Below are 115343 nucleotides of genomic sequence, written 5' to 3' on the forward strand. Positions count from 1 at the left end.
GCGGTGGGCTGAGTTGAATCACGTTACCTTGCGATACCTTGAAACTCACTCCGTTGTTGAGGCATTGGTACAACACAGCTTCCGCTTCGTCATACGCGCGTGCTTTGCTTTCGTGGTCAGTGACCAACTCAATACCCCACAACATGCCAATGCCACGCACATCACCAATCACTGGGTATTTGGCTTTCATCTCTAGCAGCTTTTCACGCATGAACTGGCTGTCGGCTTTGGCTTTATCTAGCAAGCCGTCTTGCTCAATAGCTTCCATGGTTGCCAGTGCCGCAGCACAACCGATAGGGCTTTTCTCATGAGTGTAATGACCCATTGAGATTTGCTCGGCGGTGTTGTATTTGTCTTTGGTTACCATGGCTGCGATAGGCACTAAGCCACCACCCAAACCTTTACCGATGCAGAGCACATCTGGCTCGATGTCGTAGGCTTGGTAGGTAAACCATTCACCACTGCGACCCATGCCGTTTGGGATGTCGTCGATGATCAGCATGACATTGTGTTTGTCACAGATTTCACGGATGCGTTTCCAATAGGCTTTACTTGGCACTTGAACATCCGTGTTGCGAACCGCCTCTGCGATAAACGCGCCCACGCCACCTTCTTTCTCAATCACGTACTCAAGGTAGTCGGCATAGTGCACATCGCTACCGTCGGCAACTGGGAAAGCGCCTCGGTAAGATACAGCTGGTGGAATGCGCTCAACGCCTGCCATTAATGGTCCCATGCCTTGGCGGAAACACGCTTCGCCACCTACTGAAATGGCATCCAATGATGCGCCGTGGAAGGAGTCCCACAACGACACCACCTTGTAGTTGCCCGTGATGTGGCGTGCTAATTTAAGAGCCATACCAACCGCAGATGTGCCACCCGGAGCAAACAGCACGCGGTTCAATTCGCCGCCACAGATTTGTGTGAGTTTTTCGGCACATTCAATCGCGGTTTCATTGGTAAAACGACGCGGTGAAAACGGCAGTTTGGCAATTTGCTCTTGCACACGTTTAATCACATGCGGATGACCATAGCCTAGCTGGTGGACGTTATTGCCATGAAAGTCCATGTACTTTTTGCCGGTAGCATCTTGGATATAGATGCCTTCCGCTGCTTCCAAGATATCTAAGCAAGGTGTCGACATGGCTTGATGAAGAAAGACTTCCGAATCACGCTTCAATAATGTTTGCGTGCGTTCGTCGTCCATCGATGCATTCCAAGCTTGGCGCGCTGGTGTCGTGTTGACATCGCCTTCACTACGGAAATGGGTCGGTTTGATATTCTGAGTCATAACGCTCTCTCAATCAGAAGGTCGCTTTACGCAACTTGCCAGTACATTGCTTTTTCAATTGCACCGATTAAGCGCTCGATATCTGCTGGGTAAACTTCACCAATGTTGCCGATACGAAAGCAATCTGCGTTCGATACCTTACCCGGATAGATCACGAAGCCCTGCTCTTTCAAACGTGTGTAGAACGCTTTGAACTGGTAATCACTGTGCGTTGGAGAGTAGAAAGAAGTGATGATTGGCGAGTGAAGGTCATCACTCAGTAGTGGTTCGAAACCCAGAGAACGCATACCTGCAACCAGTGTTTTCTGGTTAGTTTGGTAACGGTGATGACGAGCATCAATGCCGCCCTCTTGTTCCAGTTCTAACAATGCTTGGTAGAAAGCGCGAACCGTGTGCGTTGGAGACGTAAAACGCCATTTGCCGTGGTTCACTTCCATGCAATGCCACTGGTCGTAAAGATCAAGGCTTAAAGAACGTGCCTGACCTTGGCACTTTTCGAGCTCAGTTTGTTTTGCAATCACAAAGCCAAAACCCGGTACGCCTTGAATACATTTGTTTGCAGAGCTGATCATAAAATCGATGCCTAGCTCAGCGATATCGATAGGAATGCCACCAAAGCTCGACATGGCATCGAGAATCACCACTTTGCCGTGTGCTTTTGCCGCAGAAGCAAATGCCTTAATTGGGTTAAGCATGCCAGTGGTTGTCTCACAGTGAACAATCGCCACGTGTGTGATCGCAGGGTCCGATGCCAATGCAGTTTCCACCTCGTTCAAGTGTGGCTGTGATGTTTCGCCTGGGGAAACTACATGGCATGGAATATTTAGGTAATCAGCGATCTGAGCGATACGCGCACCGTAAGCACCGTTGTCGACTACCAACAATTTTCCATCTTTGCCAATGGCGCTGCCAATCGTTGCTTCTACTGATGCGGTGCCGCTACCTTGCATTAGTACGCTGGTGTAGCCGTCTTGCTCCGTCGCCAGTTTTACAAGCTTAGTGCGGATCACTTCTACGATGTCTTTGTTGTATTCGTCATCCCAAGTACACCAGTCTTTTAGCATGGCTTCACGTACCGTTTCAGAAGTAGATAGAGGACCTGGAGTCAGTAGTAGGTATTCGTTTTTCATCTCGATTTCCATTAGAATAGGCTAATTGGTCTACACCAAATTTCGAGTTCACTCTAACGAGGAAGAAAAGGGCAGTAAATAGGCGAATATCCAATTTCATAAAACTTTAATATCCAGAAAATGGCGGATCAATTGAACGATTATTCATCGCAAATTTTCGTAAAACTGCCATTTAATGGTCATGATTTCGTCACAAAGGCTCAGTAGGGTGTATATCGTCAACTGGTACAGACCAAATGAAAACTTAGCCAAATTAACTGGAGAAAATGATGAAAAACCGTTTGATGAAAGGATCGCTGGCTGCACTTGTCTCTCTGCTAGCTACGAATGCAATGGCAGCACAGGAAGTCACGGTTTACACCGCTTTCGAAACTGACATTCTTGCGAAATACAAGTCTGCGTTTGAGAAAGATAACCCAGATATCAAGATTAAGTGGGTTCGCGATTCCACCGGTATCATGACGGCGAAATTGCTGGCAGAAAAGAACAACCCTCAAGCGGAAGTGGTTTGGGGTCTTGCTGGCTCGTCAATGGCACTGCTTAAAGATGAGGGTCTTCTTAAGCCTTACACACCAAAAGGTTTGGAAGAGCTGCACGCGAATCTAAACGACCCTCAATCAAACCAAGCTTGGTTCGGTAACGATGCATTCTTTAACGCAGTTTGTTTCAACGAAGCGGTAGCGAAACAACTTAACCTGCCTAAACCAACGTCATGGGAAGACCTAACGAAGCCGGTTTACAAAGGTCACATTGCAATGCCGAACCCAGCGTCTTCAGGCACTGGCTACATGCAGGTTTCTGCTTGGCTACAAAACATGGGTGAAGATCAGGCATGGAACTACATGCGTGACTTAGACAAGAACATTGCACACTACACGCACTCTGGCTCTAAGCCATGTGTTCAAGCGGGTATGGGTGAAGTGGCTATCGGTATCTCGATGGCGAGCCGCGGCGCGAAGCTGAAAACACAAGGTGCACCACTAGCGGTTATCACACCAAAAGGCATTGGCTGGGAATCTGAAGCCGTTGGTCTAGTAAAAGAGTCTGATGCAGCGAAGCGCGTTGTCGACTGGTCAATCTCTAAAGCAGCAAACGAGCTTTACGTAGAAATGTACCCAGTGGTTGCACATAAAGAAGTGAAAGCGACTGTGTCTAACTTCCCGAACGTTCAAGAGAACATGGCGAAGATGGATTTCGCGCAAATGGGCAGCAAGCGTGCAGAGATTCTAGCGGCTTGGTCTGAGAAGTTCGACGCGAAATCAGAGCCAAAGTCTTAATCGAATTTGTTTTGAGTGGAATACTGAAATCCACCTCGGTTGAGGTGGATTTTTTGTTTTTGGAAGAGGCGAGAGTCAAAAGCCTTAAAGCAGCAACCCCACCTAACCTCCCCTTGGCTTTAACTTCTGGGGACTACAACAGTCACGCTGGTAAAGGGGAGGGACTGGTTCTACATTCGCGGATAGTTCAATTCACAATGCAACATCCAACGCGCTTCAAGTAGATTCTGAATACTTGCCTAGGCTGTTTCAGAATGACGTTGGGAAAGCACAGAGTTCACCGCAGCAAAGAACAGCTCTCCCCCTTGATAACCGCATTCAAATGCTTGGCAAACCATGTCGAGAGAAGGGGGAGTTGGAGGGGGTTGGAAACATCTAACGTTAAACCATCAACCCCACCTAACCTCCCGTTGGCTTCAACTTTAAGGGACTACAATAGTCATGCTGGTAAAGGGGAGAGACTGGTTCTGTATTCACGGATAATTTAATTCACAATGCAACATCCAACGCGCTTCAAGTAGATTCTGAATACTCGCCTAGACTCCTTCAGAATTACGTTGGGAAAGAACAGAGCTTACCGCAGAAAAGAACAGCTCTCCTCCTTGATAACCACATTCAAATACGTGGCAAAGCATGTCGAGAGAAGGGGGAGTTGGAGGGGTTGCAAGCGTAGAAACAAACCTCATCACCCTTCATCTATTTGTCATCTTCTGGCTATAAATTTGTCATTGGAACGTAACACTCCAAAACTAAAGTTGGTATATACCATTTGGAGCGTGTGTTATGTCAACTAACCAACATTACCTAAATATCGAAAATGTAGTGAAGCAATTCGGACAGTTCACTGCATTAAAGAAAATCTCGCTAGCGATTGAAAAGGGCGAGTTCGTTTGTTTTCTTGGTCCTTCTGGCTGCGGTAAAACCACTCTGCTACGTGCCATTGCAGGTTTAGACTTGCCAACGTCTGGTGCGATTTTTCAAAACGGTCAAGAGACCACATTCCTACCACCAGAGAAGCGCGATTTCGGCATCGTATTCCAATCTTACGCGCTGTTTCCGAACCTAACTGTGCAAGAGAACATTGCGGTGGGTTTGAAGAACCAAGGAATGTCTACCAAAGAAGCGTTAGAGAAGGTGGACTACTGGCTAGAAACCATTGGTCTTCCAACCTCTGGCGAGAAATTCCCTAACCAACTTTCTGGTGGTCAGCAGCAGCGTGTGGCACTTGCTCGCGCATTGGCGTTGTCTCCGGGTCTACTGCTACTTGATGAGCCGCTGTCAGCGCTGGATGCAAAAGTGCGTGTTCACTTACGTGACGAGATTTGTAAGCTGCAACGTAAGCTTGGCATCACCACCATCATGGTTACACACGATCAGGATGAAGCGTTGTCGATGGCGGATCGTATCGTGGTAATGAACCATGGTGTGATTGAGCAAGTCGGCACACCTCAAGAGATCTACCAACAACCAGCCACGCGCTTTGTCGCTGAGTTTGTCGGCAGCATGAACTTTATTGAAACCTCAGTAGCAACGGACTCCCAAGTGCGCATTGCTGAAACCTTGATGCCAGCGCCAAGCTTAACCAATCGTAAGGTTCAACGTGGTGACCGCTTTGACCTTGCGGTGCGTCCTGAAAGTATCAAGTTCGTTGAAAACTACAACAACTCTTTACCTGTGCGAGTTACCGCAACCGAGTTTCTAGGGGCGTTTTTCCGCATTGATTGTGTATTGCAAAACGACAGCTCAACGAAAACCGTCGTAGTGGATGTGCCTGTGGAAACGGTTCAAAAACTCAATATCAAGGCGGGCGATGTACGTTACATCCAGTTTGCTGAAGAAGGGCTGCATGGTTACGCCGTGCCCTCGGTTGATAAAGCGCTAGCAGCGTAGGTGTAAACATGGATGCGAAGACAATGACGATGAATAGCCTGACCACACAAGACAAAGCAAAATCCTTACTCGGACGTGTTAGCCGCGACAACCTTGTGTTGTTTGGTTTGCTCGCTGGTTTGTCGACCATGATGGTGCTGTTCATCTTGATGCCGCTTTGGGCAATGTTGACCAAGAGTGTGCAAAATGCCAATGGCGAATTTGTCGGATTGGCAAACTTTGCGACGTACTTTTCTTCTTCAAGCTTGTGGGTGTCGGTGGGCAACACCTTCACTTTGGGCGTGATTGTGACCTCGGTAGTGGGTGTGCTTGCGTTTGGTTATGCCTACGCGCTGACTCGTTCATGTATGCCGTTTAAAGGTTTGTTTCAAATCCTAGGCACTGCGCCAATTCTTGCGCCTTCGTTGTTGCCGGCGATCAGTTTGATCTTCCTTTTCGGTAATCAAGGCATTGCCAAAGAGATGTTGTTAGGAAACTCGATTTACGGCGTGATTGGTATCTCGATGGGTTTGATTTTCTGGACCTTTCCTCATGCATTGATGATTTTAACTACTTCGCTGCGCACTTCTGATGCCCGCTTGTATGAAGCAGCCCGCGCACTGAAGACCTCACCAATAAAAACCTTCTTTATGGTGACGTTACCTGCGGCGAAATACGGTTTGATCAGTACGCTTATCGTCGTCTTTACACTGGTTATCACGGACTTTGGTGTGCCGAAAGTGATTGGTGGCAGCTATAACGTCCTGGCGACTGACATCTTCAAGCAAGTTGTGGGACAACAAAACTTTGCCATGGGTGCGGTGACCAGCATTATGTTGTTATTCCCTGCGGTAATAGCATTTGGTGCAGACCGCTGGGTACAGAAAAAACAAAAGAGCTTATTCGACACTCGCTCGGTGCCTTATCAGCCAGAACCTAACAAAGCGCGCGACAGCATTTGTTTGGTTTACTGCAGCATCATTTCTATCGCAGTGTTGGCAGTGCTAGGCATGGCGGTGTATGGCTCGCTAGTTACATTCTGGCCTTGGAACAAAGCGCTGACGCTAAACAATTACAATTTTGCTGAAATGAGCACTTATGGTTGGAGCCCATTCTTCAACTCGCTAACGCTGGCAAGTTGGACGGCAGTTATTGGTACAGCCATCATCTTTGTCGGTGCTTACTGCATTGAGAAAGGGCGTGCGTTTGGTCCAATTCGCCAAGTGATGCAAATGCTCAGCGTGGTGCCAATGGCGGTTCCGGGTATGGTGCTTGGCTTGGGTTACATCTTTTACTTCAACGATGCCAATAATCCTCTGAATGTGCTTTATGGCACCATGGCATTCTTGGTGATTAACACGGTAGTGCATTACTACACCGTGGGGCACATGACAGCCCTTACAGCGCTAAAGCAGTTGCCATCAGAGATTGAAGCCACGGCGGCGTCGGTGAAGCTTCCTCAATACAAGTTGTTCTTTAAAGTGACATTACCTGTGTGTTTACCTGCGATTTTGGACATTGCGACTTACTTGTTTGTTAATGCATTGACCACCACTTCTGCGGTAGTATTCCTTTACTCAACCGATACGATTCCGGCTTCGGTCTCGATTCTGAATATGGACGATGCAGGTCAAACTGGCGCTGCTGCGGCAATGGCGGTGATGATCATGATTGCTGCCGCAATTGCGAAGATTGTTCAGATGACTTTGGGTAAATTGTTAGAGAATCGCACACAAGCTTGGCGCAAAAGATAAGGACACTTCGTGCAATACGTAAAAATTAAAGATTCGATTGTTGAACAGATTGAAGCGGGCATGCTATCGCCGCGTCAAAAACTGCCAGCAGAGCGTAAGTTGGCGGAGTCGTTCGATACTACACGCGTCACTCTGCGTGAAGCTTTATCACTGCTAGAAGCGGAAGGTCGAATCTATCGCGAAGATCGCCGAGGTTGGTTTATCTCACCTGAGCCATTGCGTTACGATCCAACCCAAACTCTGAACTTCCCGAACATGGCGAAAGCGCAAAATCGTGTGCCAAAAACGGAGTTGGTCGCAGCAAAAGGGACGTTGGCAAACAAACAAGCGGCGCGCTTGCTGGACTTGCAGCCTTTCTCGGATGTGTATCGAGTCGACCGTGTGCGATACCTTGAAGACAGACCTGTGGTATTCGTAACAAACTACATTCGCCCAGAGCTGTTTCCGAACCTGTTGGACTACGATTTATCAAATTCGCTGACGGACATTTATCGCGATCATTATGGCGTTACATATCAAAAGATTCGCTACCGCATTTCAACCAGCACTTTGTTGGGTGAAATGGCTCAAGCATTGCGCGCGACAGCCGGCACGCCAGCGATGGTGGTGGAGCGCATCAACTATAACCAGCACGGTGAGTTGATTGATTGCGATATCGAGTATTGGCGACACGATGCCATCAGCATTGAATCTCTGGCGGAACTCAATCGTTAAGTGGATTTTCTCATTACCTAAGGCTCCATCTCGGAGCCTTTACTTTATTCAGACAGGAACATTGAAATGGATTTGTTGGCGATTGGTCTCGTCGTTTTTTCTGCTGTTCTCCATGCGGGCTGGAATATCCTTGGTAAAAGCAACTCAGGCTCTGGACTCGCGTTTACTATGGCGGCCAGCTTCTCTGCCTGTGCCATTCTTACCCCTTATTTGATTTGGTATTTGGCGACCATTGGCTGGACATCATTACCGAGTGAATTTTGGGGATTGCTGTTCATTAGCGGCATTTCACAAATGGTTTATTTGGTCGGTTTGATTGTCGCTTATAAGCACGCTGATGTGGGGGTGGTTTATCCGATTGCTCGGGCACTGCCTGTGATGATGGTCGGCGCAATCAGTGTTGCATTGGGGCATGAATTATCCAGTCAGCAGTGGCTTGGGTTCTTGCTGATTACCCTTGGTTGTATGCTAGTGCCACTGACGAATTTTCGTCAAATGACGTTGAGTTCTTATTTGAATGTCGGTGTGTTCTGGGCATTGATTGCTGCAATAGGCACAACGGGTTACTCGGTGGTCGATAAAGAAGCGCTGAGTTTACTCACAGGGCAAGCGTCAGAGATCTTGAATGATCAGTACAGCGCAATCTTCTACTTGGGCGTGCAGTTTTGGGCAATTGGTATTCCTGCCCTTGTGTGGTGCTTGGTTACAGGTAAGCCAGATGAGATTAAGACAGCGTGGCAGATCCGCAAAACAGCCAGCATGGCAGGGGTAATGATGGCATCAACCTACGGCTTGGTGTTGTTTGCGATGACCATGACCGACAACGTGAGTTTGGTGGTGGCACTAAGGCAAATCAGCATTGTGTTTGGGTTGTTTATGGGGATTTGGTTTCTGTCTGAGAAATGGTATCTCACCCGAGGGCTTGGCGTTACTTCTATCGTGGCGGGGATCATTCTTGCGTTGACGAACTGACTCATATTGATGAAAGAAAAAGGCAGCGACTCAGGCCATCGCAGCCTTTTTCTTTTTTAGTTTTTGGGAAGGGTAGGAGTATAAGGGACGTCAGAAACGCAATTGAGCGCCGAACATCACGCCACCGGAATCAAAATCACTGTTCTTTGAGTACACATACTCAGCATTCAAACCAAAGTGCTTGTAGCTCCATCCTAATCCTGTCGCCGCTTCACCGCCAACGCTAGTGTGTTCAATGTTTCGGCTCTGTCCATTCACCTTGTAAGTGTACTCAAGGGTGTAGAGCGTCATACCTGCTTTACCGTAAAGTTCGAAACCAGCACCAAGTGGATAGCTGGCATAGCCGCTTAAGCGTGGGCCAGAAAAGCTCGTGTCGGTAACCTCCGAAATTGGGCTTAACAGCGTTGAGCCAATACCATCAAACGCCCCTTTTAAGCCCGCTTCAATCCCGAAGTTTTGGGTCGGCATGTATCGGTAATAAACTTCACCAAGAAACATATCACCGGATTCTTCACTTGCGGGGGCGTCATAGCTTACACCGCCATAACCTAGGTTCGTGCCTATGATGTGCTTGCTTGTACTTGCGTTCGCCGATAGGGAAAGAGTCGACAACACCAGAGCAGTAACGAATGAATAACGCATGAACGTTTCTCCTCAGCTTTTTAGCTTTTTAGTTTCTTAGTACTTGTTCGAATGTTGCTTTGGTGTTGTCTAGCCATTCATAACGACGACGGTACATCGAACGTTTAGATCGCGACATACCTTCGAGATCACGGCGCGGCGCATTCACTGTGAGTGAGTAGAAGTTGCGGTCGTACTCAGTACCGCCAAGTTCCTTCCACAATGCGTCGTAATCCGTTTTGATTCGTCCTTTGCTATAACGTTTAGCGGCATAAGTGTGTGACTGGGTTTTCACTGCAAGAATGGTTTCGACGCCCCAAATCTGAGCAAGAAGATCCAGCAGACTGACCATCAAGCTTTTTGGACGCTGACCGTAAAGTTTACGAGTCAGCTTTTTGATTTTTTCATTGCTAGTTTCTTTGCTGCGCGGGCCTTGTAAGCCACCAATCATGATGCTTCGAGCGCCGTTCTCGTGTCCCAATGTGAACGACAGAGTATAGAAGTTGCCGTCTTCTTGGCTGTGTAATACCAAGCTCATGTCGCCTTCTTTTTGGTAGCGAGCTTCATAAACCAATCTGACCGTGTAGAGAATATCCTCGATCTCAAAGGTCATCAGAGTGAGTCCCTTAGCATCGGTATAGATCTGTTTCATCAGATCAGGCGAGACGAGTTCCGACACTGTGTTGTAGTGATCAACCACAAGCGCTGAACGATCAATCGCAGGGCTATTTTTTACGATATACGGACGAAATGGTTTTTCTAAGAATCGATGAGTGCGCGTACATAGCATCTCCAGCAGTGAAGCCTCAATGTTGTCTGCCAGATACTTAAATGACTTTCGATAGAACAACGCACGAGCAATGAACTTGATACGGTATGTCCAGATTGGATGATAAATCTCAGCATACTCATCCGAGTAAATGGTTTTGCTGTGGTGAAGGATGGATTTATTCATGGTTATTTCACTCCAAACTCATTTCCAGTAGTGTCGGGTCTGTCATGTGGCTGTGAGCGTTAGGTATCGAACGCATAAAGGGAGAAAGCAAAGTGAGCCGTTCTTCACTCCGGCCAGACAGTAACTAGTTTTGAACAGTGTTCTTTTGCTTAGGATTCTATGAGAAAAGGGTGGTGAGGTATTGTAAGGCTTGGTATGAGAGTGTCAGGATTCGCGGTCAGAGCGCGTACAGGAGAGAAGCATAGTGTCATATCCAAAACGCACTTATTTATAGCGATTAGATATATTCAATCCGACAAGAAAAAATTTAGATGGTCTGATTAAGCTATCTAGAAAAGCTAATCTACGGATTTACTTGGTTTTTTATTAAAAGCAAAAGTGAGCCTAACAGTCAATTAAAAATAAAATGGAAATTAATTAAAGTTTTTCTGAAATTAATCTGACTCGCTATAGGTCTCTATACGTACCCTACATTAATCGAGTATTTGGAACTCGATATTTAAAAGGTAAGTAAGGAGCACATTATGAAACGTTTAATCACTCTAGCAAGTCTTATCGCATTAACCGCTACTCCAATCGCTGCTATTGCTGGTGGTTACCAATGGACTAATAACAGCAGAACCATTCATGGTAATGTTGTCGACAGTAAACAAGCCGCTTACGACATGGGCTTTGAAATGATTAAGAACTATCAAAGCAAGTCGTCAGCGCAGCTAAGAGACGAATTCAAAAGCTCATTTGATATCGTAGACCGCCAGTCTTTCTCTATTACTAATGCGAAAGTAACAGTAGATGAATTCTTGCAAGATAACGGTCAAATCGCATACCAACCAATATTGAATGTGAAATACGAATACCGCATGCGTGAACCTGGTAATCGTTAATTAATTTATTCGCTAGCATTTATAACTCTATTGCCTGTTTAATCCTTGTTGTATATTCGTTCTATTATTTTTGGGGAGCATTTGCTCCCCTTTTTTATTATTAAATATATATTCCTGATGAATGTGTTTCTTAAATATAATATCTCATAAATATTTTCTAACGCTCAGCGTAAGTTTTTCTAGCTCGTTGAATATTCGGTAGGTTTGTAAAGTGGTGACAAAGCACGGTTGTGTGCGTCACTTTTACAAAGGATATCGAATGACTCACCCTTCATATTGGTTTAAGCAAGCGCTTGATATTGAGCAGCCAGAAACCGCTAAGCCACTTCAACAAAATATCCAAGCAGATGTCGCTATTGTCGGCGGTGGTTACACAGGTCTTTGGACTGCGATCATGATCAAGCAGCAATCGCCGGAAAAACAGGTAGTAGTGATTGAAAAAGACCTGTGCGGCAGCGGTGCATCAGGTGCAAACGGCGGTTGTATGCTGACTTGGTCGACAAAGTTTCCGACCTTGAAACGCTTATTCGGCGAAGAACACGCCGCTTGGTTGGTAAAAGAGTCGGAACAAGCAGTGCTAGAGATTGACGACTTTTGTCAGCAGCACCACATCGATGCGCAATTATCATTGAAAGGCGTTTATTACACTGCAACCAATCAGGCTCAAACTGGGGGAATGCAGCCAGTTGTGGACGAGTTAAAGCGTTTAAAAGTGAATAGTTGGCGCCATTGCCAAACTGAGGAGTTGCGTGCTAACGCGGGATCACCGCGCAATATAGAGGGCTTTCACTCTCCAGTTGCAGCCAGCGTTCAACCTGCTTTATTGGCGAGAGGATTAAGACGCGTCGCAATGGAGTTGGGTGTTGAGATCTATGAAAACACGCCGATGACGCGTTTAGATTATGGAAAACCTGCCACTGTCTGTACACCTAAAGGAAATATTCAAGCGCAGCAGGTGGTGTTGGCATTAAACGCGTGGATGGTGGAGCAGTTTAAGCAATTCAAAAGCAGTATCGTGGTGGTCTCTTCCGACATGGTGATCACCAAACCGCTTGGTGACGCGCTCTCTCAATCTGGTTGGCAGGCAGGCTCTAGCGTGTTGGATTCACGTATCTTCGTCCACTATTACCGAGATACGCCAGATGGCCGTTTGATGTTGGGGAAAGGCGGCAATCAGTTCTCTTTCAACAACCAAGTCAACGCAATGTTCAACAAGCCAACGCGCTATCAAGATCTACTGCGTAAGTCGTTCGATAAGTTGTTCCCGCGTTTGAAAGGGGCTGAATTCGCTTATTCATGGACGGGTGGTTCAGACCGCTCTGCTACTGGTTTTCCATTCTTCGGTGAGCTAGATAACCAAAGCAATATCTTTTATGGCTTTGGTTATTCAGGTAATGGGGTGGCGCAGACTCGAATGGGCGGAAAAATCTTATCTTCGTTGGTATTGGGAATCGAGAATGAATGGACGAAAAGCGGTTTAGCCAAAGGGCCGTTGGGGCATTTCCCGCCGGAGCCATTCCGATGGACGGGAGCAATGATGGTGCGTAATGCGGTACGTCGCAAAGAGGAAGCAGAAGATAACGAGCAGACGCCATTCATCTGGGATAAGTGGCTAGCAAAACTCGCGGGACCAGCAGGCAAAGCGGATAAGCTCGACTAAACTGAATATTTTGATCGCAAACGGATAGGGAAGAAGTGAAAGTGTTAGAGGCACCTCTTCCCTTTGTGTTAGCCTCAGTCTTTCAAGCTCAGATGCAAAAGGTGAGTAATAAAATGAAAGTATTCAGCAACTTTGACAGCGGCAGCATTCACGTAGTGAAAGCGGACGACAAAAACGACATCCAACTCAAAATTCCTAACGACAACATGTCGGAATTCTACCAGTGGTTCCACTTCCGTCTAGAGACAGAAGCCGAGCAATCACACACCATCAAACTTCTTGATCTTGCGAAATCGGCTTACCCAGAAGGTTGGCAAGGTTACGACGTGGTTGCGTCTTACGATCGTGAAGAGTGGTTCCGAGTACCGGCAGAGTTCGATGGCGACACGCTGACTTTCACTGTTATCCCTGAGCGCAGCTCAATTTACTTCGCGTACTTTGCTCCTTACACGTTCGACCGTCACCTAGACCTGTTACACATGGCACAAAGCGCGCACCACTGCCAACTAGAGACGCTTGGCCATACGCTAGATGGCAATGACATGAGCTTGCTTACTTTCGGTGAGCCAGAAGAAGGCAAAAAGAAAATCTGGATGATTGCACGTCAGCACCCAGGTGAGACGATGGCGGAGTGGTTCATGGAAGGCATGATCCAACGTCTGCTTGATGAGAACGACACGGTTGCGCGCGCATTGCTTGAAAAAGCAGTACTTTACGTTGTGCCAAACATGAACCCAGACGGCGGTGTGCGTGGTCACCTACGTACTAACGCGGTTGGCGTAAACCTAAACCGTGAGTGGCAAACGCCATCAATGGAAAAGAGTCCTGAAGTCTTCTTGGTTCGTGAGCGCATGCTAGAAATTGGCGTGGATATGTTCCTAGATATTCATGGTGATGAAGCTATCCCTTACAACTTTGTGGCGGGCTCTGAAGGTATTCCTTCTTATAACGAAGGCATGGCTGAGTTGGAAAACGCGTTTAAACAAGCACTTCTGACGATTACACCAGAGTTCCAAGACGAGATCGGCTACGACAAAGATGAACCGGGTAAAGCGAACCTAACCGTTGGCTCTAACTGGGTAGCAGAGCAATTCAAGTGTTTGTCTTACACCATTGAGATGCCATTCAAAGACAATAACAACCATCCAGACCCTCTATACGGTTGGTCTCCTGAGCGTAGTGTCTTGTTTGGACAGGATGTTTTGGCTGCAACATTGGCGGTCTCTGACAAAATTTAACGCAATTCGTTCACAGCCCGTACTTTGCGGGCTGTCTTTTCTGCCACTATTCTTTCCACGTTCTCTATTGACGAACTACTTTCTAAGCGCTTTAAACAAAAAATCTGCAATATCTGATGGTTATCTGAGTATCGATAAGAATTTTTTGTCGTGACGACAAAAATAATGATTTATTTTAGAGATAGTTATTCTGTTAAAGTCCGTTTCGAGATTCTTGTCACAAAACTCATATCATCTCATAGGGTTACCGATCCAGAGTTTGCGGTTGAAGTAGGCACAGCCGATTAAATTACTTTTTAGTTGCTATGTGATTACAAGATAGAATCCGGATAATTTTCGTCCCGGAATCTTGTACCTACAGAGGTTTGCTCATCGTTATCTCTCACTCCTGATGTGCTGGTTAAAGGCGTCAGTGATATCGTGGCAGATGGGTGCATCAAAATTCCAACCAACGCTCTTAATGGATGAATCCCGATTAAGGCGTCGCATGATGATGCGTTAATAGAGATTGTTGGCGTAGTTTTTAATCACTTGAAAACAGTGTAGGTTCTGAGTTTCCTAAAAACAGATTTTTCTGGGGAAAGTAATCGGGTCGCCTCGCATAAAGGAAAAATAATGAAAAAGATCGCTCTTGCAGTGGCTACCGTTCTAGCTGGTGGCGTAATGTCGAATGTTGCTCTTGCTGATACATACATCGGCGGCAAACTTGGTTACAACGCTCTAAACGACGCATGTCACCTAGACGCTCCATGTGATGACGACAGCTTCGCAGCTGGTATGCACATTGGTTACAACTTCAACGAATACGTTGCAGCAGAATACGGTGTTGATTACCTAGGTAACTTCACAGCTAACTTCAACAAAGCTGGCCTAAACACAGTTGACGGTGACCTATGGGCGCTAACTCTAGCTCCTAAGTTCAACCTTCCTCTAACTGATTCTTGGAACCTATTTGCTAAAGTAGGTGCTGCATACATGATGGCTGGTGACGAGAAAGATTTCGTACCAACTGGCTCTCTAGGTGCTGAATACCAAATCAACTACAACTGGAGCCTACGCGCTGAGTACCAACGTTACCAAGACATGTCTGATGACATCATCGACGACATGGATGCTGACTTCTTCGGTATCGGCTTCAACTACAAGTTCGGTTCTGAGCCAGTAGTTCAAGAAGAAGTAGTGGAAACTCGTCCAGCGACTCGCATCGTTGAGAACGAATACCCAGCTCAAACAGCAACAGTACAATTCGGCCTAGAAAGCGCTGAACTACAAGACGCTTCTGCGTTCAACGGTACTGTAGAGCTAATGAACACTTACCCACAAGCTCAAGTTGAAATCAACGGCTACAGTGACACAACTGGTTCTGAAGCTTACAACCAACAGCTAACTGAGAAGCGTGCACAAGCAGTTGCTGATCACTTCCAAGCTGAAGGTATCGCTGCAGACCGTATGACTGTTAAAGGTATGGGCGAAGCTAACCCAGTAGCTAGCAACGAAACTCGCGAAGGTCGTGAAGAGAACCGTCGTGTAGAAGTTGTTGTTCCTGCGTTCCAATACCAAACTGAAGAAGCTGCTCAATAATTCATTATTGAATCAGTAACTTTAAAAGCCAGCGTCTGACGCTGGCTTTTTTGTTTCCCCTTCATTTATCTGTCACAGCTCCGTCATAGTATTTTCTTACTTGTTCGTCTGGAGCCTGATATGCAAAACCTACCGCCACTCAATTCTCTCAAAGCGTTTGAAGCAACCGCTCGATTGCAAAGCTTCACCAGGGCGGCAGAAGAGCTCAATGTCACCCGTGCGGCGGTCAGTCAGCAAGTTAAATCTCTCGAAGTGTACTTAGATGCCACCTTGTTTGAACGCAATGGTGCTCAGCTCAATCTTACTCAAGCTGCTCATGATTATTTACCTGTGGTAAGTCACGTCTTTCAGAGTCTTTCTGCAGCAACCCAACATCTTTTCTCCCGACAAAAGCAAGCGCAGTTAACGTTACACGTGGCACACAGCTTTTGCTCTCAATGGCTAATGCCACGACTGGCGGATTTCCATCGTCAACACCCTAAAGTGAGCTTTAAAGTCTCTACCACGGCCAATGCAATGCCGAGCAACAGTGATATTGCTGATGTGGAGATCATTAACGGTTATGGCGATTGGCAGTCACAGCAAGCCATTCAACTGACGCAAGAAAACTGGATTGTGGTGGCAAGCCCAGGCTTTTTGCATCTGAATCCCATTTCTCACTTATCTGATCTTGCTCGCTTGCCTAAGTTGGCTACGGGAGGCTACCAAGAAACGTGGCAGTGTTGGTTAGCGTATCAAGGTGTTGAATGTAAAGGGGTGAAGCTAACAGGAGAGTTTGAGCACTCTCTGTTAGCGATCGAAGCTGCGGTGAATCAACTGGGCATTTTGCTTGTAAGAGACTTATTGGTCGAGGACCATCTTCAGCAAGGATCGTTGGTGCAAATCGGAGATTGGTCGATGCCAAGCCGAGGTGCGCATCACATGATTGTTCGCGGTGAAGAAAGGCCGCACGTGAAAGCATTTATCGAGTGGTTGAGGCAAAGTCTAGAAGCGCAATTAGGGCTCAATCACAAGACGGAAACGAACTGTGATTTATCTAACAATCTGAAACATTATCAGCCTCCATGAGTAAAGTTCGGGTGCTAAGATGACGAAGTACGTTTCATGTCGTCATCACTCACAGAGCGCACGCTCTGAGCATCAAGGAGCTGTAATGGAAGCGTTAGAAGGTGGCAGAGAGAATGCCATTTATCGAAAGGGAGAGCTCGTTAGCCGGCCTGCCAGTCATTGGACGATGACGGTTCATCAATTACTCCAACATCTTCACAGCCACGGCTTTGCCGCGTGTCCAAAAGCCGTCTCCATCGAGGGAGGAAAAGAGCTGCTGACTTTCGTTGAAGGCGAGACTTACAATTACCCGCTAGAAGGGCCAATTAGCTCGTTAATGGCGCTGAAATCCGCCGCTAAACTACTACGTCGTTTTCACGATGCCTCTGAAAGTTTCCTCAAGCTCAATACACAAGATGTCCATCACTGGATGCTGTCTTCACGCTCTCCAAAAGAGGTGATTTGCCATGGCGATTTTATGCCTTATAACGTTGCGCTAGAGGGCGATGTTGTGGTGGGAGTATTCGATTTTGATACCGCTCACCCAGCTCCTCGAATATGGGACATCGCTTTTTCTGTGTATGGCTGGGCACCGTTCAAAACTGATGAAGACGACAAGATGGGGACGCTTGAGGAGCAAATTCGCAGAGCCAAGATCTTCTGTGATGCTTATGGCTGTACTCGATTAGAGCGTGAAGAGTTAGTTGAGGTAATGACGTTGCGTTTGACGGCGTTGGTAGACCACATGCGGTCAATGGCTGCGAAGGGTGATGCTCAGTTCCAAGCCAATATGGAGGACTGTCACCACACCGCTTACTTGCAAGATATTGAATACATTAATAAGCATCACCAAGCCATTACGCTCGGGGTACTCGGCGAAATCAAATTTTAATCTGGCTTTGAATGCTGCTTAATGATGGATTGAATCACGTCAAACAACCATTGGTTTTGTGGGTCATGCTGCTGAGAACGTCGGCAGCTCATCACAAAGCTCACGCCAAGTTCCAGCCCGTTTGGTAGCTCGATACTGCGACATGATTCAGGAACGTTACCACTCATGGTAATACCGAAATGGTCGGTGTTCATGATAATGCTGTGAATCATCGCAGGGTGCTCAATCTCAACTTTGGGCTCAACGTGAAAACCGATGTTTCTCAATCGATCCAAAAGAGGGTATTTGTGATCGTTCCACCCCGGTGTTTTGAACAGAACAAAGGTGTAATCACTTAAAGATTGAAAATCTTGTGCAGGGTGATCTTCTTTCACAAAGAAGACGGCTTTCCCTCGACCAAGTTCTTTTTGAGCGATGGATTGAGGCAGGTCTTCATCAAAGTAGTGAATAGCAATGGCATTCTCACCTTCAATGATGCGATTGCGCGCATCCGCCCCCCATCTTAAAAAGGCATAGCTGGCGTGCGGTGCTTGCTTAAGTAGTTCGAGATAAAGCTTGTCACCGAATCGATCCCAAAACAGTGTGTTGGCGTAGATTGCAACTTCGCCCGTAAATAAATTTGGTGAAAACTGTTGTGGCTTAATGGCGTCTGCACTGGCGAGGATCTGTTCAAAGTGAGGCATGTTGGCTTCAATAAACGAGGTCGGTTCAAAGCCATTTTTGGTTTGAATGAACAAAGGATCGTCCAGTTGCGCTTTCATCTTGGTTAAGTTCTTACTGATGGCACCTGAGGTTTTCCCCATCGACTCTGCCACTAAACGAACGTTACGCAGCTCATACATGCGCTTTAATACCAAGACGTTTTGCATATCTAGATTCATTGTCATTCTTTTACTCCAGCCAACGTTGCCACGGCATCATAACTCCGCCTCTTATAAAAAAAGACAGGGGATGGTCAATTCTAAGTTTATGGCAGAAAAGCATTTTTTGACCGAGGATTTCCATTTGGTAAATTCGGGTTTTCCTCGTGCTACTTTGGAACTGTTGCTACAGTTTCTTCATCGAAACGATGTACCACAAATAATCGAGGTGACGTATGAAAAAACTAATCGCACTAGTAGGCTTAATGGCTTGTTCAATGAATGTAGCATTCGCTGGCGATGGCTCATACACGGGTACCATTGATATGGCTACTAGCCAAACAAACCAAGTTAATGTGGAGCGCGCGGATTCTAACCTGACTCTTAAAGGTCGTAATGACGCTACTTACGGTGGCGTGATGATTCAAACAGACGCTTCCAACCAACCGATTCAATTGCGCGGCCGTCGCGACTAAGTAATCGAAATCATCCCCCGCTTTCAATGCCGCGTCTAACGCGGCATTGTTGTTTTTGGGTAATAGCAACCCAAATTCAGCAGAAATCTTTGATAGCTTTTGTTTATCGATAATTAAAAATTAATTGTTGAAATCTTAATTACCGTTTTTGTGCACCTAAATGATATTGATTCTCATTTGGGTGGGCGTATGATTCTCTCATCGACTAGAGAGGAATATCGCCATGAGTAATGTATCGATAAATAATGCATCCATACATTTAGATGCCGTCACAACATCAAAAGTTTCGGCATTCAATAAAATCAAACGTAAAATGCTGATGTTAGGCCCGGCGTTCATTGCGGCGATTGGTTACATCGACCCAGGCAACTTTGCGACAAATATTGAATCAGGATCTTCATTTGGTTACCAGCTACTTTGGGTAGTGCTATGGGCAAACCTAATGGCGATGTTGATTCAGTATTTATCCGCCAAGCTAGGTATCGTTACAGGCAAAAACCTAGCAGAGCATCTACGTGATCACCTACCAAATAAATGGGCGGTGGGCTTCTACTGGATCCAAGCTGAAATCATCGCGATAGCAACAGACCTTGCCGAGTTTATCGGTGCCGCAGTCGGCTTTCAGTTGGTGTTTGGAATTAGCTTAATGGAAGGTGCGATGATCACTGCGGTAGCAACCGTGATGATTTTGATGCTTAACCAGAAAGGTCAAAAACCGCTAGAAGTCGTGATTGGTTCGCTTTTGATGCTGGTCGCGGTTATCTACATTGCTGAACTGTTTTTTGCGCACCCTGCGGGCGGTGAAATGGTGAAAGGTCTACTAACGCCAACCTTTACGGATTCACATCAAATCTATCTTGCTGCGGGTATTCTAGGCGCGACCGTGATGCCTCACGTGATCTATCTTCATTCTGCTTTGTTCAAAAACAGCTATGGCGAAAGCACCAAAACTCGCCTTCGTACCACTCGCTTTGATGTGTTGATTGCGATGGTAATTGCAGGCTTTGTGAATATCGCAATTGTGGCGATGGCCGCTGCCGTGTTCCATTACTCAGGCAACCAACATGTGGCGGAAATTGAAACGGCATACATGACGCTAACACCATTGGTAGGTAAAGCTGCATCTGTGTTGTTTGGTGTTTCGTTGATTGCTTCAGGCTTGTCTTCTACCGTCGTTGGCACAATGGCAGGTCAGGTGGTGATGCAAGGTTTTGTACGCTTCTCTATTCCAATGTGGGTACGACGCTTTATTACTATGGCACCTTCGTTTGTGGTGATTGGTTTGGGCATGAACACTACCGATATCTTGGTGATGAGCCAAGTGGTGTTGAGCTTTGGTATTGCGTTGGCGATTATCCCATTGCTTATCTTTACCAACAGCGAACGCTTGATGGGTGAGTTCAAAAACAACAAATGGGTCTCTTACGCAGGTATGGTTATCGTTACTTTGGTACTGGCACTCAACGGCTATCTGATGGTTACCTTAACCGCTTAATGATTTCTCCCTCCCTTTCTCTGTCGATAAAAAAACGGAAGCCACTTGGCTTCCGTTTTTTGTTTGATGCTGAGAGAGAATTAGTTTTGCTCAACCACTTCCAATTCAGCTTCACTTTGTTTTGCTGCTTCAAGCATCTTACGAATGATGAACGATGCACCAAGTGCGATGGCCACCATTACCACCGCTAGGATAGTCAGCAGTTGGAAGTAATCACCGTAAACGTGTTGTACGATTTCTTGCGTGATCTCTTGGCCTTTCTCTAGTGCGATAGACGTAGAGAACGCAGCACCGACGATACCACTTAGCGCGATTGCTACAGAGAACAAGCTTACTGAGAAGTTTTCGATGTGCTTAGGTGCCACAGATAGAATGAACGCAACTACCATCGAACCTACGATAACTTCCGCAATTGCTTGGAAGAAGTGAATTGCTAGGAAGATTTCAGGCATGATGATAACGTCTTCGCCAACAGTCGTTACTGCGAACGTTAGGATGCCGAATGCGATAGCGGTTAGCACGAATGCCAATGCAATCTTAGTCGCGGTTGATAGGTGAATATCGCGTTTTTCTAGTATGCCAAAGAAGCCAGCAACGATAGGGCCACCAACCATACACCATAGTGGGTTCATTGCCATTGCTGCTTCAGGCTCTAGAGGGATGAAGCCAAATAGAGAACCTTTCAGAGTGTTGATCGCTACCATGTTCATTGAAGTCATCATTTGACCGTAGTAAACGAAGAAACACGTGGTTAGGAAGGTAACGATTAGGATAGTACCCATCTTCAATGATTCCGCTTTGCTTGCTTTCAACATCAAAGAAACAAAGTAAAGAATCGCTGCACCGCCGATGGCGTAAACGATGTTTTGACCGATATCCATGTTAGAGAACATGAAGAATACCAGTGCAATCATTGCCGCTGAGATAATCGCGAAGAAAATCCAGTTCTTCATGCTAACGCTTTGACGATCCAGATCAGAAGCAACGCCAACCAAGCCTTTGCGGAACACAAGTAGCATTACCAATGCGGCGCCAGCCATCACTGCTGAAATAGTGAAACCACCATTAAAGCCGATGATCAGCACAATCATAGGGAACAAGTATTGGCCTAGGAAAGCGCCCACGTTGTTCACTGAGTAGTTGATTGGGTAGCCTTTCTCGAAGTCTTCTTGTGACTTAAAGGTACGTTTGTACAAGCTAGGGTAAGAAGGAGACATCAAACCACGGCCGTAACTTGCTAGCGCGATACCACACATTGAAAGTGGTACGTTGGTTGCCGAAGCACCAAGAACAAGCAGTACGTAGCCAGATGCGAATGCTAAGAAGGCAATCGATAGAGAGCGGTAAGCACCTAAAAATTTGTCAGCGATAAAGCCGCCAGCAATCGCAAATAGAGGGCCAATCGCCGAAAATGCACCGACGATCATCATGGTATCAGCTTCGTTGTAATTCAGATCCTCTAAGAAGAAACGCGTCAGACTGACTAACACACCGTAAAATGATAAGCCAAACATCATTTGGCAGAACATCATAGATTTATTTAGTTTATTCCACATAATTAAATACTCACTATTGCGAGAAAGGTAGTTATTATTTCTGTTAAATGTTACTTAAACGCTATGTTACATATTGAAACAATTGTCGCATAAAACGAAATTAATGCACTAAAATTTCTAATGTGAAACGTTTGCCTCGCTAATGTGTTGTTCTAGATCAACTGAAAATTATGTGAATAAATGACTAAAAAACAACAATTTATAAGACTATTATTCTTTTGTGTTTTTTAAGGTTTTGAAAAGTCGCTGAATTAATAAGCAGAATGAAGAGAAGCAAGAGGTAGGCTGATTTTTATACACGAACAAAGGCGTTGGCGGAATTTTGTCCGCCAACAATGAAAAATATTAATTAGCAAAAACTGATATAAAGTATGCTATTCGCATGGTGGAGCCATATGAATCACCGCGAGTCCACCAAGCGATGTCTCACGATATTTCTTATTCATGTCTTTGCCCGTCTGATACATGGTTTCGATAACTTTATCTAATGAAATAAGGCATTTGCTGGTGCGTTTCAGTGCCATGCGTGATGCGTTAATGGCCTTCATCGCGCCCATCGCGTTTCTCTCAATACACGGCACCTGAACCAAACCACCAATCGGGTCACAAGTCATGCCTAGTGAGTGCTCCATGGCGATCTCTGCGGCAATACAGATTTGTTCGTTGCTGCCTCCACGCAGTGCCGTTAAGCCTGCGGCCGCCATCGAAGAAGATACGCCGACTTCGCCTTGGCATCCGACTTCTGCTCCTGAGATGGAAGCGTTGGTTTTGTACAAGATGCCAATTGCCCCCGCCACGGCTAAGAAGTCTTTCAATTGTTTGTTATCGAGCTCCTTAATGAAGCGATGGTAGTACATAAGCACGGCAGGAATAACACCAGCAGCGCCGTTGGTTGGCGACGTCACTACCTGGCCACCTGCGGCGTTCTCTTCACTTACTGCAAAGGCAAACAGGTTAATCCAATCCATGATCTCCATTGGATCGTTCTCTACTGCCGCATTGGCTTCGAGTTTTTTGAGTAGGTTTGGCGCGCGGCGCGTTACGTTCAACCCGCCTTCAAGAATGCCTTCGGTATCAAAGCCTCGTTGCATGCACAGCGACATCACTTTCCAGATCTGTTCGGCTTTTTGATCGATCTCTTCCTGTTCACGGAAGGCGCGCTCGTTTTGCAGAATCATTCCACCTAGGCTGAATCCGTTTTGCTCCGCTTTTTCTAGCATTTCATCGGCGGATTTGAATGGGTAAGGTACCTGTACTTCCGCTTCGGAACTGCCATTTTCCAACTCGGCAGCGGTTGCAATAAAGCCACCACCGATGGAGTAGTAAGTTTCAAACGCCACCTGATCACCAGCAGCATCATAAGCCGTGATGGTCATGCCATTTTCATGAAGGGGAAGGTTATCACTGTGGAAGACAATATCGTGATCATAGCTAAACACGATTTCATGAACACCTGCGACTGAGAGTGTGCCATGTTCAATAGTATGTTGCAGTGCACTTTTGGCGCTGGTCATTTTAATGGTATCGGGCTTATTGCCCATCAAACCAAGGACGGTGGCACGGTCTGTATGGTGGCCTTTGCCAGTCAGCGATAAAGAACCGTTAAGGTCAACTTGCACCTTGTGCACTTTCGCCATAGAGTTGCTAAGTAATTGAGTGAAATGGTAACCTGCGAGCATTGGGCCATTGGTGTGGGAACTGGATGGACCGACACCGACCTTAAAAATATCGAAAATCGACAGCATAATTGACTTCCTTTCTCTGCGGACCTTCGTTCAGGTCTCTAGAACGACATTGTTAATTAGATGTTAATGCCTGAAAGGGTATTGGCAAAGCAAATTTTTGTATACAAATTGTTCGCTAAAGTATGAGTAATTGAGATCTGGGTAATGAAGTTAAACAAGGTAGTGATCATTCTAGGTAAGCGCTTAGTGCACGATCAGTTGAGTGCTGAAGGCCGATCACGCGTGGAAGCATTGTTGAATGTTTTAAACGAATTTTGCTTTGAGACGACTGCCTTGGTTTTTTGTGGCGGTGTGACTCAAGGACAAACCGTCTCAGAAGCGGATGCGATGTACCGCTATTTTTGCCAGTTAGCCAAGGCTAGGGGAATCGACTTTCCAGAGCGGCAGGTCATCATCGAGAATCGTTCACTCAATACGGTGCAGAACATGCAAAATGCCGCTGCGGAATTATTGAGAAGTGGTCTTTGCGAGGCAGGGCAAACCATTGAAGTCATATTACTCTCCAATGACTATCACCTAGAGCGCATCATCGAGATTCAAACCTTAATGGATGAACAAGGCTTATTGCGCGTATTGAAGTCGCGCTGTGCGGACATGGGGGTAAAGCTCAATATTCCACTCGATCTCTCGCATCATGTGAGTGTGCCTTACCCAAAAACAGGTGTTTTAGCGGACGCATTTTTGTTGTTTGATGAACTCACGACTTACCGCGTGTATCTTGAGGGAGTCAAGCGTGGTGCCTTTGAACGTGATCTCGCTGAGGTACGAGCCAAGCCTTTAGCCATTGGCCTTGGTGCGATAGAAAAGCTTCAAGCGCTCGATTTAGAGCATGAAGTGCTAGGGCAAATTGCAGATATGAAAAAGGCCATCGAAATGACGGCCTTTGATGATTCAGTGGTTGCAGCAGAGCAAGCGTTAGCAGTGTTTCATCCGATATTAACGACGTTGAACCTGCAACTTGACCCCGAAGCGAATGGCTAGTTAAGCCACTTCAACATACTGACGCTTAAGTTCGCGACGTGTGCGTACGGCACTTAGCGCGATTAGGCTGTAACACAGTAGCTCCATACCTTCTTCCGAGATGTTTTTCACATCACGTACGTAGTGCTCGCCCATTACGTGTTGCCAGAAGCTACCCATGCCGTACAGGCGAGAGAACACCAACAACAAGATCACCGAGCCGATAAGTAGCTTCATGTAAGGTGATTGTAGAATGGTTGCCATTTCGTTCACGGTGCCTTTACCGCCTTGGTACGCTTTTGCACAAGCCAGTGCAGTTAGTGCAAGAGCAGGGAAGACCCAAGAACCGTGGTGAATCATGTCAAACCAATAGTCCATTTCACGGATCATCAATACCGCAAAGAACCCAGCGATCAAGATTGCCGCGTGTGATACATGGCTTTCTTGTTTAGAAATGCGGAAGAAAGACCAAGACGCAACAGCCAACATGATCAGCTGTAAGGTTTCCGTGATAGAGGTTTCCCCCAAACTTGAACCGAGTAAAACGTAGTCCACACGGATACTTAGGTTGACCAAAATACTAAGCGCAATGATGCTCAATGCACTTAACATCGATTTGTAGATGATGCGTTTTGACTCTTCAGTAATCACATTGGTTTGTGCTGATTCGGCTTGTTTGACTGTATCTGTTTTCATCCTGACCACCCGCTCCCGTAAAAAATGTGGAAAAAACGTGAAATTTCGTGATGTGCGCGAGAAATTTTATTGACCAAGTGGAAAGTAATGTCAGAGGAATGTCAGGAATAAAACGCCGTTCGATATCGTATCGCTATGCGGTAAGGCAGATGGATAAAGGGGTAAGTATCAGAAAGTAGGGAAATTTACGGTAAACAAAAAGGAGCTTAACGCTCCTTTGTTGATAAAATTGTAATCTTAGATTGCGTAAATGTTAACTTTGTTTACGACTCGCCATCTTCTTTGTGGTTGTTGCGGTAGTATTCCCACTGTTCAAAGCGCTCGTTTTCAGACAGTTGGCAGTAAGTTACGCGTTCACCATTTTCCGTTACTGTATCTAGCTCGCCGCCTTGCTGTACGCAGTATACCGCTGCTGGATTTGCTGCTGATGTGTATTCATTTGAGCGAGTTGCACCGTCATAAGTTGAGCAACCTGCCAACACCATCGCTGCTGCCACTGCCGTTACTAAAGTTGTCTTTTTCATTCTTGATCTCCGCATGGGATTAACGAGTAGTGTGTTGATTATAGGAGAGTTTCAGAAAAATATTGTCTTATGTTTGTTAAAAGCACGACGCTTGTAGGGGAATTCTATGCAATTTTAGAATTTGCTCACTGTTCGCCTATATTTGTTTCAGACGTGCTCAAATTGAAACTTGGGAATGCGCATGAATTTCGGTAGTATGCGCGCAAAACATTCACAGCGGATTCTGCGATGAGACATTTGAAAACCACCACGCACCCAGAAATCGAACATCTGGATGACAAAATCATCTTCCAACGCAATGCGGCGCGCGCCATTGTATTAGACGGTGAAGATGTCCTGCTTCTTTACACAGAGCGTTACCACGATTACACACTGCCTGGCGGTGGCATCGATGACGGTGAGGATGTGATTGCAGGTTTAGTTCGTGAGCTGGAAGAAGAAACCGGTGCGAAGAACATTCACAACATCAAGCCTTACGGCATCTTCGAAGAATTTCGTCCTTGGTACAAAGACGATGCCGATGTGATGCACATGACGTCATACTGCTACACGTGCAAAATTGACCGTGAGCTAGGTGAAACAGCTTATGAAGATTACGAAGTGAAGAATGGCATGCGCCCAGTATGGATGAATGTTCACGACGCGATCGCGCACAATGAAAAGACGATGGCGGAAAGCCCGAAGAAAGGCATGAGCATTGAACGCGAAACCTTCTTGCTACAACTTATCGCAAAAGAGTTGTTGTAACTTTCCTCAGATCAAAATTGTAACTTCCAAGCAATAAAAAAAGTCCGAGCTCCCCCCCGGAACCCGGACTTATTCCAGACGCGCAAGCGAAGCGTCATCTCGATATTCTGTTTTTTGTATCAATCTGTGAAAACAATAGCGGCTTTATATTTGTTGTGTAAATAATTAATAGGTCTAACTATTGGTTTTCACTTTATTTGCACACGTAATGTGATGGATATCTAGCCAATACACAAGTGCAAGTTGGTAAATTATCAGCAAACCACTGCTCTTTCTTATCTTTGAGATACATTACCGTAACTTTTATGCACGCGTTTGCATCGAGATCACGAGTTTGTAAATTGGCAGAACAGGATCTTGTAATTTTACGTGCTTCTGACATTGGTGGAATTTAGTGAGAGTGTTCACAATTCCACGAGTGGAGGCAATCGACTAAGGTCTATAAGCGGTTCGGCGTAGATGGAGGATTGGTTTGCAAACAAAAGTAATGGTTGGAAAGAATCGGTTCTCAATTTCTGTATATTCACCAAACGTTCCAACGCGTAAAAGCGATTGACGTATTGCTGAGTCTCTTTCGGCAAAGTAAGTGCCGTGAAATCTTGGCTGCCTGCTTTTTTGATGGCACGTGCAACGCGACCTTCACCTGCGTTGTAAGCGGCCAGAGTGAGCGCAATATCTTGATCAAACTTGTTATAAAGAAATTCTAAATATCTTATGGCGGCTTGAGTGCTGGCTTTGGTATCAAAGCGCTCGTCTTGCTTATCGCTCACTTGCAAGCCAAAGCGCGTCGCTGTAGCAGGAATCAGTTGCCATAAACCGGCGGCATTGGCGTGTGAGACTGCTTTCGGGTTGTAGGATGATTCCAGCATGGGCACTAACACCAAGTTGGCGGGCAAAGACTTTTGCTTAAGCTGTTTGAAAATATGATCGAGAAGCGGGCTAACGGAATCGAGACGTTGGCTAATTTGCGTTTGATATGGCGCGAGCACTTGATATTGCTGGTCGATAGTGGCTTTATGCGGCTTGGCCATCGTCATTGGAGACAAGCACATTGCGCACAAAACAAAAAAGCCCACAGCAATCGACCGGGATGGCGGTAGACTCTGCAAGCAAGGCGAGAATCGTTGTTTAGAACGAACGCTCTTCATAAGTGTGTTGCACAGGTTGTTTGAGTTGACTGACTAACTCTTGGAACGCTGCAGAGCTTTGGCCATTGCTCTGATTGTCCTGTTGGCATTGTTTCACCAAGGATTCCAACAGCGTCCATTGTTTTCTCGCTTGCGTACCAATCTTGGCGGGCAAGGCATTGAAAATACGATTTACACTGGTCTCATTACAAGGCAATCCGAGCTTACGCATTAACTGGCTTCTTTCGCTTGCAGAGCGACCAAGCTGATTCAAAATCGGCATTTGTTTTTGAATGTTCTCGCTTAGCGCCTCACCATCGAACTTCAAATACAGTGCTTTTTGCTGTTGAATCAGCCCAAGCAATTGCTGGTAGAGTTTGATGTCTTCGGAAATAGAACGAACAAACTGCTGAATATGCTGTGATGCCGCCGTTGCCATGCATGACTCCTAATGCGCTGCGTTACTCGTGACCGGTGTGAAATTGCATTACTGCTTTGGATAATGCTTTGGTATCTAGATTCAGTTCACCACGTGCCAACGCATTGCGAATTTGCTCAACCTTTGCCATGTCTACGTCTGGCAGGGATTTCATTTCTGCTTGAGCGCGATCGATCGCAGCTGTGTTCGCTTGAAATGCTGGCTCGTTAATTTTGCTCTGTGCAATGGTGTCGACTGGCTTTTTACTCGCCTGCTGGAATTTAGTTTGTGGGACATGACCGCCCGCGACTTTGTCGATTTTCATGCTGTTGTCCTCAATCATCATGTTCTAAATCGAATAGGCGACTAGGGTGTGATGAACATTAAATATTTATTTTTTGTACTCGAAGTTCACCTGCCCTGACGAGTGTCTAAACCGAAAAATGATAACCTGAGTCCAAAATCAAAACTGGGTATGCACCTGATTGAGCCCCGTTACGACAGCGCGTATCACCTTGCCAGAACTGATGTTTTCTACCTCAATTTGCTGACCTTTCTTACCTTGTTCTAAAGCGACTCCCTTAGTGCTGGCACTAAATCCATCTTTGCTGGCGATGATGATCACTTCGTTGCCTTTCTCGATCAATGGCGGCGAACTTAAGTTGGTTGGGTCAATGATTTGGCCTGCGCGAATGCGGCGAGTGGCCTCAAGGCCAATGGCTTGGTTTGTTTTCGTGTAGAAATCGTCTTGGCGTGAAATCGTGCGTGTTTCTGATTTTAAGTTTGAGGCTGAGAGGGTTTCGTTGCGGTCAATTGTGCTGGTGGCAACAAGCACAGGAAGCGTCACCGCCGATTTGATTGTGACATTAATGCGCCATGGAGAGCTCACCGTTTCACAACTGACAGCACGTTTTAAATTGCCAAGAGGCAACGGGCGATTATCGCGTCCTGTGATTGCCAAAGGGGCGTCACAAACCGGTAGATGATTGGCAGAGCCTGGCACCCAAATTTGATAATTGAGTTGGTATTTTCCCCATTGGTGTGAGCGTGCTACTTGCGCCACTTCTTGCTCAAACTGCTCGCCGACAATGGCTTTTAACTCGTCTGCGGTTAGGTTTTTCTCATTCGCTAAAGCATTGACTGAGCTTGCACTCAAAGCCAAACCGCAAAGCAGCATGATTGAGGAAAATCGACCTTTCCCCTTGGTTTGAATGGTTTCCGTAAACCGGAAGCGAGGCTTCCTTTCTTGTTTGTAATTCATTGATATATATAACTAAATTTTATGGCATGCATCTTGTTTTGATCTTGGCGTATTCGAGCCGACTTTAAGGAAAGATGCATGGCGATCACATTCGAAAATGCGTTAGGTGTACATCCAGAGGCACTCAATTTTCGCGTTCAGCGTACCAAAGTCCTCGCCAGTAACCTAGCAAATGTTGATACCCCTGGGTACTTGGCAAAGGACCTAAGTTTCACCACCGTGATGAACCAAATGTCAGCGGGCAGTGTGAACAAACCGGTGCCGAAGTTTCAGGTTGAGGCGCAATATTCGGTGCCTTACCAAAACAGCAAAGACGGCAACACTGTGGAACTGGGCGTTGAACAAGCCAAGTTCACGCAAAACAACATGGACTTTCAAACCAGCCTGACGTTTCTCAACATGAAATTCAGTGGCTTGGCGAAAGTGATTGAGGGACGTTAAACATGTCATTTACTGATATCTATTCGATCACTGGCTCGGCGATGACGGCGCAAACCGTTCGCCTGAACACGGTAGCCAGTAACCTTGCCAACGCCGATGCGGTGTCTGCCAATCCGGATGATGCCTACAAAGCACTCAAACCTGTGTTCGCCACTGTGTATCAAAAAACGCAGATGGCGACGGAAAACGGTGTCTATCCGAATGCGGAAGTGCGCATTGTAGATGTGGTGCAAAACGCGGGTCAGGCAGAAAAACGCTTCGAACCTAACAACCCGTTAGCGAACGACGAAGGCTACGTGTACTACCCAGACATTGATGTGGTGTCAGAGATGGCCGACATGATGTCCGCAACGCGCAGCTTTGAAACTAACGTGGAAGTGCTGACGAATGTGAAAAGCATGCAGCAAGGTCTGCTTCGACTAGGGCAGGGTAATTAATGAGTCTCGCACAATACACCGCGCTCTCTTCTGACGCACCAGTCGCAACTACCGCTAGTGGTGATACTGGCGGCATTTCAGCGAACCCATCGGATATGAACAGCGCAACGTCACTGCAAAACGAGTTTATCTCGCTCATGGTGGCGCAAATTCAAAACCAAGATCCACTGAACCCGCTTGATGGTACTGAGTATGTCAGCCAGCTAGCGCAATTTTCGCAAGTTCAAAGTACAGAAAACATGTCGATGCTGATGCAAAACAGCATGATATTGCTCGACAACATGCAGGTGCTCTCAACGGCAGGTTTGGTTGGTCAAACCGTGTACGTCTCTTCAAACGAGTTTGAACTTGGTGAAGGCGTGCAAAGTGGCAAGGTCGAGCTAGAACACGGTTCGAACCAAGTGACGTTAGTCGTCAAAGATGAGTTCGGCCAATCAACCAAAGTGCCTTTAGGTGCACACGGTGCGGGTGACGTTGAGTTCTCGATCAATCCAGAAGAGCTTGGTTTGAAACCGGGTAAATACACCGTTGCGGTGGAAGTTCAAGAAGGGCAAAAGAGCCCAAATGTTTTGCTGGCAGGCACGGTTGAGCAGGTACGTATTCCTAGCTCAGGTGGCGCAGCACTGGTCAATGTTCAAGGCGTTGGCAACGTTCCTTTCTATCAAATCACTCAGTTTGGTGCTTAACCAAATAAGGAAATCAGAGGTTATTTATGAGTTTTAACATCGCACTTAGTGGTCTGGACGCGACTAACACAGAGTTAAACACCATCAGCCACAACATTGCCAACGCATCAACGTACGGCTTTAAAGGTGGCCGCACAGAATTTGCAGCGGTTTACAACGGCATGCAACCGGGCGGCGTAGAAGTGGCGTCGATTTCTCAGAACTTCGATAAGAATGGTTCGGTGACAGGCACAGGCCGTGCAATGGACTTGGCGATCAACGGCAGCGGCTTCTTCGTGACGAAAGATCACATGGGGCAGATGCTTTACACTCGCGCAGGTGTGTTTGGCACTGATAAGAACAACTTTGTGACCGCAAATAATGGTGCCAAGCTGCAAGGTTACAGCGTAGACAACAATGCGAACCTTCAAACTGGCTCTGTTGGCGACATCAAAGTATCTACTTCTTCACTTAACGCAAAAGCGACCGACAATCTGGACTTTGTGGCGAACTTCGACGCAAGCGCAACGGCAGTCGATCAAGCGGTTTACCCATTCGATTCTTCCGATCCAAACTCATTCAACTCTTCTTACACCACTAAGGTGTACGACTCACTTGGCAACTCGCACACGGTAACTCAGTACTTCACGAAGACATCAGATAACGAATGGCAAGTGAACGTGGAAGTCGACGGTGCACCAACGACGCCAGCAACGGCTCAAACGGTTCAATTCAATACTGACGGCACGCTAGCTTCTCCAACAGGTTCTTTCAACGTTGCATTTCCAGCTGCGGGCGCAAACGCAATGAGCATTGATATCAGCTTGAACGGCAGCACTCAGTTTGGCGCTGCGTTTGGCGTGAGCACCAACAACCCTAACGGTTACACCTCTGGTGAGCTTGCGGGCGTTCGAGTGGAAGACAACGGCATGGTTTACGCGACTTACACCAATGGTCAGTCTCAGCTGCAGGGTCAGGTTGTGCTTGCGGATTTTGCTAACACGCAAGGTCTATCGAAAGTGAGCGGCACGGCTTGGACACAAAGCTTCAGCTCAGGCGCGCCAATCATGGGTGTTCCGGGTACAGGCACATTGGGTGACTTAACACCGGGTGCGCTAGAAGGCTCTAACGTTGACTTAACCAGCGAGCTGGTTGCGCTTATGACGGCGCAGCGTAACTACCAAGCGAACGCGAAAACCATTTCGACCAATGACAAGCTGACTCAAGCTCTGTTCAACGCGGTGTAATGGGAGAGTCGCATGGATAGCTTGTTATTTACTGCCACGTCGGGTGCGAGTCGAGTTCTTAAGGCTCAGCACGTACGTTCGAACAACTTATCGAACGCTGACACCGCAGGTTTCCGTGCAGATATGGAACGCGTTCGCAGCGTTGAGCTACAAGGAGCGGGCTTTGATGGTCGCACCATGGTGGTGACCAACTCAGCTGCAACGCGTTTTGATTCTGGCGACATCATGAAAACCGGTCGTCCTCTCGATGTGGCGATCATGGGCGAGGGCTACCTCACCGTTGAAACGCCAATTGGCAATGAAGCTTACACCAGAGCGGGCAACATCAAAGTCGATACCTTTGGTGCAATGAGCATCAATGGCTTCCCTGTTGTCGGTGAAAACGGCCCAATCGTTGTGCCTGATTTTCAGAAGATTGAAATCAGTGAACGTGGCCGCGTTTCTGTGATTCCTCCGGGTGGTGGTGCAGAAGTGGAAGTGGGCACCTTGAAGATGGTGAAACCAGCAATCAACCAACTACAGAAAGAGAGCGACAGCTTGCTACACAGCGTAGATGGTGTGCCTTTCCCAGCGGATGAAACCGTGCAGCTTTCTCCAGAGCACATTGAGGGCAGTAACGTGTCTGCCATTGATGAGTTGCTGAGCGTGATGTCGCTGACGCGTAACTTCGAAATGCAAGTTCGCATGATGAAAACCGCAGAAACCTTGGCGCAAGCCGGAAACAAATTGATGGCGGCGAGATAACCCTCTCACCAAGAGATTCTCGTCCAAAGGAGATAACCAATGCATTCAGCATTATGGGTAAGTAAAACGGGCATGGCAGCTCAAGATACCAAAATGACTGCCATCTCTAACAACCTAGCGAACGTTAACACGGTCGGCTTTAAGCGTGACCGCGTGGTGTTTGAAGACTTGTTTTACAGCATTCAGCGTCAGCCGGGCGCGCAAGTCGACCAAGTGAATGAACTGCCAAGCGGTGTTCAGCTTGGTTCTGGTGTTCGCGTAGTTGGTACGCAGAAAGTCTTCACTCAAGGCAACACGCAAAACACCACTCAAGAGTTGGATCTAGCGGTGATGGGGCAAGGGTTCTTCCAAATCGAAAACTCTGACGGCCAGATCATGTACACGCGTAATGGTCAGTTCCACATCAACTCAGAGGGTTTGATGGTCAACAGCCAAGGTTTGCCACTAGAGCCACAAATTCAAATCCCAGACAACGCGATTTCGTTCTCTGTGGGTGTGGATGGCACGGTAACAACCACATCGGCTGACGATCCAACACCGCAGCAGTTGGGTCAAATCACACTGGCGAAGTTCATCAACCCAGCCGGTCTAGAAGCCGTTGGCGGTAACTTGTTCCGTGAGACAGAAGCAAGTGGTCCTGCAGATGAGTTAATTGCGGGCGAAGATGGTGCGGGCAGCATCAAACAGGGCGCTTTAGAAGGCTCAAACGTGCAGGTAGTGGAAGAGATGGTCGACATGATCACCACTCAACGCGCGTACGAGATGAACGCCAAAGTGGTTTCTGCCGCAGACGACATGCTGAAGTTTGTCGCGCAATCGATGTAAGTAAGAAATTGGTGATGATGAAGGAAAAAGCAATGAAATGGCTTTCGAAGAGTTGGGCAGTTGCCGTCGTGTTGCTGGTGGGATGTGCAGGACGTCAGGAGTTTATTCCACCTGAGCCAAACACAGAGGAATACGCGCCGCCAGTGCTGGATTACACTTTGCCAGAAGCCAAATCCGGCAGCCTTTATCGTCACCAATACACTATGACGTTATTCCAAGACCGCCGCGCTTACCGAGTGGGTGATGTCTTGACTGTGCAGCTTTCTGAAGAGACCGAGTCCAGTAAGAAAGCGGGCACCCAGTTTGGTAAAAGCTCTACCGTTGACTTTGCTACGCCAACTATTGGCACCAAAACCATTGATGAGTTAGGCGTGAGTATTGATGGCAGCCGTAACTTCGATGGCAGTGCATCTAGCTCGCAAGGCAACAAGTTACAAGGGGCGATCACCGTAACGGTGCATGAGGTACTGCCAAATGGTGTACTTCGCATTAGCGGTGAAAAGTGGCTCCGACTCAACCAAGGCGACGAGTTTATTCGCCTAACAGGTATTGTGCGTGTTGATGATATCAACCGCAGCAACCAAGTGTCTTCTCAACGTATTGCGGATGCTCGCATTACCTACGCTGGTCGTGGCGCATTAGCCGACAGCAACGCAGCCGGATGGCTGACTCAGTTCTTCAACAGCCCATGGGTACCATTCTAATGAAGCCAATCAAAGCATTCTTTACTTCTTTCCTATTGGCTCTGACCTTGGGACTTCCTGCCACTTCACAAGCCGAAGTGGAAATTCCGATCATGGACTTGGTGGATGTGCAGGGCATCCGAGAGAACCAATTGGTCGGTTACGGTTTAGTGGTGGGCTTGGCCGGTCAAGGCGACCGTAACCAAGTGAAATTCACTGCTCAATCGATTACCAACATGCTGCGCCAATTTGGTGTTCAGATTGACGACAGCATGAACCCGAAATTACGTAACGTGGCGTCAGTGAGCGTTACCGCATCCGTTGACCCAATGGCGGGTCCTGGTCAAACCTTGGACGTAGTGGTTTCCTCTATCGGTGATGCGAAAAGTTTGCGCGGCGGTACGTTACTGCTTACGCCGTTGCGCGGTATCGATGGTGAAGTGTATGCCATTGCTCAAGGTAGCGTGGTTGTTGGCGGTTTGTCAGCCGAAGGCAGAAGCGGCTCTAAAGTAGAAGTAAACACACCAACCGCAGGTCGCATTCCAAACGGGGCAACGCTAGAGCGAGAAATCGAAACCGACTTTAACCAGCGCGATGAAATTACTCTGAATTTGCGTAAACCAAGCTTCACAACGGCGAAGAACATCGCCCGTGAAATCAACAATACCTTTGGTCCAAACGTGGCTAAAGCCATCAACAAAGCGCGTGTAGAAATGCGTGCACCAATGGACACCCAACAGCGTGTCACCATGATGTCGATGTTGGAAGAAATGAGCGTAGAAGAAGGCCGTAAACCAGCTCGAATCGTCTTCAACTCACGTACGGGTACGGTGGTGATTGGTAAGAACGTTAAGGTTGGTGAAGCGGCAGTAAGCCACGGCAACTTGACTGTTCGAATCTCCGAATCTCAACAAGTAAGCCAACCGAACGCGTTTGCTGATGGTGAAACCAAAGTCGTGGATCAAACCCAAATCGAAGTAAACGAAGAGCAAGCGCAAATGGTGATTTGGCCTCCGGGTACGGAACTGAACACCATCGTCAACGCCGTAAACAGCTTAGGCGCAACGCCAACGGATCTGATGTCGATTCTGCAAGCATTGAACGAAGCAGGCGCGCTGAATGCTGAGCTTGTGGTGATTTAAGGAGTTAGCGATGAAGTTAGATACGAGCGGCGATCAAGCTCAACTCAATACCATGCTGTATCACGACAACAGCGCCCTAGCGAGCATCAAGCAAAGCCGCGATCAAGAAGGCGCTCTTGAAGTGGTTGCGGGTCAATTTGAGGCGATGTTCCTACAAATGGTGCTACGCCAAATGCGCAGCAGCAGTGATGTATTGGCCGACAAAGACAGCCCGTTTGCTAGCCAACAACAAGGCGTGTTTCGGGATATGTACGATGGACAATTGGCGATGGAGTTGGCGAAAAAACAGAACTCCGGTATCGCCAATATGCTGATCCAGCAACTTAACCCTTCAATGCGAGAAGTGGCGTTCGACCAATCACGTAATGTTTCTCCGGCGAACGATGGAAAAGTGGTCAGCCTTGAACGCACGTCACAACTTGAAAACGATGAAATCGCGATGAAGACCGATGCAGTTAATCCCACGCTGCAAGCGGTCGCCTCTGTTAAACAAGTGCTCGGTGAAGCCGGAATGACGACCGCGTTTACTCAGCCGCTGATCAGGAAAATGGAGCTGTAAATGAACCTTGTTAATATCGCCCTTTCAGGCTTAAACGCGAACCGTGTAGCGTTGGATGTGACCGCGCAAAACGTGGCAAACATCAACACGCCCGGATACAGCCGCCAACAAGCGCTAACCGCGTCTGTTGGTGACGGTAAGTACAACAAGCTCAGCCCAGGCATGGGTGTTGAAGTGACGAGCATTCGCCGTGTCACAGACCAGTTCTTGGTGAAGCAAACGTGGTCCACCAACAGTTTAGCGGCGTATTCGGCAGGTTATACCACCGCTATGAGCCAGCTTGAGAACACGCTTGGCGCGGATGGATTCAGTGTTTCTGCGGGGTTAGATTCCCTCAATGCTGCGCTGAATGATGCCACGGTAAAACCAGAATCAATCCCATACCGTCAGCAAATTATTAATGAATCAGAAGCGTTGGCGCGTCGTTTCAATACGTTAACTGAGTCACTTCATAATCAACATAAAGACACGAGTGACCAGCGCACTGCGGCGTTGAACCATGCCAATAGCTTGATGGCGAACATTGCGGATGTGAACAAGCAGATTGTTGAAATGCAAGGTACGGGCGGTAACCCAGCACAGTTGATGGACACTCGCGATGTGCTGATTGGTGAGCTTTCTCAAATCGTTGAAATCAAAACTACCGACCAACCAGACGGAAGCATGCAGGTGACACTCGCTTCTGGTCAGCCTTTGGTAATGGGTTCGGATTATGGTCAGCTGACAGCGAAGCCAGATCCAAGCGACCCATATCTTGCGGATTTGAGTGTCGATTTCGCCTCGCAAAGCTTTGTCATTGACCACTCGGTAGGCGGTAAGTTGGGTGCGATTAACGATTATCAAACCGATGTGCTTAAGCCAAACCAAGTCGCTTTGGATGACATGGCAAAAGCATTGGCGGATGAATACAACGCTGTGCTGGCTACAGGGCAAGATCTCAACGGCAATCCGGGCAAGCCATTGTTTAGCTACGATCCAGCAAACCCAGCAGCGAGCCTCACCATTACTGATATCAGTGCGGAAGAATTAGCGTTCTCCAGCGATGGCACTCCGGGTAATGCAGATGTGTTGAATGACCTAATTCAACTGAGCAATAAGCCGGTTTCAGTCACTGGCTATGGCTCTCTGAGCTTAAACGATGCGTTCACCGCAATGGTTGGTGAAACGGCGATCAAAGCACGCCAAGCAGAAGCGGATTATGAAGCTAAAGCGGCAATGAACAAACAAGCGCATGCCGCGCGCGACAACATCAGTGCGGTGAACAGCGATGAAGAAGCGGCGAATCTTATGACATTCGCTAATGCACACAACGCCAACATGAAAGTCATTAGCACCGCTAACCAGCTTTTCGACTCTGTATTGCAGTTATTCTAAAAGGAACCCGAGATGCGAATCAGTGACAGTCAATTTAGCCAAATGATGCTGCAAAGCCTGCAAACCAACAACGCAGGTTTGGGGCATGTTCTTCAACAAATGGCCACGGGTGACCGACTAACCAAGCTTTCTGACGATCCTATGGCGTCGATAAAGCTGCTGAACCTTGAACGTGAAAACAGCGCGATCGGCCAGTACCAGAGTAATATCGCCAATCTGAAAACCACACTTTCTGCTCAAGAAACCCATTTGGATTCGGTCAACGAGAGCTTGAAGAGTGTGCGTGATTTGGTGCTTTGGGGCGCGAACGGCACATTAACCGATGAAGACCGTAGCGGCATGATCATTGAGCTTAAAAGCTACCGTGATTCGATAGAATCTTCGTTCAACGCGCAAGATGAAGAAGGCCACTACTTGTTTTCTGGTACTCAGACGGACACGCCGGCAGTGAGCAATGCTGGTGGTGCGTACCAAGTTGATGGCAACAGCGATAAGCGCGTGGTCACCGTCGCAAAGGGCGTGACCATGGATTCCAATATGACGGCGAAAGAGATTCTGGAGCTTGGTGGCGGCGATAATGTTTTGAACCAAATCGACGCTTTGATTGCAGAATTTGAGAACCCGAGTCCGAATTTTCAAGCGGAAGTAGACGCTAGCTTATCTGCCATTGATGATACCTTGGCGAACGTACTGGGAGCGATGACAGAAATTGGTGGTCGCCATAACAACCTCGACCTAATGGACAGTGCACACGGCGAAAACAAGTTGTTCGTTGATAAGGTGACCAGTGACTTATCGGCATTGGATTACGGTGAGGCATCAGTACGTTTGAGCAACTACATGGCGGCGTTACAAGCAACGCAAGCTAGCTACGTGAAGATCAACGATCTCAACCTGTTTGATCGTATTTAAGGAAGTTTTGTATGGTGATGAGCACAGTAGAGGTAAGACCCCATAGCATACGCTTAGGTGGGCAAGAACAAGCCTCTATCATGCCAACCCGCTCAGCGGATTCGAGCAGTGCGATTAAGCCGCGTCCTACGCAAGTTCAGGCTGACACCGCGTCAGCCTATTCCGTTTCTGGCATTCAGCTTACTCAAGGCCAGCAACAAGCAACCGCGGTGCAAATCGCCTCTAAATCGTTGCAAGTGATTGGTAAAGAGCTGACTCAAATCAAGCGAGGTTTGACCCAAGCTGTCAATCAAGGCGTGCAGAACGTTCCCGGTTTGCAAGAAGGGCTAGTACGTTCTAAAGCGTCGATTCAACAAGTGGTTGAACAGGCGCGCTTTGACGGGCAGAAAGTGATTGATAACGAACTGCGCCTCAAACTGGATAAAGCGGATATTCGCCGTTTCTCCATTCCCGGTTTGAACGTGCATCGTTTGAGTGAGAAAGCCGAGCAAATCCGTTTAGACTTTCCGCAAGGTCAATCGGTGATGATCCAATTTGATGGTCAAGCCGATGGTGCGCGCACTGTGAAAATGCTCGACCGCAGTTTGATTGCGATGGGCATGCGCGCGTCACTGGCAGAAGACGGCACCATTTTGTTTGAAGCGCGTGATACGGCATATCAACAAATGCAGCAAAAGGTGCTAGTGACGGGCGAAGGTCATCGTTTTCCTGCAGGGCAAGCGAATGTTCTGAACCTAAAAGCAGAACCGGATGGCATCGCTGAGTTGAGCTTTGATTTAGGCTCTCGTGATGGCATCAAGCAAACCATCGCCAAAGTGAATCAGCACATAAGACAAGTGCAAACCAGCTTGGAAGAAGCCAAAGCGTTTCACGGTGAGTTGAACTCACAAATGCGCACTGTGCAGAGCCAACCCAAGCAGTTAAGTGCTGCTGATGTGAATGCGAAACTCGATGGCTTTATGGCCACTTCCGGTCAGTTTAGCTCGACATTCCAAGCGCTGAATGCACAAGCGAATGTTCGTCGTCATACGGTTGTGGCGCTGTTGAAATAGCGCTTTGAGAACACTCCAAGATTCCCTTCTCAATTCACCAGTGGTTGCGTAACCCAGAATAGAGTTGGGAATCACCTTTCTGGTTCGCGATTAAAAGAGAGATTCCAGACACTTCGTTCCTCAGTTCTGGAATGACGATCTTTGGATATTGAGTTCTATGAACTTCGTCAGTCACGCATTCCGCCTTAGAATTCGTCAACCGCTCAATACTCTTCTGGGTCATTCTCGAGAGCGACGAAGGAGCGACGTCGGGAATCTTTTTCTAAGTTCAAACTCTATTCCACGTGCTCGACAGGCTCTGCGACCGAGCGGTGGAGTTTTTGGAATAACCATCCTAACCCAATCAGTGATGCACCTAGGCCCAAGAAGCTGATCGCACGCCAGAAGCCATCTAATGAGCGGACATCCCACAAGAACACTTTGAGCGCGACGCACGCCAACACGGCTAAGCCAATACGTTGAATCGTCATCGCTTTGCGTGTTGCGCCAACCCAAGTCAGTAAGCCGCCGACAATCAAACCAGCAATCGAGTAAGTAAACAGCTCTGCCATGCCGGTCGGCTGAGCGAGCGTCATAGAGATAGGTTGCCAGAACTGGCGAATCGACATACCTAGCCAAATGGTGGCCAAGATTAGGCCAAAGCTGACGACCACAGGGCGAGCGATCTGCAATGTGTTCCAACGTTTGTAAGTGGTTACTAGCAAGACAATTGCAGGCAGTAACCAGCCAAGAGACAGCATGTTGAACACAGGCATGGATTCAGCGGAAACATTATTGACCATCAACGGTGATTCAAGGCTATTGAGCAACATCATCAGCACAACAAAAGCGCCCCAAAGTAGATAGCTGTATGCTTGATAGACGCGTTCTAGCTGCTGCGTAAACTGGCTGCGATAGCTGTAAACCAACCCCATCACTAATGCTTGGTTAGCAAACACAATCGCCGAAGTGAAATCGATGTAGCCTAGGTAACCGTATTGCCCTGTGAGCCAGTAGTTGGTTTGGGTGAACACCGCCATCAAGAAGACGTGTAAGAACGCCCCTTCAAACCAATTGGCGAGTTCTGTATCTGAGCGATGTAACACAGTGCGAGCGTAAGCAAGAATCGCCAACGACGGCAGGTAACTGATCAGCACCCAAGCCCAGTGTCCCGCATTGACAGGCTGCCACTCTGGAATAAACGGTAATAGCGTCAGACGTACGACTAAGATGCCCATTGCGACTTTGACTGCCCAACTCGCTGGGCGGAAAACATTGGCTTGAGTCTGTAACGCCATAACCGCCACTTGAATCGAAATAGCTGTCGTGAGCCATGTGTCATTCAGCCAAACAAAAGCCGTTCCGGCAATGATGGCATGCATGATGGCGGAACATTCCAGTGCCAGCGCTTTGAACCTTTGTCCAAGTAAGGCGTAGTAAACCGCAATCACGGCGGTGAAGAGCGTCCAACCTAGAACATGACCGCTCATGAACTCGTAGGTGTAGAGCAGGGTAATCAAAGTCATTGCAGGGGCGAGTACAAGGAAGAGGATGCCTGTTAGTTGAGAGCGGTCACCTGCCAATGTCTGGAATAATGCTCTCAGTGAAATCAACACAATACTAATGCTGAGCGCGAGCAGTACTGGCGTTTGTCCTTCAGCCATGTAGATAGATTCAAGCGCAACAGAAAGCAGCATGATCGCGGTAGAAGGCACCAATATCGATGGTAAATAGACTCTTAATGACCAACCTTTACGAATGGCGGGTAGCCAAATCATGGCAGTAAAGAAGGCATAGAAGTAAATCATCTCTGCGGTATCAACGCGAGACATGCGAGCTAATGCCGACAGCACTAATAATGTCATCGCGAGAGCAATACCTGTCGGTGGATGTGTCCATCTGCCTTGGCAATGACGGTAACGCGGTTTGAGCATCCAACCCATTCTTGGTACCGCAAACAGCAGGTACAAACTCAGAGAAAGGAAGATCGCAAGCCACAAGAAAAGTTGCTCTATCGGCATGCTCTCAATCAGCAACAGCATCCACAAAATATGCGGCACGGTAATCGATGGTGAAATCCAAGCGTGTCTGATCTTTTGCATCAGTAGCGTTGCGGCAACTGAAATTGCAGTGATGTAGCCAGCGAGTAAGTAATAGTTAGGCTCTGCACCGCCAATCCAAAGTGGTGCTGAATAACCACCGATTAAACCAAGTACGGCCATCAAAGGCCCTTGTCGTAGAGAAAGCGCTAAGCTCGAAAATGCCGCGACCGCCAAAATCACCAGCGATGCACCTGGCGATAAGAGCTGATAGAAGACAAACGCAAAGATCACCGTGCAGTAGATGCCAGTTAACCCTGTTCCGGTAATGGCGGCAGGAACATAAGTAAAGCCTTTGGCTCGTCCTGCTCGGTCTGGGGATTTCTGCTCGCGGCGATGGAACCATTCACCTGCTATCACGGTAGCAAGAGAGATAGAGAATGCGATGGTCACGCGCATGATTGGTGAGAACTCAATGTGACTGCCAATCACTTGTACAAGGTAACCACCACCAATCAACATGGCGAGCGCGCCAACCCAAACCAACCAGTTTTCTTGGATGTTGGTCAGCAGTTTATTGGCTTGTTTCTCAAATACGGATTCACTGCTTTGCGCCAGACCACCGATGTGCACTTCATCGAGTGACGGGAGGCTCGGCTCGACAATTGGCGGTGGTACTTCTTTGGCAGCTAGAGGCGCAGAGGTAGGCTCTGAAACCAATGTTGGCTCTGGACCTGATTTAAGCGTTGGAGCACTAGGTTGTGCGGGTTGTTCTGGCGACGCCTGTTGTGGTTGAGAAGCGTGTTGCTCGGGTTCTGGAGTGGGCGGTGTATGTCTCTCAAACCAACGCGCGCGCAGTTCTGCCAGTTCTTTATGAAGCTGAGACACTTCGTCTTCGAGCCTCGATATTCGACCGACTGCTTTCAATGTGATGAGTAAGGCGCAAACCGCCAAGATAACCGCCAATGAGATAAACAACTGCTGCACTCCCTGTCCTTGTTTCAGAATCCTTAACTTTGAGCAACTTAGCTAAGCTTAGTTCACTGTGTGCCAAGCTAACGCGATATACAACACAGACCGATAATTTTGAGAGAGAGTCGCATATTTGAACGAAAACTGGCGGAGCGTTCACTCTAAACTAATCTTTTTTATAGAGTTAATCGGTTTTGGGCGAAAGCTCACCAGAACAATAACAAATTAGGTGATGATAAATGCAAGTGGGCAACGAAGCGCTGGTGCTGTCGGCGGTTGGGGTAATAGGTTTAGGTTGTCAGTGGTTAGCGTGGCGAATGCGCTTACCAGCCATTCTGTTCTTACTGTTGGCGGGGATCATTGTCGGGCCGATCCTGCAATGGCTTAGTCCAGACGACATTCTCGGGGATTTACTCTTTCCCTTGGTTTCTCTCGCCGTGGCTGTGATTCTGTTTGAGGGGAGTTTAACCCTTAATTTTAAAGAGATTCGTGGTGTGAGCGGTTCGGTGTGGAGCATCGTGTCTGTCGGCGCGATCATCTCTTGGGTAGCCACCAGTGTGGCGACGCACTATTTCCTTGATTTTACTTGGGAGCTTGCGATTTTGTTCGCCAGTTTAACCGTCGTTACGGGTCCTACGGTGATTGTGCCATTGCTGAGAACCGTGCGCCCAAGTTCCAAATTAGCCAATATCCTGCGTTGGGAAGGTATCTTGATCGACCCGTTAGGCGCGTTGTTTGTGGTGATGGTGTACGAGTTTATTGTCTCGCACAATGCCGTGAACAGCGTCGAAGTGTTTGGCACCATCATTGCGGTAGGCTTGATCCTCGGTGTTGCCTCTGGTGCTGCGGTGTCTACCGTTTTGCGTAGAGCTTGGTTGCCGGAATACCTTCAGCCATTTGCGGTATTGATGGTCGTGCTCGGGGTGTTCTCGATTTCTAATCAAATGGAATCGGAAGCAGGTCTATTGACGGTTACTGTGATGGGCATGTGGCTGGCGAACGCCAAGGGCATCAATATTCAGCAAATCCTGCACTTTAAAGAGCACTTAACCATCTTGTTGATCACCGGTTTGTTCATCTTCCTAGCGGCACGCATCAGTCTTGATGATTTCGCGGCGCTTGGTAGCGGTGCAGTGTTGCTGTTTGTTTTCATGCAGCTGGTGTCGCGTCCACTTTCGATTTTCGCTTCAACCATTCGCAGTAATTTGACCTTCAAAGATAAGCTGTTCCTCTCGTGGGTTGCGCCGCGCGGTATTGTTGCAGCATCCATCTCGTCTCTGTTTGCTATCAAGCTGACAGAATATGGCATTTCAGAAGCCATGCTGTTGGTACCAATGACCTTTATGGTGATCATCGGTACGGTGGTACTACAAAGTGCCACGGCGCGTCCTATGGCTAAAGCTTTGGGTGTGGCTGAGCCGGCGCCAAGAGGTTTCCTATTGATTGGTGCAAACCGAGTAGCGCAAGAGATAGGTAAAGCGCTGGCGAGATACGATCGCAAAGTTCTGCTCACCGATTCAAACTGGGACTACATTAGCCAAGTTCGCATGCTGGGCCTAGACCATTACTACGGTAACCCGATCTCTAGCCATGCTGATGACAACCTGAATCTGATTGGTATTGGGCAAGTGGTGGCACTGACGCCAGACCAACACTTCAACATTATGGCTTGTATGCAATTTGTCGGCGAGTTCGGCGAAGATAAAGTACATTGCCTACAGAAAACCAAATCTAACGGCAATGAAAAACACTCGGTTGCGGAAGAGTATCACGGCAAATTATTGATGGGCGGCAACGTCAGTTACACTCAAATGGCGAGTTTGCTGAGCCAAGGTGCAGAAATCAAACACACTAAGTTGAGTGAGAGCTTCACCTACCAAGATTACCTTGAGCACCACAAAGACAATTTGATGATTCCGCTTTTCCATGTTGAAGAGAAAGGTAAAATTCAATTCTGTGATGATCCGGACCAATTCACACCACCTACAACCAGCACGGTGGTGGCGCTTATTCAATCCGTCGAGACGCAATAGCCTAAATGACATAGAGAACTGCCACTCTTGGCACATCGGAGTGGCAACATTGTTAATCGTTACCCAAGCTTAATAGAGCAGTGAGGCGCAGTGTTTTAAACGCTGTTCCTTAATATGATTCCTTAGTCATAATGCCAGAGTCCACAAGGCTCGATTCGGTAAATAAATTGTTCAATTTCCGAATTTTCGCATTGACGGCAATGACAAGGATCGCAATACTGCGCGACTGTTTTACTTTAGGGTGACATTATGGCTCCGCAATCTAATCGAAAAGACTTACATCTAGACGCTGTTTTACATCATGACATGAACATGAAAAGCAAAACTGCGGGCTTTGAGTCTGTCGAATTTGAGCATTGCGCGTTGCCTGAATGTGACTTTAACGCCATCGATCTTTCGAGCGAGTTTCTTGGTCACTCATTGGCGCTGCCGTTTTTGATCAGCTCCATGACGGGTGGCGCAAAAGATGCAGAGATCATCAACTGTCGTTTGGCAGAAGCGGCCAGTGAAATGGGCATTGCAATGGGGGTTGGCTCGCAGCGCGTGAGCCTAGAAGACAGCCTTCACTCAGGTTTGGGCAAAACCATTCGTGATCTCGCCAAAGGCGTGCCTTTGTATTCCAACTTGGGTGCCGCTCAACTGAGAGACAAACAGCGTCTCGATAACGCCCAACGCGCAGTCGACTTTATCCAAGCGGACGCTTTATTTGTGCATCTCAACCCTATGCAAGAAGCCTTTCAGCAGAATGGTGACCATGATTGGATTGGTGTACTTAAATCGATTGAGAAGCTAAAACAGCGCATTGATGTCCCTATGATCATCAAAGAGGTCGGCTTTGGCATCAGTGGTGCAGTAGCCAAGCAGCTTGTTGACGCTGGTGTGGATGCGATTGATGTTGCGGGCGCTGGTGGCACGAGTTGGTCTGCGGTTGAAGGTTACTGCCAAACAGACAACAAGATGCAGCGCGCTGCGGAGCTATTTCGTGACTGGGGCATTCCTACGGCTAAGTGTTTAGAGCAGATCCACGCTCAATACCCTAACTTACCTTTAATTGCGTCTGGTGGCGTGCATAACGGCTTAGAAGCGGCCAAAGCGATACACCTTGGTGCTAGCCTTGTTGGGCAAGCTGGTGCGGTATTAAAAGTCGCGACGATTAGCACGCAATCTGTTGTCGACCACTTTGAACAAATGGCATTAGAGTTACGTTTGGCGTGCTTTGGTACAGGTTCTGCGAATCTCCAAGCATTGACCCAAGCTCGTCGTCTTTAGCTTCAATTAGGCTTGGACTCTGTCTAGGTCTCTGAGCGGTTCTAAAACTTGAACCTACAAAAAATGTTGGGCTATTCGTCCTGATAGCGATAGCTCTGCAAGGTTTTTACTAGTGCTTGCAAAACCGGGCCCATACCTCGGGTTCGAGAAACTAAACATCCAACTGTCGTGAGCCAGCCATCAAATTCGTGCGCAACGGGTAGGGCAACGAGCTTACCGCTCTCAATCTCATTGCTGACCACTCTTTCTGGCAATAATCCCCAACCAACGTTTTGACACGCTAAGTCGGTCAATGTTTGATGCGAATTAGCAAACCATAACTGAGTGCTGATGGCGTAACTGAACCACAGCTCTTTCCTTTGTGCGCTGCGCAGTACCAGCTGGCGATGGGCTTTGAGCTCCGCATCATGAACCACCGATAGCTGTGCCAATGGGTGAGAAGGCGAAGCCACGGTAAGAAAACGAGTGTGCCCAAGGGTAAAGAAATCCATGTCCATTTTTAGTTCACCATCAGCCAACACGATACCCACTTGCGCTTTACCTTTTCGAATCAACTCTTCTACATCAAATGTCGGTGCGGTAATGATATCGAACTGCGTAATAGGGAATTGATCCGCCAAGCTGGCAAATTGCGCCAGTAGCGATTGGTTGATGAGAGATTCATCCACCGCAATCACTAGCTCGTGTTCGTAGGCTTGCTCTAAGGACTCGACTTTTTGGTCGAAGAATTTCTGTTGATGCAGAATGGACTGAGCGATAGGCAATAAGGCTTTACCGTTATCTGTGAGTGTCGGTGTGTTTTTCTCTCGATTGAACAACTCTTGGTTAATTGCGATCTCAAGGTTAGCGACAGACTGGCTTACACCTGATTGTGCGCGCTTTAGCTTTCTTGCGGCTGCAGAGAAAGAACCTGTTTCGCACACGGTGACAAAGATTTTGAGTTGTTCAAAGCTGTACATTTAAATACCTAAAGAGAATTTGGATGAGACTCATCCAGAAAGCCTAGTTGTAAGCTATCACTATTCGTGATGGTTGTTAACTTTCCCTTCGTCATTACGCTGTCATAATCGCCGCCACTTAACTTGTTCCATGTGAAGTTGTGAGGTTTTTATGGGAGCGTTAGAGCGTGTGTTTCACGCCGTATTATTTGAAGTATTGGCAATCAGTTTATCCATTATTGGTTTGGCATTGTTTACAGATCATGAGGTCAGTGCATTATCAGGAACCATGATAGTCGTTGCGACCATTGCGATGATTTGGAATTTCATCTTCAACTGGATATTTGATCGCTTTGCGACAGGGGCAAAAGAGAAACGCACAATCCGACTTCGAATCGTACACGTGGTGTTGTTTGAAGCGGGTCTGTTATTTGCCACCATTCCGGCGATGGCGTGGATGCTAGAAGTCAGCATGTGGGAAGCGTTTGTCATGGATGTGGGCGTGACGATTTTCATTACCCTGTATGCGTTTGTCTTCAATTACATCTATGATCATGTTCGAGCGTTTATTATGAAGCGTCGAATGGCAACTTCGGTGCAGTTAGGCTGATTTAAGGGAATTTCGTCACTTTTACGGAGCGTGAGTCGATAAATTGTCGTTGGCTTAACACGAGCACTGATATTTTGGGTATAGTTCATTCATCAATTGAAAGTGGAACCTAAATTTATGAAAAAACTGGTAATGCTACTGCTAGCGGCAACAGCGCTAACGGCATGTTCTGACGAAGTGGGTACAGAAGCTTGGTGTAAAGACATGCGCGAAAAGCCAAAGACAGAATGGACAACAGACAACGCGGTTGATTTCGCGAAGCACTGTGTTCTGCAAGATGGCATCGGTAGCGAGCAGTGGTGTAAGAACCTAAAAGACAAGCCGAAAGGTGAGTGGACGGCAAACGAAGCGACAGACTTTGCTAAGCACTGTGTGTTCTAAATTGACCGAACAAAAATGAGAAAGCCGAGCACTATGCTCGGCTTTCTTGTATCTGTCTGTTGGCTCTCAAGTTTTCGTTCCATTTTTGCAAACCTGACTTACTTGTCTTTATTTCGTCGTGTTGGACTGGCATGGTGATTCGGTAACTGACATTCCAATAAAGAGAAGGACTTAACAATGGAAGTACTCAAAGGCTCATGTCTGTGTGGCAAGGTGAAACTCGAAGTCGCGGATGAATTCAAATACATGGGCAATTGTCATTGCTCTGAATGCCGCAAATTTACCGGATCCGATTACTCGTCAGCAGGTGGCGTTGCACTGGATAAACTGATTGTGATTGAGGGAGCGGAACAAATCCAAACCTATCAGAAGAGCGCCAATACCGAACTCTCATTCTGCCGTCACTGCGGCTCTAGCCTTTATTCGAAAAAGAACAACGGTATCGTCAATGTGCGCTTGGGTATTCTTGATGATGTGCCTTCCCATAAGCCAAGCTTCCATATTTTTGTCGCATCTAAAGCGCCTTGGAATGACATTACTGATGACCTCAAGCAATTCGAAGCCGAACCCAAGCTATAAGCCGGTTTGAGACTGAGCATCGTACCAAATCAGAACGCATTTAAAGTTGTGAGATAGAGCCACTCAAATGAGTGGCTTTTTGCTTTTGAGTGGCAGTAATATCCGACAATATACGGGTACAGTTGGATAACATCGGCAGATTTTAGGAGAACATCAGTGAGCGAAGAATACAACCAAGCCATCTCTAAGCATTACGCGGCTTATCGTCCGCCGCTGCATCAAGTCATCCTACAAACAAACTTAGGTGCGTTACCCCAGTTCCAGTTGGGATTAGATATTGGCTGCGGTACGGGCGTATCAACACTGGCATTGGCTAAATACTGTCAGCAACTGCATGGTGTGGATCCGAGCACGTCAATGATTGAGCAAACCAAACCATCAGAAAGTATTGAGTATCATGTCGGTGATGGTGAGCATGTGCCATTACCAGACAACAGTGTGGATGTCGTGACGTTTGCAGGCTCACTTTCTTACGCAAAGTCAGCGGCTTTAGTGGCTGAGCTTCAACGCGTTTGTCAATCAGCAGCGCACGTTGTGGTGTACGATTTTGAAGTGCTGTTAGAAAAGCCCCTCAAGCTATTGGGCATAGAGATGGAGCTGACGGAGTCCAACTATGACCACGCTATCAACTTCAGTGATTGTGACGCTTTTCAAGCGATGAAGGTTTACAAAGAGACCGTAGAGCTAGAAGTCAGCGCTGAAGAGCTGGCGCATGTACTGTTTTCTTCTTCAAAGCGTTACAACAAGTTGGTTGAAGCATTCTCAGGAGATGACCCATTCGCAAACGCTGTTGAGGCTTTGAAGCAACTTAGCCAAAAACACGTTATTCAAGCCGATACCTATTTCGCGATGTACCAGATAAATGCGTGAAGCTCACGACAATTAATGACTGACCAAGGCCGCTATCACAGTGGCCTTTTTGTTCCGTGAAACTGTGAAATACGCTCCGTTTTTCTTTTGTGTGTGAATTTGCGGTCAGATTTTGAGTAACTGTTTCATCTGTAAGTAAATCCAAAGGAAAGTGCGGCCAAACTCTAATTTTGAAGGCAGGGGCTTATGATAGGCTCATTTCAATTGTGGGGCAGAATCACCATCAAATTAGCAAGCCTTTCTATTTGAGCATCGGGATGCTGCCTTTTTCCAGATCTGCACTGTTACCTTAGGACCCCATTATGGCGAAAGCACTAAAAATCGAATCTGGTCGTTACCTGAATATGGACCAAGTTGTTACGTTCGAACTCAGCCATGATTCCATCAAAATTACGTCGACGGTCGAGTCTTTTGCTCATGTTTATATCGGCATTGATGGTAAAACAGAATACGCCGATTGCTTTGTCTCGGTACAAGACTTTCATCGAATTAAGCGTGAACTGTGTGACTACATGGGCATCGACGAGCCAACGCTATTAATTGACTGATCACTCAAAAATGACAACAAAATTACAAGTACAGTATGCGGTGTTGCAACTTGTAGTCTAACTTTTAACAACCACTGGCGAGGGTGAGCAATAACACGGCGGCGAAGATCGTCCGTTCACCAAATACAATAAGGGACGTTATGTCTGATAAATACATCTCAATGATCCAGGACTTTTTTCATGTGTTCGAAGCACTGAACCAATACGTCTTGGATTCCTACGGTGAATTGGCAGCGTGGGAAACTCAATTGGTGAGGCTTGATATTGACCAAGGTGATAAAGAAAAGTCGTATGACGTCGCGCAAGTCGCGAGCATGCTTAACTTTTCGGAAGACGCAGTAAAATCATTCTTAGTGGTATACAGCTTCTTAAGTAATAACCTTTACGATCTCATTGGTAATCGTGAGTACGAAGATTGGGGTACGGACGGCAACAGCCTGCAAGTCGAGTATTCTGATCTGACGATCGAATCATTTGATGCGGACCAAATTGCTCCGCTGATGGAACGTCGCGTCTACTTCGAATGGACGTTTGATGCATTGCAACGTACTTACGATGAAATGATGGCAATCAGCCATGGAAGAATTGCCTGACAGGTTTAATGTTTACTTAAACACCTGAGTAAACATTAAAGCAAATACAAAAGCCGCTCATTCGTAGCGGCTTTGTTTTTGGGGCTTTCAAACGTTTCTGTTTCCTCTTCTTACAACTCTTGAATTAAAATCTATCGGCTAATCACGTATTGTGATGATTAGCGATTTACTCGTTAGAAGAACAAATATGAAAAAGACAATCTCAACAATGGTTTTAGCAATGGCACTTGTCGGCTGTGATGACGCAAGCAAAGCCATTGACCAAGCACAAGAAGCCGCAAACAAAGCGATTGATACGGTTCAAGAGCAGATGGATTCAGTAGAAGAAGCGTTTAACCTAGACCAATTTGGTGATGCTGCGGAATCGGCAGAAGAACTTGCGGCATCGGTTGAAGAAGCAATGAATGTGGATTTCAGTGACCCTGAAGCGCTTATTGAAGCGAAAGAACACATTGCCAATGCGTACGCTTGTTTGGTGGAAGCGTCTTCTGAATCGACAGTGGATAAGGTGATGGACAAAGTGATGTCATCTATCGGCAGCGAAGAAACCAAGTCTCTGATTGAAGAAGGCATCGAGAAAGCACAAGCAGCAAAAGAGTGCGTGATGTAATCGCTCTCAGCGAATCAAACCGATGAAAAAGGGGATAGTGATATCCCCTTTGTTGTTTCTATCTATCGTTGTTTTTGCGTGTCATTGTTTCTACGCTGTGCCAGCTCTACTTGCTTTTCAGCTCTTGCTGGAAGTAATCCATACAAAGCTGCTGAGCTTCCGGTTTAATAGTGACTTGCTCGTTCTCTCGCAGCGATAGATACAGCTCTACGATCTTTTCAAATGCAGGAATCAGCGCTTCTCGCTCCGGCATGGCGACGGTTTGTTTTAGCTCCGCCGCAAACGCAGGCATGCGTGATTCAATCTTTCTCACGCCAGAGGGAGTCAATCCTTGTTGTTTCAGAGCTAATGGCGATATCGCAACAGAGCGCAGGAACGATAAAAATTCCGCAGCCTCAAAGTATTCCCCACGAGCAATCTTGGTTGCGCCGTAATGAACCCAAATCCAAAAGCGGTCTTCTATCCATTGTGGATCAGGTTGAGGGTAGTGAGGCTTTGCAGTCTCGAAGACTTGCGACAGCTGCCCGTCGCGTTCCCAAAGCACTTTGGTGTCATCAACACGAGTCGCAGCATCGGGCAAAGAGACAAATTTGAAATCGACATGAATGGCATCTGGCGCGTAGATTGCGATCACTAATCTTGGCTCTCCAACGTGTTCACCAGTGAAAGCCGCGACTTGACCTTCTACTTGGTCGATAAGCGCAAAGCGCTCTGCCATTACCGAGTCAAAATCTTCAGGATTGATGGCGATGACCAAATCCAAATCACTGTATTTGTCCATGGAGTCAGAGGCGTAAGAGCCACTTGCACCAATGCCAAGAATGCGTGGGTCAGCAGTAAATACCGCAAGAATTTTACTTAGAAGCTGTTCATGAGTTTGAGGAAGCGTGCTTGAGAATTTCATATTTTACCTATTAATCATGGTTGATATTAGAACCATCAGCAGGATGGTTAGTGCGGTAAAATTAGCGCAGCATTACAATATGGCGTGAAGCATCTTAAGAAGCAACAAAAACCGCTCAACATTGAACGGTTTTTGATATGGGCTGTGAATTACTTGAGCGAGTTATGGTGCATAAACTGCTCGTCGATGCCTTTTAGTTTCATTTCATCCATGATGAAGTTCACTGTGTTCAATAAACGCTGTTCGCCTTTTGGGATCAAGTAGCCAAACTGACCTTTGGTAAACGGGTCTTCACAGCGAGCTGCTTCTAAACGCTCGTCCGTGACTTGATAGAACAGGCCTTCTGGCGTTTCGGTTACCATCACGTCGACTTTACCTGTTGCGACAGCTTTTGGTACGTCTAAGTTATTTTCGAAACGAGTAAAGCTGGCCTTTTGTAAATTAGCATCGGCGAAGGCTTCGTTTGTACCGCCAATATTCACGCCTACACGTACTGAGGCTTGGTTTACTTTGTCTATTGTGTTGTATTGCTCGGCTTTCCCTTTAGCGACCAAGAAGCACTTACCAAACGTCATGTAACCTTGGGTTTGTTCTGCATTCAGTTGGCGTTGCATTTTGCGGGTAATACCGCCCATGGCGATGTCGTACTTATCTTGGTTCAGATCAGTCAGAAGATCTTTCCAACTCGTGCGAACGATTTCTAGCTCTACGCCGAGCTGTTTCGCGACGTGCTTCGCGACATCTATATCGTAACCAGAGTAGGTCTTACCATCATAGTAAGAAAATGGTTTGTAGTCGCCCGTGGTTCCGACACGTAATGTGCCTGATTTTTGGATATCTTCCAGCTTATCGGCTTGGGCGACACCGGAAAGCGCCATTGCTACGGAAGCAAGTAAAAGTGTTGTTTTTTTCATTGTCGTTGTTTGATGTGTTGTGTTTGTTTGAACACTCAAAGTAACAGGAAGTATCAAAAAAAGAGATCAAACCAATAAGAAAAAACACGATATTGAAGAAAAAAATAGCGACATTGAATGTGATTGCATTTGCTAATTTATACGTATGAAAAGCAAGCTTTTTCTTATGAATGGCAGAGCGTTATGAATCGAGTTCACCCTAAAAAGTTACTTCGCAGCAAATGGACTGCGACAGAGCCGGTAAACAAAGAGAAGCACTTCATCATTTCAGAAATGGAGTTTGATGAAGAAGGCAACGTCGTGAGATGCGTGATTGAAGCGGTTATGACCAAGCGAGAGCGCGAGCTAGATTGGCATGATTTGAAAGACACGCAACAATGGCGACAAGGATGGAAATAACCATGGTGTGATGACCAAAAACGAGATGGAGTTAGAAAAGTCACCAAAATCAATAGGCTCGTGATGGAGACTTTGCTATTAATTGGTGAGTGATTTTATTTACATTCTAAGGTAACGCCATGATCGATTTCGAAAACTCATCGATATTCAAACTCAAGCCAATTGAAATCTCAAAGGTGCGCGACGATTTCCACAAATTCTTAATTGACGGAGAGAGCATTTTCGCTGGCTTCAAAACGGTGCGTGACCAAGTGGTGTTCACCAATAAGCGCGTTATCGCAGCCAACGTGCAAGGGATTACAGGTTCAAAAGTGGACTACACTTCTCTGCCATATAGTAAGATTAATGCATTCTCGATTGAAACCTCAGGCACGCTAGATCTGGACTGTGAGATTGAATTGTTCCTCAGTGAAGTAGGGCGAGTGCGCTTTGAAATCAGAGGCTCTTTTGATCTAGTCTCATTCAACAAGATGATCAGCGAACGCGTACTGGCTTAAATATCAGCCCAGAAACGAAAAGGAACGCCAAAGACAAGGAGTCAACATGGCCAAACAAATGGTATCGAAAGAGAAGCACAGCAAACCGAGCTCAACATTGTTGGCCATATTAGGGTTCACGGCAGGCGTGCTCTTTTATTTGATGATTCGTTAGTCCGATACCGAATACTTCAAAGCCCATCTATCACTTTCAAAGGAAGCTATTATTGCTTCCTTTTTTCATTTCTTTCAGATGGTTATCAGAGGGATATATCGAAACCACACCGCATGGATTTAAGCTTCGGTGATACGATCTTGTTCTTAACAGAATAGGAATGAAGTCGAATGGATGAGTTAGAAGCAGGGTGGGCGTTTACCAAGTATTTGATGGTCAACACTACTATTACGGTTCTCGTTGGAGCCATGATGGGATGGACGATGTTATGTTGGACATTTGGCGCTCTAAACTTTCAAAAGAAACATGCTGATACCCGTTTTCTTGTCTACTTGAGCAAGGTCTTGTGGTACATGCTTTTGATTGCACACCCGATCATCATTTTCTGTTCTTGGAAGGCATGGCTGACATTTTCCGAGGCGCTGTTTCCCCTGTTGATTTGTCATGTGCTGTTTGGTGTCATTTTTGCCCGAGACGTCGGCACCGAATAATGCGTAACAATCACACCAAAAAGAAGAAATACAGAAAGCAGACGAACGCTAATAGTGTTGCTGAAAGCACTGGATAGATGATGTAAGAATCGTGGTTGCTGGTGCGTTGGTAGCAAAAAGAGACCAGCAAGATGTTATAGAGCACAAGCAACAAGCTAATCATGGTACCGCTGTTAAGATTGAGGCTTGATAGCTGAGTGAGAAAAAACGCCAGCAATAGGTAGTCGAAAATGATCAGCCAGAGAAAGGCTTTTTTAAGCGAGTCATTTTTTGATTTATTGGGCGCGGGTACGGGCATATCGAACTCAACTAAACAAATTTCAGCAATATTATCGTTGGGAATAAAAGGCCACGCAGAGGGTAGAAACTGGTGACCTTTTAGGGGGTTAGAGGTCTTGAATCTGAGCTTTTTGGTCGCTCGGTTCGACCGAGTAACGAATCACTTCTTGCCTAATGACGGGCTGATTAAATTCCGCTTGTTGCTTGGCCTTTTGTAACTCACTGTCTTCTTGATTACCAAAGAAGGTTTCCAACACTTGTGCCGCTGGCGTAGTCAGAATAAACAACTCGATTCGACGGTTTTCGCTAGAGTCAGGCTCTTCAGGGTTCAGTAGCGCCCGATCCGACATGCCCGTCACTTGCATGACGCGATCATCTGGCATGCCGCCTTCCACCAAGGTATTTCTTGCCACATCAGCACGAGAGGCAGATAACGCCCAGTTTGATTGTCGACCAAAACGCTTCTTGAACGGTGTCGAGTCAGTATGGCCACTGATGATCAATGGATTGCTGATGCGTTCAAACACGGGAGCAAGCGCAAGTAATAAGTCTTCAAAGAAAGGAGTCAACTCAGCGCCGCCACGGCTGAACATGTGTTGCTTGTAGTCATCTTGCAAAACAATGCGCAGACCTTGCGGTGTAATGGTGACATTAACGTTACCTTGCGCGCTGATTTGTCCGACGACTTCATCAATCACTTTAGCCAGCAGAGCAAGTTGCTCTTGGGTGTCGAAATTGCCTGGGATAAGTGAATCAATCTCTGGTCCATCGCCGTCACCTTGAAAGAAAGAGCTGACGACGTGGTTAGAGTTGTGCTTACTTGGCACAGAAGAGTCCTGTGCCAAGTCGATAGGAGAGATACTTTGTGAGGTATCGAAAGGGTTGCCGTAGCTTTTATCAAAAACGCTCGAACTATGAAGGTGCGCCACAATGGCTTTGCGCTCTTCCTTGTCGACCACTTGCATGACCCAAAGGACAAGAAACAGTGCCATCAACGCGATCATGAAGTCGGCAAACGCGACCTTCCACGCGCCACCATGAAACTCATCATGGTTATGTGCTTTTGCGCGTTTGAACACCACATGCTCTTGTTTTTGCATTATCCCTCCTGTTCAGCTAGCCACTTCTCCATTTGGTTGAAAGTTGGTTTGATGTCTAACTGAATGTGTTTACGGCCAGCGTCGATAGCGAGCAAGGTAGGCTTCTTCGCAACGTAAGCAACCAGAGTGGCGCGTACACATTCGAAAGCCGTCATGTTTCGTCTAACTCGTTGAGCCATGGCGTTACTGAGTGGATCTAAACAACAGTAACAACCGAAAATACCAATGAATGTACCAACGAGGGCGGCGGCAACGTGATAACCAATCAACGCAATTGAGCCATCAATGGCTTGCATGGTGATGATGATGCCACCGACTGCCGCAAGAATACCGAACCCTGGAAGAGCCTCTGCCGTACGCTGCATAGAGCGCGAAGGTAGGAGCATCTCGGTTTGAATCGCTTCGATTTCTTGTTCTAACAGTCCCTCTAATTCATGAGGCGACATTTGTCCCATTGCCATTAAACGTAAATTGTCGGTAATGAAAGAAATAAGGCGGTGATCGTTACTGACTTGTGGGTAAGCAAGGAAAATAGAGCTCTGCTCTGGTGATTCAATGTGAGAATCGAGAAACTTAAAGCCACGGCTGCGTGCGGTTTCAAGCAAGTTGTTCAGCAACGCCATCAGCTCCATGTAGTACTCGTACTCTTCACGTGGGCCAGAGATGGTCGCGCGCACTTGTTGGCGCATTTCTTTTAGCACTTGTGGCGGGTTACCGATGATCAGTGAGCCTGCTGCCGCACCGATGATGATCAAAAATTCGGCTGGCTGCCAAATTGCACCGAGGTTACCGCCTGCCCACATGTATCCGCCGAAGACACACATCAGGACGGTAATGGCTCCAAAAAACTTTTGCATCTTGTGACTCCTAAGAGGACATTAATTGGTTGAGTTGTTTAAGCGCTTGTTTGTGCAACTGACAGATGCGAGGTGGTGTCAGGTCGAGCACGAGCGCGATTTCATGGAGGTTGAGTTCGTGTTGATAGAACAAAGTGAGCAAGAGTTGATCGCGCTTTGACATTTTGCCAAGTGCGGTGTCTAAACTACGACGAATGTGTTCATGCTCCATGCCGTCGTATTGGCCGCCGAAGTGGCTGTCTCCACCTGTTTCCATCAATTGGTCAAGGCTTTGCATTTCGCCCGCCAGCGCTGCATTTTGGCGGTTGTAGAAGTCTTGCTCGTCAGTACCAAGCGCTTTAATGATTTCAGCATCGGTCGGCATTCTGCCCAGTGCACGAGTGAGGTCTCGGGTTACGTCGTTCAACTCATGCGCTTGTTGGCGGGTTTTACGAGAGCGCCAATCTAAACGGCGAAGCTCGTCCAAAATCGCGCCACGAACACGACAAACAGCAAAAGCGGGGAAGTGTGGATCATCCACATCCCCATAGCGACGCCCAGCTTCGACAAGCGCTATCAAACCAATTTGCTGCATGTCTTCAATACTGCAATGAGAGGTCGCGTGAACGCGTAGTTGGTTGACCACGCGTTTAACCATGACTTGATGACGTTGCAGTAAGGCGTTTTCATCAATCGGGCGAGACGGAGTATTCACTTCCTCCGTCGCGGTATAACTTTCCTGTAAGTTCATCTCCAACATAGCTGTGCTCCGTTATTGCACAACGTATTTGGTCAGCAGAACATCATCGATATCGCGAACGATGTCGGTTTTTGCAAAGGCCAGCAGTAGGGTATCTTTCACTTCGCTTTGCAGAATATCGATAGCGCCCGTTTGCTGCAGCTCATCAAAGGTTTTGTCACTGAATAGTTTTAACAGCGAGTTTTGTACCATTGGCATGTAAGCATCGATGTTCTTCATGCGCTCTGGACGACGTGTTTCTACGGCAAGCTCAAGCATTACAAAGTGCGTCTGCTTTTTGCCTTTGATGGTCAGAACCACTTTGTCTAATGGATGAAAGCTTGGGCCTTTCGTCGTCGGTTGCTCAGCAGTTAAGAAAGCCAGCGGTGAATCTTCCAAGAAAGTGCTCACGCTCGATTCAGATGAAGAAGACTCCGAACTTTTGTTGAGGTACCAAATACCGCCTACCACAGTGGCAGCGGAAACGAGGGCACTGGTGATGATCATGGCGATAAACAGGGCGATCATTTGTTGTTTGGTCATAACCTTTTTCCTCGATGATTAATTAGGCTTGAGTGTTCAGCCAATGCTCTGAATAGTTTGTTGTATGTGTTTGAAATGCGTTGGTTTCGCGCGCAGCGAAGATGTTCGCTTCTTCTTGAGCACCATCATGTGCTTGTCTTTCCTGACCTTGGTCCGAACCTACGTTGACATCTACATGCACAAAATTTTGCTCTTGAAGTTCGGTGCGAAGGCGCTCAGACACTTGCATCAAGGCTTCACGAGTTGCGGCGGTATTGGCGTTGATTTGCACGCTCAAGCGGTCACCTTCCACGCGTACCATCAAATCCAACTTGCCCAGCTCTGGTGGGTCGAGACGGATCTTGGCTTCTTGTAGGTTTTGCTGAGCCTGCAATGTCACGCGGTCTTGCAGCACTTGCATCATCTGCTCGCCCCATTTACCAGAACTGGTATCCACTCGAACCGCCGCCCACTCCGCGCCTTGAGCTTGAGTCGCTGCTAGTGGTGAGGTTGGGTTCGAATGCGGCGCTGCTCCTGTTGTTTGCGCTTGTGAGCTGGTCACTAGTACTTGCCCTTGAGCGGGTTGATTAAGCAGAGTTTGCAAGTCCGAAGCCGACACCTTTAGTGTGCTCGTTGAGCTGGTTTGAGGGGCGTTTTGGCTCTCTTGCACTGTGGCGTTAAGCATTAGGTTTGCTTGGTTTCCGACATTTGTATTTTGAGACACCCGGCCTGCCGATACTTGCGCAAGTTGGTTGGTTTCGCCTTGCTTAAGCGCGGTTTTGCTCATTCCTTGGATGAGGACTTGCGCTTGAGTGGCGAGATCCGTGGTAGCAGGAACCACACTCAGTAATGCCTCATCTGAGCTGATTTCAGCATTGAGTTCCTGTGTGTCAGCTTCTAGTGGGGTAGCTTGCGTCGGTAAGGCTTGCGCATTTAAACGAAACCCCGCCACCACAAGAGGTGCGTTGGTTTGGCCCTGTTGATTTACCGAGGTTGCATCGGTTTGCGAAAAGCCTTGTTCTGAACGCGCTTGGGAGATTTTGCCCGACGATGACGACTGAGAAGGCGCATTTGCAGGCACTGAATTGGTTATCATCATTGCGTTAGCTCCATCGTCATCGCGAGCTGATAAGCCATGGCACGCTCTTGTTGATCGTTCACCATATTCATCTCTTGTTTTAGCTCGCTGGTGGCTTTTTCCAATGCCGTGAACGCGCACGCATGCACGGCTTTTGCTCGCTGAATTTCCGGTGCGAGTTTCGGATCTTTCAAAAATGGCTTATGGCTGATTAGCAGTTCGCGCAACTGTAAGTCGTAGCGTTTAAGCGCTTGCCAATCGGCCGTTTTAGTCGCGATTTGGATCAGTTTTGACAAGTGGCGAAATCGCTCTGGCGACACTTTATGCTTGCTGTCCAAAATTCATCCATCCTTCTCGTACGTTACCCATCACGCGCTCTACGTTGTCTAAACGTGCTGCGTCGTTCTGTGTGCTGGCGTAATACAACTCGATTTGGCAGAAGTCATAGAGTTGGCGTAAGTTTTCCGCGATTTCGCCGCCGTTTTCGTCATCTAACGCACTGCTTAAGCCGATAAGGATGTTCATGCACTTGTTAATGCTAACGCCTTTTGCTTCTAGGCGACTCGCGGCAAGGTGGCCACGAATACGCTCAATTTCATCGAGTAACCCATCGATCAACATGACGACGAGTTGGTGTGGGTTGGCTGATGCTGCTTGAGCATCAAGATCGACCTGTTGGTATGAGTCGTAGCCGGAATCCATTAGCATGAGTACTTCTCCTAAAGCCTTAACCAAACATCGACATGGTTTGGTTCATTTGCGTCATTAAGGTGTTCATTTGAGTAAACTGGGTGAGGTAGCGGTTGTACGACATCTCGTACTTTCGCTGTAAAGAGGTTTGCTTGTCGTCAATTCGGTCTAAGTTGGCTTGCAGCGCATCTTTGCGAGAATTGAACGTACCTGTAGAGAACTTCAAGAACGGTTCTGCCATGTCATCAAGTGAGTCAAGTAGGGCGCCATCACCGTTAAACATGGTTTCTAGTGCAGCACTGTTGTTCTTCTGTGCTTCGGCAAACTTATCCTGATCGACTTTCATTTTGCCGTCACGATCAATAGTGATGCCGACTTCACTTAAACGCATACCACCATGCTCTCCACGAACGAGCGTGTTCAATTGGCTCTCAATAGAGCGCAGGGTAGGGTCACTGGCGAGCACACCACGAGCTTGGTCTTCGCCGCCGATTTGAGTGTACTCATCTAAGGTCGAAATCAATGCGTTATAGGTATCGACAAACTTGGTGATTTGTTCTTTCGTTCCCTCGCTATCTGCGCCTACTTCCATTGAGATCGGCGCTTCTCCTGAGGTTTGTGCTTTGGTGACGGTGATGTCGACACCATCAATCACGCCTTCAAAAGTATTGCTAGAGTTGGTGAGCTGGAGTCCTGTGCCTTCCGCGCCAAGCCAGATAACAGCATCTTGTGGTTTGCTGATTTCTGTCGTGTTGGTGAACGCATCTTCAAACCAAGCTTGTCCTGTTCCCGTCGCACTGACATTGATGGTGTTTGCCACGCCTGTCTCGGTACTAGAGAGCATGAAGTGTGTTTGTCCGTTTGAGCGAACAAGTGTGGCATTTACGCCTGGGTTATCAGGGTTGTTGTTGATTGCACTGACTAGGTCTGTCACGGTCGCTTTGCCATCGCCGTCGGTATCTACCGTCGACATATCTAACGTCATGGTTTCGCCGTTGATGGTGAACTCTAGAGTGCCGGTAGTCGGAACTTCTGTTGAGGCATCTAGATTTGCTGGCATGCCGGTAGATATTTGGTGTGACGTTGCGACTTGTTCAACAAAGATCTGGTAGTTACCGACTAACGCGTTCGCATCGGCACTCGCGGTGAAAAAGCCATCTTGAGAGGTTGTTGCCGTATTCTTGATGATGCTGTTTGTGCTGCTGTTCATCTCGTTAACCGCAGTGCGGAACTCACGCAGTGCACTTTCCACCTTACCTAAAGCAGTAAGCTGCGCCTGGTATCGATCGGCTTGCAATTGGTAGCGCTGTTGAAATGGCTGAACATCTAACGTGGCGAACTGGGTTGCCATAGTAATTGGATCTAACGAACTCATGAGGTCGCTCCCTCTCTCATCTGTATTTGGCTTTTTTGTGCCAGTAATAAATACTCAATCGCAAGATGTGTGCCTGATGTTTATGTCAATATAAAACAGTGCCTTACGATATTTTTTGTTAGTTGGGAGGAAGCGCTTTTTCCACCTTGTTGGTTCCGCTTTCCCCCTTGATGGTTAAAGGGGGTTCCCAAATAAAACAGGCGACCAAAAAGGCTGAAAGATTTAATCCAATGGAGGAAAGAAAGAAGAGTTATGGGGTTGTATGCATAACGAGCAGAATTCGGCGTTTACTGCTAAAGGATTCAGATTTTTCTGACCCTGTCTGAATGCAAAGGTTTGCTATCTTATGCCCCTGCAATTTTTGTGGTTGCTAACGTCTGGCTATTCCCCCCAATTCGACTAAAAAGAACGACAGTAATGAATGAATTTGTTTTACGACTGATGAAGTGTGCCCGTGCGTATGAGGCTTTTATTGGCACTAAACTACGCAGTAAACAGAACATTAATGCCGAAGAACTGGCGAACATCCGCATAGAAGCGCTCTCTCGATTCCCTGAACTCAAAGCGTATCAACCTCATCGAGGAGTAGAGTCTGCCGAGTTGGAGCTGTTCAACAAGGTTTTGCACAACACCATGCTAAAAGCAGGTTTCCGTATTCCTGCTAGCCACACTAACGAAGCCACTTCCATCTACATCCGTCGCTAGAACTCCTTTCCAAATGCTTTTTTTGCAGACAAAGAAAAAGCCTCCCGGATGAAGGGGAGGCTTTGAGCTTTCGGACGAACTAAATTTTGCGCGTTGTTAGCGAATAGAAAGGTTCTATTAACGCAGTAGCGACATTGCCATGCCTGGAAGCTGGTTAGTTTGAGAAAGAACCGTTGTACCTGCTTGCATTAGCATTTGGTTCTTAGTCATGTTTGAAGATTCAACTGCAAAGTCTGCGTCAGTGATACGGCCTTTCGCTGCAGATGTGTTCTCAACCATGTTGCTTAGGTTCACTACTGTGTGGTCTAGGCGGTTGATTGTTGCACCCAATCCAGAGCGTGCTGCGCCTACTTCATCAATAGCTGTAACTAGAGCGTCCATAGCTGCGCTTGCATCACCACCGCTGCCAATGTCTAGGCCTGGTACTGTTGTTTTTAGAGCAGTATGTGCCGCTGCAACGTCAGTATCTACTGTTGTTGCTAGGTCTAGAGTTTCTGCAGAAGAAGAACCGATTTGTAGAGTAAGACCACCCGCTTTAATACCAGCACCAGTAATCAATGTATCACCAGCGTATTTGGTGTTATCCATGATGTTTTGTAGCTCAGTACCTAGTTCTGCAAACTCTTTTTGAAGAGCATCTTGGTCTTTTGCTGTGTTTGTGCCGTTTGCAGACTGAGTCGCTAGGTCGTTCATACGGTACAGAATGTTAGTTGCTTCATCGAAAGCACCTTCCGCTGTTTGCAGCATAGACGTACCGTCTTGTGCATTACGCATCGCTACACTCATACCGCGAGTTTGAGCTTCTAAGCGGTTAGAGATTTGTAGGCCAGCTGCATCGTCTGCTGCTGAGTTGATGCGGTAACCCGTGCTCAAACGCTCCATTGCAGTGTTAAGTAGGTTACTAGTGTTGCTTAGCGTGTTTTGAGTAACCAGCGAAGCGTAGTTAGTGTGCATTGATAGAGCCATAATCTGTTCTCCTTGATTGTTCAATGTGGGACTATCGCCCCGCTCACTAACTAGAGGCGGTCGGTTGGTTTTAATGATTAATTGGAAATTTAAAAATTTTTTCGAAATCGCCTAATTTGATGATTTTTGGTGACATCTATTCCAGAAAATCCGCATTTTAAGGCTGTTCAGACATAAAAAAGGGCGAGTTCTTATTGCTGAACTCGCCCTTTATCGTCACCTCTGTTTATTCATCGTCGAACGATTTAAACGACAATGAAGTGGGGATATCACTGAAATAGCCAAAGTAATAACTCGCACCAAGTAAGCGGTAGCGGTTGAGTTCATTTTGGCTTGCGACTCTTCCGGCTACCCAAGGAAATTGGTTACGACGCAGGAATCGCGCTATAGGTAGGAACGCGTGCTGATCTTGTTTGTTTTCCATGGTGACGGACAGCTTGATCATATCGGGTTCAAACTCAGCAATGCGCTCGAAGTGCGCTTGGCTGGTCGCGATTTCAAACCATAAGGCATACGCGTTGTCTTTCAGTTGTTCAACCAAGGTGGTGACTCGTTCGTGCAGGCACAGGGTTTCATCGGCCTGCAAAGAGGGCACCACATGCTGAAATGCCGCCTTGTGGAACTGAATCATCTGATTCAAAAAATAGCCGCCTGCCTGCCACAGCAAAGCGTCAACACGAATGGGGACGACGACATTGCTGATAAGGTCGGGATGAAAGGTCTCAAGTTGGAACTGTGTTTGGCGCAGCGCTAAATACAAACTGTATAAATCTAAGCAATATTGCATTTGCTCTGACAGTTCAAACTGATAGACACTCTGCTCGCCGCGTAGGCCAAAGCGTAGAGTGAGGTGCTGGTATTCCACCTCGCCAGTTTTGGTTTCACGGATGGCCTGACAGGCGTGTTGAATGTCATTGTGTTTAAGTGCATCAAACACCAGTTGGTCGTCGTCCGTGACAATGTGTTGCAGTGCGAGATCGCACAAATAGTCGTACATCGCTTTTGTTGAGATGAGATTAACCAAGGTTTCCTACCACGTTGATCTGTTTGTTTTCTGGAATTTCATTGTAAGACAGTACCGCCAATCCTTGGGTAAAGGTACGTGCATATCTTGCCAGTAATGGGCGCAGTTGAGGCATGACCAATAAGATTGGCGGCAGCCCTTGTTGCTTCAATTGCTGACGAATCAAAGGCAAGTTCTGTTGGAACTGGCTAAGAATGTTTGGCTCAATTGGGAAGCTATCGAGCATGACAGCGCCTGCGGCTTGAGCTTGTTGTAACGACGTCATCAGCATCTGTTCAAGTTCATCAGACAAGGCGTAGACGTTCAGTTCGTTTTTCTGCCCAGCGACTAAGTTAACCAAGGTTCGCTTGAGTGCGCAGCGTACATCCGCCGCGAGTAAAATCGGATCTTTGGTGTTTTCCGAAGATTCCAGCATGGTGTTAGCGATGGTTCGAATGTCTTTCAACGGCACTTGGTCGAGCAGAAGCTGACGGTAAACCTTAAGTTGCTGTGCTGGCGTTAGTGCAGCGGCTAAGGCTTCGGCCAATTTTGGCGCTTGTGCTGTGAGACGTTGAGTCATGGCTTCAACATCGTCGTGGGTAAACAATTCAGACAAATTGGTCTTCATGATTTTGCTGATGTGTGTAGCGATAACCGTGCCATCGTCAACCACTTGGTAGCCCATGTTCAGCGCTTTCGCTTTGTCTTGATGTTCAATCCAAACCGCAGGCAATTGATAGGCAGGGTCACTGCCTAAAATGCCATCCACTTCGCCATAGGTTTCACCCACAGCAATCGCCATCAAACGTTCTGGCTCGATAAAACCTTGTTCAATCACTTCACCGTTCAGAGCAATGGTGTATTGGTTCGGCTTTAAACTTAAGTTGTCGCGGATACGCACTTCCGGCAGTAGGAAGCCCACTTGCTCGGAGAGGTTGCGGCGAACACCGCGGATACGCTGCGCCAAAGGTGCACCTTGCTCTTTGTTAACCAAGTGAACTAAGCGGTAACCCAACGCAAGAGACAGGGTATGGACATGAGGAATATCGTCCCAAGTAAGTGCGGTTTCTTCTTCCTGCATCGCATGAGAGAGTGCTTCTACTTGGTCGATTTGCGTATCTTGCACCGGCTTTTTGCTCTGTCGCCAGCCCGCAAACGCCAATACTGCTGCAAAGGTGAAGAACGCGAGATGAGGCATTCCCGGAACCATACCAATAACAGCCATGATCGCCGCTACGGTAAACAAGGTTGCCGGTGTTGCAAGCAGCTGCTTGTGCATGGTTTCCGACATGCCGTTATCGCTGTCGTTAATGCGTGTCACAATAATCGCGGCAGCGGTAGCAAGCAACAGTGATGGAATTTGAGCAACAAGGCCGTCACCGATGGTCAGTAGGGCGTAAGTCTTGAAGGCTTCTGATGCTGGCAGTCCGTGTTCGAACACACCAATGCTGATACCACCAATGATGTTGATGAACAGGATCAGCAAGCCGGCAACCGCATCACCGCGAACAAACTTGGACGCACCATCCATTGAACCGTGGAAGTCCGCTTCGTTCGCCACTTCTTTGCGGCGTTGACGCGCAGTTTCTTGGTCAATCAAGCCTGCGTTTAAGTCGGCATCGATGGCCATTTGTTTGCCCGGTAGCGCATCCAAGGTAAAGCGTGCTGATACTTCAGAGATACGTTCGCCACCTTTGGTGATCACGACAAAGTTAATGATCATCAAGATGATGAACACCACCATACCGACCACGTAGTTACCACCGATCACCACTTCACCGAAGGCTTGAATCACCTTACCAGCTGCATCGCCGCCGTTGTGACCTTCAAGCAATACGATACGCGTTGAAGCTACGTTCAGAGTAAGACGCAGCAAGGTTGCGACCAACAGAATGGTTGGGAAAATCGAAAAGTCGAGTGGTCGCTTCGCTGTGGTGCTGACCAACAACACCAAGATCGCTAATACGATATTGAAGGTGAACAGCGCATCCAATAGCAAGGGTGGCAAAGGCAAGATGACCATCGCCAGCACCATCAACAAGACGATTGGAATGCCAATGTAGCCTTTGGTGGAAGTTTGAAGTTGTTTTAACCGGTTAAACATACTCTGGTGTCCTTGGGTAAACGCGGGTTAATCAGTGTTGCAAATGCTTTGGAATTGAAAAATGAGGCAAAGGCGTTGGCTCTTTTCCATCCCCTTTACGGAAGGCTTTCAATTGCAAAACGTAAGTCAGAATGTGTGCCACGGCGATGTAGAGCTGGCTTGGTATGGCTTGCTCAATCGCCGTAGTGTGATAAATCGAACGAGTCAGCGGCGGCGAGTTGATGATCTCGACTTTGTTCTCGCGTGCGATGCGTTGAATGTGCATGGCGGTTTCATCGACGCCTTTTGCCACGACAAATGGTGCATCGGACAGGGATGGCTCGTATTTCAATGCAACGGCGTAGTGGGTCGGGTTGGTGATCACCACGTCTGCGGTGGGCACCATCTTGTCGATTTTACGCCGCGCGAATTGTTGCTGAATTTGACGAATACGCTGCTTAACTTCAGGTCGACCTTCGTTGTTCTTAAATTCTTCTTTCAACTCTTGTTTGGTCATCCGCAGCTCTTTAAGGTGCTCCCAACGTTGATAAGGAATATCAATCACCCCGAACAACAACAGGGCAAAGCCCATCAGCAGCAGACCTTCAAACAGAATCGACATGATCAGTGAGAAGCCTTGGCTGAGTGGTAAGTTTTGCATGCCAAGCAGTGGCTGAAGATGGTTGTCTAGGTAGCCATAAAGAATGCCGAAGATGACTAACACCTTGACGGTGGATTTAACCAGTTCCACCACTGATCGAGTGGAGAAAATACGTTTGATACCCGAGATAGGATTGAGCTTACTCAGTTTCGGTAGCACGTTCGCAGGGCGGAACATCCAACCGCCTAACACCATGCTGCTGCCAAAGGTGACAATGATGATGACTGTGAAGAGAGGCAAGAGCATCTCGATGATCACCGCCAAGCTCTGACCAAGATGCTCCACCAATTGTTTTGGGTTTTCTAGGTCTGCTTTGGTTAGGGTCATGTTGTAACGGAATACCCCTGACATGCTCTCCCAAATGCTATTGAGCTGGGAATAGAAAAACATCGCAACGGCTAAGAAGATTACCGCGGTAGTGAACTCTTTTGCGCGGGGAATTTGCCCTTCTTGACGGGCTTTTTTTACCTTCTGGGGGGAGGCTTTCTCGGTTTTGTCTTGAGACGACTGTTCGCTCATGCGCCCCCCAACATAAAGTTATTTAAGAAACGAATGGTGTCGTGGACTAACGCGGTATAGCGACTTGGCACGCCAGAAACAGAGATCAACACGCTGAACAAACCTAACAGCATGGTCATCGGGAAGCCCAGAGCATAAACGTTTAGAGAGGGCGCGGCTCGGTTCATCACACCAAAGCTGATGTTGGCGAGCAGCATAGAAACGATAGCTGGCAACGCGAGAGCCAACGCAGAAGCAAACATCCACCCAAAGATATTCACGACGCCTTGCAAAGACAGGGAGGTGATACCCGACCCCACCGGCCAAATGATAAAGCTTTGAATGACGATGTCGATAACCAGTAAATGCCCTTCAAGCGCAAGAAACAGCAAAGTTGAGAAGATAAGGAACATGCGACCGAGAATCGCTACGGACAAGCCGTTAACCGGATCGTTCATCACGGCCATACCCAAGCCCATTTGCAATGAAATTGTCTGACCGAGCATGGTGAAAACATTGAATAACATGTGCAGGATTAAGCCGAACATCAGACCCCATATCGCTTGCTCAAACGCTAAGAAAAGCGAGGTCATTGAGAACAGTTCGACTTCTGGCATTGGTGGCATCAGTGGCGCGGTGATCACCACAATCGAGAGGGCAAGCAAGCTGCGAACCCAGACTGGAATCAACGCATCACCAAAAAATGGCATGGAAATGAACACGGCACCGACGCGAAAAAATGGCCACCAAAGCTGACCTAGAATCACGGACAGTTCCGCAAACGTGATCGCCATTAGCCGATCATCCCCGGAATGTTGTGGAACAAGAAATCAAACAGCTCCATGATTTTTCGCAGCATCCAATGACCGGCAAAAATCACCATTAGCAGCGTGACCAACAAACGTGGCAGGAAGCTTAGCGTTTGCTCGTTAATTTGCGTAGCTGCCTGAAATACGGCAATACACAGGCCGACAATCAAACCCGGTACGACCAAAACGGCCACCATCAAGATGATCAGCCAGACAGCATCAGAAAATAGGGTAACGGTGAGTTCCGGTGTCATGATGCGCTCCCACTACCCAAAGCTGGCGGATAGTGTGCCGACCGTCATTGCCCAACCGTCGACCAAAACAAACACCACCAATTTGAACGGCAGAGAAATGATCAGAGGTGACAGCATCATCATACCCATCGCCATCAATACGCTGGCGACGACAAGATCGATGATCAGGAACGGGATAAACAACATGAAGCCGATTTGAAACGCGGTTTTCAGCTCACTGATGACAAAAGCTGGCAACACGACCGCAAACGAAATGTCTTCCACATTTTGGTCGATGGGCTCGTTGGCAATGCGTAACATTTGTTCCAGCGAGCTTTGGTGGGTTTGTGCCAACATAAAGTTTCGCACTGGCTTTTCGGCCACCGAAAACGCCTGCATCAAGGTGATCTCGCCATTGTCATAAGGCTTAAAAGCATTGTCGTGGATATCGGTCCAGACAGGACGCATGATCAGTAACGTCAATGCCAGTGCAATGCCAACCAACACACGGTTTGGCGGGCTTTGTTGTAAACCCAGTGCCTGACGCAGAATCGCCAATACCACGATAATGCGCGTAAAGCTGGTGGCCATGAGTATGAAAGCTGGCAAGAAGCTGAGCGCCGTCATCAACAACAGAATCTGCAGCTTAACGCTGTACTCTTGCTGTGTGTCCCCGTCGGAAACGGATAAGATGGTTAAACCGTTGTCAGCAGCCATGGTTGGAAGCGTAAACAACAGCAAACCAAGCAATGCAATTACCAGCAAAGGTAATCGACGCTGACTGGCACCCAGAACATTCATCGCACAACCCACCTGAAACTATCGACCTACGCTGTTAAGCGCAGAATCATGAACGTTGATCAGGCGCAGGCCATATTTGTCGTTAATGACCACGACTTCCGCTTGCCCCATTAGGGAACCATTTACTTTTACATCAAGCGGTTCGCCATTGAGCTTGTCCAGTTCAATCACGGTTCCTTCACCGGCTTTCATCAAGTCACCCAAAGGAATTTCTTTGCTCGCCACCTCAAGTGTCACGGTAACCGGGATGCTTTTGAAGAAACTCAAATCGCGCTCAGCAACGGGCTCAGGAGCGAAAGCTTGTTCGGTTTCGAAATCTTCTAATTGAAAATCGTCAAAGTTTAATTCATCGGCGTCGAATGCTTGGTTCTCTTGCGCTTCGCTCATCGCTGCGATTCCTTATCTGGGTTAAAGATCAATACAAGCTGACCGTCTTGTTCTGCAACACGACCAGAGAAAAGAGTTTGGTTACCAATGCTCACTGGCACGGTATTGAGAAGTTCGATTGGCAAAATATCGTCTGGCTGCAATCCAACCACATCACTCAGTGCCATGGTTTTCTTGCTCAAAACAACGTTAAGACGTACAGGGGTTGACTCTAACGAGAGACAAAACGGCTGATACAAATCGGCATCGTTATGAAGGGCTAACTGCTCGATCAAAGTTTGAATCATGGTGCTATCAAGCTTGAGATGAATGGCACCTTGGAAGTCTTCAAACGCGATTGAAAGCTCAGCATGCAGACCGATGCCTCGTGGCGTTTCGTATTCGCAGGGCTGCCACATTTCTTGCGGCGCTAGCCAGTTGATGATGATTCGACTGATACGCTCTTGAAGGCGCAGGTCACTCGCGGTCAAGCTAGTAGAAGTACGCTCTGTTGCGGCACCGTAAAAACGGTCAGCCAATTTAATTAATGCTTGTGCGTCTCCGTGGATATATACCATGCCACCATCTTGATGCTGATAAGTGGAGGTTTGGTCTTTATCCAATAACGTTGGCGAGAATCTGTGTAGCTCTACTGCAACTAAATTCGCTTCGATTTTGTTGGTGCTGAGCCAATTTTGTAATTCATTGGTTAGGCTTGAACAAGATTCTGAAATCAAACTTTCGAGCTTTTCACGAATGATATGAATAGGTTTGCCTAGCAACTCTACATCAAGCAATTTGATGTCGGAAATAGGCTCATTAACTCTGCTTTCCATTTATATTTTACCGTGCGTTAACAAACGAAACTGTTTTAACTTAATTGCGGACAGTCTACACAGACTTTTTTATGATCCTTTAGTTTCAACTTTAAAGATTGTGACTTTAGTTCACATGTTGATTTGAAGCTAACCATAGGTACTTTTAATAAAAATTAAAAAGAGTTAGTTTTGACTTATAAAAGAGTTAATAAAAAATTATAACAATTATTAGCTAAGTTGTTGTTAATTCGGTCAGTTTATGCTGATAGGGAAAACAGCGGCTTTTTCAATTTTAGCTTTGTAACTCATTGTTTTGTTGGTCTAAAAAAGTCTTTCGACGAATGCTTCTCTAAGCTGTATGAACGATTAATGACCACTTTTAATATTTCAGAATAGGGAATTAATATGATTACCTATGCCAAATTTTTTCATCCAATGGCATATTTAATTAAACCTTCAATGTCAGGGTTGTGTGATAAATACCTGCAAAGAAGAGGTTTGATAATATTTTCTAAAGTATTCCTATTAGCTGGTTTAACTTCACCTAATTTTTCATTGGCAGGTGAAAAAATCACCATACCCATGGACCTTTCTACTTGGCTATATAAAGGAAATAAATTTGAGTGCAACTTAATGCATTCAAATATTCCACAGGGGAAGTTTTATTTCCTAGCGGAACCAAATAACCAAGTTACATTTATTGCTGACGTTCACAATAACAACAATAAATGGAATAACGTTTTATTGTTTAGTGAGAGCGCTCCTTGGGAAAAAGAGCTTTTAAGGAAAGAAGAGGCTTCTCTTGCATTAACAACAGCAACGAATCAGTTTGCTTTCACGCATGGGACGGAGTCTCTACTTAAAGCCATTACTTCCGGAAGTTGGGTTACGTTGTCACTAAGCGGAAAGAATGATTCCGCCATCAGTGGTGTCACCCTACCAACCATTCAAATTCAAAATGCGTTGGCATCATTCAATCAATGTCGAGCGCAGTTGCCGAAGTTGTCGTACTCCCAAGCTCGTGATGTGAATTTGCCATTCCAGTTTGGCCAAAAAACACTAAGTCGCAGCCAGCAAAGCACTATCGCAGCGTTATACAGCTACATTTCTGTCGATGACCGCATCACCAAGATTCTGGTTGATGGTCATACCGACAATGTTGGCTCTCAATTGGCGAACTTAACCGTATCTCGCCAGCGAGCTGAGCAAGTAGCAGAAGCTCTGGTTCAACAAGGTGTTGACCATTCGTTGATTGAAGTTCGTGCTCATGGCTCGCGATACCCAATAGCAAGCAATAACACGCAAGCGGGACAAGCTAAAAACCGTCGTGTGACGTTGCGCCTTGTTCGAGACAACGAGCGTGTGGTTGCCAAAATCAACGTTGCTACCAACAACGCAGAAGCAAAACAACAAACCCAACAAGAGAAGGTAAAGGTTCAATGATGACGAAAACGGATATTTTGTTGGTTGAGCCAAATGAACACCTCGCTCAACCAGTGCTTGATGTACTTGGGAATGCTGGTTATTTCGCAAGACACAGCCGCACTGGTCGCAGCGCGCTATTGGAAGAGCGAGCTTGCATTACGTTGGTCAGCTCAAACTTACCGGACATGTGTGTGCGTGAGTTTGTCGCTTGTCATCAAAAGCAGCGTAATGCTGGCGTGGTGATTGCGATTGTTGACCAAGAGCAGGGCATTTTGGCGGCGGAGACGATGAAGTCGGGTGCGACGGATTACTTGCTTCGCCCATTTGAAACAAACCAATTGTTGAACTTGCTCAAGCGTGTAGAAGCGTTGGGCAAACCACTGGCAAACATCGTTGCCGAATCATGGCGCAGTAAACAAGTGCTTCAACTCGCGCATCGCGCCGCGTGTACTAATGCTAGCGTGCTTATTACAGGTGAATCTGGCACGGGTAAGGAAGTGCTGGCGCGTTACGTTCATGAACAATCGCCTCGTGATGACGGCCCGTTTGTTGCCGTGAACTGTGCCGCTATTCCAGAATCAATGCTGGAAGCGGTGTTGTTTGGTCACGTGAAAGGGGCATTTACCGGAGCCACCAATTCGCAAAGTGGTAAGTTTGAAGAGGCTAATGGTGGCACGATCCTGCTCGATGAAATTGGTGAAATGTCACCAGCGGTTCAAGCAAAGTTGTTACGTGTACTTCAAGAGCGCGAAGTAGAACGTGTTGGCAGCCACAAAGCGATTCAGTTGGATATCCGAGTGATCGCCGCGACCAACAAAGACTTGCGTGAAGAAGTGCAAAAAGGCACGTTCCGTGAAGATCTTTACTACCGCCTAGATGTACTGCCATTGCATTGGCCGCCATTGCGTGATCGCAAAGAAGACATTCTACCTATCAGCCAATTCTTTATTGAAAAATACCAAGATAGCAGCCGTTGTCATCTGTCACAGGATGCCATTGCTGCGCTGAGCCAGTACCACTGGCCGGGTAATATTCGCGAACTCGAAAACGTCATTCAACGAGCACTTGTCATGCGCCATGGGGATTACATCACTGCTCATGATCTAATGCTGCCGATTGAATTGCTGACGCCAGTGCCTTCCGCTGAGCCTGTTTCTAGCTTTGGTCATGTCGAAGCGAAGAAGCAAGCCGAGTTCCAATTCATCTTAGATAAATTACGTCAGTTTGGTGGAAACCGAACCAAAACCGCCAACGCTTTGGGTGTGTCTACTCGGGCGTTACGTTACAAGCTTGCAGCAATGCGCGAACACGGTATTGATTTACAGTCGGCGCTTGGCTCGGCTGCCTAAAAGGAGAAAAGTAGATGGCAAGTCAACCAACTAATGCAGTCTCAGCAGAGCAGTTAATGCTGTCTAAAATGGAGGCGATGCGAACGCAAGCTCAGCCACCTGAATTTGTTGTGAGTGCAAACCCGTTAGATCAACAGACTTTGAATGCACCGATTTCTTTCTCACAAGCGATGACCAATGTGCTCGACACGGTCAATCAGCATCAATCGGTAGCAAGCCAAAAAATGACCGCAGTTGAAACCGGCGCGAGTGACGATTTGGTCGGCGCGATGGTCGCCAGTCAAAAGGCGAGCCTTTCATTCAATGCTTTGATGCAAGTGCGCAACAAAGTGGTCATGTCCTTTGAAGATATCATGAAGATGCCGGTGTAACCCATGTCAGAACTATCCACTCAAGTGGCCGGAAATTCTGCAATGCACGCCGGCTCCACTCAGACTCTATCCTCAAACCGTGGGATGGATGACGTAACCAATAAACTCAAGCAACTGTGGTCAAGCAGCCAACGTAACTTGGTGCTGTCTGCGGTTTTAGCGGCCATTGTTGCGGCTATCATCGTGGTAGCACTTTGGAGTTCTTCACAAAGTTTCCGTCCGCTTTACAGTCAGCAAGAGCGTTTTGATATTGGCGAAATTGTGTCGGTATTAGAAACTGAAGGCATCAGCTACCGCATGCAAGAGCAAAATGGCCAAGTATTGGTTCCAGAAGGTGAAGTCGCCCGTATCCGCATGTTGCTTGCGTCGAAAGGTGTCAAGGCCAAACTGCCTACGGGTTTAGATTCGCTTAAAGAAGACAGCTCTCTGGGTACGAGTCAGTTTATGGAAACGGCGCGTTACCGCCATGGTTTAGAAGGTGAGTTAGTGCGCACTATCATGTCGCTGAATGCTGTAGCAAACGCGCGTGTGCACTTAGCTATTCCTCGTCAAACCTTGTTCGTGCGCCAAAACACGGAAAACCCTTCGGCTTCTGTCATGTTGGAACTCAAGCCGGGTGAAGATCTTAAGCCTGAACAGGTGGAAGCGATCATCAACTTGGTGGTTGGCAGTGTCACGGCAATGAAGCCAGAATTTGTTTCAGTGATTGACCAATACGGTCGACTATTGAGCGCCGACGTGGCATCTGCTGAAGCGGGTAAAGTCAACGCGAAGTACCTTGAATACCAAAAGAGTGTTGAGAAGCAGATTATCCAACGTGCGGCAGACATGCTAACGCCAATCGTGGGGCCAAGTAACTTCCGCGTACAAGTTGCGGCAGACATGAACTTCAGCCAAGTCGAGGAAACCCAAGAGATCCTTGATAACGCACCAGTGGTTCGCAACGAGCACACCATTCAAAACAATTCCGTTGATCAAATTGCGCTGGGTATTCCCGGTTCTCTAAGCAACCAACCGCCTGTAACCGGGGAAACGCCAACCAACGATAGCCAGAACACCAATGCTCGCTCAGAGATCAACCGTCAGTATGCGGTAGGTAGCAGCGTGCGTCGTACTCAGTACCAGCAAGGCCAAATTGAGAAGTTGAGTGTTTCTGTATTGCTTAACTCGCAAGCGGCACCAGACGGGGTTGCTTGGAGTGAAGCGGACAAAACTCAGATCTCAACCATGATCATGGACGCAGTAGGCATCTCAAATACTCGTGGTGACAGCCTAAGTTTGATGAGCTTTAACTTCACTCCGATTGAGATTGATGCGCCGCCAGCACTGCCTTGGTGGCAAGATCCGACGGTACAGCAGCCACTGCGCTACGTAATTGGCGGCATGCTGGGCTTAGCGATGATCTTCTTCGTGCTTCGTCCTTTGATCATGCACCTAACGGGCGCGGATAAACCAGCACCGGAGCTTGAATTTGCTGAACCACAAGTTGAGCCGGAATACGACAATCTTCAGACCCGTGAAGAGCGTGAGCGAGAAGAAGTGCTTAACCGCAAACTGTCGGAGAAAGGCATTGCCGTGTCGTCTGGCTTGGATGTAAACAGCGACATGCTGCCGCCAGCAGGCTCTCCACTCGAGATTCAATTGAAACACCTACAGCTTATTGCTAACGAAGAGCCAGAGCGTGTAGCCGAAATTCTGAAACAATGGGTAAACATCAATGAACACAGCGCAGTCGACGTCAAAGCAGACGCTTAGTTATGTAGAACAAACCGCACTTGTGCTGTTGGGCATGGGTGAAGATGCGGCCGCCAAAGTGTTGCAGCACTTCAGCCGAGATGAAACCCAACGCGTAACACGTGCAATGGCGAAGTTGAATGGCATTAAGAGTGATTCTGCACGAGGGGTGATTCAACATTTCTTTGAAGATTTTCGTGAACACAGTGGTATCCGTGGTGCATCAAAAGAGTACCTATCGAATACGCTGCGTAAAGCCTTGGGTAATGACCTAGCGACAGGTTTACTCAACAATCTGTATGGCGATGAAATTCGCAACAACATGCAGCGTTTGCAATGGGTAGAAGCAGAAACGTTGGCGCGCTTTATTGTCAATGAACACCCTCAGATGCAAGCTATTTTCTTGGCCTATTTGCCAGCAGACAGCTCTTCGGCGGTCTTGAAGCATCTACCCCAGGACTACCACGATGAAATCTTGTTCCGCATCGCTCAATTGCAAGACATCGATCATCAAGTGGCGAACGATCTGCATGAGTTAGTGGAGTGCTGCATCGAGAAAGTGTCAGCAAGTCAAAGCACACCGCTTTCGGGCGTGAAACAAGCCGCAGACATCATTAACCGATTCGAAGGTGACCGCGCATCCTTGATGGAAATGCTCAAGTTGCACGACGAAAACGTGGTCAACGAAATCGAAGAGAACATGTTCGACTTTATGGTGCTTGGCCGTCAGCGCGAAGAAACCATGGATGCGCTTGTTCAGCAAATCCCGTTGGAATTGTGGGCGGTGGCATTAAAAGGCTCCGAGATTACCTTGCAGCAAACCATCAAACGTTCAATGCCTCAACGCATGGCGAAAGCATTGGAAGACGATATGGAGCTGCGCGGTGCTGTGGTATTGAGCCGAGTACAGCGTGCTCGCCAAGATATCATGCAGATGGTTCGTGAGCTTGATGAAGCGGGCGAAATCCAATTGCTGCTTTATGAAGAGCAAACGGTGGAGTAAGGCAATGGCAGAAAGAGCAACCAACACCATGCGATTGCCACCAAGTGGCTACCGTTTACATCGTTTTCCACCGCTGGCGCAGCCAGTGAATATTGAAGATGATTTCGCGTTAGATAATCAAGGTTGGCAAGACACCCAAGCGGATATCCAACAGCAGCTTGAAGCAGGCTTCCAACAAGGTTTGCAGCAAGGTCATGATGAAGGGTTACGTCAGGGGCTTGATCAAGGCAAACAACAAGGATTGCTTGAAGGGCAGAAAGAAGGCTTCCAGAAGGGATTCATCTCTGGTGAGCAATCAGGTAAGCAAAGCTTTGTCGAAGCGGCGAAGCCCGTCAATGAACTGTTTCAAGCCTTGTCTCGTTGGCAAAATGACAAAGAACAACAGCAGCGTCATATGATTTGTGAGCTGGTGCAGAAGGTAGCGCAGCAAGTGATTCGTGCGGAGCTCACCTTGATGCCGCAACAGATTCTGGCTCTTGTTGATGAAACCTTGTCAGCCATGCCGGGTAAAGCGGAAAGTGTGACCGTTCATCTTAATCCTCAGGATTTGGAGCGAATTACGCAAATCAATGCTGACTTACCAACGGCTTGGAAGTTAGTAGCAAACGCGGAACTACCCGTTGGTGGATGCCAACTCGTGACAGAAGACGCAGAAGCAGACGCAAGCTGCGATTCACGTCTGCAAGCCTGCATGGATAACGTAAAACAGCATTTGCTCGATGAAGTCTCGATGCCACAAGTAGAGACTGAGCATGAGTAATACATTGAGCCATGAACTGTTAAACGAGAGATTGAGTGATGCGTTGGCGTCGCTCGATTCGATTCCTGTTGCGCGAGTGACGGGACGTTTGATTAAAGTGAACGGCTTAATGCTGCAAGCCGTCGGGTGCCGCTTCAAACTTGAACAGCGTTGCTTGGTGGAAACGGCAGAAGGGGACATGATCGAGGCACAAGTGGTTGGCTTTGATCATACTGTGGCCTACTTAATGCCAATTCGCCGCCTAGGGGGCTTGTTCGCTGGCGCCAAAGTGATCCCTCTTGATGGTGACAGTACGGTTCAACTGAGTTCGCAATGGCTAGGGCGTGTAGTGAATGGACTTGGCGAACCTTTTGATGACGGTGCACCGCTTAAGGGGGGAGATCGTGTTTCACTTGAACCTAAACCGATCAACCCACTTAAGCGTCGCCCTGTTGATACACCTTTGGACGTTGGCGTCCGCGTGATCAATGGTTTGCTCACTGTGGGCAAAGGCCAGCGTATCGGCTTAATGGCCGGCAGTGGCGTGGGTAAAAGTGTCCTGATGGGTATGATTACTCAGAACACCGAGGCTGACGTGATTGTGGTGGGCTTGATTGGCGAACGCGGTCGAGAGGTTCGTGAGTTTGTTGAGCGAAACCTCACACCAGAAGCGCGTAAGAAAGCCATTATCGTTGCCGCGCCAGCCGACGAATCTCCGCTCATGCGACTGCGTGCGACGCTACTTTGCCACCGTGTTGCAGAGTATTTTCGCGACCAAGGCAAAGACGTCTTATTGCTGATGGACTCATTGACACGTTACGCCATGGCACAACGTGAAATTGCGCTTTCCTTGGGAGAGCCGCCTGCCTCACGTGGTTATCCGCCTTCGGTATTCAGCGTATTACCTCAGCTTCTTGAGCGAGCAGGTAACAGCGAAAACCTTCACGGCAGTTTAACTGCGATCTATACCGTTCTCGCCGAGGGGGATGATCAACAAGATCCAGTGGTGGATTCGGCGCGTGCAATTCTAGATGGACACGTGGTGTTGTCTCGTCAACTGGCTGAGCAAGGCCATTATCCAGCGATTGATATCAACGCCTCCATCAGTCGTTGTATGAACGCTTGTACCCATGAAGCGCACAGTACGATTGCGAATAACTTCCGTCAGCTTTATTCCAACTATCTGCAAGTGAAAGAGTTATTGCCTCTTGGTGGTTACCAACCAGGGCAAGATCCTGAACTGGATCAGTCGGTTTCTATGTATCCGCATTTACGTGCTTATTTACAACAGTCAGCCAATGAAGCGGTAGACTATCCAACCAGTTTGACGGCGTTAGCGCAGATGTTTCAAAGCGAGCAGTAATCGCTGCTTGATAAGCGGATTAAGGAATTAGATGGAATCGAAACTTAAGGCGGTGGGCAAGCTGCAATTGATGGAAGAGAAGCAGCGAGACAAAGTCGGGCAGCAACTTGATGTCATGCGTCAGCGTCACTCCCACCTTACGATGCAACTAGCGCAACTTTCTGCCTTGAAAAACCACGCCGGACAATCCGCTTTAACCACGCCTGTTCTGAATAGTGCTGCGCTGATGAATCTTAATCGAGTCGACCAAATGCTACAAAAGATGTTGCGCCACCACGAACACGAACAAGCGGTAATGCAGGCGGAATGTGCATCGGTACAAAAGCACCTCGAATACAAACATGCTCGAGTTCAGGGTTTGGAGAAGGTGCTAGAACGTTGGCGTACTAAACAAAACTACGAAAAAGCCAAGAAAGAACAAAAGCTGATTGAAGATATCATCAACTCTCGCTTAAAGCGCAAAGCTCTATAGCGTCTCCAACTCTGGCTGTTGAGCTTTGTGTGAAGCCTTAAATAGCTCGGCTAAATACTCGCTCAAAGGCATCGGTTTCGCGACCCCATAACCCTGTGCAAAGTCGATGCCTAAACCTCTTAATATCGCAATGTGTGCGGTGCTCTCGACAAACTCTGCCACTGTTTCTAAATGCATTTCTTTTGCGACCGTCGCGATAGAGCTGACGATCAAACGGTCGGTTTCATTCTGCGTAATCTCACGAACAAACGCTCCTTCAATTTTAAGAATATCCAGTGGCAATCTGCGCAAGTACGCGAAGCTAGCATAGCCTGTTCCAAAGTCGTCTATCGCGATTTTGCAGCCCTGATGTCGCAAGTAATTCAAGGTTGAAATGGCTTGCTGTTCATTGATCAGAGCGGATGATTCGGTGATCTCAAAGCAAATCTTATTTAACGGAATAGAGAAGCTTTGAGCGCTTTCAATAATGCGTGCTGCAAGGTTTTCGGCACTGAGTGTTTTGGCGGTTAAGTTGATTGCACAGTGGCCAATCTCATCCCAATTCTTAACCTTGTCACTCAGCATTCGAAAGGTATTAAGGATGACCCAATGGTCGAGTTTGAGTTCTAATCCAAACTGATTAATCAATGGGAAAAATGCTGAAGGTGGTAGAACCTGACCATCACGCTCTTTTAGGCGGAGAAGTACTTCAAAGCTGTGTTTCGACGGCTCAGATTCAGAAAGCTTCATGTATGGTTGGCAGAACAACTCAAACTGTTCGCGCTTAAATACCTGTTGAATGTGATTGAGTTTGTCCACGCGGTCCATTTCAAAAGACTGAATGTTGACCCAATGGATGCTGATGTCATTCTGTGGTGGCTGATCGCACAGAATCGACACCACTTTCTCAATGTCTTGGTCTTGGCTAACGAGCGTGCAGAAGATGGTCGGCGACACCAATGCGACGGATGTGCCTCGCCAGTAGAATTGGAAGCTCTCTAAGTACTCGGCGACTTCGCTAAGGTCATCCTCAGCAGTATCTGAGTAATGGGTAAAGCTCAACAGCCCTGTAGAGAAAGGCGGGCGATAGCAGCGGTTGATGCTGTTGTTTCGTGAATACAAAAACTCACTGAGTTGCATGATGAGCTGAGATTTTCCCTCATGCCCTAAATCGGTCAACATCGATAGCGTTGGCGTTAAGTCAAGGTAGATCAACAAGGAACGCGATTGATGACTGATGTCCTCTTTCAACTGAGCAATGTTCGAAAGCCCTGAATATGGGTCGATACGCTCTGAGCGGATTTGTCTTTGGGTCATCTCAAACAGTTTCATTGAGTAGCCGCCAAGTAGGTAAGCTAACGTAGTGAGCACGGTAATGATGATCAGTAAGCCGTAGAACTGTTTGTCTCCAATCAATCCTTCGTTGAAGTGACGAATACCGTCGTTAAGGATCAACAAAATAAACGGCGAGCCGACAAAGAGCGGGCGAATCAAGCCGTGTTTTGCTAAACCAACTACGACAAGTAAGACGGCAAAGAAGCTCAGTGAATTGAGCATAAATGAAGAAGAAGAGAGTGCGGCAGCAAAGAAAATCGCGACGCAACTTACCAACCAAGTTATGTAGCTTTGACAACGGTTGTTAGATACCCTCAAACGTTTATCCAGTGCGAGGTAGGACTGGGTATCGGTGTCGGTCAACAAACTGACCACCACGTACAAGATTGGCGTGACTAGCAATTGAGTTAAGTAGTTACCTAACGTGGCATAAAAAAGAAAATCGGCACTCAAGAACTGGCCATCAACGAAGGTATTGACCAACATCATCTTGATGGTATTAACGAACGGAAATAAACAACCAATAATGATGAAAAACAGGCTTATCCGCCGTGCGGCAGGTTGATGAAGTGAGCGACTGTTGAGGTAGTGAAATAAGCTTGAAAACGCAAAAGGCAGTATGGGAACCGTGAGGGAATAGAGCAAGGCGTGCTCAACGCTTCGACCCGTAAAGAAGTAATAGGCCATCAAGCTCAATACAATCGCAGGTAAAGCTCGCCATTGGTAACGTAAAAAACTCACCACCATTACTGAGCTGACTACCGATATAAGCTGGAATGCATCTTTTTCAATGACGAACATTTGCGACAGTGCAAATCCGGCAAACACGGATAGGGTGACACCAAGAGTCAGAAACAGCATCGCTTTGATTCGGCGAGCCGATGCAGCTTTATTCATGAGTTTGATCTGAAAATGGTTGGATAGCCGATAATAACAGTATTATCGGCTTGAGATGAACTGGAAAATAACGCGTGTTAGAGTTTTTATTCTAAAAATTGTAACTAAGGATAAAGCTACGTGCTACAAAGATTTACGTCGTTTTGTCCAAGCCAGTAGGCCTCCTAAAGCGACCCAACCAAATCCGATAGAACCCCCATCACTGCCATTATCACCGAAGTCATTACTTGTGGTGTCTTCTGGGTCAAAACCTGAATCCCCTTCACTGTGGTAATCTTCGGTCGTGGCTAATGCGGCATCGTAAGTGGTCTTAGTGCCAGCGCTGGTTTGCGCCTCAATCCAAGGGGTGTAATTCAATACTTCAGTAAATACGCTAGGAATGGCAGGAGATTCGCAAACTGATGAGCCATAACTGACGATACCAATTTGTTGATAATTACCGCTTCCATCTTGATAAGTTAACGGGCCGCCTGAATCACCGCTACATATCCCTGTATAAGCTCGGTTTGGAAAGCCGTTGGCACACAAACTTTCTTGAGAGTTAAAACCTGAAACCAGTGAAGAACATTGTGAGTCTGTAAGAGGTTGGATCTCTGCCCAGCGCAGGTAATTCGGTCCTGTCGCATCGTTGGTTGAGGTTTGACCAAGCCCAAAGATTTGGAAAACTGAACGGTTACTGTAGTCACCAAATTCCTGTGGCAAAGTGATGGATTGGACGTTGTCTGTGATAGGGCGAGTCAGTTCCAATATCGCGATGTCATTGATCCACAAGTCACTCGCGTTGTAATCGGGATGAATCGTGATAGAGCGTACGTCTTTGAACTCCTCGACAAACACATCATCCATGGTTGGGTTTTTGACTAAAACGCGAAGATCATTGATTGTCCACCCGTCGGTGAATACATCCGATTCTACACAGTGTGCAGCCGTCATGATGTACCTGTCATTGACGATCGTACCGCCACAGATGTTGGCAAATTGACTTGAGCCAGTGCGGTGCAGTATCAGGCGTGCAAAGAAGGGGAGTTGATTCGCAGACGCTTGTTGCCCGCCAATAATAAACGTTTTTAAATCAGGGTCGTTACCGCTACTGGCGGTTTCTGCAGTTCCAGACAGTGGCACCATGAGTAAAACGCCACTTATTAAGACATGATACAACCTCATAAAGCCATCCTTGGGTTTTGAAAGTACTCTTCTTACTTTATACCAATTCCGGCATTAATCTATTCACTTAAGAAACGAATAATTTTAATAAAGCCTATAGGTTACTCAAGGGGTTGTATATTGTTCTGACCAAACTCTTGCCGCAGCCAAGAGCGTAACAAGTGAAACGCCTCATGTTTGAGTTTGTGTGGCGGACAGACGAAGTAAAATTGCTGGTAAGGATTGATGATTGGCTGCCCTAATTCTACGAGTTGGCCGTATTTGATGTCATCTTTTACAAATAGACGGTGCGTGACCAACAAGCCGAGTCGTCGGGTTGTGGCTTGCACGGCCTGAATCGACATATCAAAGGTGACTGGCTTTTTCCCTTTTGGACGTTCTATGCCGGTTTCTTCTTGCCAAACTTGCCAGTCGTGTTTGCGGCGGTCATTGGTAACTTCGATAATGGGGTAGGTGTTCAGAAGTTCTGGAATGTCATATGGGGCAGAGTGTTCGAGTAGTTCAGGGCTGCACACCAAGACCAGTTCATCCTCACTCAGCTTCTCACAATAGTAGTCTTGCCATTCAAGAGGACTGCCGTGCACCAAGGCGGCATCAATGCCTTCTTGTTCCAAACTGAATTGACCAATCAGGTTAGATAAGCGGATATCTAGTTGCGGGGCGAACTCTTGCAGACTCGACATTCGAGGTATCCACCAATGTAGGGCAAGTGAGTTGACCATATTAAAGGTAATGCGCTTGGAATTTTGGTCATGAATCAGCGCTTCTGTGGCATCGACAATCTGCTCAAGTGCAGGTGCGACTTTACGATAGTATTTTTTCCCTTCGTTATTGAGGCGAACTTGGCGACCAACCCGATCAAACAGAGGCTTGTTCACTTGGCTTTCTAAGGATTTGATGGCTTGGCTAACCGCGGAATGGCTAACAGAGAGCAGTTGAGCCGCTTCTGTCATGCTGCCAGTCTCTGCTACCGCAACAAAGGCATAGATTGACTTCAGTGGGACTAATTTGCGCATAGCGTCTTCACTCCTATTACCTTTGTAGTTAGCGGTAAGCTGATTCTTAATCTGTAAGTTTTACTTACATTAGCGTTTAAAATAACTCGCTATTTCTGATTAACGCCTTTGCCTAAAATACTCCATGAATTAAGGAGTATCCAATGAAAGTCGAAAATAAACCCGTCATCTTTATGCTGATGTCTACATTAAGCTTATCTGTTACTGGACTGCTAGCGAAGCAGCTTAGTGATGATCTTTCGGTGACCCTATTCAGTTTCTTGCGCTTTTTCACCCCGGCGTTGATTTTATTGGTCATGCTGCGCTTCAAAAACCTGACTCTCCCTACTGGCAAGACTTTTAACCCCATTTTGCTTCGTGCCTTTTGCATTGGTATGTGTCAGTTGTGCTTTATCGCTTCTCTACAAACGCTCACCCTAGTCGAAGGTGTGGTGTTGTTTGCGACAGGGCCTTTGTTTATGCCTATCGTAGAAAAACTCTTTATGCGCGGACAGGTTCGAATGTCGACCATAGTGGCACTGGTTATGGCATTCACTGGTGTGATTTTGTTGGCTGGCGCAGATGGTGAATTTACATGGCGAGTCGACCTGTTATTGGGCTTGGCTGGTGGCTTGTTTAACTCAGGCTCACAACTGACACTCTATAAAGCGAGTAAAAGTGACCTGTCGCCATTAGAAATCAACTTCTGGACGTTCGGTTGTGCTGCTTTACTGATATTGCCACTGATGCTTTTCAACGATGCAAATGTGTTATTGCACTCGCTCTCATTCCACGCGTTTGAAACACCGAATACATTGCTTGTCTTTTTGATGTCTCTTTTGATCATCAATACACAGGTCTTTCGTTCGAAAGCGTATCAATTGGCTAGCAGTGGCTCTCAACTTGCACCACTTATTTTCACCAATCTACTGTTCACAGCGGTATGGCAATGGATGTTTTTCGATGACCAAATGAGCCACAGACAAATATTCGGAATAAGCCTTATTGTGCTAGCAACGATATTAAACACATGTTGGGTTCGGTTCTCTGCAATGTTTGAAATGCGAAAACAGAGGTACGGATTTACAAAAATTCACTAAAAAAAGCGGAAGATATAAATCTGCCGCTTTTTTTAGGCTTTGTTGCGTAATTCGGACAGAAAACCAAATTGCCCGAAAATTGAGTAATTATTAAACAACATACTGAGTTTCAGGCATACCAAGCCCTGTAAGCTTGTTCAGCGCTTTAATCATGGCGTAAGTCTCACCAACTTGAGCGTTGTAGTTCCTCAGGCTTAATTTCCCACCTAACAACTGTTTCACTCGATACATTGCTGTCTCTGATAGCGAGCGCTTATGATAGCCATAACGCTTTTTCCACTTCTTGTTGGAGCCGTATAGCTTCTGACAACCTACTGCTAAATTGCGAGGATGTCCTTCCTCCCAGAAGGCTGCGCCTTCTCGTGGCGGAATAAGCGGAACCGCTCGCTTTATCCGTATGGCATCATGGCAATTCCTTGTGTCATAAGCGCCATCACCTGATATCTCAATGATTTTACGACGTGTCTGCTTGAGTAAGTTGGGGAGCACTTCGGCATCGGTTACGTTAGATAAGCTCAGCTCTGCTGCGACTATTTCGTGGGTGCTTGTATCTACTGCGATATGCGGCTTACGCCAAACCCTACGCTTCCCGTCAGTACCATGCTTCTTAACCTTCCATTCACCTTCGCCATAAAGCTTGAGACCAGTGGCATCAATGGCGAGGTGTTGTATCGCACCTCTGTTTTGGTTTTAAATGAAACCTCAACTTCCTTGGCTCGACGGCTTATACAGGTGTAGTGCGGACAAACTAGCGGGACGTTAGCAAGCTTAAATACGGAGTCTAGAAAACCTTGCAGCGCTCTCAATGGCATAGAGAAAACGCGCTTCACCATCAGTGCAGTAGTAATGGCTAGGTCGCTGAATCGGCGAGGTCTACCACGCTTGCCTTGTCTATTTTGCTTCCACTCGGCTATCGTTTCCTCATCAATCCAAAAGGTCAAAGAACCACGGTTGATTAAGGCTTTATTGTACTGCTTCCAGTTAGTTGTTTTGTAATGAGGTTTAGGTATGAGGTTACGACGATTGATGGGTGTAGCCGATCAGATCGTAGCTTCTTGATTTAGTTCCATCGATTTAAGCAACAAAGCCCAACGCCTATGTAAAGTGTATCGGAAAATCTTTATATTGAGGCAGTTTTGATACAATTTGAGCTGTGGTCTTGGTTACTATGTGTTCAAGTTTTAATCATTTGGTGCTAACAATGATAATTAAAAAAAATGGTAAGGGCTCTATAGTTGGGTTTTTATCTTTCGCATTGATCTCTGGTTGTAACACAGATGACGCGAATAGAGACAACGTGGAAGCTGTTGAAGACGTCGGAGTAGCATTAGCTGTTAGAGATGGTTTTGTCGCTATTGCTCCTGATGCGTCGGGGTTTGTGGATTTAACACCGTATGTCGTAAAAGGGACAAATGTTGATGCCAAACTCCAAGACGTAATTCTGGAGGGAGCTAATAGTAATAGCTGTGGAGATGCGAAACTCAATGTCGAAAAGCTTGGTTTCAACACGGTGCTGACTTCAGATAGTGCACTATGTAATTATCGGTACATCGTTCAAGGTGAAAATGGAGTGGACACTAGTTCAGAGAGTGCAACCCTAACCGTGGTTGCGAGCTCTGCTGCAGAATCAACACTATCTCCACTATCCATAGCGATGGTAATTGACTCTGCTTCTGGTATGGCAAAAACGAGTATTAAAATAGACAGTGAATTAAGTGCGATTGGCGCAACATATCCGGCAGGTTTCACATTATCTAGCGATTACACGCTTTCTGGTAATGGCAATGTCACAGTTCAACCTACTATCAGAACTATTGAATTCGAAACGAGTGAAGTCGGTTATAGCCAGATTATTTATAAACTGACAGATCCTATTGGATCAGCTCATCGGTTTGGTGTGATCGATATAGCTGTTTCTGATTCACTTAACCAAGCCCCCATAGCTGAAGATTCCGGGGTTTGGAAGAACACCGTTGCCGCGGGAGAAGACGAGATAATTAACATAAATCACTTGGTTACGAGCCCTGATGGTGACGATTATCAACTAGTGTATGTTAACGCTTTTAATGCAAATGTCGAGTCCGTCGCCCCATCAGACTTAACCAATAAAGAGTTCAGATTCCAAACGCTAATAGCCGGAGAGCATGATGTCTCATTCGTTGTATCTGATCATAAAGGTGGATTTGACTCCGGAATGGTTAAAGTCAAAGTTGTCGACCCATTGACCGCTAAGTGGAAAGGTATTGAGTACGAGGGGAAGTTTTTCACTGCTCCTTACACTTATCAGGAAGCTATAGACGCTGGAGTTGTATTTTCGGGAGGAAATTACGATAGTGGATATAGTGTTCCGATTAAAGTCGCAACGTTTTCGTTTTCAGAAGCAGACAATCAATGTGCCAAAAATGGAGGATTACCTAGTATTGTTGAAATAACTGATTTGTTTACTAAGGGGGCACTAGAGCACCAAAATTGGCCGCTTGATAAGCCCTATTGGGTTGAAGATGGCAATGTGTACAGCCTCTTAGATGGTTCTTTGGGGACTGCAACACCCGGTGAAAACTATTATTCGACATGTGTACAGGATCCATATGTTTTCACAACTGCACTGAAAGCCATCGCGTTTTCTGACGGCGTTGATGAAGCATTAGTAATGTATTCTATCCTAGATAAATCTGGTTTGCCTGTACAAGGAGTAAAAGTAAAGGCGGAAGTAGATGGTAGTGCTGTATTAAAGAACGATGAAATTACAACGAGTCTAGAGGGTACTGCGATCTTTAGAGTAACAAACAGTGTAACCGAGAATGTAACTCTTAGTATTAATGGATTTCGAAACACATTGTATTTTGCTGGGGATACGAGTGACGCAGACTTCGATAGTTTTATAATCGTAGAGAATGGTTCTGTTGCGAACGGAATATATACGAATGCTATTAAAGTTGTATTAAAAGATACAATAACAGGTCTGCCGGTTCAGAATGCAAAAGTTACTATCTATACTAATGGAACTGCAAAATTAGTTGAAGATCCTTCTACGCTTTATACAGATACCAATGGCGAGCTAATTGTTCATTTTACCGATACCAATGTCATTGTTCCTACTGAGGTTAGAGCAAGCCTAGATTATGGGAGTCTCGCGACAACGAACAAACAAGAAATATTTTTTGTTCAGCCAACACTTAGTGACGGTGTGACTATGTGGCATAAGCCATTTAACTACAATGAACTTATGGCTCTTGGTTTCGATAAAATAGTGATGGAGCATTCAATTGCAGATACAGATGAATATCATCCGCGTGGGTTTCATTTTGGCTTGGTGGCTGCTGCTGATTACGAAACGTTCTGCAACGACTTAGATTTTGGGGGCTATGACGATTGGAGTCCGATGGACGTTTTTACCATTGAAGACACTGCTAACTGGATCGTAGATACTTATGGTTCTGGAGCAACATGGTGGACCGAGTTCAATTGGGTCGGTGCAGGTTTATCGGGCAAAATTGGTAGTGACGGATTTTATACCTCAAGTATATCCGGTACTACCTCCCGAGTCGGGTTTAAAATAAAAGATAAGTTTAATAGATACGTATTTCCTAACACAGGAAGTTTCGCTATGCCGATGTGTGGGCGGAAACCCTAATTAAATATTTTCTTTTCGTAAGAAAATAGATCTCTCTTTATGGATTATTTTTAACCACTTAATTTATTAAGTGGTTTTATTTTTGTTTAATAAACTAAACTACTCATGCTAAATGCGTATTTAATTTCTTCCAGAAGTCAAATAGGATAAATAAAATGAGTAGATACAATCAAGCCTCCCACGTATTTTGGTAGTTTCAATACCATGTAATGTGGACTCCAAATTATCGATTTAGGAACTTGAAGAACATTATAGGTAAAGAAGTTTATCGATGTATTCATGTTTACTGTAATCAATTTGGATGTGAACTAGTAGAGTTAAACATACAAGTTCACGAGCATTTAGTTGTAAAAGTTGCACCAAAGCTTTCGGTATCCAATTTGATGGTGGTATTGAAAGTCAAAATAGCCTTAAAGCGATTTAATAACTATCCTCACCTTAGGAAGAAGAGGCTTTGGTTTTGGCAAAGAGGCTATTTTTCGATAATGTTGGAATCAATGAAGAAATCATATGCCAATATTTAAAACATAAAGAGAAGCAAGAGCGAGTCGAGCAATACCAGTTGGCGTTGGATTAATCAAAGGCCCCCTTTTTTAGGGGGCACACAAAACTACTTTCTTTAGAAGCTGCTAATTTGCTAGAAAGCGCTAATTAAATTCAGGTTGAAATAAATTATGAAAAAAAACTTATTTATTGTCACTTTATTTTGTCTTGTTGCGGGGGGAGTTGGGGCAAAAGAAATAGATTTAAACGAATCTAAAGAAAAAACACAAATTAATGTTGCTGTATTAAATTATGAAAAAAATAATAACAATGATTTTTTTACGACTACAACCTGAAACTCTTAAAAGATATAGTCAAAAAAAATGAATTTGAAGCGGATTATATCAATGTGAAAAACATTAATAATATGTATGGCGCTATTAATAGCGATAGAGCTAATGTTGCGATTCGTTTTAATGATTCAATTTTAATAAATGATGGCGATTATTTATATACCAAGCCAACTATGCGTACTGATGCCGCATACATTACTTTAAACGAAGACCCAAGCCTTCAAGATGAAGAAAGAAATTGGATATGTATTGAACAAAGCATATTTTGCCGAATCTTGAGAAAAAACAAATATAAAAATATTAAAATATTGCAGAACTTCAATTCTGCAATGAAGGTATTGCTTATTGACAAAAAGTCAGCCTTTATTGATAGCTATATTAACATTAAAAAACATTTGTATAATGATTATAGTTTTGATGTTGATGTTTTCACCCCTTCATGGGGAGGAACTATATATTCACAGTATATGGCCAAGAAGGAAAATATAGAGTTAATTGATAAAATAAATGATGTAATTGATCATTTTGAGGAGTCTGATGACGACTTATTGTCAGCGAGGGCTGACTCATATCACATTTCTGATATGCTTAATAAATTATATAAAGACGATAACAAAAGTCGTGAAGTAATTAGATACTCTTTCAATAGCGATATCTATCCACTTCTATTTACTAATAAAAGTGGGGAGCTAAATGGCTATATATTAGATATATTGAACATGATCGAAAGGTATTCCGATCTAACTTTTGAATATATTCCATTAAAAGAAGGTGATGATTTGCAAGGCATGTTGAGTAGACGTGAGATAGATTTAATCCCCTACATTGATAATAAATTAAATATAATTCCCAATACCATTCTAACTAAGCCTTATTGCTCAAAAAATTATTACGCTGTTAAGCATTCGGAGAATCTTAATTCTCCAACTAAGAAAATTGGGTTACTTAACTTTGTCGAAAAATTAGAAGGTAATAGTTTTAGAGATAACACTATATATTTTAACGACTCAAAGAGTATGCTAAAAGCTTTGAAGTATGGAAAAATATCGAAAGCTTATATGAATGAAAATATTATAGATATAATAGTTTCTTCTACTGCGGATGATATTTTTGAAATTGATACAACGGATAGTAAAGAAATTTCAATATCTATGTTAATGTCTAAAAATAATCTATTTTTGGTCGAAGCGATAAATGCAATATTTGAAAACATGCCCAATAACGAGTTGATTGAAATTGCAAAGAAATACGAAAAATTTAATGTGAGTTATGGATACGACGAGGGAAATATAAATCGGCTGCTATTTTTAATTTTAATGATAATATCTCTTATATTTTTAATGGTAATTCTATCACAGAAAAAACAGAAATTAAAAATGACACGACAAAAGAGCGATACTGAATCTTTTAGGAAAGAAAATGCTTTTTTACATCAAGTTATCCGAGAATTACCATCACTTATTATGATTGAACATGATCAAGGTAACCTTCACTATAGTAGCTGTAAAGCCTATAGCGAAGGAACTTGTAAAGGGTGTAATAAAAATGTTGATAACTTTAAAGATAAAACTGTCATTGAATTAGATAATTGTGCTCTTAACTTTAAAGTGGCTGAGATATTCTTCAAAGAAATTTATGTGAACCAGAAAAAATATCAACTTACAATTGTTAATGACATCTCTGAAAAGGATAAAAGAGAAAAGGAACTAAACAAGGCTAAGCGAAACTCAGAAGAGGCGATTCGAACAAGAGAAAAATTTCTAGCGTCTATGAGTCACGAATTAAGAACCCCTATAGCGGGTATGGTTGGATTAATTGAAATTCTTAATACAAAGATAAAAAATGATGAAGCATCCTTATTGTTGAGAAATGTATCTTCATCTGCTAAGCAATTGAATTTATTAGTTAATGATATTTTAGACTTCTCTAAAATTGAAGCGAAGCAACTACGTATATCTGCTTTTGATTGCGATATTTTACGTGAAACAGGAGAAATTGTGAGGGTTCATTCTTCTGTTGCACACAAAAAAGGGATCAAACTAAATTATGTATTTGAGCCAACGAGGATAAGAACGATATCTATAGATGCACTAAGGTATTCTCAAATATTAAATAATCTTTTGTCCAACGCAATAAAGTTTACGTCTTCAGGGAGAGTGAGTTTCAATATCGAACTAGATAACAAAAGTATTAGGTTCTCAATAACTGATACTGGTTGCGGTATGACAAAAGAACAGTTGAGTAACGTTTTCAATCCTTTTGTTCAGGCAGATAGCTCGATTGCGAGAAAATATGGTGGGTCTGGATTAGGGCTTTCGATTGTTTCAGAGTTAGTCCATTTAATGGAAGGCCAGCTTAATGTCGAGAGTATTGAAGGAGTGGGAACAAGATTTGATGTAACTTTACCTTTCGAAGCTATATGCTTCTACGAGAGTGAACTGGATAAATTTCATTTTGAAACTTATGGCGTTAACGAGTTAGTCAAAAAATGGCTCCAAACTTGGGGGGCTCGCCAAAATTCTAATGAAGGTGATAGCCAAAAGGTAGTGATTACTTCTCCCGATAATGAGTATCGTTGTGTTGATATGGAATATGATAAAATGATAGTTATCAATGAAAAGAGTGATAATTTCATAGAAATGAACGAAAATAAAATTGAATTAAGTGCAAGTCCATTTTATCCAGACTTGCTATTTGATTGTTTGTATCGAACAAAAAATATAGAAAATTACAAGTTTTCAATGACAAAGACTTTCAAAGGAAAGGTATTGGTCGCTGAGGACAACCCTATCAATCAATTAGTTAAAAGAAAGCAACTAATTCAAATTGGGTTGACACCTCATGTAGTAGATGATGGAAAAGCTGCTTTTTTGGCACTTCAAGAGAATCCAGAAGAGTTTGATGTATTGTTAACAGATTGCCATATGCCTTTCATGGATGGTTTCGAACTGGCAAAAAAAATTCGAGAAGAGCTCAATTTAGGCAAGCACTTACCAATTATTGGTTGTTCTGCTGAGAACTCCCTCTCGGTAAAAAATAAGGCAATTGAATCAGGTTTTGACCATATGCTTTTTAAACCATACGGAATAGAAAACTTAGCAGGTTTAATGAGTGGTTGCATCCCGTATGAATCTGATGAAACTTTGCCCACCGAACTAAAGGAAAGCACTAACTCGAAAACGTACTGGTTGGATCAGTTCGAGCTAGATGAGATTGACCAGTTTAAGGACACTTTGATTAAATCTCTAAGCTCAGATTTGGAAATACTTAAGTTAAATCAGGAGGATATATCTTCTATTAAAAAAGTGGTCCATAGAATAAAAGGAGGAACTTCTAGTTTAGGGGTCTATGATGTTAGTGAGGTGGCAATTAAAGTAGAAAATGATATTAGTAATCGACGTGAATTTAAAGAAAGCTTGTCCGAATTAATTAATATTGCTGAGTTTCATTTGGAAAAAACAAAAAACTATATTAGAACCTAGAGGTGTATATGAAAATTTTAATTTTAGATGATAGCGAGATCGAATTACTAGTTTTAGAAAGGAAGCTAAAAGCAATTGTTCAGTGCGAAATATTTATGGCTAATAGAGTGGAGCATGCTATAAAATTAGTAGAGGAGTATGATTTTAACTTAATTATTTGTGACTTAAGTATTGCAGACTCTGATGGTATGCTATTTATTAGTAAGCTAGAGAGTATGCGCTATGAGAATGCATTGTGTATTGCAAGCGGTTTGGATGAAGAGGTTATTTCATTAGTGGAACGTACCGCTATTTCAATGAATATTAACGTAGTTTTCTCTTTGAAAAAACCAATTACTGATGAACAATTATCGGAACTAGTAAGTAGGTCTAAATACTTTAAAAAACACACAAAAGTAAATAAAAAGGATGCTAAAATTTATTCTATAGAACGAATTTTGGAAGGTCTGAAAAATGATGAGATTTTGCTTGCGTATCAACCAAAATGCAGTTTTGATGATGGAAAAGTGTATGGATATGAAGCCCTAGCTCGTTGGCAGCACCCTCAGGATGGAATCATATATCCCGGGGGGTTTATTCCTCAGCTTGAAAAAGAGGGAGAAACTCTGGCTTTATTTTATGCAATGTTGGATGGTTATATCAAAGATTCAATTGGTTTTTCTGATGATAAAACGGTATCTTTTAATATCACCGCAGCGGACCTGGAACGAGAAGACTTCGCTTCTACTGTTTCTGACATGCTTTCCATAAATAATATTAACTATTCAAATATAATTATTGAAATAACTGAAAGTCAGGTATTCCATCCTACATCAACGATGATGAAAAACATTGCTAGGTTAAGGATCCTCGGACTAGGAGTGTCTCTCGACGATTTTGGCACCGGATATTCAAGTTTTGTCAATTTGGTTAATTTACCGTTTACAGAACTAAAAATTGATAAAAAGTTTGTTCAAGGTTATCTCTTGAGTGCTAAGTTCAAAGAAGTGATAGAGTTAATAGTAACCCTTTGCCATAAAACTGGGATCAAATCAGTTGCTGAAGGCGTCGAGACGGAAGAACAATTCAAAGCAATGAAAGCGCTTGGAATAGACTACTGCCAAGGTTATTTCACGGGGAGGCCGATGTTTCGTTAAAGAGTGTTCTCTATGCCATTGAGAGTAATGCAAGGATTTATAGACCCGGTGTTTAAACTGGCTAGTATCCCGCTATTTTGTCCACATAACATTTATATAAGTCGTTGAGCTAAGGACGTTGAGGTTTCAAACCAGAAGAGGGATACAACATCTAACTATTGATGCTACAGTTCTCAAAGTTTATGGCTAAGGTGAATGGAAGGTTAAGATGCATGGCACTGGCGGGAAGCGTAGATTAGAGCTTCTTGTGTCATTTGGGTGGTGGTATCAAATTTCAATGATGAAACGTATTGGAAGAACAAACGCAGAGCACAAATGTTTGTACTCTGCATAAAATATAAATAGTTTTTAGTTAACGGTGTAGGAGATTTCCATCTTAGCTTCATCACCATTAATATCCACAACTCGTAACATACCTGAATGGTAGCCTAGTGTTGTAGTGTCTGCATATTGACTACCGTCAATATTTGCATAAATGAGACCGTCCTTCGCATCAATTTCCATATATGTGTCAGCAAATACTAATGCAGGTACATTGGCGTTTAAAGTAAACGTCGGATATTCGCCTTGATTAATGATATTAACCGGAAAGTCGATGTCTTCAACGGAATAATCAATAAATGATGATTTATGGTTCCCAGTTAAGTCCCACACATTTAATTGAATATGATGTTCACCATTGGTTAACACGATTTCTTCCGTTAACGCTTTACCGTCAAGAGTGACTAGAGCAATATCGTTGTCAGAAGAGTAAGAAACACCAGTGTCACGTAGCAAAATTTCGCCGTTTGGTTTGAAGGTATTAGAGCTATCGTAAAGGGCGTCTTTTGTTTGTTCATTAATGGTTACTTCAGCATAAGCGCCGCTTGCAAATGAACAAAGGATACAAATTGAAATTAAAGATTTTTTCATTATTAATTACTCCATAGAGTTAGGTTTTAGTGCATCAAGGGGCTTACGTTTTCATTTAACACCCATTATTGAATTATTTAAATAATTGAAAAATATGATTGCACTGCAACTATGTGAATGAAACTCGCAATTGTACGTATCACTAAATTTAGAACCGTTGGAAAGTTAGTTGAGAAGGGCGTTGTTGCGTAATTCGATGGAACTAAATCAGGAAGTTATGATCTGATCGGCTACATCAGTTAATCATCGTAGCCTTATTCCGAAACCTCGTTACAAAGCAACTAACTGGAAGCATTACAATAAGTCCTTAATTAACCGTGGTTCTCTGACCTTTTGGATTGATGAGGAAACGATAGCCTAGTGGAGATAAAGCAAACAAGGTAAGCCCGGTAGGCCTCGCCGATACAGTGACTTAGCCATTACAACTGCACTGATTGTAAAGCGCGTTTTCTCTATGCCATTGCGAGCGCTGGTGGTTTTTCTTGACTCAGTATTCAAGCTCGCTAACATCCCACTTGCTTTGTCCCACATAAGTCGTCGAGGTTTCATTTAAGCCTAAAACTTTAGGAACAATACAACACCTAACCATCGATGCCACAGGTCTCAAAGTTTATGGCGAATTTGAGTGGAAGGTTAAGAAACACGGCACTGACGGGAAGTGTAGAGTTTTACGTTACGGCTCGAACAAAAATTGGAACAAGCTGTGCGGCTATCATAAGTACTCGCTATCTGAGGCTGCAATGCATAGAGTGAAGCAGTTTTTGGGTGGTAAACTCAGTCTTCGTAATTACAATGCTTAGGTTGGCGAAACTTAAGCTTATAGGGTGTGGCATGCCTGAAACGTAGTATATTCCCGTGATTATTGAAGGTGCTTGATTTTCTATAAAATCAGGATCATGCTACGAACCATGAAAATCAAACTGACTCCTCACAGAAACTGCAACCCGAACAAATGTACAAGATTGAACGTGATAGTCGTGTTTAGGCTGTTTTTCTGGCTTCTGAAGGCTTGAGTCAGACTATGATTTAACAAGCTCTTCGTATTCATGAATCGACCGTTGCACGTCACCTAAGTGACTACGTACTTTCTGAAAAACTTAAGCCTGAGAATTGCGGAAGCCAAAGCAAGCATTAATAGTGGGGTATGAAGCGCTAAAGGCTGCTGTGGCGAGGATGAATCGATAGTCTTTATCGATACAGTTCACCCAACACAGTCAACAAAAATATCGCATGGCTGGATACGTATTGGTCAGGATAAAGTGATTGAAACAACGGCTAATCGTAGACGATTGAACATTATTGGCGCACTGAGCCTGTCGGATATTGGTGCAACCATTGTTCACGACTATGGAAAGTAATGAATGAGAAGTCGAGGAACAACGTTTACTTCAAAAGAAAACGGGACTTCAAGACGGCAATAGACCAATTTTTACTGTGACTCTTCCTAGGATCGCTGGCTCGTTGACATCTCGAATTAATGATAATTTTCAGGTTCTCAAGCCTGCATCTTCAAGTTGAATGGGTATACTATTATAAAAATAGCTCAACTTTGGGCGGTTTAGTCTCTCGACTTAATTACGCAACAAAGCAGTGCAATCACTTAAAGTCATGTCCGAAAATTGCGGACCATTTCTGTCTTTTGTGCTTGCGTTAACCACGCAAACAGTTTTGGAAAAAGGTCACTTCGTCGCTTGCGAGGGTGTACACCATGGCTGGCTTACCGCCTTTACCTTTGTTGGTGGAAGCGACTTTGTTGGTTGGCTTTAGAACACCGGAATCAATCAAGCGGCGTTTGATCGTCATTCGACTGATATCAATACCGAACTCTTGGTATGCGGCAATGATGTCTGCGACCAAAAATTCTTTATCGAGTGCGAACAACAATACTGAGGTGTATTCAATAGAGGCACGTAGCTTCTGCCATGCTTTTTCAATCATCTTTTGGTGATCAAAAGCTAGGGTTTCTTCACCATCTAGGATTGCTTGCAGCGGGAACCACTTCAAATGACATTCTGGTACACCAGCGTTGTCGATTTGTTCTTTGTTATTGCGGTCTACTAAGGCGTAGTGGGTGATGTTCAGGCTCCAATCTTCAGGGTCACGCTTTGGATCGCCATCGACAAAAGCTTCGCTAAAGTGGCGAGGGTAGGTGTGAATTTTTTCACGGCAGATTCTACGTCGTGCTGCTTCGAAGTTTTCGTCTGCAGCTCGTCCACCTTCGTGCGTCATGTCTTCATCAAACACAAATCCACCAGGCAAAGCCCACACGCCGTGGTAGGGGCGTTCTGGATTTGAGCGTTTGATCAGCAACACTTCCAACCCTTTATCGGCACAGCCAGATAGTCTGAATGGAATGATGTCGACAGTTACGATCATGATTGGGTCCTGAGATTGATTTGTAAGTAATCTAGCGCATAACAAGTAGTCAATCAATGGGTAAGTAACCGATTGTTAGAAACGTACATGCATTTTCTTAGTGGTGGCGTTTAAGCATGAATGTGCGTATATGTTCAGGTTATCCACAATAGCTGTTGGATTATTGCGCGTAAAAACCTTATAAAAAAGAGTGGTTAGTAACAAAAGTTGACAAACTAATAGTGGGTGTTTATTGTTTACGCAATTTAGTTAGTAACAACAAGTTATATACCCAAGTTTGCCTTGTTGAGAACTTCCCACCAACTTATTTGGGAAAACAATAAGATGCGGTTTGCACCGTGCTGAGGGAATTTGGGTATAAACGAAAAAGGGCGTGTAGAAGGGCTCCGAATGACCACCAATTTATTTTCGTCTCGCATCATTCAAAGTGCGTTAGATTTTGACGTATACAAAGTGAATATGATGAGCGCTGTTGCAGCGCTTTATTCAGATGCGATGGTGTCCTACAAATTCATTGTTCGCAGTGAAGAAGACCTGTCTGAACTACTGCCAGATGTGAAAGCGGAAGTTCTTAAACTGCAAGACATCACTTTCTCGGCAGAAGAAATCGAGTACATGAAAGGCGTCGCGCCTTATCTTAGCTCTGAGTTTGTTGACGCTCTGCATACATTTCGTTTTAACCCTCAACGGGACGTTTCTTTCAATACGAAAACCATGGCTGATGGCACAAGCCAATTACGCATTACCATCAATGGTCTTTGGAAAGAAACCATTCTCTACGAAACCATTATCATGAGTATTGTGTCCGAAGTGCGTAGCCGTGCACGTTGGGCAGACATTCCAGTTGAGCAATTCCAATCTGTTCTGAAAGAGAAAGTTAGTCATCTAAAATCCGAACTAACACGCCGCAATATCACTAACTTTAAGTTTGCTGATATGTCGACCCGTCGTCGCTTCTCCTTCCAAGCACAGCGAGCAATGCTGCTGTATCTGAGCCAAGAGTTACCTGACAGCCTCACTGGAACTAGTAACTACCATTTGGCGAAAGAGCTTGATCTCACCCCTATTGGTACGGTGGCACACGAATGGTTTATGGGGCACCAAGCGCTCGTGAATGTTCGTGATTCACAAAAGGTAGCATTGCAGCGTTGGCAAAAGATGTTTAATGGCGCGTTAGGCATTGCTTTAACAGACACCATTGGTATTGATGCGTTCTTAAAAGACTTCGATGAAGAGCTAAGTAATGCTTACGCTGGTGTTCGTCATGACAGTGGTTGCCCTTACACATGGGGCGAGAAGATGATTGAGCATTACCAATCGCTTGGCATCGACCCTATGACCAAAACCTTGGTGTTTACAGACGGCTTGAACTTTGAGCAAGCACTGGACATTTGTGAGCACTTCCAAGGTCGAGTACAAATCAGCTTTGGTATTGGTACGTTTTTGGCAAACGATATGGGCGAGTACACTAACGAACAAGGTGTCGCTTATAAGCCGCTCTCCATCGTAATCAAGATGGTTTCGTGTAATGGCTCTCCAGTGGCGAAAATCAGTGATGAGCCAGAGAAAGCGATGTGTGAAGACATTTTCTTTTTGATGAATTTGAAGCGTCGTTTTGAGCAGCCGCTCGATCTCGATGAGTGTCGCGTATTGCTTGATCGTCTAGAAAACGAGGGTGATAACTACCTTATCGACGCTTAAATATTGAAGTGAGTCATGATGAAAAAGGGTGGTGCAATGTCATCACTCTTTTTGTGATTCACATACTTCGTTGTATTTGATTTCGCACAGCGCGCCACATTTTGTGCGATAGGGAAGGCGTTTACTTCCTGTGTTAGCGCGAACCCTCTTTACAATAAGCCCTTCTAGATTGGCACTTTTCAGGTGCTTTTAGCGAACCTTCTTCCAGTAGTCATCAAAAGCCATACGTCACCTTGTTGTCATAATTATTTTTATAAATGTGACGCTATTCTATGCGACACAACTCTGTTTCTAATGTCAGAAAAATCCTAAAAACCGTTAAGCAAATGGCGATTTGTTGTAACGCTCTCGTTTCTTGATTTTTACCTTCTATGGTTTCGATAAATTAATATCGGCAAACACAACAGGCGATTTGGTTATAGTACAAGCAAAGGTCAAGTCAGGAATGAACGATGAATTTGGTTGTGCATCTACAGAAAAAAGCGATCAACAAACACGGCTATGAGTGGGCAACGCGCCAAGCTTGGAAGTGTGGGATTAAAGCTAATCTTGTGAAACGAGTGATCGGGATCTTCAAAGGTCAGATCGTTTGTGTTGTCGAAGGTTGTCGTGCTGAATTGACAACACCAATCAACAACCCTTTACATGATGATGAGAAGCAAGGTCGTTATGTATTTGTTGGTGGCATCTTCTGGGAACCAAACAACGTTATCGCACCTGGTTTTCCTGATTTTATGTTTATGCACCTACGCAGTCTGAGTCATCGTCATAAGTATCTAACCGATGATGAGCTGTTCTTGAGCCTAGCTTAGGGTGTTTGGCATACACTGATGACCAGTTTGTTTCTTAAATCTTTGCTTGGTGCCGTGGCAGTATTGATTATTGCCATGCTATCGAAGTCGAAAAGCTTTTATATCGCAGGGCTCGTGCCTTTGTTTCCGACCTTTGCTCTGATCGCGCACTTTATTGTCGGTAGCGAGCGAGACATGGAAGCCCTGCGTCAAACGGCGTTGTTTGGCATCTATTCTTTGATTCCTTATGCGGCGTACCTAATTTCTGTTTTCTACTTTAGCTACCGCTTGAGCTTGGTGGGGACATTGACGGCTGCGACTCTGGTATGGGTCATGTTTGCCTCGATGTTGCTTGCATTTTGGACTCGTTGGATGGTGCCTGCCTAAAGTTTGCTCAACTTGGCATTGTAGTTAGCGCAATATTCATTGCTCAAGCTGATGTGATCTCGCTCCAATTGACCTTTCTCTGAGCTTTCTCTAACACGGTGTTTATAAAACGCTGTATTTTAACCTGCTAATGACCGGACGTTTGTTTTCACCTGATGTGAATTTTTCTTCTAGATTTACTATATCGCCAAACAAAGATAACCGTATCGGAAAGTAAATCATGAATATGAAATCTATCGCAATCGCAACAGCGGTTGTTGCAGTACTAGCGGGTTGTAAAGACAAAACGCCACCAGCACCAACAGAAGCAAATATCACGCTTGTTGAAGCGGTAACAGAAACTGTGAAAAAACCACACCAAGTGTGTAAAGACGTGGTAGTAACACATCAAGTAGAACCAACGGACGACAACAAGATCCTTGGTACTGTGGGTGGTGCAGCGGCAGGTGCTGCATTGGGTAACCAAATCGGTGGTGGTTCAGGTAAAGTGATTGCGACGGCTGCAGGTACTGTTGCTGGTGCGATGACAGGTCGTAAGATCCAAGACAATGTACAAAAGGGTGATGTTGTGACATCAACTGAGAAGCAATGTCACACTGAATACACCACGTCTGAGAAAGTAGTGGGTTACGATGTCACTTACGAAGTTGCTGGCGCGCCAACAACCGTTCGTATGCAAAGCAAACCAGCGGGTAAAACTTTCCCAATTCAAGATGGCAAAGTGGTTCTACCGCAATAATCACTAACGAGATTGAATACAAAAGCCCTTTTGTTCATTGAACTTAAGGGCTTTTTTCATTTTAGAAGACAGTGGTGAACACTACTTGTCTGCAAAATAATCGACCAAAATCTTACGCCATTTCCGTGATTCACGAATTTGCAGTAGAGCGCGATTAATCTCTTCTTCATACGGATTGTTTTCCGTAATGATGAAGCCATAGTTCTGCTTTTCTAACTGGTAAGGCAGCACCTCTAAATCTTCATATTGCCCCGATATTCTGCCGTTACCAATCATGTATTTGAGCACTACGTCATCGGCAACGATTGCTTCGACTTCTCCAGTATCCAATGCATTTAAAAGCGCAGTCATGTCTTGATAATCTTGATGACGAATACCGAAGCTTGTCAGTAACAAAGACGAGGTGGTTGCGGTTTTGGTTCCCACTTTGACATTGGCGAGATCGTTAATGCTTTTGATTTGAGAATAGCCTTGGCTTAGGGTCAATTTGCTAGCTAGCACAGCTGTGATACTGGCGATAAAGAGCATGCTAAACACACCAATAAATACTGTTACGATGCGTCCAGTTAAGCTCTTAAACTCGAAGTAGTTAAAGGGGCCTCGCGTAATGAAGAGAAGTCCAAGGATAAAGCTCTCAACCCAACGTCCTACTCGGCTTTTCATCGAATACAGCTTTTCATTTTTCCCTTCTTCTATCGCGTAGAAAAACGCTCCAACCAAACCTGCAACCAGAATGATCGCGCCAACGATTAACCACAATGCAGGGTTCATGAAGATCGATTGTAAGGTATGTAGGTACCCTTGGTTTTTAACTGCAATTGCAAGGTGGGTCTCATAGAAAGAGTGAGAGAAGTCTGCGAATAACTCACGTTCTGGAGTAATAGAAATGCATGACACGCCAATGTCGATTTGTTCTGTTTCTATAGAGTTAAGAAGATCATCCAGTGGGTGATTTTCGAAAGTGAACTCGACATTCATCTCTTTGGCTATTTGTTCCCACAACTCAATACTGAGGCCGTTTAGCTCCGAATCAACAGAGCCGATGACAAAGGGTGGGCAGGGGTAAGTCCCTACTTTTAGTGAAGATGCCGAAGCATAAGGGCTGAAAAAAGAGATAAGAAAAAGCGTTGAAAGGACAAAAGATTGAAGTGTCGATTTGAAACCAATTTGCATGCGCAGACCCTCAAAAAAGAGGCAGCGATGAATCGAATCAAGAGCGAACGCTCGCTCTAAAAATGCCAGAGTGCTGAGAAAGTAGGAGAGGTGATGACGATTTCAATACTGCCCTAGTTTTATTATTTACTGTTTTAACTATAGCAGTTGATGTCAAAAAACAAGGGACAGCGAGCTGCCCCAATTTAAATCTAGCCTACGCTGCTGGCGCTTGATGATGTTTTTGCTCTTCCGCAAGTTTGGCTGCTTGGGCTTGTTTTTGTTTGCGGCGTTCGCGCTTGGAAAGCCAAATCAGAGGCACCACAATCATCACTGTGCCAATTGCCATAAAGATATCTGGCACTTCACCAAACCAAATCAAACCAACGATTACCGCACCAATTAAGCCGCTGTATTCTGCGCTGGCGATTTTGTTGCTATCGATAGAGCGATAAGCCAATACACAAGTTGCCGCGTAAATCATAATGAATAGGCTTGAACCTGCCGCAACAGGGAAGGAGCTCCAATCCCACGCTTCACCTTCGATAAACACTAACAATAGAGACACAGGAATGCCGGCTAGGTTAGTCATCAATAGCGTGTGCGGTACTGATTGGTTCTTTGGTAACTTGCGGATCAACAGGTTGTTGATTGCTAACGTAACCGCGACAACCAAAGCAGATAGTGCCGCCCAATCAACTTGGTCTGGTCGAATAATCACAAGCACGCCTGCAAAACCCATCACTGCCGCTGCAATAGATTGCGCAGAAAGCTTCTCTCCAAAGAAGATCGCTGCCAGAGGTAACATGATCAAAGGAGCGGCATAAAAGATCGCATTTGCCGTAGCGAGTGGCATAGACGAGATAGCAAACACCATGAAAATCGCGCCAGTTAGCCAAACGTGGGCACGCACTGCATGCCATTTAAAGCCTTCCATCAACGGTGCTTGTTTGGTGAGCAAGAATACAGGTAATAAAATCATCACTGCTGACAGCTGTCGGTAAAACACGAACTGAAAAACCGGCACCTCGTTACCGACACTTTTGATCAAAGCGTCTGAGAGCACCGCAATTAGGTTACCAACAATTAATAGCAGCATGGCTGCGCCGACAGATGTGACTTTCACGTTATTCCTCTCCTCATTCTTTGCCAAAGAGTAGGTGATGTCATAGGATGAAGTGAAATGATATTTATTAGTTTAAGTATGAGATTTTTAGATAATGAAATTACCACCTCTGAGAGCGGTTCACTGTTTTGAGTCCGTTGCGCGTAATTTGAGTTTTTCCCTTGCAGCAGAAGAGCTCAACGTAACCCAAAGCGCCGTGAGTCATCAGATTCGTATATTAGAAGATTACCTTGGTGAAGCCTTGTTTATTCGCCAAGGTCGTAAGCTATCACTCTCGGATACGGGTTTTCGTTATCTTGAAGATATCAGCCCTGCGATCAGTACCATTGCGATGGCGAGCCAAAAAGTGCGGGAAGGTGAAAAGGGCAATCTACGTTTGGCGATTTACAGCTCGCTGGCGGTGAAATGGTTGATCCCACGATTGGCGGACTTCAAGCGTCAGCATCCAGAAATCGATCTGACGCTCAACATGGTTGCAGGAGACCCAGAGCAAACCGACAGCGTTGGTGATTGCTTTATCACGGTACAGAAGCCAAAGCGCAACTACATGGCAGTTCGCCTATATGACGAGACCTTGTATCCGGTATGCAGCCTCAACATTTGGAAGGAAATTCAAGATCAACCGATGCCAGATGCGCTTTGGCACTATCCGATTCTTTCTACTGATTCTATCTATCGTGAGCGCGGTAAAGATTGGGCGGAGTGGTGCAAAGCTGGTGGGTTTGAGCTGCCAAAGGACATTGATATGCAGCATTTCAGTCACATGCTGTTGGCTATCGAAGCCGCGCGTTACGACCAGGGCATTACGTTTGCCAATGACTTCATGTTGAATGAGCGGGATAAGGCTCAAGACTTGGTTTATATCCCCTCTCACGGCTTGGAAACGGGCGACAGCTTTTACTTCGTGCATAAGAAGAATCGAGCTCGCCAGCCAGAAATCATTAAGTTGACCAACTGGCTTAAGCAGCAGTGTTTATAAACAAGAAAGGGAGGCACTCGGCCTCCCTTTGCGATTCAAAAAAGCGACTATTGTTTTTTGATCAGCGCTTTAATCACATCAATTGTGTATAGCTGACAATCGACCGCAGTTTGTGGTTCGAAGTCTTGCTTGTGTTGATCTGTGTTCGAAAGGATACGGATGCCAACGAAAGGCACTTGGTAAGCTTGAGCAACCAATGCCGCTGATGACGTTTCCATTTCTTCAACAGACGTACCGTACGTTTCATGGAACCAGTTGATACGATCCACTTCGCGGTTCCATTCGTCTGCTGAGCCAATCAAGCCTTTCACGACTTTGCCTTTTTTGTATTCTTCAGACAAAGAGAGAGCAGTTTCAACCAGTGCCGGATCCGCTTTGAATTGTTTGTGTTCAACAAACTCGCCGTTTTCACGTAGACGCATGGTTACGTCGAAGTTCTGCCACTTAGTTGGGTCGATGCCTTTGCCTTTTTCAGTAAACTCAGACTTGTAAGAGCCCATGTTGAAGCTGGCTTCACCCACGACAATGTCACCACGGTATAGCTCAGGATCGTGACCGCCCGATGTGCCTTGGTTGATGATGTACTTAGGATTGAAGTGTTCAATCGCAATCGTGGTAGAAGCGGCAGCGTTCGCTAAGCCAACCTCGGTACGAGACACGACAACTGGGTAGCCGTCGATTTCACCTTGCCAGAAAGTCCAAGAACCAACGGTGGTTTCTTTCGCATCATCCAATGCTTCAACCAATGTACTGGTTTCAATATCCATTGCACCCTGAACAAGGATAGGTTGAGTTTGAGCCAAAACAGAGAAGGAAAGTACTGCAGGAACAAGTGCAGCGAAACGTTTAAAGATTTGCATACGACATACTTACAAATAAAAAAGATGGCGCAATCTATCAATGGCAATCGTTTGCGTCAATTGGTTGGATTGTTATTTTTCTTAATAAATGAAAATTCTTGATTGTCGTTCTAATTAACGAGAATGAAAAAATCCGAGCGGGGGAGGCTCGGATTTGGTCTTTATCAGGATTAAATTGAATCGCTATTCAGCATTAAGGCATCTTGCTCAGGTTGTAGAATGAGGCCAACTCGCCTGTTGCTTTCTCGCCGTTCATGTCCAGCTTCATTAGCATGTTTTCGCCAACGAAGTACTGGTTTGGACCAGACTCATCAACCAATGTAATGGTGTTGCCTGATTCGCTCCAAGTGAACTTACCTTCTGACTTGATTGGGTCGCCTTCTTTGCCTTCATAAAGCTCGACCAATGAGTAAGTGCCGTCTTCATTCAGAGTTAGCGTGGTATCGATACCCGCACAATCTGCACAAGGAAGCTTACCTTTGTAAATACCGTTCCAATCCAATGCATTTTGCGCATTGTGGCCAGAATCTACGAACGTGTCCGGAGTGATCACTTGCTCTTCTTCAATTGGTGTCGCATCAACCGTGCTTTCAACTTCAGTGGCTTGAGGAACGTCAACCGCACTTGTCTCCGCTGGTTTCTCATCCTGACAGCCTGCTAGAATAATGACCGCACCTGTGAGTGCTAATAATGTCTTTTTCATTTTATTCCTCTCTAAATCAACAAGTTGACATACCAAAGTAATCTCGTTGCATGTATGCTAAGGTCACTTAGGTATACCGTGATAATAATAGACTTGTTTCCTAGACCTGCGTCAGAACAAAGCAAACCATTGAACAGCCTCTGTTAGAAAAACTCTTTAACGTCAGTGATTTGCAAAGAAGAAGGAAAAGGAAAAGAAAAATGGAAGAATTAGTTATAGGTGCGCTTAGGGTATTGGGAGCACTTATTCGTTGGTTGTTGATCGAAATTTTTTTAGACAGGGTTGCTTACAGTATCGGTTACGCGGGATTGTATATTCTGACGCTAGGTAAAAGACCGCATCGTCCTGTCTCGACAGAAATGCAGGGACGGATTGCTCTGCTTGGTATCGTATTGAGTCTGTTAATCTTTGCACTGCTTATATGGCTGTAGGGATAGCAATAACACCAATATTCAAGAGACAACAAACCAAACAAAAAGGCTCATCAGATGATGAGCCTTTTGCGTATTAGGATGCCTTATCCATTGCTGGTGGCGTTTTGACCTCCTTTGACGGAGATTCCTCTTCGGTATTGTCCGTGAAGATTTCGGCCACGGCGCTTCGTTCTAGTTCGCCTTGCAGATTACCTTCGTCATCAACAACTGGCAGTGAGTAGTCACAAGACATAGTGTCCGGTAGCACTTCTTCAATCACAGAATCAGGAGAGACAACAGGCACTTCTTCATAGATCTCTTCATCAAGTTGTTGTGCTGCATCGGTTTTCGCAGCGTCAAGCAAGCTCTCTTTGGTCACCACACCTTGATAGCCATCGTCGGTCACGTGGTACGCGTAGTCTTGTTTCACGCGTTTCATTTCTATCAAGGCTTCTTCAATGGTCGTCGCTGCAATGCGATATGCTGGCGGCTGCATCACGGTTTCTACGGTAAGAGCGCGTGCTCGGTTAACGTCCTTAACGAAGGCTTCTACATATTCATCAGCAGGATGAAGCAGAATTTCGTCTGGAGAACCTTGCTGTACTAATTCGCCATCTTTCAAGATAGCAATACGGTCGCCTAAGCGAAGTGCTTCGTCCAAATCGTGAGTAATAAAGATAATGGTCTTGTGTAGCTTCTCTTGCAGTTCAATTAGCTGATCTTGCATCTCACTGCGGATCAGTGGATCGAGTGCCGAGAAGGCTTCATCCATCAATAGAATCTCAGCGTCGGTCGCCAATGCGCGAGCTAAACCAACACGTTGTTGCTGGCCACCAGAAAGCTGTGCAGGGTATTGGTTCTCGTAACCTTTAAGGCCAACGGTCTCCAACCACTCGTTGGCTTTGGCAAGACGCGCTTCTTTTTTGATGCCTTGGATTTCCAAGCCGTAAGCCACGTTGTCAACCACAGTTCGGTGAGGCAAAAGACCGAAGCGTTGAAATACCATCGACATTTTATGGCGGCGAAACTCTTCTAGCTCTTTTGGTGACAGCTGCATTACGTCGACGCCTTCAACTAAGATTTGCCCCATGGTTGGGTCAATTAAACGGTTGAAGTGACGAATCATGGTCGACTTGCCAGAGCCAGATAGGCCCATGATAACGAAGATTTCGCCTTTGTTGATTTGCAGGTTGATGTCTTTTAAACCAACGGTATGGCCAGTATCAGCAAGGATTTGGTCTTTGCTTTGTCCTTGCTTAACACGGTCGATAACAGAATTTGGTTTTCGGCCGAAGATCTTATACAGGCCGCTGATTTCAATAAGTGGCTTAGTCATGTTTCAGATCTCCTAGATGTGCTTGCGTTCGTTTTGCATATGCTTGCGATGCACGGTCAAACAAAATCGCTAGTGCCACAATTGCCAAGCCGTTAAGCAGACCAAGCGTGAAGTACTGGTTCGTGATTGACTTTAATACTGGCTGACCTAAGCCTTTTACGCCAATCATCGAAGCAATAACGACCATAGAAAGCGCCATCATGATGGTTTGGTTGATACCAGCCATGATGGTTGGCATTGCCAAAGGTAATTGCACGCCGACTAAGCGCTGCTTCTTACTGGCACCAAATGCAGTAGCGGCTTCAAGTACTTCTTTATCTACCAGTCGAATGCCTAAATTGGTCAAACGAATCACTGGTGGAATCGCGTAGATAACCACGGCAATCAAGCCAGGAATCTTACCAATACCTAGAAGCATCACGACCGGAATCAGGTAAACGAACGCGGGCATGGTTTGCATAACATCAAGAAGTGGGGTTACGACGGATTGCACGCGATTTGAGCGCGCCATGGCAATACCGATCGGAATGCCGAGCGCAATGGCAAGCATGGTACACACCGTGATGATGCTGAGCGTCCGCATCGTGTCTTCCCACATGCCAAAGTACCCAATCAGGATCAATGACACGAAACACGCGACAGCCAATTTCCATGAGCGACTCGCGGCATAAACCAACGCGGTACACACAGCAAGGATGATCATCCATGGTGTAGAAATGAGGAGTTTTTCGAACCAAACGAGAAATGAGAGAAGAGGGTCGAAGAATGATTCAATAAGGTCGCCGTATTCGCGAGAGAAATCGCGGTAGGCACCATCTAAGGTTTTGCGGATGGCTCTAAGATCTGAGCGATCCATTTCTGGGAATTCGCTAAGCCAATTCGAGTCAGACATGTTTACTTCCTTTTCTTGCCGAGACTCAAGCGAGTCTCGGCATACAACAATTTTGGTATTCCTATACCATTTACGAAACGTCTAAGTCTTACAGTGCACCTTGCACTTTTTTAGCTACGTCTTGAGGAACCCATGCGGTCCAGATCTGTGGGTAGTTTTCTAGGAAATGGAACATGGTTTCTTCACCGTCTGCTTGGTTGTCTTCCATCCAAGCGAGCAGTTGGTTCATGTCTGCATTGGTGAAACCACGTTTAGTGAAGTAGTCGTACGCTGCTGGAGAGCGTGAAGCAAACTCCTCGGTCGTAATGGTGTGCACTGGTGAAGGTGGGTACATGGTTGCTTTTGGCGCTTCACAATCCGCTTGAGTAGTACAGCTCACGAACTCCTCTTCATTCACGCCGCTACCGAAATCGACTTTAACCATGTCGTACTTACCAAGAACCGCAGTTGGTGCCCAGTAATAACCAAACCATGCTTGTTCGCGTTCGTAAGCTTTTGCGATGGAACCAGATAGACCGGCACTTGAGCCTGGGTCAATGATGTCAAAACCTGAGTCAGCAAGATCCATTGCTTTGAAAAGGTTGCCAGCGCTGATCTGACAGTTCCAACCAGCAGGGCAGCTGTAAAATGCGGATTTTGCTTTGTCTTCAGGATGAGAGAACAGTTTCGCGTGTTTTTTCACACCTTCGATGGTTTTCATTTCAGGATATTGCTTAACAAGGTAGGCAGGGATCCAGAAACCTTCTTCACCGCCATCGACGAGTGCTTTACCAGCATAACGTAGGCGTTTTTCTTCAACACCTTTGTCTAGCGCATCTTTAAGGCTGTTACTCCAGAGTTCTGGTGCCACATCGGGCTGTCCTTTTTCGATCATTGAGGTGCCGGTAGGCATGGTGTCGCCTGGGATGAGTTCGGCATCACAGCCGTAGCCGTGCTCAAGAATAAAACGGTCCACATTGGCAATCAGTGTTGCAGAGTTCCAGTTCATATCTGCAATGGTAACCGTTCCACACTCACTTGCGTTTGCGTTGGTCGCTGCTAGCGCACCAATCGCTAGTAGTAAGGGAGTTTTGTACGTCATATTGAGTTTCCTTTCTCTAAATAGCTCACTTAGGGTAACGAATTAATCATTAGTGTTCAAACTAATGTGTTAGATGAATTATAGCTTTGTTTGTTAACAGGCGTGAAAATGATGGTGAACATTTGATGAAAATAGCCACAGAAATGCGAGGTTTTTTATCGACTCATGTCAATGAATCGTATGGTGGTTTGTATGTGTTGTTACATTATTATTAGATGTCTAACGAATATTTCGCTATGGATACGATTTTTGCAAACTAAGATATTGGCATATGCCATAAACGGGCGTAAGGTGAAGGCGTTTTGTAGAGAGGATGTGATGGCGAGACCAAAAATAGAAAGACGCATATGTGGACGTGCAGCGCACCATTGCTTTAAGCCTAATGGTGTACCGTTTTACGAGCTAGAAAAAGTCAACATATTGCCAGAAGAACTAGAGGCATTGAGATTGGCCGATCTGGAAGGATTGAGCCAGCAACAAGCCGCCGACCAAATGGGAGTCTCTCGCCAGACCTTTGGTAATACGGTTAAAAGCGCGCGTTTTAAAGTCGCGAAAAGCCTAGTTGAGGGTCATGCACTTGTTTTTCCTGACCAGGAGTCAAACTCATGATTTACGCTATTCCGAATGACGGCGAACGCGTCGCCAATCACTTTGTTAAAGCCCCATACATTGCGATTTATTCCGATTCAGACGGACTGTTAAAGAATCTAGCTAACATTGCTTCTATGCCACAAGCTGGCTGCAAAGCAAAATCACAACTTATTCAATCTTTGCAAGAATACAAAGTAGATGCGGTGTTGGTTCGCAACATTGGTGAACGTGCGCTAGGTAAGCTTTTGAGCAGTGGTAAGCAAGTCTTTAAGCTATCGACTCGCAGTTCACTGGATGACGTGATGGGTGTGCCGCGTTCGCCATTAACGCTTGCCACGCAAGGTCGACCTTCTATCAATCACGCTAAGAAAGGTGGTTGCGGAGGCTGTGGCAGCAAAAAAGCGCCGTCGCTATTGCTTAATCCTCAATCTCAATCCAAAAAAACACTCATGACGCTTCGTCCGATGAAACTCAAAGCATTGGTTTCTTCTTACGTGAAAGAGGTGAAGTAATGGTTTGGTTGTTCACTTTTCTTGGGTTCTTAGCAATCATTTTGTTGATGTCACTGGGCGTGATCTTTCATAACAAACGCATTCAAGGCAGTTGCGGTGGTTTGAATAACGTAGGCGTTGATAAAGTGTGTAACTGTGAGACTACTTGTGCAGACAACGAGCGCCGCCTCTACCAGATCCAAGAGCCGAGTTCGAAAGCGACTGGGGCGTGTGTTTAACAGCCAACATCAAAATGCGTTGTTGCTCGCAAATACCTAGCGAAATGATGCGAAAAGTTGGTAGTTAACTGGCTGAATTTACGATTATTTATCGATGTGTTCTTGGTACTTTAGAGGTTGTCGATGAGTAGTAAACTGGCTGATTTTTCTGTGCATATTCCTATTACGCCTGAGCTGTTTGAGTTTCAAACCGAAGTGAAGGAGAAGCTGTATGATTTCAACCACGCACGACCTTCTGAGCATTTAAAGAAAGCCGAGATCATCGAGTCACTTCTTGGCAGTGCGAATGGCGTGAACATCGTGCCTCCGTTCTATTGTGACATGGGCAAGAACATTCACTTTACCCAAGGTGGCTTTTTGAATGCTGGCGTTACCATTCTCGATCTTGCACCTGTTCATATTGGTGAGTACGTGCAAATTGGCCCTAATGTGGTGATAAGCACGGCGGGGCATCCATTTGAGCTCGCTGAGCGCGTTCGTCCTATAGCAACGGGCAACCCAATTACCATCGGTGATAGTGTGTGGATTGGTGCGGGTGCCATCATTTTGGATGGCGTGACAATTGGTGACCGAGCGATTATTGGGGCAGGCAGCGTGGTGACCAAAGACATTCCTGCTGATTGCGTTGCAGTGGGGAATCCAAGTCGCGTAGTGAAAACCATCGAGCAAAGCGAAATGCCATCAGAAGAAGAGATCATCGAGATGTGGCGACCGTTGATGGAAATGAAGTTGGATTAGACAAGAAGGTTTTCTAGAGCGAAGTATTTAAAACCAACGGTGAAGAACAGAACAAGGCGAGCACAAGAGCTCGCCTTGTTCTGTTTAAACGGCACCAAGTGGTGTGTATTGTTGCTCTAGCTGAGAAATAGGTTGGGGTTTGCTGAAGTAATAACCTTGAAGTAAATCCACGCCGAGTTCGCTTAAGCTAGATACATGCTCTGCGGTTTCTACCCCTTCTGCGACCACGCGATAACCCAAACTTCTACCCATCAAAATCATAGTGGATACGAAATCGAGGTTGGATTGATCTTTGATGATGTCGGCGATGAAAGAACGGTCGATTTTGACTTCACTCAATGGCAACTTCTTCAATAACGACAATGAAGAGAAGCCAGTCCCGAAATCATCCAAAGAGATGGTAATGCCTGCTTTTCTGAGCTTCTCAAGCGATTTCACACACAAGTCATAATCACTAATGGCTGCTGTTTCGGTGATTTCGATGCAGAACAGAGACAACGGCAATCGGTAGTTAAGGATGGTTTGAATCACCTCGTCTGCAAAATAAGGCTGTACCAACTGACGTGCACTGATGTTGACCGAAATATGGCTCATCGATTGTAACCAAGCGGACTGCTGCACATCACGACAGACTCGATTGAGAATGTATTCTCCCAATCGCGAGATCATACCTGCGTTCTCGGCGACCTGAATAAACTGACTTGGCGGGACAAAGCCGAGTGCTTCAGATTGCCAACGAGCCAAGGCTTCTACTGCAATCACACGCTGTGTTTTGTGACACAACTGAGGTTGGTAGAACACATCAATTTCGCTTTGTTCTAAAGCGCGATTTAGGTGGTGTTCGAACTTAATTAAGCTTTGTGTGGTCGCTTCCATGGTGTCGTTGTAATGCACCACTTTGCGCCCACCGAGTTGCTTCGCTTGATACATGGCGATATCGGCTTTTTTGACCAACTCTTCAGGGCTATGGCCATCCGATGGGTAGAAGGAAATCCCTAAACTGCCTTGGCTGACCAATTCCATCTCTTCATGAATCATTGGCTTTTCGATGGTGCGTAAAATCATGCTAGCAATCTGGTTGGCTTGGGCGGCATTGCTGACATGACAGAAGAACAAGAACTCATCTCCGCCGAGTCGCGCAATAGTATGAGGCTCAACCAAAACACTTTCTAACTCTTTGGTTATGTGGCAAAGCAGAGCGTCGCCGACATGGTGTCCGAAAGAGTCGTTGATCATTTTAAAGCGATTGAGATCCATCAACATGATGGCTCGAGGCTTATCTGGGTTAACGCGGATGTGTTCAACAATCTCTTCCATGATTTTGCGGCGGTTGGCGACACCCGTTAGCGCATCGAAATACGCCATATGATGGATCTTCGCGGCGCTTTCTCGCTGCTCGGTCACATCTGTCATTGAGCCGATAAAGCGTACCGCATGACCTTGTGCGTTACGTACTGCAGAACCATTGGCTTGCACCCAGATATAGCTGTTGTCGTGTTTGCGAATACGAAATTCAGTTTTGAACGCCACTTTATCGACCAAGTGAGCTTGGATGTGTTCTTCTAATTGGTCGATGTCTTCTGGATGAATAAATTGGAACAGCTGATCGCAATCGATGTAGCGTTTGTGGGAGATGTTTTCATTGCCGAGCATGTTGACCAAGCGGCTGTTCCAACGCAGTTTATTGCTGGTCAAATCCCAGTCCCAAATACCATCATTTGAGCTGTTTGATACCACCTTGAGTTGCTGTAGCAGTTGCTGTGAGTTCTTTTGACGTAAGGTGCTGGTGTTGAGTAGCGCATCACGTTCAATGAACAGAGACAACATATCGAGATAGTTGTTGAACACCGATTGGGTACCGATGTTTTGTTGATCTTCAAGCGAATCAACCACGGCGACTAACTGCCACTGGTTTTTTTGCCCCGTAGCAATTGGCATTACTGTCGCAACAAAGTGTTCGCAACCTTCAAGGAAAGGAAAATCACGAATGTCATCACTTGCGGTGCTCTGTTTTGGCAGCGTGGTTGGTTGGGTCATGCCTTGTTCGACCCAACTCTCGATATGATATTGCTCCTGATCGCACTGCGCTAAACATGCCCAATCGAGGTTGTTGCCATACAAGCTTTGAGCGTCAAGAATGGAGTTAAAACCGTTCTGAGCTTGAGAATAGAAGTTCTCAAAAATCTCTGCCGGAGAGCGGCCTTCCACATTCAGCAGCGCATGACGAATTGAGTTCGGACATTCTGTTGATTCATGGGTTGGGTTACGATTACCACAGGACTGGCGGATAACCAGTTTCTGTGGCACTTGGTTAATCTGGTTTGAAAACGCAGCCCCTTGAATGCGCTCGATAGCTCGGCTAAATGCTCGGCGTGCCAGAACTTCTAATTGCTGATCGGCAGTGGTTAACGGTGGCTGAGTTTGTTTACCGAAGAAGACGTTATCAATACCAACCACGGCGACTTCATTTGGTACCGCAACTTGCAAGTGCTTAAGCTGCTCCATCATGCCAATGGCGTTGTGGTCGGTAGCACAAATAACCGCCGTGCATTGCGAATTGCGCTGCACGAACTCAACGGCAGCTTCTCGTCCACCCGCTAATGAGCAGTTGCTAACGCTAAAGAAATCTTCGGGATTGAAAGCCCCTTGATGCTGTGTAGCAGCATGTTGGTAGGCTTTAAAACGTGAACGTACATCGTTGACCGACAAATCACCACAAAAACCAATGCGTTGATGTCCTTGCTCCAACAGCCAACGATACAAGGCTTTTACGCCGTCACTTTGTATGCTGATGAACTGCTCAACATCAAGCGGTGCGTAGCTTGCACCCAAAGACAAAACAGGAATGCTTTTGCTCAGCGCCGTTTGCACCAGATGATCGGATGCAGAATGCAAAACCACCATCAATGCATCGAGATGATGCAAAGCAACAGACAGGTCGAAGTCTCGGCGATGCCCGCTACGAATAAATACCAAATTAACCCCATGTTGCTTAGCCATTTGGCGCAACGTGGCGTTAAGCTCTCCCATATAAAAACCGCTCAACATAGGCAAGATGATGCCAATGGTTGGGCGTTTATCAAAAACACGTCTATTCATCTGAATCAGCAAGTCGAGTAAAACTCAAAAAGAAAAAGGTCGCCTCTATGAGTAAGTTGAATATGAGGCTATTTGCATCCACACATTACTGACTAAAATCTCAAAAAAAAGACATAATTTGTGGAAATGATAATAGGCGCACGTTTGGTAGGGGATGGGATGAGTTCGCTGCCAGTTCGATGACGTAGTGTCAAAATTCAGTTCACGCTCGCTTTATAAAATGCTTCAGATTTAACAATAAAAACTGTCGAGAATGTCTAATTTTCACACAACTTGTTTTGATTGTTTTTTGACCGCCTTTAACTTTAAGGTTCGTCTTAACAAAGGAGAACCAAAATGGCATTTATGAAACAGGATATCCCAAACCGTGTAACGGTGTACCATGACAATGTCGATCAGGAACAAGAACTCAAGAACGCGATGTTGCCAGAAAAGCCGCGCTATTTTAACGGTTCTCCTACCTATAAAGCCGACAGTGTTGAACAGTTCCAATCCAAGCTTGAACATATTGGTATGTCGTTAGACAAATAGACCTCAAATGAATACAACAACGCCCTCAAGTTTCGAGGGCGTTTTTTGTTGGTGAAGTTAAGTGTGTTAAGTCTTAGCTTTGCTGCGTCGCTTCGTTGCAGACCTGTTTTTGTACTGCTGGTGGCGCTGGTTCGTAATGGCTGAGCGTCATGTTAAAACTGCCTTCACCGCCAGTAATTGAGCGCAGACGACGAGCATAATCTTGCAGCTCGTTGACCGGAGACTTGGCCCTTAACATAGTGAAGTTCGCGTCGATAGGCTCAGTACCTTCAATAAGACCGCGATTACCAGATAAATCGCCGGATACATCACCCACATTCGCGGTTGGAATATGAAGCTCCATTTGCACAATCGGTTCGAGCACAATCGGGTCTGCGTTGTTGATCGCATCTAAAAACGCTTTCTTACCTGCGATGACAAACGCGATTTCTTTCGAGTCAACCGAGTGGTATTTACCATCGTAAACGGTCACCTCGACATCTTTGATTGGGTTACCAGAAATCGCTCCTTCTTCTAGTGCTTGAACAATGCCTTTTTCCACCGCAGGGATGAGTGCGGTAGGAATGGCACCGCCTACCACTTTATTGATGAACTTGAAGCCCGCACCGCGCTCGAGTGGGCGTACTTTTAATTGCACTTCACCAAATTGACCGGCACCGCCGCTCTGTTTCTTATGACGATAATGACCTTCTGCTGGCTTGGTTATGGTCTCAAAGTATTCGACGCTTGGTTGGCTGGTTTCCACTTCCAGTTTGTAAACAGAAGACATTTTCTCCAGCGCTACTTTGAGGTGGAATTCACCCTGACCACTGATGATGGTTTCATTAGTGCGTGCGCGATGTTCGATTCGAAGAGAAGGGTCTTCACTGGCGATTTTATTCAGTACATCCCCAAGCTTTTGCTCGTCGCCACGCTTAACGGGTTTTAGGCACAGCGAGTACATTGAATCAGGGAAGTTGAGGGTTTTGAGTTGCACGCCGTCTTCTTCATGAGAGTCATGAACAATGGAATCAAACTCC

General features: G+C 45.9%; 113 protein-coding genes and 6 pseudogenes (2 of these 119 running past the window's edge). 68 read left to right on the top strand and 51 right to left on the bottom strand.

Features of this window, described 5'->3' with window-relative positions:
* Together KJB05_RS19475 and phnW are read right to left on the bottom strand one after the other, a co-directional pair.
* Positions 1–1291: the 5' portion of an aspartate aminotransferase family protein gene (locus tag KJB05_RS19475; protein WP_208444004.1), read on the bottom strand. 89 nt of this gene lie to the left of the window's left edge; 1291 of the gene's 1380 nt are visible here — the first part of the coding sequence; its start codon is at positions 1289–1291; the stop codon falls past the left edge of the window.
* A 26-nt stretch (positions 1292–1317) separates the two neighbouring features.
* Positions 1318–2421, bottom strand: coding sequence for a 2-aminoethylphosphonate--pyruvate transaminase (phnW, locus tag KJB05_RS19480; RefSeq protein ID WP_208444003.1), 1104 nt, complete (start codon positions 2419–2421; stop codon positions 1318–1320).
* A gap of 266 nt (positions 2422–2687) precedes the next feature.
* Here phnW and KJB05_RS19485 point away from each other — a divergent pair, with 266 nt between their 5' ends.
* The 5 genes from KJB05_RS19485 (at position 2688) to KJB05_RS19505 (ending at position 9007) form a co-directional block, all read left to right on the top strand.
* Positions 2688–3698 carry a putative 2-aminoethylphosphonate ABC transporter substrate-binding protein gene (locus KJB05_RS19485; RefSeq protein WP_005384363.1) on the top strand — a complete coding sequence of 337 codons (1011 nt, stop codon included), beginning with the start codon at positions 2688–2690 and terminating at the stop codon, positions 3696–3698.
* Between the two features lie 783 nt (positions 3699–4481).
* On the top strand, positions 4482–5588 hold the full coding sequence (locus KJB05_RS19490; RefSeq protein WP_208444002.1) for a putative 2-aminoethylphosphonate ABC transporter ATP-binding protein: 1107 nt from the start codon (positions 4482–4484) through the stop codon (positions 5586–5588).
* Positions 5589–5596: 8 nt separating this feature from the next.
* Positions 5597–7321 (top strand): putative 2-aminoethylphosphonate ABC transporter permease subunit, encoded by a 1725-nt coding sequence (locus KJB05_RS19495; protein ID WP_208444001.1) that lies wholly within the window; start codon positions 5597–5599, stop codon positions 7319–7321.
* A 9-nt stretch (positions 7322–7330) separates the two neighbouring features.
* Positions 7331–8035, top strand: coding sequence for a phosphonate utilization transcriptional regulator PhnR (phnR, locus tag KJB05_RS19500; RefSeq protein ID WP_005442366.1), 705 nt, complete (start codon positions 7331–7333; stop codon positions 8033–8035).
* A gap of 66 nt (positions 8036–8101) precedes the next feature.
* Positions 8102–9007, top strand: coding sequence for an EamA family transporter (locus tag KJB05_RS19505; RefSeq protein ID WP_208444000.1), 906 nt, complete (start codon positions 8102–8104; stop codon positions 9005–9007).
* A gap of 90 nt (positions 9008–9097) precedes the next feature.
* Here the strand turns inward: KJB05_RS19505 and KJB05_RS19510 are convergent, their stop codons facing one another.
* Positions 9098–9649 carry an outer membrane beta-barrel protein gene (locus tag KJB05_RS19510; protein ID WP_208443999.1) on the bottom strand — a complete coding sequence of 184 codons (552 nt, stop codon included), beginning with the start codon at positions 9647–9649 and terminating at the stop codon, positions 9098–9100.
* Positions 9650–9677: 28 nt separating this feature from the next.
* Positions 9678–10583 (bottom strand): VirK/YbjX family protein, encoded by a 906-nt coding sequence (locus tag KJB05_RS19515; protein ID WP_208443998.1) that lies wholly within the window; start codon positions 10581–10583, stop codon positions 9678–9680.
* Between the two features lie 524 nt (positions 10584–11107).
* Between KJB05_RS19515 and KJB05_RS19520 the strand changes: the two genes are divergently transcribed.
* The 6 genes and pseudogenes from KJB05_RS19520 to KJB05_RS19545 all read left to right on the top strand — a co-directional run bounded on the left by KJB05_RS19520 (position 11108) and on the right by KJB05_RS19545 (position 17885).
* Positions 11108–11467: a DUF3316 domain-containing protein gene (locus KJB05_RS19520; protein ID WP_005442378.1), complete on the top strand. Its 360-nt coding sequence runs from the start codon at positions 11108–11110 to the stop codon at positions 11465–11467.
* A gap of 259 nt (positions 11468–11726) precedes the next feature.
* Entirely contained in the window at positions 11727–13127 is a 1401-nt protein-coding gene (locus KJB05_RS19525; protein ID WP_208443997.1) for an FAD-dependent oxidoreductase, read from the top strand.
* 113 nt (positions 13128–13240) lie between these two features.
* Complete coding sequence (locus tag KJB05_RS19530) at positions 13241–14365, top strand: M14-type cytosolic carboxypeptidase (RefSeq protein WP_208443996.1); 1125 nt, start codon at positions 13241–13243, stop codon at positions 14363–14365.
* 615 nt (positions 14366–14980) lie between these two features.
* A complete protein-coding gene (locus KJB05_RS19535; RefSeq protein WP_045413387.1) occupies positions 14981–15946 on the top strand; it encodes an OmpA family protein in 966 nt (321 codons plus the stop codon).
* Between the two features lie 120 nt (positions 15947–16066).
* Positions 16067–16933 (top strand): annotated as a pseudogene (locus tag KJB05_RS19540) (LysR substrate-binding domain-containing protein); the annotation flags it as partial.
* A 166-nt stretch (positions 16934–17099) separates the two neighbouring features.
* Entirely contained in the window at positions 17100–17885 is a 786-nt protein-coding gene (locus KJB05_RS19545) for a phosphotransferase (protein WP_244142875.1), read from the top strand.
* On the opposite strand, the gene KJB05_RS19550 is transcribed toward KJB05_RS19545, so the two are convergent.
* Positions 17882–18772: a LysR family transcriptional regulator gene (locus KJB05_RS19550; protein WP_208443994.1), complete on the bottom strand. Its 891-nt coding sequence runs from the start codon at positions 18770–18772 to the stop codon at positions 17882–17884. The two genes, KJB05_RS19545 and KJB05_RS19550, sit on opposite strands and share 4 nt — an antisense overlap.
* Before the next feature lie 209 nt (positions 18773–18981).
* On the opposite strand from KJB05_RS19550, the gene KJB05_RS19555 reads away from it, so the two are divergent.
* Entirely contained in the window at positions 18982–19221 is a 240-nt protein-coding gene (locus KJB05_RS19555) for a hypothetical protein (protein WP_009705043.1), read from the top strand.
* Between the two features lie 223 nt (positions 19222–19444).
* Positions 19445–20716 carry an Nramp family divalent metal transporter gene (locus tag KJB05_RS19560; protein WP_208443993.1) on the top strand — a complete coding sequence of 424 codons (1272 nt, stop codon included), beginning with the start codon at positions 19445–19447 and terminating at the stop codon, positions 20714–20716.
* A gap of 80 nt (positions 20717–20796) precedes the next feature.
* Here the strand turns inward: KJB05_RS19560 and KJB05_RS19565 are convergent, their stop codons facing one another.
* Together KJB05_RS19565 and KJB05_RS19570 are read right to left on the bottom strand one after the other, a co-directional pair.
* Positions 20797–22272, bottom strand: a complete 1476-nt coding sequence (locus KJB05_RS19565) for an MFS transporter (protein ID WP_208443992.1) — start codon at positions 22270–22272, stop codon at positions 20797–20799.
* A 374-nt stretch (positions 22273–22646) separates the two neighbouring features.
* Entirely contained in the window at positions 22647–24017 is a 1371-nt protein-coding gene (locus tag KJB05_RS19570) for an L-serine ammonia-lyase (RefSeq protein WP_208443991.1), read from the bottom strand.
* A 144-nt stretch (positions 24018–24161) separates the two neighbouring features.
* On the opposite strand from KJB05_RS19570, the gene KJB05_RS19575 reads away from it, so the two are divergent.
* The gene (locus tag KJB05_RS19575) at positions 24162–24998 is read left to right on the top strand and encodes a YdcF family protein (protein ID WP_208443990.1); all 837 of its coding nucleotides are present in this window, start codon (positions 24162–24164) and stop codon (positions 24996–24998) included.
* On the opposite strand, the gene KJB05_RS19580 is transcribed toward KJB05_RS19575, so the two are convergent.
* A complete protein-coding gene (locus KJB05_RS19580; protein ID WP_208443989.1) occupies positions 24999–25673 on the bottom strand; it encodes a hypothetical protein in 675 nt (224 codons plus the stop codon).
* Between the two features lie 263 nt (positions 25674–25936).
* On the bottom strand, positions 25937–26197 hold the full coding sequence (locus tag KJB05_RS19585; RefSeq protein ID WP_005443680.1) for a DUF333 domain-containing protein: 261 nt from the start codon (positions 26195–26197) through the stop codon (positions 25937–25939).
* Between the two features lie 228 nt (positions 26198–26425).
* Between KJB05_RS19585 and KJB05_RS19590 the strand changes: the two genes are divergently transcribed.
* On the top strand, positions 26426–26944 hold the full coding sequence (locus tag KJB05_RS19590) for an NUDIX hydrolase (protein ID WP_009705038.1): 519 nt from the start codon (positions 26426–26428) through the stop codon (positions 26942–26944).
* A 404-nt stretch (positions 26945–27348) separates the two neighbouring features.
* Here the strand turns inward: KJB05_RS19590 and KJB05_RS19595 are convergent, their stop codons facing one another.
* From KJB05_RS19595 to flgA, 4 genes are all read right to left on the bottom strand, one after another.
* Entirely contained in the window at positions 27349–28026 is a 678-nt protein-coding gene (locus tag KJB05_RS19595) for a lytic transglycosylase domain-containing protein (protein ID WP_208444054.1), read from the bottom strand.
* A gap of 46 nt (positions 28027–28072) precedes the next feature.
* A complete protein-coding gene (flgN, locus tag KJB05_RS19600) occupies positions 28073–28510 on the bottom strand; it encodes a flagellar export chaperone FlgN (protein WP_009705036.1) in 438 nt (145 codons plus the stop codon).
* A 22-nt stretch (positions 28511–28532) separates the two neighbouring features.
* Positions 28533–28814, bottom strand: coding sequence for a flagellar biosynthesis anti-sigma factor FlgM (gene flgM / locus KJB05_RS19605; RefSeq protein WP_027726655.1), 282 nt, complete (start codon positions 28812–28814; stop codon positions 28533–28535).
* A 138-nt stretch (positions 28815–28952) separates the two neighbouring features.
* Positions 28953–29750 (bottom strand): flagellar basal body P-ring formation chaperone FlgA, encoded by a 798-nt coding sequence (gene flgA, locus KJB05_RS19610; RefSeq protein ID WP_208443988.1) that lies wholly within the window; start codon positions 29748–29750, stop codon positions 28953–28955.
* A gap of 78 nt (positions 29751–29828) precedes the next feature.
* Between flgA and flgB the strand changes: the two genes are divergently transcribed.
* The 12 genes from flgB to KJB05_RS19670 are packed head-to-tail and all read left to right on the top strand — an operon-like array spanning position 29829 to position 39831.
* Entirely contained in the window at positions 29829–30191 is a 363-nt protein-coding gene (gene flgB, locus KJB05_RS19615; RefSeq protein ID WP_005432433.1) for a flagellar basal body rod protein FlgB, read from the top strand.
* A 2-nt stretch (positions 30192–30193) separates the two neighbouring features.
* Complete coding sequence (flgC, locus tag KJB05_RS19620) at positions 30194–30628, top strand: flagellar basal body rod protein FlgC (RefSeq protein ID WP_005432431.1); 435 nt, start codon at positions 30194–30196, stop codon at positions 30626–30628.
* On the top strand, positions 30628–31314 hold the full coding sequence (gene flgD / locus KJB05_RS19625) for a flagellar hook assembly protein FlgD (RefSeq protein WP_208443987.1): 687 nt from the start codon (positions 30628–30630) through the stop codon (positions 31312–31314). The genes flgC and flgD overlap by 1 nt, the downstream gene beginning before the upstream one ends.
* A 26-nt stretch (positions 31315–31340) precedes the next feature.
* Positions 31341–32540, top strand: coding sequence for a flagellar hook protein FlgE (gene flgE / locus KJB05_RS19630; RefSeq protein WP_005432427.1), 1200 nt, complete (start codon positions 31341–31343; stop codon positions 32538–32540).
* A gap of 12 nt (positions 32541–32552) precedes the next feature.
* Positions 32553–33284, top strand: a complete 732-nt coding sequence (flgF, locus tag KJB05_RS19635; RefSeq protein WP_005432425.1) for a flagellar basal-body rod protein FlgF — start codon at positions 32553–32555, stop codon at positions 33282–33284.
* 39 nt (positions 33285–33323) lie between these two features.
* The gene (gene flgG, locus KJB05_RS19640; protein WP_005432423.1) at positions 33324–34109 is read left to right on the top strand and encodes a flagellar basal-body rod protein FlgG; all 786 of its coding nucleotides are present in this window, start codon (positions 33324–33326) and stop codon (positions 34107–34109) included.
* A gap of 32 nt (positions 34110–34141) precedes the next feature.
* Positions 34142–34813: a flagellar basal body L-ring protein FlgH gene (gene flgH, locus KJB05_RS19645; RefSeq protein WP_005435900.1), complete on the top strand. Its 672-nt coding sequence runs from the start codon at positions 34142–34144 to the stop codon at positions 34811–34813.
* Positions 34813–35934, top strand: a complete 1122-nt coding sequence (locus KJB05_RS19650) for a flagellar basal body P-ring protein FlgI (protein WP_208444053.1) — start codon at positions 34813–34815, stop codon at positions 35932–35934. Before flgH ends, KJB05_RS19650 begins: the two co-directional genes overlap by 1 nt.
* A 10-nt stretch (positions 35935–35944) precedes the next feature.
* Positions 35945–36493 carry a rod-binding protein gene (locus KJB05_RS19655; protein WP_208443986.1) on the top strand — a complete coding sequence of 183 codons (549 nt, stop codon included), beginning with the start codon at positions 35945–35947 and terminating at the stop codon, positions 36491–36493.
* A complete protein-coding gene (gene flgK / locus KJB05_RS19660) occupies positions 36494–37867 on the top strand; it encodes a flagellar hook-associated protein FlgK (protein ID WP_208443985.1) in 1374 nt (457 codons plus the stop codon).
* Between the two features lie 12 nt (positions 37868–37879).
* On the top strand, positions 37880–38779 hold the full coding sequence (gene flgL / locus KJB05_RS19665; protein WP_005432410.1) for a flagellar hook-associated protein FlgL: 900 nt from the start codon (positions 37880–37882) through the stop codon (positions 38777–38779).
* 11 nt (positions 38780–38790) lie between these two features.
* Complete coding sequence (locus KJB05_RS19670) at positions 38791–39831, top strand: flagellin (protein ID WP_208443984.1); 1041 nt, start codon at positions 38791–38793, stop codon at positions 39829–39831.
* A 275-nt stretch (positions 39832–40106) separates the two neighbouring features.
* On the opposite strand, the gene KJB05_RS19675 is transcribed toward KJB05_RS19670, so the two are convergent.
* Complete coding sequence (locus KJB05_RS19675; RefSeq protein ID WP_208443983.1) at positions 40107–42836, bottom strand: DUF2339 domain-containing protein; 2730 nt, start codon at positions 42834–42836, stop codon at positions 40107–40109.
* A gap of 224 nt (positions 42837–43060) precedes the next feature.
* Here KJB05_RS19675 and KJB05_RS19680 point away from each other — a divergent pair, with 224 nt between their 5' ends.
* Complete coding sequence (locus KJB05_RS19680) at positions 43061–44854, top strand: sodium:proton antiporter (RefSeq protein WP_208443982.1); 1794 nt, start codon at positions 43061–43063, stop codon at positions 44852–44854.
* A gap of 249 nt (positions 44855–45103) precedes the next feature.
* Positions 45104–46123 (top strand): type 2 isopentenyl-diphosphate Delta-isomerase, encoded by a 1020-nt coding sequence (gene fni / locus KJB05_RS19685; RefSeq protein WP_208443981.1) that lies wholly within the window; start codon positions 45104–45106, stop codon positions 46121–46123.
* A 71-nt stretch (positions 46124–46194) separates the two neighbouring features.
* On the opposite strand, the gene KJB05_RS19690 is transcribed toward fni, so the two are convergent.
* On the bottom strand, positions 46195–47082 hold the full coding sequence (locus KJB05_RS19690; RefSeq protein WP_041054086.1) for a LysR family transcriptional regulator: 888 nt from the start codon (positions 47080–47082) through the stop codon (positions 46195–46197).
* Positions 47083–47233: 151 nt separating this feature from the next.
* Here KJB05_RS19690 and KJB05_RS19695 point away from each other — a divergent pair, with 151 nt between their 5' ends.
* From KJB05_RS19695 to KJB05_RS19725, 7 genes are all read left to right on the top strand, one after another.
* Positions 47234–47671, top strand: a complete 438-nt coding sequence (locus KJB05_RS19695; RefSeq protein ID WP_208443980.1) for a PACE efflux transporter — start codon at positions 47234–47236, stop codon at positions 47669–47671.
* 117 nt (positions 47672–47788) lie between these two features.
* Positions 47789–48052, top strand: a complete 264-nt coding sequence (locus KJB05_RS19700) for a DUF3012 domain-containing protein (protein ID WP_005435930.1) — start codon at positions 47789–47791, stop codon at positions 48050–48052.
* Positions 48053–48229: 177 nt separating this feature from the next.
* Entirely contained in the window at positions 48230–48631 is a 402-nt protein-coding gene (locus KJB05_RS19705; RefSeq protein ID WP_208443979.1) for a GFA family protein, read from the top strand.
* Between the two features lie 156 nt (positions 48632–48787).
* A complete protein-coding gene (locus KJB05_RS19710; RefSeq protein ID WP_208443978.1) occupies positions 48788–49501 on the top strand; it encodes a class I SAM-dependent methyltransferase in 714 nt (237 codons plus the stop codon).
* 302 nt (positions 49502–49803) lie between these two features.
* Positions 49804–50049: a hypothetical protein gene (locus KJB05_RS19715; RefSeq protein ID WP_005435933.1), complete on the top strand. Its 246-nt coding sequence runs from the start codon at positions 49804–49806 to the stop codon at positions 50047–50049.
* Positions 50050–50189: 140 nt separating this feature from the next.
* Entirely contained in the window at positions 50190–50642 is a 453-nt protein-coding gene (locus tag KJB05_RS19720) for a hypothetical protein (RefSeq protein WP_009705016.1), read from the top strand.
* A gap of 187 nt (positions 50643–50829) precedes the next feature.
* Entirely contained in the window at positions 50830–51252 is a 423-nt protein-coding gene (locus KJB05_RS19725; RefSeq protein ID WP_009705015.1) for a hypothetical protein, read from the top strand.
* 106 nt (positions 51253–51358) lie between these two features.
* Here KJB05_RS19725 and KJB05_RS19730 read toward each other — a convergent pair whose 3' ends face one another.
* Positions 51359–52156 (bottom strand): aminoglycoside 6-adenylyltransferase, encoded by a 798-nt coding sequence (locus KJB05_RS19730; protein ID WP_208443977.1) that lies wholly within the window; start codon positions 52154–52156, stop codon positions 51359–51361.
* A gap of 149 nt (positions 52157–52305) precedes the next feature.
* Positions 52306–53070 (bottom strand): transporter substrate-binding domain-containing protein, encoded by a 765-nt coding sequence (locus tag KJB05_RS19735; protein WP_009705012.1) that lies wholly within the window; start codon positions 53068–53070, stop codon positions 52306–52308.
* Between the two features lie 183 nt (positions 53071–53253).
* Here KJB05_RS19735 and KJB05_RS19740 point away from each other — a divergent pair, with 183 nt between their 5' ends.
* The 3 genes from KJB05_RS19740 (at position 53254) to KJB05_RS19750 (ending at position 54611) form a co-directional block, all read left to right on the top strand.
* On the top strand, positions 53254–53469 hold the full coding sequence (locus KJB05_RS19740) for a TIGR02450 family Trp-rich protein (RefSeq protein ID WP_005435943.1): 216 nt from the start codon (positions 53254–53256) through the stop codon (positions 53467–53469).
* A gap of 119 nt (positions 53470–53588) precedes the next feature.
* The gene (locus KJB05_RS19745; RefSeq protein WP_005435945.1) at positions 53589–53966 is read left to right on the top strand and encodes a PH domain-containing protein; all 378 of its coding nucleotides are present in this window, start codon (positions 53589–53591) and stop codon (positions 53964–53966) included.
* A gap of 324 nt (positions 53967–54290) precedes the next feature.
* Positions 54291–54611 carry a hypothetical protein gene (locus KJB05_RS19750; protein WP_244142871.1) on the top strand — a complete coding sequence of 107 codons (321 nt, stop codon included), beginning with the start codon at positions 54291–54293 and terminating at the stop codon, positions 54609–54611.
* A 10-nt stretch (positions 54612–54621) separates the two neighbouring features.
* On the opposite strand, the gene KJB05_RS28760 is transcribed toward KJB05_RS19750, so the two are convergent.
* From KJB05_RS28760 to fliD, 9 genes are all read right to left on the bottom strand, one after another.
* Positions 54622–54909, bottom strand: coding sequence for a hypothetical protein (locus KJB05_RS28760; protein ID WP_005435947.1), 288 nt, complete (start codon positions 54907–54909; stop codon positions 54622–54624).
* Positions 54910–54997: 88 nt separating this feature from the next.
* Positions 54998–55990, bottom strand: a complete 993-nt coding sequence (locus KJB05_RS19755; protein WP_078608840.1) for a flagellar motor protein MotB — start codon at positions 55988–55990, stop codon at positions 54998–55000.
* Complete coding sequence (gene motA / locus KJB05_RS19760; protein ID WP_005435952.1) at positions 55990–56847, bottom strand: flagellar motor stator protein MotA; 858 nt, start codon at positions 56845–56847, stop codon at positions 55990–55992. Before motA ends, KJB05_RS19755 begins: the two co-directional genes overlap by 1 nt.
* Positions 56848–56857: 10 nt before the next feature.
* Entirely contained in the window at positions 56858–57586 is a 729-nt protein-coding gene (locus KJB05_RS19765) for a FliA/WhiG family RNA polymerase sigma factor (RefSeq protein WP_020195753.1), read from the bottom strand.
* A gap of 12 nt (positions 57587–57598) precedes the next feature.
* Positions 57599–58108 (bottom strand): flagellar basal body-associated FliL family protein, encoded by a 510-nt coding sequence (locus tag KJB05_RS19770; protein WP_208443976.1) that lies wholly within the window; start codon positions 58106–58108, stop codon positions 57599–57601.
* 22 nt (positions 58109–58130) lie between these two features.
* On the bottom strand, positions 58131–59186 hold the full coding sequence (locus tag KJB05_RS19775) for a flagellar hook-length control protein FliK (protein ID WP_208443975.1): 1056 nt from the start codon (positions 59184–59186) through the stop codon (positions 58131–58133).
* The gene (locus KJB05_RS19780) at positions 59183–59503 is read right to left on the bottom strand and encodes a hypothetical protein (RefSeq protein WP_009705006.1); all 321 of its coding nucleotides are present in this window, start codon (positions 59501–59503) and stop codon (positions 59183–59185) included. Before KJB05_RS19780 ends, KJB05_RS19775 begins: the two co-directional genes overlap by 4 nt.
* The gene (gene fliS / locus KJB05_RS19785) at positions 59487–59873 is read right to left on the bottom strand and encodes a flagellar export chaperone FliS (RefSeq protein ID WP_009705005.1); all 387 of its coding nucleotides are present in this window, start codon (positions 59871–59873) and stop codon (positions 59487–59489) included. The genes KJB05_RS19780 and fliS overlap by 17 nt, the downstream gene beginning before the upstream one ends.
* Before the next feature lie 19 nt (positions 59874–59892).
* On the bottom strand, positions 59893–61230 hold the full coding sequence (gene fliD / locus KJB05_RS19790; protein ID WP_208443974.1) for a flagellar filament capping protein FliD: 1338 nt from the start codon (positions 61228–61230) through the stop codon (positions 59893–59895).
* Positions 61231–61647: 417 nt separating this feature from the next.
* Here fliD and KJB05_RS19795 point away from each other — a divergent pair, with 417 nt between their 5' ends.
* Positions 61648–61935, top strand: a complete 288-nt coding sequence (locus KJB05_RS19795; RefSeq protein ID WP_208443973.1) for a hypothetical protein — start codon at positions 61648–61650, stop codon at positions 61933–61935.
* Between the two features lie 117 nt (positions 61936–62052).
* Here KJB05_RS19795 and lafA read toward each other — a convergent pair whose 3' ends face one another.
* From lafA to KJB05_RS19840, 9 genes are all read right to left on the bottom strand, one after another.
* Complete coding sequence (lafA, locus tag KJB05_RS19800) at positions 62053–62901, bottom strand: lateral flagellin LafA (RefSeq protein ID WP_005435961.1); 849 nt, start codon at positions 62899–62901, stop codon at positions 62053–62055.
* A 226-nt stretch (positions 62902–63127) separates the two neighbouring features.
* On the bottom strand, positions 63128–63925 hold the full coding sequence (locus KJB05_RS19805; protein WP_086027696.1) for an EAL domain-containing protein: 798 nt from the start codon (positions 63923–63925) through the stop codon (positions 63128–63130).
* Entirely contained in the window at positions 63918–66008 is a 2091-nt protein-coding gene (flhA, locus tag KJB05_RS19810) for a flagellar biosynthesis protein FlhA (protein WP_208443972.1), read from the bottom strand. The genes KJB05_RS19805 and flhA overlap by 8 nt, the downstream gene beginning before the upstream one ends.
* 31 nt (positions 66009–66039) lie before the next feature.
* Entirely contained in the window at positions 66040–67167 is a 1128-nt protein-coding gene (gene flhB / locus KJB05_RS19815; RefSeq protein ID WP_005435967.1) for a flagellar biosynthesis protein FlhB, read from the bottom strand.
* Positions 67164–67940: a flagellar biosynthetic protein FliR gene (gene fliR, locus KJB05_RS19820; RefSeq protein ID WP_208443971.1), complete on the bottom strand. Its 777-nt coding sequence runs from the start codon at positions 67938–67940 to the stop codon at positions 67164–67166. The genes flhB and fliR overlap by 4 nt, the downstream gene beginning before the upstream one ends.
* The gene (fliQ, locus tag KJB05_RS19825; protein ID WP_005375036.1) at positions 67940–68209 is read right to left on the bottom strand and encodes a flagellar biosynthesis protein FliQ; all 270 of its coding nucleotides are present in this window, start codon (positions 68207–68209) and stop codon (positions 67940–67942) included. Before fliQ ends, fliR begins: the two co-directional genes overlap by 1 nt.
* 12 nt (positions 68210–68221) lie before the next feature.
* Complete coding sequence (fliP, locus tag KJB05_RS19830; protein ID WP_032802164.1) at positions 68222–68989, bottom strand: flagellar type III secretion system pore protein FliP; 768 nt, start codon at positions 68987–68989, stop codon at positions 68222–68224.
* Between the two features lie 18 nt (positions 68990–69007).
* Positions 69008–69376 carry a flagellar motor switch protein FliN gene (fliN, locus tag KJB05_RS19835; protein ID WP_005435977.1) on the bottom strand — a complete coding sequence of 123 codons (369 nt, stop codon included), beginning with the start codon at positions 69374–69376 and terminating at the stop codon, positions 69008–69010.
* The gene (locus tag KJB05_RS19840; protein ID WP_208443970.1) at positions 69373–70191 is read right to left on the bottom strand and encodes a flagellar motor switch protein FliM; all 819 of its coding nucleotides are present in this window, start codon (positions 70189–70191) and stop codon (positions 69373–69375) included. Before KJB05_RS19840 ends, fliN begins: the two co-directional genes overlap by 4 nt.
* A gap of 486 nt (positions 70192–70677) precedes the next feature.
* Between KJB05_RS19840 and KJB05_RS19845 the strand changes: the two genes are divergently transcribed.
* Genes KJB05_RS19845 through fliJ form a run of 8 tightly spaced genes read left to right on the top strand, consistent with a single transcriptional unit; the run spans position 70678 to position 78629 of the window.
* Complete coding sequence (locus KJB05_RS19845; RefSeq protein ID WP_244142874.1) at positions 70678–71616, top strand: OmpA family protein; 939 nt, start codon at positions 70678–70680, stop codon at positions 71614–71616.
* Positions 71616–72947: a sigma-54 dependent transcriptional regulator gene (locus KJB05_RS19850; protein WP_208444051.1), complete on the top strand. Its 1332-nt coding sequence runs from the start codon at positions 71616–71618 to the stop codon at positions 72945–72947. Before KJB05_RS19845 ends, KJB05_RS19850 begins: the two co-directional genes overlap by 1 nt.
* 14 nt (positions 72948–72961) lie before the next feature.
* Entirely contained in the window at positions 72962–73318 is a 357-nt protein-coding gene (gene fliE, locus KJB05_RS19855) for a flagellar hook-basal body complex protein FliE (RefSeq protein ID WP_005435984.1), read from the top strand.
* Positions 73319–73321: 3 nt separating this feature from the next.
* Positions 73322–75073 carry a flagellar basal-body MS-ring/collar protein FliF gene (fliF, locus tag KJB05_RS19860; RefSeq protein ID WP_005435986.1) on the top strand — a complete coding sequence of 584 codons (1752 nt, stop codon included), beginning with the start codon at positions 73322–73324 and terminating at the stop codon, positions 75071–75073.
* Positions 75036–76055 carry a flagellar motor switch protein FliG gene (locus KJB05_RS19865; RefSeq protein WP_208443968.1) on the top strand — a complete coding sequence of 340 codons (1020 nt, stop codon included), beginning with the start codon at positions 75036–75038 and terminating at the stop codon, positions 76053–76055. Before fliF ends, KJB05_RS19865 begins: the two co-directional genes overlap by 38 nt.
* A 4-nt stretch (positions 76056–76059) precedes the next feature.
* Entirely contained in the window at positions 76060–76815 is a 756-nt protein-coding gene (fliH, locus tag KJB05_RS19870) for a flagellar assembly protein FliH (RefSeq protein ID WP_208443967.1), read from the top strand.
* The gene (gene fliI, locus KJB05_RS19875; protein WP_208443966.1) at positions 76808–78157 is read left to right on the top strand and encodes a flagellar protein export ATPase FliI; all 1350 of its coding nucleotides are present in this window, start codon (positions 76808–76810) and stop codon (positions 78155–78157) included. Before fliH ends, fliI begins: the two co-directional genes overlap by 8 nt.
* A 31-nt stretch (positions 78158–78188) precedes the next feature.
* Positions 78189–78629: a flagellar export protein FliJ gene (gene fliJ, locus KJB05_RS19880; RefSeq protein WP_038895910.1), complete on the top strand. Its 441-nt coding sequence runs from the start codon at positions 78189–78191 to the stop codon at positions 78627–78629.
* Here the strand turns inward: fliJ and KJB05_RS19885 are convergent.
* The 3 genes from KJB05_RS19885 to KJB05_RS19895 all read right to left on the bottom strand — a co-directional run bounded on the left by KJB05_RS19885 (position 78624) and on the right by KJB05_RS19895 (position 83020).
* Positions 78624–80840, bottom strand: a complete 2217-nt coding sequence (locus KJB05_RS19885) for an EAL domain-containing protein (RefSeq protein WP_208443965.1) — start codon at positions 80838–80840, stop codon at positions 78624–78626. The genes fliJ and KJB05_RS19885 overlap by 6 nt on opposite strands.
* Positions 80841–80963: 123 nt before the next feature.
* Positions 80964–81965, bottom strand: a complete 1002-nt coding sequence (locus tag KJB05_RS19890; protein ID WP_244868332.1) for a serine protease — start codon at positions 81963–81965, stop codon at positions 80964–80966.
* 140 nt (positions 81966–82105) lie between these two features.
* Positions 82106–83020, bottom strand: a complete 915-nt coding sequence (locus KJB05_RS19895) for a LysR substrate-binding domain-containing protein (protein WP_208443963.1) — start codon at positions 83018–83020, stop codon at positions 82106–82108.
* A 143-nt stretch (positions 83021–83163) separates the two neighbouring features.
* Here KJB05_RS19895 and KJB05_RS19900 point away from each other — a divergent pair, with 143 nt between their 5' ends.
* The gene (locus tag KJB05_RS19900; protein WP_208443962.1) at positions 83164–84099 is read left to right on the top strand and encodes a DMT family transporter; all 936 of its coding nucleotides are present in this window, start codon (positions 83164–83166) and stop codon (positions 84097–84099) included.
* Positions 84100–84189: 90 nt separating this feature from the next.
* Here KJB05_RS19900 and KJB05_RS28765 read toward each other — a convergent pair whose 3' ends face one another.
* On the bottom strand, positions 84190–84756 hold the full coding sequence (locus KJB05_RS28765; RefSeq protein ID WP_244868335.1) for an IS5 family transposase: 567 nt from the start codon (positions 84754–84756) through the stop codon (positions 84190–84192).
* Positions 84651–85040, bottom strand: a complete 390-nt coding sequence (locus KJB05_RS28770) for a transposase (protein ID WP_244142950.1) — start codon at positions 85038–85040, stop codon at positions 84651–84653. Before KJB05_RS28770 ends, KJB05_RS28765 begins: the two co-directional genes overlap by 106 nt.
* A 260-nt stretch (positions 85041–85300) precedes the next feature.
* On the opposite strand from KJB05_RS28770, the gene KJB05_RS19910 reads away from it, so the two are divergent.
* The 6 genes and pseudogenes from KJB05_RS19910 to KJB05_RS19935 form a co-directional block, all read left to right on the top strand.
* Positions 85301–87733: an Ig-like domain-containing protein gene (locus tag KJB05_RS19910; RefSeq protein WP_208445757.1), complete on the top strand. Its 2433-nt coding sequence runs from the start codon at positions 85301–85303 to the stop codon at positions 87731–87733.
* A 209-nt stretch (positions 87734–87942) separates the two neighbouring features.
* Positions 87943–88310 (top strand): annotated as a pseudogene (gene tnpA / locus KJB05_RS19915) (IS200/IS605 family transposase).
* Between the two features lie 97 nt (positions 88311–88407).
* Entirely contained in the window at positions 88408–88572 is a 165-nt protein-coding gene (locus tag KJB05_RS19920; RefSeq protein WP_208445756.1) for a hypothetical protein, read from the top strand.
* Positions 88573–88625: 53 nt separating this feature from the next.
* Complete coding sequence (locus tag KJB05_RS19925; RefSeq protein ID WP_208445755.1) at positions 88626–92051, top strand: ATP-binding protein; 3426 nt, start codon at positions 88626–88628, stop codon at positions 92049–92051.
* 8 nt (positions 92052–92059) lie between these two features.
* Positions 92060–93163: pseudogene (locus tag KJB05_RS19930) on the top strand (EAL domain-containing response regulator); the annotation flags it as partial.
* 12 nt (positions 93164–93175) lie between these two features.
* A pseudogene (locus KJB05_RS19935) lies at positions 93176–93374 on the top strand (transposase); the annotation flags it as partial.
* Positions 93375–93535: 161 nt separating this feature from the next.
* Here KJB05_RS19935 and KJB05_RS19940 read toward each other — a convergent pair.
* Positions 93536–94099, bottom strand: coding sequence for a hypothetical protein (locus KJB05_RS19940; RefSeq protein WP_208445754.1), 564 nt, complete (start codon positions 94097–94099; stop codon positions 93536–93538).
* Between the two features lie 256 nt (positions 94100–94355).
* Here KJB05_RS19940 and KJB05_RS19945 point away from each other — a divergent pair.
* Together KJB05_RS19945 and KJB05_RS19950 are read left to right on the top strand one after the other, a co-directional pair.
* A pseudogene (locus KJB05_RS19945) lies at positions 94356–94896 on the top strand (transposase); the annotation flags it as partial.
* A 99-nt stretch (positions 94897–94995) separates the two neighbouring features.
* A pseudogene (locus tag KJB05_RS19950) lies at positions 94996–95617 on the top strand (hypothetical protein).
* 132 nt (positions 95618–95749) lie between these two features.
* On the opposite strand, the gene KJB05_RS19955 reads toward KJB05_RS19950, so the two are convergent.
* A complete protein-coding gene (locus KJB05_RS19955; protein ID WP_208445753.1) occupies positions 95750–96475 on the bottom strand; it encodes an NUDIX domain-containing protein in 726 nt (241 codons plus the stop codon).
* A gap of 390 nt (positions 96476–96865) precedes the next feature.
* On the opposite strand from KJB05_RS19955, the gene pncB reads away from it, so the two are divergent.
* From pncB to KJB05_RS19975, 4 genes are all read left to right on the top strand, one after another.
* Entirely contained in the window at positions 96866–98176 is a 1311-nt protein-coding gene (gene pncB, locus KJB05_RS19960) for a nicotinate phosphoribosyltransferase (RefSeq protein ID WP_213053124.1), read from the top strand.
* A 452-nt stretch (positions 98177–98628) separates the two neighbouring features.
* Positions 98629–98988: a hypothetical protein gene (locus KJB05_RS19965; RefSeq protein ID WP_005436373.1), complete on the top strand. Its 360-nt coding sequence runs from the start codon at positions 98629–98631 to the stop codon at positions 98986–98988.
* Between the two features lie 18 nt (positions 98989–99006).
* Positions 99007–99354, top strand: a complete 348-nt coding sequence (locus KJB05_RS19970) for a GlpM family protein (protein WP_005436374.1) — start codon at positions 99007–99009, stop codon at positions 99352–99354.
* 220 nt (positions 99355–99574) lie between these two features.
* Positions 99575–100093, top strand: coding sequence for a glycine zipper 2TM domain-containing protein (locus tag KJB05_RS19975; protein ID WP_208445752.1), 519 nt, complete (start codon positions 99575–99577; stop codon positions 100091–100093).
* 81 nt (positions 100094–100174) lie between these two features.
* On the opposite strand, the gene KJB05_RS19980 is transcribed toward KJB05_RS19975, so the two are convergent.
* Positions 100175–101266 (bottom strand): transporter substrate-binding domain-containing protein, encoded by a 1092-nt coding sequence (locus KJB05_RS19980; RefSeq protein ID WP_208445751.1) that lies wholly within the window; start codon positions 101264–101266, stop codon positions 100175–100177.
* Positions 101267–101462: 196 nt separating this feature from the next.
* Positions 101463–102371, bottom strand: coding sequence for a DMT family transporter (locus KJB05_RS19985; protein WP_005443891.1), 909 nt, complete (start codon positions 102369–102371; stop codon positions 101463–101465).
* A gap of 94 nt (positions 102372–102465) precedes the next feature.
* Here KJB05_RS19985 and KJB05_RS19990 point away from each other — a divergent pair, with 94 nt between their 5' ends.
* The gene (locus KJB05_RS19990; protein ID WP_208445750.1) at positions 102466–103350 is read left to right on the top strand and encodes a LysR substrate-binding domain-containing protein; all 885 of its coding nucleotides are present in this window, start codon (positions 102466–102468) and stop codon (positions 103348–103350) included.
* A 47-nt stretch (positions 103351–103397) separates the two neighbouring features.
* On the opposite strand, the gene KJB05_RS19995 is transcribed toward KJB05_RS19990, so the two are convergent.
* A complete protein-coding gene (locus KJB05_RS19995; protein ID WP_208445749.1) occupies positions 103398–104210 on the bottom strand; it encodes a 5'-methylthioadenosine/S-adenosylhomocysteine nucleosidase in 813 nt (270 codons plus the stop codon).
* 193 nt (positions 104211–104403) lie between these two features.
* Positions 104404–104913 (bottom strand): copper resistance protein NlpE, encoded by a 510-nt coding sequence (locus tag KJB05_RS20000; RefSeq protein ID WP_208445748.1) that lies wholly within the window; start codon positions 104911–104913, stop codon positions 104404–104406.
* Positions 104914–105113: 200 nt separating this feature from the next.
* On the opposite strand from KJB05_RS20000, the gene KJB05_RS20005 reads away from it, so the two are divergent.
* Positions 105114–105344, top strand: coding sequence for a hypothetical protein (locus tag KJB05_RS20005; RefSeq protein WP_020196106.1), 231 nt, complete (start codon positions 105114–105116; stop codon positions 105342–105344).
* Positions 105345–105420: 76 nt separating this feature from the next.
* On the opposite strand, the gene KJB05_RS20010 is transcribed toward KJB05_RS20005, so the two are convergent.
* The 3 genes from KJB05_RS20010 to KJB05_RS20020 form a co-directional block, all read right to left on the bottom strand.
* The gene (locus tag KJB05_RS20010; protein WP_208445747.1) at positions 105421–106662 is read right to left on the bottom strand and encodes a glycine betaine/L-proline ABC transporter ATP-binding protein; all 1242 of its coding nucleotides are present in this window, start codon (positions 106660–106662) and stop codon (positions 105421–105423) included.
* Complete coding sequence (locus KJB05_RS20015) at positions 106655–107554, bottom strand: proline/glycine betaine ABC transporter permease (RefSeq protein WP_020196104.1); 900 nt, start codon at positions 107552–107554, stop codon at positions 106655–106657. The genes KJB05_RS20010 and KJB05_RS20015 overlap by 8 nt, the downstream gene beginning before the upstream one ends.
* A gap of 88 nt (positions 107555–107642) precedes the next feature.
* On the bottom strand, positions 107643–108635 hold the full coding sequence (locus KJB05_RS20020) for an ABC transporter substrate-binding protein (RefSeq protein ID WP_005441515.1): 993 nt from the start codon (positions 108633–108635) through the stop codon (positions 107643–107645).
* Between the two features lie 318 nt (positions 108636–108953).
* On the opposite strand from KJB05_RS20020, the gene KJB05_RS20025 reads away from it, so the two are divergent.
* The 4 genes from KJB05_RS20025 to KJB05_RS20040 all read left to right on the top strand — a co-directional run bounded on the left by KJB05_RS20025 (position 108954) and on the right by KJB05_RS20040 (position 110694).
* Complete coding sequence (locus KJB05_RS20025; RefSeq protein WP_005452940.1) at positions 108954–109244, top strand: DUF134 domain-containing protein; 291 nt, start codon at positions 108954–108956, stop codon at positions 109242–109244.
* Positions 109241–109738 (top strand): NifB/NifX family molybdenum-iron cluster-binding protein, encoded by a 498-nt coding sequence (locus tag KJB05_RS20030; RefSeq protein ID WP_208445746.1) that lies wholly within the window; start codon positions 109241–109243, stop codon positions 109736–109738. The genes KJB05_RS20025 and KJB05_RS20030 overlap by 4 nt, the downstream gene beginning before the upstream one ends.
* Positions 109738–109956, top strand: a complete 219-nt coding sequence (gene nqrM / locus KJB05_RS20035; protein ID WP_208445745.1) for a (Na+)-NQR maturation NqrM — start codon at positions 109738–109740, stop codon at positions 109954–109956. Before KJB05_RS20030 ends, nqrM begins: the two co-directional genes overlap by 1 nt.
* A 123-nt stretch (positions 109957–110079) precedes the next feature.
* The gene (locus KJB05_RS20040; RefSeq protein WP_208445744.1) at positions 110080–110694 is read left to right on the top strand and encodes a sugar O-acetyltransferase; all 615 of its coding nucleotides are present in this window, start codon (positions 110080–110082) and stop codon (positions 110692–110694) included.
* 84 nt (positions 110695–110778) lie between these two features.
* On the opposite strand, the gene KJB05_RS20045 is transcribed toward KJB05_RS20040, so the two are convergent.
* Positions 110779–113793 (bottom strand): EAL domain-containing protein, encoded by a 3015-nt coding sequence (locus KJB05_RS20045; RefSeq protein ID WP_208445743.1) that lies wholly within the window; start codon positions 113791–113793, stop codon positions 110779–110781.
* Positions 113794–114129: 336 nt separating this feature from the next.
* On the opposite strand from KJB05_RS20045, the gene KJB05_RS20050 reads away from it, so the two are divergent.
* The gene (locus tag KJB05_RS20050; RefSeq protein ID WP_009697894.1) at positions 114130–114324 is read left to right on the top strand and encodes a hypothetical protein; all 195 of its coding nucleotides are present in this window, start codon (positions 114130–114132) and stop codon (positions 114322–114324) included.
* 73 nt (positions 114325–114397) lie between these two features.
* Here the strand turns inward: KJB05_RS20050 and fusA are convergent, their stop codons facing one another.
* Positions 114398–115343: the 3' portion of an elongation factor G gene (gene fusA, locus KJB05_RS20055; RefSeq protein ID WP_208445742.1), read on the bottom strand. It continues 1079 nt past the right edge of the window; only the last 946 of its 2025 coding nucleotides appear in the window; its start codon lies beyond the right edge, outside the window — the gene reads right to left on this strand; the stop codon is at positions 114398–114400.

This window comes from Vibrio sp. B1ASS3, from assembly GCF_905175355.1.
GTDB classification, from domain to species: domain Bacteria; phylum Pseudomonadota; class Gammaproteobacteria; order Enterobacterales; family Vibrionaceae; genus Vibrio; species Vibrio owensii.

Bases quoted from the DNA above. Each gene is read 5' to 3' on its own strand.
- phnW (WP_208444003.1), bottom strand. From the start codon at position 2,421: ATGAAAAACGAATACCTACTACTGACTCCAGGTCCTCTATCTACTTCT.
- KJB05_RS19485 (WP_005384363.1), top strand. From the start codon at position 2,688: ATGATGAAAAACCGTTTGATGAAAGGATCGCTGGCTGCACTTGTCTCT.
- KJB05_RS19490 (WP_208444002.1), top strand. From the start codon at position 4,482: ATGTCAACTAACCAACATTACCTAAATATCGAAAATGTAGTGAAGCAA.
- KJB05_RS19495 (WP_208444001.1), top strand. From the start codon at position 5,597: ATGGATGCGAAGACAATGACGATGAATAGCCTGACCACACAAGACAAA.
- KJB05_RS19505 (WP_208444000.1), top strand. From the start codon at position 8,102: ATGGATTTGTTGGCGATTGGTCTCGTCGTTTTTTCTGCTGTTCTCCAT.
- KJB05_RS19510 (WP_208443999.1), bottom strand. From the start codon at position 9,649: ATGCGTTATTCATTCGTTACTGCTCTGGTGTTGTCGACTCTTTCCCTA.
- KJB05_RS19515 (WP_208443998.1), bottom strand. From the start codon at position 10,583: ATGAATAAATCCATCCTTCACCACAGCAAAACCATTTACTCGGATGAG.
- KJB05_RS19520 (WP_005442378.1), top strand. From the start codon at position 11,108: ATGAAACGTTTAATCACTCTAGCAAGTCTTATCGCATTAACCGCTACT.
- KJB05_RS19525 (WP_208443997.1), top strand. From the start codon at position 11,727: ATGACTCACCCTTCATATTGGTTTAAGCAAGCGCTTGATATTGAGCAG.
- KJB05_RS19530 (WP_208443996.1), top strand. From the start codon at position 13,241: ATGAAAGTATTCAGCAACTTTGACAGCGGCAGCATTCACGTAGTGAAA.
- KJB05_RS19535 (WP_045413387.1), top strand. From the start codon at position 14,981: ATGAAAAAGATCGCTCTTGCAGTGGCTACCGTTCTAGCTGGTGGCGTA.
- KJB05_RS19545 (WP_244142875.1), top strand. From the start codon at position 17,100: ATGGAAGCGTTAGAAGGTGGCAGAGAGAATGCCATTTATCGAAAGGGA.
- KJB05_RS19550 (WP_208443994.1), bottom strand. From the start codon at position 18,772: ATGACAATGAATCTAGATATGCAAAACGTCTTGGTATTAAAGCGCATG.
- KJB05_RS19555 (WP_009705043.1), top strand. From the start codon at position 18,982: ATGAAAAAACTAATCGCACTAGTAGGCTTAATGGCTTGTTCAATGAAT.
- KJB05_RS19560 (WP_208443993.1), top strand. From the start codon at position 19,445: ATGAGTAATGTATCGATAAATAATGCATCCATACATTTAGATGCCGTC.
- KJB05_RS19565 (WP_208443992.1), bottom strand. From the start codon at position 22,272: ATGTGGAATAAACTAAATAAATCTATGATGTTCTGCCAAATGATGTTT.
- KJB05_RS19570 (WP_208443991.1), bottom strand. From the start codon at position 24,017: ATGCTGTCGATTTTCGATATTTTTAAGGTCGGTGTCGGTCCATCCAGT.
- KJB05_RS19575 (WP_208443990.1), top strand. From the start codon at position 24,162: ATGAAGTTAAACAAGGTAGTGATCATTCTAGGTAAGCGCTTAGTGCAC.
- KJB05_RS19580 (WP_208443989.1), bottom strand. From the start codon at position 25,673: ATGAAAACAGATACAGTCAAACAAGCCGAATCAGCACAAACCAATGTG.
- KJB05_RS19585 (WP_005443680.1), bottom strand. From the start codon at position 26,197: ATGAAAAAGACAACTTTAGTAACGGCAGTGGCAGCAGCGATGGTGTTG.
- KJB05_RS19590 (WP_009705038.1), top strand. From the start codon at position 26,426: ATGAGACATTTGAAAACCACCACGCACCCAGAAATCGAACATCTGGAT.
- flgN (WP_009705036.1), bottom strand. From the start codon at position 28,510: ATGGCAACGGCGGCATCACAGCATATTCAGCAGTTTGTTCGTTCTATT.
- flgM (WP_027726655.1), bottom strand. From the start codon at position 28,814: ATGAAAATCGACAAAGTCGCGGGCGGTCATGTCCCACAAACTAAATTC.
- flgA (WP_208443988.1), bottom strand. From the start codon at position 29,750: ATGAATTACAAACAAGAAAGGAAGCCTCGCTTCCGGTTTACGGAAACC.
- flgB (WP_005432433.1), top strand. From the start codon at position 29,829: ATGGCGATCACATTCGAAAATGCGTTAGGTGTACATCCAGAGGCACTC.
- flgC (WP_005432431.1), top strand. From the start codon at position 30,194: ATGTCATTTACTGATATCTATTCGATCACTGGCTCGGCGATGACGGCG.
- flgD (WP_208443987.1), top strand. From the start codon at position 30,628: ATGAGTCTCGCACAATACACCGCGCTCTCTTCTGACGCACCAGTCGCA.
- flgE (WP_005432427.1), top strand. From the start codon at position 31,341: ATGAGTTTTAACATCGCACTTAGTGGTCTGGACGCGACTAACACAGAG.
- flgF (WP_005432425.1), top strand. From the start codon at position 32,553: ATGGATAGCTTGTTATTTACTGCCACGTCGGGTGCGAGTCGAGTTCTT.
- flgG (WP_005432423.1), top strand. From the start codon at position 33,324: ATGCATTCAGCATTATGGGTAAGTAAAACGGGCATGGCAGCTCAAGAT.
- flgH (WP_005435900.1), top strand. From the start codon at position 34,142: ATGAAATGGCTTTCGAAGAGTTGGGCAGTTGCCGTCGTGTTGCTGGTG.
- KJB05_RS19650 (WP_208444053.1), top strand. From the start codon at position 34,813: ATGAAGCCAATCAAAGCATTCTTTACTTCTTTCCTATTGGCTCTGACC.
- KJB05_RS19655 (WP_208443986.1), top strand. From the start codon at position 35,945: ATGAAGTTAGATACGAGCGGCGATCAAGCTCAACTCAATACCATGCTG.
- flgK (WP_208443985.1), top strand. From the start codon at position 36,494: ATGAACCTTGTTAATATCGCCCTTTCAGGCTTAAACGCGAACCGTGTA.
- flgL (WP_005432410.1), top strand. From the start codon at position 37,880: ATGCGAATCAGTGACAGTCAATTTAGCCAAATGATGCTGCAAAGCCTG.
- KJB05_RS19670 (WP_208443984.1), top strand. From the start codon at position 38,791: ATGGTGATGAGCACAGTAGAGGTAAGACCCCATAGCATACGCTTAGGT.
- KJB05_RS19680 (WP_208443982.1), top strand. From the start codon at position 43,061: ATGCAAGTGGGCAACGAAGCGCTGGTGCTGTCGGCGGTTGGGGTAATA.
- fni (WP_208443981.1), top strand. From the start codon at position 45,104: ATGGCTCCGCAATCTAATCGAAAAGACTTACATCTAGACGCTGTTTTA.
- KJB05_RS19690 (WP_041054086.1), bottom strand. From the start codon at position 47,082: ATGTACAGCTTTGAACAACTCAAAATCTTTGTCACCGTGTGCGAAACA.
- KJB05_RS19695 (WP_208443980.1), top strand. From the start codon at position 47,234: ATGGGAGCGTTAGAGCGTGTGTTTCACGCCGTATTATTTGAAGTATTG.
- KJB05_RS19700 (WP_005435930.1), top strand. From the start codon at position 47,789: ATGAAAAAACTGGTAATGCTACTGCTAGCGGCAACAGCGCTAACGGCA.
- KJB05_RS19705 (WP_208443979.1), top strand. From the start codon at position 48,230: ATGGAAGTACTCAAAGGCTCATGTCTGTGTGGCAAGGTGAAACTCGAA.
- KJB05_RS19715 (WP_005435933.1), top strand. From the start codon at position 49,804: ATGGCGAAAGCACTAAAAATCGAATCTGGTCGTTACCTGAATATGGAC.
- KJB05_RS19720 (WP_009705016.1), top strand. From the start codon at position 50,190: ATGTCTGATAAATACATCTCAATGATCCAGGACTTTTTTCATGTGTTC.
- KJB05_RS19725 (WP_009705015.1), top strand. From the start codon at position 50,830: ATGAAAAAGACAATCTCAACAATGGTTTTAGCAATGGCACTTGTCGGC.
- KJB05_RS19730 (WP_208443977.1), bottom strand. From the start codon at position 52,156: ATGAAATTCTCAAGCACGCTTCCTCAAACTCATGAACAGCTTCTAAGT.
- KJB05_RS19735 (WP_009705012.1), bottom strand. From the start codon at position 53,070: ATGAAAAAAACAACACTTTTACTTGCTTCCGTAGCAATGGCGCTTTCC.
- KJB05_RS19740 (WP_005435943.1), top strand. From the start codon at position 53,254: ATGAATCGAGTTCACCCTAAAAAGTTACTTCGCAGCAAATGGACTGCG.
- KJB05_RS19745 (WP_005435945.1), top strand. From the start codon at position 53,589: ATGATCGATTTCGAAAACTCATCGATATTCAAACTCAAGCCAATTGAA.
- KJB05_RS19750 (WP_244142871.1), top strand. From the start codon at position 54,291: ATGGATGAGTTAGAAGCAGGGTGGGCGTTTACCAAGTATTTGATGGTC.
- KJB05_RS28760 (WP_005435947.1), bottom strand. From the start codon at position 54,909: ATGCCCGTACCCGCGCCCAATAAATCAAAAAATGACTCGCTTAAAAAA.
- KJB05_RS19755 (WP_078608840.1), bottom strand. From the start codon at position 55,990: ATGCAAAAACAAGAGCATGTGGTGTTCAAACGCGCAAAAGCACATAAC.
- motA (WP_005435952.1), bottom strand. From the start codon at position 56,847: ATGCAAAAGTTTTTTGGAGCCATTACCGTCCTGATGTGTGTCTTCGGC.
- KJB05_RS19765 (WP_020195753.1), bottom strand. From the start codon at position 57,586: ATGTTGGAGATGAACTTACAGGAAAGTTATACCGCGACGGAGGAAGTG.
- KJB05_RS19770 (WP_208443976.1), bottom strand. From the start codon at position 58,108: ATGACCAAACAACAAATGATCGCCCTGTTTATCGCCATGATCATCACC.
- KJB05_RS19775 (WP_208443975.1), bottom strand. From the start codon at position 59,186: ATGATGATAACCAATTCAGTGCCTGCAAATGCGCCTTCTCAGTCGTCA.
- fliS (WP_009705005.1), bottom strand. From the start codon at position 59,873: ATGCTAATGGATTCCGGCTACGACTCATACCAACAGGTCGATCTTGAT.
- fliD (WP_208443974.1), bottom strand. From the start codon at position 61,230: ATGAGTTCGTTAGATCCAATTACTATGGCAACCCAGTTCGCCACGTTA.
- KJB05_RS19795 (WP_208443973.1), top strand. From the start codon at position 61,648: ATGAATGAATTTGTTTTACGACTGATGAAGTGTGCCCGTGCGTATGAG.
- lafA (WP_005435961.1), bottom strand. From the start codon at position 62,901: ATGGCTCTATCAATGCACACTAACTACGCTTCGCTGGTTACTCAAAAC.
- flhA (WP_208443972.1), bottom strand. From the start codon at position 66,008: ATGTTTAACCGGTTAAAACAACTTCAAACTTCCACCAAAGGCTACATT.
- flhB (WP_005435967.1), bottom strand. From the start codon at position 67,167: ATGAGCGAACAGTCGTCTCAAGACAAAACCGAGAAAGCCTCCCCCCAG.
- fliR (WP_208443971.1), bottom strand. From the start codon at position 67,940: ATGGCGATCACGTTTGCGGAACTGTCCGTGATTCTAGGTCAGCTTTGG.
- fliQ (WP_005375036.1), bottom strand. From the start codon at position 68,209: ATGACACCGGAACTCACCGTTACCCTATTTTCTGATGCTGTCTGGCTG.
- fliP (WP_032802164.1), bottom strand. From the start codon at position 68,989: ATGAATGTTCTGGGTGCCAGTCAGCGTCGATTACCTTTGCTGGTAATT.
- fliN (WP_005435977.1), bottom strand. From the start codon at position 69,376: ATGAGCGAAGCGCAAGAGAACCAAGCATTCGACGCCGATGAATTAAAC.
- KJB05_RS19840 (WP_208443970.1), bottom strand. From the start codon at position 70,191: ATGGAAAGCAGAGTTAATGAGCCTATTTCCGACATCAAATTGCTTGAT.
- KJB05_RS19850 (WP_208444051.1), top strand. From the start codon at position 71,616: ATGACGAAAACGGATATTTTGTTGGTTGAGCCAAATGAACACCTCGCT.
- fliE (WP_005435984.1), top strand. From the start codon at position 72,962: ATGGCAAGTCAACCAACTAATGCAGTCTCAGCAGAGCAGTTAATGCTG.
- fliF (WP_005435986.1), top strand. From the start codon at position 73,322: ATGTCAGAACTATCCACTCAAGTGGCCGGAAATTCTGCAATGCACGCC.
- KJB05_RS19865 (WP_208443968.1), top strand. From the start codon at position 75,036: ATGAACACAGCGCAGTCGACGTCAAAGCAGACGCTTAGTTATGTAGAA.
- fliH (WP_208443967.1), top strand. From the start codon at position 76,060: ATGGCAGAAAGAGCAACCAACACCATGCGATTGCCACCAAGTGGCTAC.
- fliI (WP_208443966.1), top strand. From the start codon at position 76,808: ATGAGTAATACATTGAGCCATGAACTGTTAAACGAGAGATTGAGTGAT.
- fliJ (WP_038895910.1), top strand. From the start codon at position 78,189: ATGGAATCGAAACTTAAGGCGGTGGGCAAGCTGCAATTGATGGAAGAG.
- KJB05_RS19885 (WP_208443965.1), bottom strand. From the start codon at position 80,840: ATGAATAAAGCTGCATCGGCTCGCCGAATCAAAGCGATGCTGTTTCTG.
- KJB05_RS19890 (WP_244868332.1), bottom strand. From the start codon at position 81,965: ATGGTGCCACTGTCTGGAACTGCAGAAACCGCCAGTAGCGGTAACGAC.
- KJB05_RS19895 (WP_208443963.1), bottom strand. From the start codon at position 83,020: ATGCGCAAATTAGTCCCACTGAAGTCAATCTATGCCTTTGTTGCGGTA.
- KJB05_RS19900 (WP_208443962.1), top strand. From the start codon at position 83,164: ATGAAAGTCGAAAATAAACCCGTCATCTTTATGCTGATGTCTACATTA.
- KJB05_RS19910 (WP_208445757.1), top strand. From the start codon at position 85,301: ATGATAATTAAAAAAAATGGTAAGGGCTCTATAGTTGGGTTTTTATCT.
- KJB05_RS19920 (WP_208445756.1), top strand. From the start codon at position 88,408: ATGAAAAAAAACTTATTTATTGTCACTTTATTTTGTCTTGTTGCGGGG.
- KJB05_RS19940 (WP_208445754.1), bottom strand. From the start codon at position 94,099: ATGAAAAAATCTTTAATTTCAATTTGTATCCTTTGTTCATTTGCAAGC.
- KJB05_RS19955 (WP_208445753.1), bottom strand. From the start codon at position 96,475: ATGATCGTAACTGTCGACATCATTCCATTCAGACTATCTGGCTGTGCC.
- pncB (WP_213053124.1), top strand. From the start codon at position 96,866: ATGACCACCAATTTATTTTCGTCTCGCATCATTCAAAGTGCGTTAGAT.
- KJB05_RS19965 (WP_005436373.1), top strand. From the start codon at position 98,629: ATGAATTTGGTTGTGCATCTACAGAAAAAAGCGATCAACAAACACGGC.
- KJB05_RS19970 (WP_005436374.1), top strand. From the start codon at position 99,007: ATGACCAGTTTGTTTCTTAAATCTTTGCTTGGTGCCGTGGCAGTATTG.
- KJB05_RS19975 (WP_208445752.1), top strand. From the start codon at position 99,575: ATGAATATGAAATCTATCGCAATCGCAACAGCGGTTGTTGCAGTACTA.
- KJB05_RS19980 (WP_208445751.1), bottom strand. From the start codon at position 101,266: ATGCAAATTGGTTTCAAATCGACACTTCAATCTTTTGTCCTTTCAACG.
- KJB05_RS19990 (WP_208445750.1), top strand. From the start codon at position 102,466: ATGAAATTACCACCTCTGAGAGCGGTTCACTGTTTTGAGTCCGTTGCG.
- KJB05_RS19995 (WP_208445749.1), bottom strand. From the start codon at position 104,210: ATGCAAATCTTTAAACGTTTCGCTGCACTTGTTCCTGCAGTACTTTCC.
- KJB05_RS20000 (WP_208445748.1), bottom strand. From the start codon at position 104,913: ATGAAAAAGACATTATTAGCACTCACAGGTGCGGTCATTATTCTAGCA.
- KJB05_RS20005 (WP_020196106.1), top strand. From the start codon at position 105,114: ATGGAAGAATTAGTTATAGGTGCGCTTAGGGTATTGGGAGCACTTATT.
- KJB05_RS20010 (WP_208445747.1), bottom strand. From the start codon at position 106,662: ATGACTAAGCCACTTATTGAAATCAGCGGCCTGTATAAGATCTTCGGC.
- KJB05_RS20015 (WP_020196104.1), bottom strand. From the start codon at position 107,554: ATGTCTGACTCGAATTGGCTTAGCGAATTCCCAGAAATGGATCGCTCA.
- KJB05_RS20020 (WP_005441515.1), bottom strand. From the start codon at position 108,635: ATGACGTACAAAACTCCCTTACTACTAGCGATTGGTGCGCTAGCAGCG.
- KJB05_RS20025 (WP_005452940.1), top strand. From the start codon at position 108,954: ATGGCGAGACCAAAAATAGAAAGACGCATATGTGGACGTGCAGCGCAC.
- KJB05_RS20030 (WP_208445746.1), top strand. From the start codon at position 109,241: ATGATTTACGCTATTCCGAATGACGGCGAACGCGTCGCCAATCACTTT.
- nqrM (WP_208445745.1), top strand. From the start codon at position 109,738: ATGGTTTGGTTGTTCACTTTTCTTGGGTTCTTAGCAATCATTTTGTTG.
- KJB05_RS20040 (WP_208445744.1), top strand. From the start codon at position 110,080: ATGAGTAGTAAACTGGCTGATTTTTCTGTGCATATTCCTATTACGCCT.
- KJB05_RS20045 (WP_208445743.1), bottom strand. From the start codon at position 113,793: ATGAATAGACGTGTTTTTGATAAACGCCCAACCATTGGCATCATCTTG.
- KJB05_RS20050 (WP_009697894.1), top strand. From the start codon at position 114,130: ATGGCATTTATGAAACAGGATATCCCAAACCGTGTAACGGTGTACCAT.